The organism is Pseudomonas sp. 2hn (assembly GCF_019646095.1).
In the GTDB taxonomy this organism is placed as follows: domain Bacteria; phylum Pseudomonadota; class Gammaproteobacteria; order Pseudomonadales; family Pseudomonadaceae; genus Aquipseudomonas; species Aquipseudomonas peradeniyensis.
In genome coordinates this window covers 1,357,895-1,468,431 of record NZ_CP081016.1, presented here as the reverse complement: position 1 = coordinate 1,468,431, position 110,537 = coordinate 1,357,895, and the positions used below count along the sequence as shown (strand labels likewise).

The 110,537-nt window shown below is 64.2% G+C and carries 110 protein-coding genes, 2 tRNA genes and 1 pseudogene (2 of these 113 running past the window's edge); 45 read left to right on the top strand and 68 right to left on the bottom strand.

Annotated elements, in window-relative coordinates; all coding sequences use genetic code 11:
- A protein-coding gene (locus K2O50_RS06915) for a glutamine synthetase family protein (protein WP_050706809.1) crosses the window boundary here: on the top strand, positions 1-526 show its 3' end. It extends 839 nt beyond the left edge of the window; 526 of the gene's 1,365 nt are visible here — the last part of the coding sequence; the start codon falls outside the window, past its left edge; it ends in the stop codon at positions 524-526.
- Between the two features lie 29 nt (positions 527-555).
- Complete coding sequence (locus K2O50_RS06910; protein WP_050706810.1) at positions 556-1,863, top strand: FAD-binding oxidoreductase; 1,308 nt, start codon at positions 556-558, stop codon at positions 1,861-1,863.
- Positions 1,864-2,025: 162 nt separating this feature from the next.
- Here K2O50_RS06910 and fadD1 read toward each other — a convergent pair whose 3' ends face one another.
- Both fadD1 and fadD2 read right to left on the bottom strand, forming a co-directional pair.
- Complete coding sequence (fadD1, locus tag K2O50_RS06905; RefSeq protein ID WP_028693064.1) at positions 2,026-3,723, bottom strand: long-chain-fatty-acid--CoA ligase FadD1; 1,698 nt, start codon at positions 3,721-3,723, stop codon at positions 2,026-2,028.
- 298 nt (positions 3,724-4,021) lie between these two features.
- Positions 4,022-5,710 (bottom strand): long-chain-fatty-acid--CoA ligase FadD2, encoded by a 1,689-nt coding sequence (gene fadD2, locus K2O50_RS06900; RefSeq protein WP_220689981.1) that lies wholly within the window; start codon positions 5,708-5,710, stop codon positions 4,022-4,024.
- A 201-nt stretch (positions 5,711-5,911) separates the two neighbouring features.
- Here fadD2 and K2O50_RS06895 point away from each other — a divergent pair, with 201 nt between their 5' ends.
- Both K2O50_RS06895 and K2O50_RS06890 read left to right on the top strand, forming a co-directional pair.
- The gene (locus K2O50_RS06895; protein ID WP_050706812.1) at positions 5,912-6,856 is read left to right on the top strand and encodes an alpha/beta hydrolase; all 945 of its coding nucleotides are present in this window, start codon (positions 5,912-5,914) and stop codon (positions 6,854-6,856) included.
- A 35-nt stretch (positions 6,857-6,891) separates the two neighbouring features.
- Positions 6,892-7,362: a MaoC family dehydratase gene (locus K2O50_RS06890; RefSeq protein WP_028693061.1), complete on the top strand. Its 471-nt coding sequence runs from the start codon at positions 6,892-6,894 to the stop codon at positions 7,360-7,362.
- Positions 7,363-7,494: 132 nt separating this feature from the next.
- On the opposite strand, the gene K2O50_RS06885 is transcribed toward K2O50_RS06890, so the two are convergent.
- The 8 genes from K2O50_RS06885 to K2O50_RS06850 all read right to left on the bottom strand — a co-directional run bounded on the left by K2O50_RS06885 (position 7,495) and on the right by K2O50_RS06850 (position 12,478).
- A complete protein-coding gene (locus K2O50_RS06885; RefSeq protein ID WP_050706828.1) occupies positions 7,495-8,733 on the bottom strand; it encodes an RNA polymerase sigma factor in 1,239 nt (412 codons plus the stop codon).
- A gap of 41 nt (positions 8,734-8,774) precedes the next feature.
- The gene (locus K2O50_RS06880) at positions 8,775-9,119 is read right to left on the bottom strand and encodes a YciI family protein (RefSeq protein ID WP_028693059.1); all 345 of its coding nucleotides are present in this window, start codon (positions 9,117-9,119) and stop codon (positions 8,775-8,777) included.
- Between the two features lie 42 nt (positions 9,120-9,161).
- A complete protein-coding gene (locus K2O50_RS06875; RefSeq protein WP_050706813.1) occupies positions 9,162-9,587 on the bottom strand; it encodes a nuclear transport factor 2 family protein in 426 nt (141 codons plus the stop codon).
- A gap of 94 nt (positions 9,588-9,681) precedes the next feature.
- Positions 9,682-10,134 (bottom strand): aminoglycoside 6'-N-acetyltransferase, encoded by a 453-nt coding sequence (gene aac(6'), locus K2O50_RS06870; protein ID WP_050706829.1) that lies wholly within the window; start codon positions 10,132-10,134, stop codon positions 9,682-9,684.
- 25 nt (positions 10,135-10,159) lie between these two features.
- On the bottom strand, positions 10,160-10,801 hold the full coding sequence (locus K2O50_RS06865; protein WP_050706814.1) for a LysE family translocator: 642 nt from the start codon (positions 10,799-10,801) through the stop codon (positions 10,160-10,162).
- Positions 10,802-10,880: 79 nt separating this feature from the next.
- Entirely contained in the window at positions 10,881-11,213 is a 333-nt protein-coding gene (locus tag K2O50_RS06860) for a type II toxin-antitoxin system HicB family antitoxin (protein WP_050706815.1), read from the bottom strand.
- Positions 11,210-11,464: a type II toxin-antitoxin system HicA family toxin gene (locus tag K2O50_RS06855; protein WP_082337818.1), complete on the bottom strand. Its 255-nt coding sequence runs from the start codon at positions 11,462-11,464 to the stop codon at positions 11,210-11,212. Before K2O50_RS06855 ends, K2O50_RS06860 begins: the two co-directional genes overlap by 4 nt.
- A gap of 48 nt (positions 11,465-11,512) precedes the next feature.
- On the bottom strand, positions 11,513-12,478 hold the full coding sequence (locus tag K2O50_RS06850) for a threonine dehydratase (RefSeq protein WP_050706816.1): 966 nt from the start codon (positions 12,476-12,478) through the stop codon (positions 11,513-11,515).
- Between the two features lie 75 nt (positions 12,479-12,553).
- Here K2O50_RS06850 and K2O50_RS06845 point away from each other — a divergent pair, with 75 nt between their 5' ends.
- The gene (locus K2O50_RS06845; RefSeq protein ID WP_156329666.1) at positions 12,554-13,915 is read left to right on the top strand and encodes a PLP-dependent aminotransferase family protein; all 1,362 of its coding nucleotides are present in this window, start codon (positions 12,554-12,556) and stop codon (positions 13,913-13,915) included.
- 122 nt (positions 13,916-14,037) lie between these two features.
- Here the strand turns inward: K2O50_RS06845 and K2O50_RS06840 are convergent, their stop codons facing one another.
- Complete coding sequence (locus K2O50_RS06840; protein WP_028693053.1) at positions 14,038-14,295, bottom strand: DUF2790 domain-containing protein; 258 nt, start codon at positions 14,293-14,295, stop codon at positions 14,038-14,040.
- A 332-nt stretch (positions 14,296-14,627) separates the two neighbouring features.
- On the opposite strand from K2O50_RS06840, the gene K2O50_RS06835 reads away from it, so the two are divergent.
- The gene (locus K2O50_RS06835) at positions 14,628-15,077 is read left to right on the top strand and encodes a GNAT family N-acetyltransferase (protein WP_082337819.1); all 450 of its coding nucleotides are present in this window, start codon (positions 14,628-14,630) and stop codon (positions 15,075-15,077) included.
- Here K2O50_RS06835 and def read toward each other — a convergent pair.
- The 3 genes from def to K2O50_RS06820 all read right to left on the bottom strand — a co-directional run bounded on the left by def (position 15,032) and on the right by K2O50_RS06820 (position 16,869).
- The gene (gene def / locus K2O50_RS06830) at positions 15,032-15,568 is read right to left on the bottom strand and encodes a peptide deformylase (protein ID WP_050706817.1); all 537 of its coding nucleotides are present in this window, start codon (positions 15,566-15,568) and stop codon (positions 15,032-15,034) included. The genes K2O50_RS06835 and def overlap by 46 nt on opposite strands.
- Positions 15,568-16,524 (bottom strand): YihY/virulence factor BrkB family protein, encoded by a 957-nt coding sequence (locus tag K2O50_RS06825; protein ID WP_050706818.1) that lies wholly within the window; start codon positions 16,522-16,524, stop codon positions 15,568-15,570. Before K2O50_RS06825 ends, def begins: the two co-directional genes overlap by 1 nt.
- A 165-nt stretch (positions 16,525-16,689) precedes the next feature.
- Positions 16,690-16,869: a CsbD family protein gene (locus tag K2O50_RS06820; protein WP_050706819.1), complete on the bottom strand. Its 180-nt coding sequence runs from the start codon at positions 16,867-16,869 to the stop codon at positions 16,690-16,692.
- A gap of 212 nt (positions 16,870-17,081) precedes the next feature.
- On the opposite strand from K2O50_RS06820, the gene K2O50_RS06815 reads away from it, so the two are divergent.
- Positions 17,082-17,462, top strand: a complete 381-nt coding sequence (locus K2O50_RS06815; RefSeq protein ID WP_050706820.1) for a hypothetical protein — start codon at positions 17,082-17,084, stop codon at positions 17,460-17,462.
- Here K2O50_RS06815 and K2O50_RS06810 read toward each other — a convergent pair whose 3' ends face one another.
- Entirely contained in the window at positions 17,463-18,299 is an 837-nt protein-coding gene (locus K2O50_RS06810; RefSeq protein WP_028693048.1) for a S1 RNA-binding domain-containing protein, read from the bottom strand.
- A 130-nt stretch (positions 18,300-18,429) separates the two neighbouring features.
- Between K2O50_RS06810 and K2O50_RS06805 the strand changes: the two genes are divergently transcribed.
- On the top strand, positions 18,430-19,290 hold the full coding sequence (locus K2O50_RS06805; RefSeq protein ID WP_050706821.1) for a DUF6279 family lipoprotein: 861 nt from the start codon (positions 18,430-18,432) through the stop codon (positions 19,288-19,290).
- Between the two features lie 201 nt (positions 19,291-19,491).
- Here the strand turns inward: K2O50_RS06805 and aceK are convergent, their stop codons facing one another.
- Positions 19,492-21,207 carry a bifunctional isocitrate dehydrogenase kinase/phosphatase gene (aceK, locus tag K2O50_RS06800; protein WP_050706822.1) on the bottom strand — a complete coding sequence of 572 codons (1,716 nt, stop codon included), beginning with the start codon at positions 21,205-21,207 and terminating at the stop codon, positions 19,492-19,494.
- A 223-nt stretch (positions 21,208-21,430) separates the two neighbouring features.
- Here aceK and K2O50_RS06795 point away from each other — a divergent pair, with 223 nt between their 5' ends.
- Positions 21,431-22,306 carry a DMT family transporter gene (locus K2O50_RS06795; RefSeq protein ID WP_050706823.1) on the top strand — a complete coding sequence of 292 codons (876 nt, stop codon included), beginning with the start codon at positions 21,431-21,433 and terminating at the stop codon, positions 22,304-22,306.
- Positions 22,307-22,401: 95 nt separating this feature from the next.
- Here the strand turns inward: K2O50_RS06795 and K2O50_RS06790 are convergent, their stop codons facing one another.
- From K2O50_RS06790 to cysK, 3 genes are all read right to left on the bottom strand, one after another.
- On the bottom strand, positions 22,402-23,283 hold the full coding sequence (locus tag K2O50_RS06790) for a DMT family transporter (RefSeq protein ID WP_050706824.1): 882 nt from the start codon (positions 23,281-23,283) through the stop codon (positions 22,402-22,404).
- Positions 23,284-23,665: 382 nt separating this feature from the next.
- Positions 23,666-24,601 carry an aspartyl/asparaginyl beta-hydroxylase domain-containing protein gene (locus K2O50_RS06785; protein WP_028693043.1) on the bottom strand — a complete coding sequence of 312 codons (936 nt, stop codon included), beginning with the start codon at positions 24,599-24,601 and terminating at the stop codon, positions 23,666-23,668.
- 261 nt (positions 24,602-24,862) lie between these two features.
- The gene (gene cysK, locus K2O50_RS06780) at positions 24,863-25,837 is read right to left on the bottom strand and encodes a cysteine synthase A (RefSeq protein ID WP_050706825.1); all 975 of its coding nucleotides are present in this window, start codon (positions 25,835-25,837) and stop codon (positions 24,863-24,865) included.
- A gap of 131 nt (positions 25,838-25,968) precedes the next feature.
- On the opposite strand from cysK, the gene K2O50_RS06775 reads away from it, so the two are divergent.
- The 3 genes from K2O50_RS06775 to K2O50_RS06765 all read left to right on the top strand — a co-directional run bounded on the left by K2O50_RS06775 (position 25,969) and on the right by K2O50_RS06765 (position 29,292).
- The gene (locus K2O50_RS06775; RefSeq protein WP_050706826.1) at positions 25,969-27,042 is read left to right on the top strand and encodes a DUF748 domain-containing protein; all 1,074 of its coding nucleotides are present in this window, start codon (positions 25,969-25,971) and stop codon (positions 27,040-27,042) included.
- Between the two features lie 212 nt (positions 27,043-27,254).
- Positions 27,255-28,100, top strand: a complete 846-nt coding sequence (locus K2O50_RS06770) for a MoxR family ATPase (protein ID WP_011535085.1) — start codon at positions 27,255-27,257, stop codon at positions 28,098-28,100.
- 13 nt (positions 28,101-28,113) lie between these two features.
- Positions 28,114-29,292 (top strand): VWA domain-containing protein, encoded by a 1,179-nt coding sequence (locus K2O50_RS06765; RefSeq protein WP_050706827.1) that lies wholly within the window; start codon positions 28,114-28,116, stop codon positions 29,290-29,292.
- A 100-nt stretch (positions 29,293-29,392) separates the two neighbouring features.
- On the opposite strand, the gene K2O50_RS06760 is transcribed toward K2O50_RS06765, so the two are convergent.
- From K2O50_RS06760 to K2O50_RS06745, 4 genes are read right to left on the bottom strand one after another with little or no spacing between them, the layout of a single operon-like run.
- Entirely contained in the window at positions 29,393-30,316 is a 924-nt protein-coding gene (locus K2O50_RS06760; RefSeq protein ID WP_050706832.1) for a biotin-dependent carboxyltransferase family protein, read from the bottom strand.
- A complete protein-coding gene (pxpB, locus tag K2O50_RS06755) occupies positions 30,313-31,008 on the bottom strand; it encodes a 5-oxoprolinase subunit PxpB (RefSeq protein ID WP_050706833.1) in 696 nt (231 codons plus the stop codon). Before pxpB ends, K2O50_RS06760 begins: the two co-directional genes overlap by 4 nt.
- Positions 31,005-31,784, bottom strand: a complete 780-nt coding sequence (locus K2O50_RS06750; RefSeq protein ID WP_050706834.1) for a 5-oxoprolinase subunit PxpA — start codon at positions 31,782-31,784, stop codon at positions 31,005-31,007. Before K2O50_RS06750 ends, pxpB begins: the two co-directional genes overlap by 4 nt.
- A 10-nt stretch (positions 31,785-31,794) precedes the next feature.
- Positions 31,795-33,081: an MFS transporter gene (locus K2O50_RS06745; protein ID WP_050706835.1), complete on the bottom strand. Its 1,287-nt coding sequence runs from the start codon at positions 33,079-33,081 to the stop codon at positions 31,795-31,797.
- 129 nt (positions 33,082-33,210) lie between these two features.
- Between K2O50_RS06745 and K2O50_RS06740 the strand changes: the two genes are divergently transcribed.
- Entirely contained in the window at positions 33,211-34,122 is a 912-nt protein-coding gene (locus tag K2O50_RS06740) for a LysR family transcriptional regulator (RefSeq protein ID WP_050706836.1), read from the top strand.
- Positions 34,123-34,148: 26 nt separating this feature from the next.
- Here K2O50_RS06740 and K2O50_RS06735 read toward each other — a convergent pair whose 3' ends face one another.
- Genes K2O50_RS06735 through K2O50_RS06725 form a run of 3 tightly spaced genes read right to left on the bottom strand, consistent with a single transcriptional unit; the run spans position 34,149 to position 35,978 of the window.
- Positions 34,149-34,670: a DUF2937 family protein gene (locus K2O50_RS06735; RefSeq protein WP_050706837.1), complete on the bottom strand. Its 522-nt coding sequence runs from the start codon at positions 34,668-34,670 to the stop codon at positions 34,149-34,151.
- Positions 34,671-34,679: 9 nt separating this feature from the next.
- Positions 34,680-35,453: a class II glutamine amidotransferase gene (locus K2O50_RS06730; protein WP_050706838.1), complete on the bottom strand. Its 774-nt coding sequence runs from the start codon at positions 35,451-35,453 to the stop codon at positions 34,680-34,682.
- A 15-nt stretch (positions 35,454-35,468) separates the two neighbouring features.
- Complete coding sequence (locus K2O50_RS06725; RefSeq protein ID WP_050706839.1) at positions 35,469-35,978, bottom strand: hypothetical protein; 510 nt, start codon at positions 35,976-35,978, stop codon at positions 35,469-35,471.
- 186 nt (positions 35,979-36,164) lie between these two features.
- Between K2O50_RS06725 and K2O50_RS06720 the strand changes: the two genes are divergently transcribed.
- Together K2O50_RS06720 and K2O50_RS06715 are read left to right on the top strand one after the other, a co-directional pair.
- Entirely contained in the window at positions 36,165-38,207 is a 2,043-nt protein-coding gene (locus tag K2O50_RS06720) for a S9 family peptidase (RefSeq protein ID WP_050704323.1), read from the top strand.
- Positions 38,208-38,390: 183 nt separating this feature from the next.
- Positions 38,391-38,864, top strand: coding sequence for a cyclic nucleotide-binding domain-containing protein (locus K2O50_RS06715; RefSeq protein WP_050704322.1), 474 nt, complete (start codon positions 38,391-38,393; stop codon positions 38,862-38,864).
- Here the strand turns inward: K2O50_RS06715 and K2O50_RS06710 are convergent.
- A complete protein-coding gene (locus K2O50_RS06710) occupies positions 38,861-39,136 on the bottom strand; it encodes a hypothetical protein (protein ID WP_050704321.1) in 276 nt (91 codons plus the stop codon). The genes K2O50_RS06715 and K2O50_RS06710 overlap by 4 nt on opposite strands.
- 132 nt (positions 39,137-39,268) lie before the next feature.
- Here K2O50_RS06710 and K2O50_RS06705 point away from each other — a divergent pair, with 132 nt between their 5' ends.
- The 4 genes from K2O50_RS06705 to K2O50_RS06690 all read left to right on the top strand — a co-directional run bounded on the left by K2O50_RS06705 (position 39,269) and on the right by K2O50_RS06690 (position 41,658).
- On the top strand, positions 39,269-39,634 hold the full coding sequence (locus K2O50_RS06705) for a YajD family HNH nuclease (protein ID WP_050704320.1): 366 nt from the start codon (positions 39,269-39,271) through the stop codon (positions 39,632-39,634).
- A 73-nt stretch (positions 39,635-39,707) separates the two neighbouring features.
- A complete protein-coding gene (locus tag K2O50_RS06700; RefSeq protein ID WP_016711941.1) occupies positions 39,708-40,178 on the top strand; it encodes an RNA methyltransferase in 471 nt (156 codons plus the stop codon).
- Positions 40,179-40,859: 681 nt separating this feature from the next.
- On the top strand, positions 40,860-41,144 hold the full coding sequence (locus K2O50_RS06695; protein ID WP_220689980.1) for a hypothetical protein: 285 nt from the start codon (positions 40,860-40,862) through the stop codon (positions 41,142-41,144).
- A gap of 190 nt (positions 41,145-41,334) precedes the next feature.
- Positions 41,335-41,658 carry a YgaP-like transmembrane domain gene (locus tag K2O50_RS06690; protein WP_050704319.1) on the top strand — a complete coding sequence of 108 codons (324 nt, stop codon included), beginning with the start codon at positions 41,335-41,337 and terminating at the stop codon, positions 41,656-41,658.
- A 94-nt stretch (positions 41,659-41,752) separates the two neighbouring features.
- Here K2O50_RS06690 and K2O50_RS06685 read toward each other — a convergent pair whose 3' ends face one another.
- Complete coding sequence (locus K2O50_RS06685; protein ID WP_050704318.1) at positions 41,753-42,961, bottom strand: hypothetical protein; 1,209 nt, start codon at positions 42,959-42,961, stop codon at positions 41,753-41,755.
- Between the two features lie 25 nt (positions 42,962-42,986).
- Positions 42,987-43,436 carry a YcgN family cysteine cluster protein gene (locus K2O50_RS06680; protein ID WP_050704317.1) on the bottom strand — a complete coding sequence of 150 codons (450 nt, stop codon included), beginning with the start codon at positions 43,434-43,436 and terminating at the stop codon, positions 42,987-42,989.
- A gap of 145 nt (positions 43,437-43,581) precedes the next feature.
- Here K2O50_RS06680 and K2O50_RS06675 point away from each other — a divergent pair, with 145 nt between their 5' ends.
- Positions 43,582-44,175, top strand: coding sequence for a nitroreductase family protein (locus tag K2O50_RS06675; protein ID WP_050704316.1), 594 nt, complete (start codon positions 43,582-43,584; stop codon positions 44,173-44,175).
- 125 nt (positions 44,176-44,300) lie between these two features.
- On the opposite strand, the gene K2O50_RS06670 is transcribed toward K2O50_RS06675, so the two are convergent.
- The 5 genes from K2O50_RS06670 to K2O50_RS06650 all read right to left on the bottom strand — a co-directional run bounded on the left by K2O50_RS06670 (position 44,301) and on the right by K2O50_RS06650 (position 48,993).
- Complete coding sequence (locus tag K2O50_RS06670; protein WP_050704315.1) at positions 44,301-45,233, bottom strand: D-2-hydroxyacid dehydrogenase; 933 nt, start codon at positions 45,231-45,233, stop codon at positions 44,301-44,303.
- Positions 45,234-45,308: 75 nt separating this feature from the next.
- Positions 45,309-45,602, bottom strand: coding sequence for a YcgL domain-containing protein (locus K2O50_RS06665; RefSeq protein ID WP_028693022.1), 294 nt, complete (start codon positions 45,600-45,602; stop codon positions 45,309-45,311).
- Positions 45,599-46,732 (bottom strand): ribonuclease D, encoded by a 1,134-nt coding sequence (rnd, locus tag K2O50_RS06660; RefSeq protein ID WP_050704314.1) that lies wholly within the window; start codon positions 46,730-46,732, stop codon positions 45,599-45,601. Before rnd ends, K2O50_RS06665 begins: the two co-directional genes overlap by 4 nt.
- 93 nt (positions 46,733-46,825) lie before the next feature.
- Positions 46,826-48,463, bottom strand: coding sequence for a phosphoethanolamine transferase (locus K2O50_RS06655; protein ID WP_050704313.1), 1,638 nt, complete (start codon positions 48,461-48,463; stop codon positions 46,826-46,828).
- Positions 48,464-48,627: 164 nt separating this feature from the next.
- Positions 48,628-48,993: a 5-carboxymethyl-2-hydroxymuconate Delta-isomerase gene (locus tag K2O50_RS06650; protein ID WP_050704312.1), complete on the bottom strand. Its 366-nt coding sequence runs from the start codon at positions 48,991-48,993 to the stop codon at positions 48,628-48,630.
- A gap of 116 nt (positions 48,994-49,109) precedes the next feature.
- On the opposite strand from K2O50_RS06650, the gene K2O50_RS06645 reads away from it, so the two are divergent.
- Entirely contained in the window at positions 49,110-49,346 is a 237-nt protein-coding gene (locus K2O50_RS06645) for a DUF465 domain-containing protein (RefSeq protein WP_050704311.1), read from the top strand.
- 52 nt (positions 49,347-49,398) lie between these two features.
- On the opposite strand, the gene K2O50_RS06640 is transcribed toward K2O50_RS06645, so the two are convergent.
- Positions 49,399-50,574, bottom strand: a complete 1,176-nt coding sequence (locus K2O50_RS06640; RefSeq protein ID WP_050704310.1) for a PLP-dependent aspartate aminotransferase family protein — start codon at positions 50,572-50,574, stop codon at positions 49,399-49,401.
- A gap of 151 nt (positions 50,575-50,725) precedes the next feature.
- Here K2O50_RS06640 and K2O50_RS06635 point away from each other — a divergent pair, with 151 nt between their 5' ends.
- Positions 50,726-51,184, top strand: a complete 459-nt coding sequence (locus K2O50_RS06635; protein WP_050704309.1) for an Lrp/AsnC family transcriptional regulator — start codon at positions 50,726-50,728, stop codon at positions 51,182-51,184.
- Positions 51,185-51,304: 120 nt separating this feature from the next.
- Here the strand turns inward: K2O50_RS06635 and K2O50_RS06630 are convergent, their stop codons facing one another.
- Complete coding sequence (locus K2O50_RS06630; protein WP_050704308.1) at positions 51,305-53,635, bottom strand: FdhF/YdeP family oxidoreductase; 2,331 nt, start codon at positions 53,633-53,635, stop codon at positions 51,305-51,307.
- A gap of 255 nt (positions 53,636-53,890) precedes the next feature.
- Here K2O50_RS06630 and moaA point away from each other — a divergent pair, with 255 nt between their 5' ends.
- Both moaA and K2O50_RS06620 read left to right on the top strand, forming a co-directional pair.
- Positions 53,891-54,895, top strand: coding sequence for a GTP 3',8-cyclase MoaA (gene moaA, locus K2O50_RS06625; RefSeq protein WP_050704307.1), 1,005 nt, complete (start codon positions 53,891-53,893; stop codon positions 54,893-54,895).
- 45 nt (positions 54,896-54,940) lie between these two features.
- A complete protein-coding gene (locus K2O50_RS06620) occupies positions 54,941-55,816 on the top strand; it encodes a bestrophin family protein (RefSeq protein ID WP_177330827.1) in 876 nt (291 codons plus the stop codon).
- Between the two features lie 97 nt (positions 55,817-55,913).
- Here the strand turns inward: K2O50_RS06620 and moaB are convergent, their stop codons facing one another.
- Positions 55,914-56,453, bottom strand: coding sequence for a molybdenum cofactor biosynthesis protein B (moaB, locus tag K2O50_RS06615; RefSeq protein ID WP_050704305.1), 540 nt, complete (start codon positions 56,451-56,453; stop codon positions 55,914-55,916).
- 201 nt (positions 56,454-56,654) lie between these two features.
- On the opposite strand from moaB, the gene K2O50_RS06610 reads away from it, so the two are divergent.
- Positions 56,655-57,542 (top strand): LysR family transcriptional regulator, encoded by an 888-nt coding sequence (locus K2O50_RS06610; protein WP_050704304.1) that lies wholly within the window; start codon positions 56,655-56,657, stop codon positions 57,540-57,542.
- On the opposite strand, the gene K2O50_RS26865 is transcribed toward K2O50_RS06610, so the two are convergent.
- Both K2O50_RS26865 and K2O50_RS06600 read right to left on the bottom strand, forming a co-directional pair.
- Positions 57,543-58,391 carry a tail fiber protein gene (locus K2O50_RS26865; RefSeq protein ID WP_050704303.1) on the bottom strand — a complete coding sequence of 283 codons (849 nt, stop codon included), beginning with the start codon at positions 58,389-58,391 and terminating at the stop codon, positions 57,543-57,545.
- A 104-nt stretch (positions 58,392-58,495) separates the two neighbouring features.
- Positions 58,496-59,266, bottom strand: coding sequence for an AraC family transcriptional regulator (locus K2O50_RS06600; protein ID WP_050704302.1), 771 nt, complete (start codon positions 59,264-59,266; stop codon positions 58,496-58,498).
- Between the two features lie 323 nt (positions 59,267-59,589).
- On the opposite strand from K2O50_RS06600, the gene K2O50_RS06595 reads away from it, so the two are divergent.
- The 5 genes from K2O50_RS06595 to K2O50_RS06575 all read left to right on the top strand — a co-directional run bounded on the left by K2O50_RS06595 (position 59,590) and on the right by K2O50_RS06575 (position 66,210).
- On the top strand, positions 59,590-61,206 hold the full coding sequence (locus K2O50_RS06595; RefSeq protein ID WP_050704301.1) for an APC family permease: 1,617 nt from the start codon (positions 59,590-59,592) through the stop codon (positions 61,204-61,206).
- Between the two features lie 112 nt (positions 61,207-61,318).
- Complete coding sequence (locus K2O50_RS06590; RefSeq protein WP_050704300.1) at positions 61,319-62,245, top strand: 4-hydroxyproline epimerase; 927 nt, start codon at positions 61,319-61,321, stop codon at positions 62,243-62,245.
- Positions 62,246-62,286: 41 nt separating this feature from the next.
- A complete protein-coding gene (locus tag K2O50_RS06585) occupies positions 62,287-63,234 on the top strand; it encodes a dihydrodipicolinate synthase family protein (RefSeq protein WP_050704299.1) in 948 nt (315 codons plus the stop codon).
- Positions 63,235-63,390: 156 nt separating this feature from the next.
- Positions 63,391-64,968, top strand: coding sequence for an aldehyde dehydrogenase (NADP(+)) (locus tag K2O50_RS06580; RefSeq protein ID WP_050704298.1), 1,578 nt, complete (start codon positions 63,391-63,393; stop codon positions 64,966-64,968).
- Positions 64,969-64,971: 3 nt separating this feature from the next.
- Positions 64,972-66,210 (top strand): FAD-binding oxidoreductase, encoded by a 1,239-nt coding sequence (locus tag K2O50_RS06575; protein WP_050704297.1) that lies wholly within the window; start codon positions 64,972-64,974, stop codon positions 66,208-66,210.
- A gap of 185 nt (positions 66,211-66,395) precedes the next feature.
- Here the strand turns inward: K2O50_RS06575 and K2O50_RS06570 are convergent, their stop codons facing one another.
- The gene (locus K2O50_RS06570) at positions 66,396-67,487 is read right to left on the bottom strand and encodes an NADH:flavin oxidoreductase/NADH oxidase (protein WP_050704296.1); all 1,092 of its coding nucleotides are present in this window, start codon (positions 67,485-67,487) and stop codon (positions 66,396-66,398) included.
- 51 nt (positions 67,488-67,538) lie between these two features.
- Here K2O50_RS06570 and K2O50_RS06565 point away from each other — a divergent pair, with 51 nt between their 5' ends.
- A complete protein-coding gene (locus tag K2O50_RS06565) occupies positions 67,539-67,874 on the top strand; it encodes a helix-turn-helix transcriptional regulator (RefSeq protein WP_052896291.1) in 336 nt (111 codons plus the stop codon).
- Positions 67,875-68,139: 265 nt separating this feature from the next.
- Here the strand turns inward: K2O50_RS06565 and mqo are convergent, their stop codons facing one another.
- Together mqo and K2O50_RS06555 are read right to left on the bottom strand one after the other, a co-directional pair.
- The gene (mqo, locus tag K2O50_RS06560) at positions 68,140-69,777 is read right to left on the bottom strand and encodes a malate dehydrogenase (quinone) (RefSeq protein ID WP_050704294.1); all 1,638 of its coding nucleotides are present in this window, start codon (positions 69,775-69,777) and stop codon (positions 68,140-68,142) included.
- 328 nt (positions 69,778-70,105) lie between these two features.
- Positions 70,106-70,297 (bottom strand): DUF4223 family protein, encoded by a 192-nt coding sequence (locus K2O50_RS06555; RefSeq protein ID WP_023630554.1) that lies wholly within the window; start codon positions 70,295-70,297, stop codon positions 70,106-70,108.
- Positions 70,298-70,734: 437 nt separating this feature from the next.
- Between K2O50_RS06555 and K2O50_RS06550 the strand changes: the two genes are divergently transcribed.
- The 4 genes from K2O50_RS06550 (at position 70,735) to K2O50_RS06535 (ending at position 72,361) form a co-directional block, all read left to right on the top strand.
- On the top strand, positions 70,735-71,043 hold the full coding sequence (locus tag K2O50_RS06550; protein ID WP_050704293.1) for a type II toxin-antitoxin system RelE/ParE family toxin: 309 nt from the start codon (positions 70,735-70,737) through the stop codon (positions 71,041-71,043).
- Complete coding sequence (locus K2O50_RS06545) at positions 71,040-71,402, top strand: addiction module antidote protein (protein ID WP_050704292.1); 363 nt, start codon at positions 71,040-71,042, stop codon at positions 71,400-71,402. Before K2O50_RS06550 ends, K2O50_RS06545 begins: the two co-directional genes overlap by 4 nt.
- Positions 71,403-71,805: 403 nt before the next feature.
- Positions 71,806-72,042 carry a hypothetical protein gene (locus K2O50_RS06540; protein ID WP_050704291.1) on the top strand — a complete coding sequence of 79 codons (237 nt, stop codon included), beginning with the start codon at positions 71,806-71,808 and terminating at the stop codon, positions 72,040-72,042.
- A gap of 28 nt (positions 72,043-72,070) precedes the next feature.
- Complete coding sequence (locus tag K2O50_RS06535) at positions 72,071-72,361, top strand: DUF3077 domain-containing protein (RefSeq protein WP_050704290.1); 291 nt, start codon at positions 72,071-72,073, stop codon at positions 72,359-72,361.
- Between the two features lie 56 nt (positions 72,362-72,417).
- Here K2O50_RS06535 and K2O50_RS06530 read toward each other — a convergent pair whose 3' ends face one another.
- Positions 72,418-72,660, bottom strand: coding sequence for a hypothetical protein (locus tag K2O50_RS06530; RefSeq protein WP_050704289.1), 243 nt, complete (start codon positions 72,658-72,660; stop codon positions 72,418-72,420).
- 11 nt (positions 72,661-72,671) lie between these two features.
- Complete coding sequence (locus tag K2O50_RS06525) at positions 72,672-73,151, bottom strand: hypothetical protein (protein ID WP_050704288.1); 480 nt, start codon at positions 73,149-73,151, stop codon at positions 72,672-72,674.
- 192 nt (positions 73,152-73,343) lie between these two features.
- Here K2O50_RS06525 and K2O50_RS06520 point away from each other — a divergent pair, with 192 nt between their 5' ends.
- Complete coding sequence (locus tag K2O50_RS06520) at positions 73,344-74,207, top strand: RHS repeat-associated core domain-containing protein (protein ID WP_156329585.1); 864 nt, start codon at positions 73,344-73,346, stop codon at positions 74,205-74,207.
- Positions 74,208-74,303: 96 nt separating this feature from the next.
- Here K2O50_RS06520 and K2O50_RS06515 read toward each other — a convergent pair.
- The 5 genes from K2O50_RS06515 to dapA all read right to left on the bottom strand — a co-directional run bounded on the left by K2O50_RS06515 (position 74,304) and on the right by dapA (position 78,004).
- Positions 74,304-74,393, bottom strand: a tRNA-Ser gene (locus tag K2O50_RS06515).
- Positions 74,394-74,484: 91 nt separating this feature from the next.
- Complete coding sequence (purC, locus tag K2O50_RS06510; protein ID WP_011535129.1) at positions 74,485-75,195, bottom strand: phosphoribosylaminoimidazolesuccinocarboxamide synthase; 711 nt, start codon at positions 75,193-75,195, stop codon at positions 74,485-74,487.
- A gap of 29 nt (positions 75,196-75,224) precedes the next feature.
- The gene (locus K2O50_RS06505) at positions 75,225-75,983 is read right to left on the bottom strand and encodes an MBL fold metallo-hydrolase (RefSeq protein ID WP_050704287.1); all 759 of its coding nucleotides are present in this window, start codon (positions 75,981-75,983) and stop codon (positions 75,225-75,227) included.
- Complete coding sequence (gene bamC / locus K2O50_RS06500; RefSeq protein ID WP_046856746.1) at positions 75,984-77,099, bottom strand: outer membrane protein assembly factor BamC; 1,116 nt, start codon at positions 77,097-77,099, stop codon at positions 75,984-75,986. It lies immediately after the preceding gene.
- A gap of 17 nt (positions 77,100-77,116) precedes the next feature.
- Positions 77,117-78,004 carry a 4-hydroxy-tetrahydrodipicolinate synthase gene (gene dapA / locus K2O50_RS06495; RefSeq protein WP_028692995.1) on the bottom strand — a complete coding sequence of 296 codons (888 nt, stop codon included), beginning with the start codon at positions 78,002-78,004 and terminating at the stop codon, positions 77,117-77,119.
- 260 nt (positions 78,005-78,264) lie between these two features.
- On the opposite strand from dapA, the gene K2O50_RS06490 reads away from it, so the two are divergent.
- Positions 78,265-78,825, top strand: coding sequence for a glycine cleavage system protein R (locus tag K2O50_RS06490; protein ID WP_028692994.1), 561 nt, complete (start codon positions 78,265-78,267; stop codon positions 78,823-78,825).
- Positions 78,826-78,835: 10 nt separating this feature from the next.
- Complete coding sequence (locus K2O50_RS06485) at positions 78,836-79,309, top strand: peroxiredoxin (RefSeq protein ID WP_050704286.1); 474 nt, start codon at positions 78,836-78,838, stop codon at positions 79,307-79,309.
- 112 nt (positions 79,310-79,421) lie between these two features.
- Here the strand turns inward: K2O50_RS06485 and K2O50_RS06480 are convergent, their stop codons facing one another.
- Both K2O50_RS06480 and K2O50_RS06475 read right to left on the bottom strand, forming a co-directional pair.
- Positions 79,422-80,492, bottom strand: coding sequence for an AI-2E family transporter (locus K2O50_RS06480; RefSeq protein WP_050704285.1), 1,071 nt, complete (start codon positions 80,490-80,492; stop codon positions 79,422-79,424).
- 20 nt (positions 80,493-80,512) lie between these two features.
- A complete protein-coding gene (locus tag K2O50_RS06475) occupies positions 80,513-80,752 on the bottom strand; it encodes a sulfurtransferase TusA family protein (RefSeq protein WP_028692991.1) in 240 nt (79 codons plus the stop codon).
- A 107-nt stretch (positions 80,753-80,859) separates the two neighbouring features.
- On the opposite strand from K2O50_RS06475, the gene K2O50_RS06470 reads away from it, so the two are divergent.
- Entirely contained in the window at positions 80,860-82,296 is a 1,437-nt protein-coding gene (locus tag K2O50_RS06470; RefSeq protein WP_050704284.1) for a M48 family metalloprotease, read from the top strand.
- A 142-nt stretch (positions 82,297-82,438) separates the two neighbouring features.
- Here K2O50_RS06470 and nadA read toward each other — a convergent pair whose 3' ends face one another.
- The 8 genes from nadA to K2O50_RS06430 form a co-directional block, all read right to left on the bottom strand.
- Positions 82,439-83,497: a quinolinate synthase NadA gene (gene nadA / locus K2O50_RS06465; protein ID WP_050704283.1), complete on the bottom strand. Its 1,059-nt coding sequence runs from the start codon at positions 83,495-83,497 to the stop codon at positions 82,439-82,441.
- A 276-nt stretch (positions 83,498-83,773) separates the two neighbouring features.
- The gene (locus K2O50_RS06460) at positions 83,774-85,285 is read right to left on the bottom strand and encodes a YdgA family protein (RefSeq protein WP_220689979.1); all 1,512 of its coding nucleotides are present in this window, start codon (positions 85,283-85,285) and stop codon (positions 83,774-83,776) included.
- A 105-nt stretch (positions 85,286-85,390) separates the two neighbouring features.
- Positions 85,391-86,023, bottom strand: a complete 633-nt coding sequence (locus tag K2O50_RS06455) for an N-acetyltransferase (protein WP_156329584.1) — start codon at positions 86,021-86,023, stop codon at positions 85,391-85,393.
- Complete coding sequence (locus tag K2O50_RS06450; RefSeq protein WP_050704280.1) at positions 86,016-87,761, bottom strand: MutS-related protein; 1,746 nt, start codon at positions 87,759-87,761, stop codon at positions 86,016-86,018. Before K2O50_RS06450 ends, K2O50_RS06455 begins: the two co-directional genes overlap by 8 nt.
- Positions 87,762-87,807: 46 nt before the next feature.
- Positions 87,808-89,001: a GNAT family N-acetyltransferase gene (locus K2O50_RS06445; RefSeq protein WP_050704279.1), complete on the bottom strand. Its 1,194-nt coding sequence runs from the start codon at positions 88,999-89,001 to the stop codon at positions 87,808-87,810.
- Complete coding sequence (locus K2O50_RS06440) at positions 88,991-90,178, bottom strand: GNAT family N-acetyltransferase (RefSeq protein ID WP_050704278.1); 1,188 nt, start codon at positions 90,176-90,178, stop codon at positions 88,991-88,993. Before K2O50_RS06440 ends, K2O50_RS06445 begins: the two co-directional genes overlap by 11 nt.
- Positions 90,162-91,469 (bottom strand): aminotransferase class I/II-fold pyridoxal phosphate-dependent enzyme, encoded by a 1,308-nt coding sequence (locus K2O50_RS06435; RefSeq protein ID WP_050704277.1) that lies wholly within the window; start codon positions 91,467-91,469, stop codon positions 90,162-90,164. The genes K2O50_RS06440 and K2O50_RS06435 overlap by 17 nt, the downstream gene beginning before the upstream one ends.
- 3 nt (positions 91,470-91,472) lie before the next feature.
- A complete protein-coding gene (locus K2O50_RS06430; protein ID WP_050704276.1) occupies positions 91,473-92,642 on the bottom strand; it encodes a sterol desaturase family protein in 1,170 nt (389 codons plus the stop codon).
- 609 nt (positions 92,643-93,251) lie between these two features.
- Between K2O50_RS06430 and K2O50_RS06425 the strand changes: the two genes are divergently transcribed.
- The 3 genes and pseudogenes from K2O50_RS06425 to K2O50_RS26855 all read left to right on the top strand — a co-directional run bounded on the left by K2O50_RS06425 (position 93,252) and on the right by K2O50_RS26855 (position 96,769).
- The gene (locus tag K2O50_RS06425) at positions 93,252-94,586 is read left to right on the top strand and encodes an APC family permease (protein ID WP_050704275.1); all 1,335 of its coding nucleotides are present in this window, start codon (positions 93,252-93,254) and stop codon (positions 94,584-94,586) included.
- Between the two features lie 56 nt (positions 94,587-94,642).
- A pseudogene (locus K2O50_RS26860) lies at positions 94,643-95,863 on the top strand (chemotaxis protein); the annotation flags it as partial.
- 150 nt (positions 95,864-96,013) lie between these two features.
- The gene (locus K2O50_RS26855; protein WP_371263126.1) at positions 96,014-96,769 is read left to right on the top strand and encodes a methyl-accepting chemotaxis protein; all 756 of its coding nucleotides are present in this window, start codon (positions 96,014-96,016) and stop codon (positions 96,767-96,769) included.
- A gap of 357 nt (positions 96,770-97,126) precedes the next feature.
- Here K2O50_RS26855 and K2O50_RS06415 read toward each other — a convergent pair whose 3' ends face one another.
- Together K2O50_RS06415 and K2O50_RS06410 are read right to left on the bottom strand one after the other, a co-directional pair.
- Entirely contained in the window at positions 97,127-98,428 is a 1,302-nt protein-coding gene (locus K2O50_RS06415) for an IS4 family transposase (RefSeq protein WP_050707627.1), read from the bottom strand.
- Between the two features lie 578 nt (positions 98,429-99,006).
- Positions 99,007-100,032 (bottom strand): IS110 family transposase, encoded by a 1,026-nt coding sequence (locus tag K2O50_RS06410; RefSeq protein ID WP_050707629.1) that lies wholly within the window; start codon positions 100,030-100,032, stop codon positions 99,007-99,009.
- A 468-nt stretch (positions 100,033-100,500) separates the two neighbouring features.
- Between K2O50_RS06410 and K2O50_RS06405 the strand changes: the two genes are divergently transcribed.
- From K2O50_RS06405 to K2O50_RS06395, 3 genes are all read left to right on the top strand, one after another.
- Positions 100,501-102,270 (top strand): phosphoethanolamine transferase CptA, encoded by a 1,770-nt coding sequence (locus K2O50_RS06405; RefSeq protein WP_050705286.1) that lies wholly within the window; start codon positions 100,501-100,503, stop codon positions 102,268-102,270.
- 484 nt (positions 102,271-102,754) lie between these two features.
- Positions 102,755-104,308: an amino acid permease gene (locus K2O50_RS06400; RefSeq protein ID WP_050705285.1), complete on the top strand. Its 1,554-nt coding sequence runs from the start codon at positions 102,755-102,757 to the stop codon at positions 104,306-104,308.
- Positions 104,309-104,361: 53 nt separating this feature from the next.
- Positions 104,362-105,648, top strand: a complete 1,287-nt coding sequence (locus K2O50_RS06395; RefSeq protein ID WP_050705284.1) for an FAD-binding oxidoreductase — start codon at positions 104,362-104,364, stop codon at positions 105,646-105,648.
- Positions 105,649-105,719: 71 nt separating this feature from the next.
- Here the strand turns inward: K2O50_RS06395 and K2O50_RS06390 are convergent.
- The 7 genes from K2O50_RS06390 to tolA form a co-directional block, all read right to left on the bottom strand.
- Positions 105,720-105,795 (bottom strand) — tRNA-Lys (locus K2O50_RS06390).
- 61 nt (positions 105,796-105,856) lie between these two features.
- A complete protein-coding gene (gene queC / locus K2O50_RS06385; protein ID WP_050704481.1) occupies positions 105,857-106,531 on the bottom strand; it encodes a 7-cyano-7-deazaguanine synthase QueC in 675 nt (224 codons plus the stop codon).
- 10 nt (positions 106,532-106,541) lie between these two features.
- Entirely contained in the window at positions 106,542-107,189 is a 648-nt protein-coding gene (gene queE / locus K2O50_RS06380) for a 7-carboxy-7-deazaguanine synthase QueE (protein ID WP_050704519.1), read from the bottom strand.
- A 160-nt stretch (positions 107,190-107,349) separates the two neighbouring features.
- Entirely contained in the window at positions 107,350-108,159 is an 810-nt protein-coding gene (ybgF, locus tag K2O50_RS06375) for a tol-pal system protein YbgF (protein ID WP_050704480.1), read from the bottom strand.
- A 6-nt stretch (positions 108,160-108,165) separates the two neighbouring features.
- Entirely contained in the window at positions 108,166-108,663 is a 498-nt protein-coding gene (gene pal / locus K2O50_RS06370) for a peptidoglycan-associated lipoprotein Pal (protein WP_028690581.1), read from the bottom strand.
- A 54-nt stretch (positions 108,664-108,717) separates the two neighbouring features.
- Positions 108,718-109,968 (bottom strand): Tol-Pal system beta propeller repeat protein TolB, encoded by a 1,251-nt coding sequence (gene tolB / locus K2O50_RS06365; protein WP_050704479.1) that lies wholly within the window; start codon positions 109,966-109,968, stop codon positions 108,718-108,720.
- A gap of 47 nt (positions 109,969-110,015) precedes the next feature.
- On the bottom strand, positions 110,016-110,537 hold the 3' portion of the coding sequence (gene tolA / locus K2O50_RS06360) for a cell envelope integrity protein TolA (protein WP_050704478.1). It continues 555 nt past the right edge of the window; the window shows 522 of its 1,077 coding nt (coding positions 556-1,077); the start codon falls outside the window, past its right edge — the gene reads right to left on this strand; the stop codon is at positions 110,016-110,018.

Here is a 110,537-nt window from a genome sequence, read left to right as displayed (position 1 = left end):
CGAAGACAAGGCCGGCACCCCGCTGCTGCGCCAGGCGGTGGCCGGCATGCTGCGTCACCTGCGTGAATCGCTGCTGTTGTTCTGCCCCAACGCCAACTCGTTCCGCCGCTTCCAGGCCAACAGCTATGCGCCGCTGGCACCGACCTGGGGCGTGGACAACCGCACCGTCAGCCTGCGCGTACCCGGTGGCCCGGCCAACAGCCGGCATATCGAGCACCGCATCTGCGGCGCCGACGCCAACCCCTACCTGGCCGCCGCCGCGATCCTCGCCGCCACCCACCAGGGCATCCGTGAACAACTCGATCCCGGCGCCCCGGTCGAGGGCAACGGCTATGCCCAGGCCGGCGAACACCTGCCCACCGACTGGCTAACCGTCCTCGAGGCCTTGGAAAATTCGAGCTGGGCCCGGGAGGCGCTGGGCGAGGCCTTCCTCGGCGTCTACCTCAAGGTCAAGCGCGCCGAGTACCGCCAGTTCATGGCCGAGGTCGGCGAGCAGGACTGGCGCTGGTACCTGCACCAGGCCTGATGCCCACAAGATTACAAGAAGGAACAAGCATGAACGCAGCAGTGAACAACGGCCCGGCCCAGCGCGCGCCGTCCTATTACAGCGCCACCCTCAACGACACGACCGAGTACCCCACGCTCAAGGGCACGGTGCAGGTCGACGTGGCGATCATCGGCGGCGGCTTCACCGGCGTGGCCACCGCCGTGGAACTGGCCGAGCGCGGCCTGAAAGTGGCCATCGTCGAGACCAACCGCATCGGCTGGGGCGCCAGCGGGCGCAACGGCGGCCAGGTCACCGGCAGCCTGTCGGGCGACGAGGCCATGCGCACGCAGATGCGCGACCGGCTGGGCGCCGAGGTGGACGACTTCATCTGGCAGCTGCGCTGGCGCGGCCACCAGATCATCGAGCAGCGCGTCGAACGCTACGGCATCCAGTGCGACCTCAAGCACGGCCACCTGCACGCGGCGATGAAACCGTCGCACATGAACGAACTGCGCGCCTTCGAGGCCGAGGCCCAGCGCCGCGGCATGGGCGACCAGGTGCAACTGCTCGATCGCAGCGCCATGCAACGCCACCTGCAGAGCCCGCTGTACCTCGGCGCGCTGAAGAACCGCCGCAACCTGCACCTGCACCCGCTCAACCTGTGCCTGGGCGAGGCCCGCGCCGCCCACGGGCTGGGTGCGCTGGTGTTCGAAAACTCCGAGGTGCTGGAGATCGTCCACGGCCCGCGCCCGGCGGTGGTCACCGCCCGGGGACGGATCGAGGCACGCCAGGTGATGCTGGCGGGCGATGTGTATCACAAGCTGGAAAAACGCCAGCTCAAGGGCAAGATCTTCCCGGCCATGGGTGGCATCGTCACCACCGCGCCGCTGGGCGAGCTGGCCGAGCAGATCAACCCGCAGGACCTGGCGGTGTACGACTGCCGTTTCGTCCTCGACTACTACCGCCTGACCGCCGACAAGCGCCTGCTGTTCGGCGGCGGCGCCAACTACTCCGGGCGCGACTCGCGGGACATCGAAGGCGAGCTGCGCCCGTGCATCGAGCGCACCTTCCCGGCGCTCAAGGGCGTGCCGATCGAGTTCCAGTGGAGCTGCGCCATGGGCATCGTGGTCAACCGCATCCCGCAGCTGGGCAAGCTGTCGGACAACGTCTGGTACTGCCAGGGGTATTCCGGGCATGGCATCGCCACCAGCCACATCATGGGCGAGATCATGGCCGAGGCGCTGACCGGGACGCTGGAGAAGTTCGATACCTTTGCCGGGTGCCGGCACATCAAGGTACCGATGGGCGACCTGCTGGGCAATCCGCTGCTGGCGGCGGGGATGTGGTATTACCAGATGCTGGAAAAGCTGCGCTGAGCCTTAAGTCTGCGCAACCTCCCTGTGTAGGAGCGGCCTTGTGCCGCGAAAGGGCGGCAAAGCAGCCCCGGGATTTCAGCGACAATGCATCAATCGATGGGGGTGCTTCGCACCCCTTTCGCGGCACAAGGCCGCTCGTACATCGATCGCGCACGCTGGGGATCAGGCGATCTTCTTCAGACCTTGCTTCTTCAGCTCTTCGTCGCGCAGCTCGCGGCGCAGGATCTTGCCGACGTTGGTGGTCGGCAGCGCGTCGCGGAACTCGATGGCCTTGGGCACCTTGTAGCCGGTGACGTTGGCGCGCATGTGCTCCATCACCTGCTCCTTGGTCAGGGTCATGCCCGGCTTGACCACGATGAACACCTTGATCACCTCGCCGGACTTCTCGTCCGGGATGCCGATGGCCGCGCATTGCAGCACGCCCGGCAGCGCGGCGAGCACATCTTCGAGCTCGTTGGGGTACACGTTGAAGCCGGACACCAGGATCATGTCCTTCTTGCGGTCGACGATGCGCATGTAGCCGTCCGGCTGGATCAGGGCGATGTCGCCGGTCTTCAGCCAGCCGTTGCTGTCGATGATTTCGGCGGTGGCGTCTTCACGCTGCCAGTAGCCCTTCATCACCTGCGGCCCCTTGATGCACAGCTCGCCCACCTCGCCCAGGGGCAGCTCCTGGCCGTTGTCGTCGATGATCTTGCACAGGGTGGACGGCACCGGGATGCCAATGGTCCCCAGCTGGTTGGCCGAAGTCGGGTTGACCGCCGCCACCGGGCTGGTCTCGGTCATGCCGTAGCCTTCGCAGATGGCGCAGCCGGTCACCGTCTTCCAGCGCTCGGCCACGCTCTGTTGCAAGGCCATGCCGCCGGACAGGGTGATCTTCAGCGCCGAGAAGTCGAGGTTGCGGAACGTCTCGTTGTTGCACAGGGCAACGAACAGCGTGTTGAGGCCGACGAAACCGCTGAACTTCCACTTGCCCAGTTCCTTGACCATGGCCGGCAGGTCGCGCGGGTTGCTGATCAGCACGTTGTGGTTGCCGATGAGCATCATGGCCATGCAATGGAAGGTGAAGGCGTAGATGTGGTACAGCGGCAGCGGGGTGATGAGGATCTCGCAACCTTCGTGCAGGTTCGAGCCCATCAGCGCGCGGCACTGCAGCATGTTGGCGACCAGGTTGCGGTGGGTGAGCATCGCGCCCTTGGCAACGCCGGTGGTACCGCCGGTGTACTGCAGCACGGCGACATCGCCGGACTGCGGGTTGGCCTCGGTCACCGCGCCGCCCTTGCCCAGCGCCAGGGCGTCGTTGAAGCGCACGGCGCCCGGCAGGTGGTAGGCCGGCACCATTTTCTTCACGTACTTGATGACGCTGTTGATCAACAGGCGCTTGAGAGGTGGCAACAGGTCGGCCACTTCGGTCACAATGACGTGTTTGACCTGGGTCTTGGGCACCACCTTTTCCGCCAGGTGCGCCATGTTGGCCAGGCATACCAGGGCCTTGGCCCCGGAGTCGTTGAACTGGTGCTCCAGCTCCCGCGCGGTGTACAGCGGGTTGGTGTTGACCACGATCAGGCCGGCACGCATGGCGCCGAACACGGCAACGGGATACTGCAGGACGTTGGGCAGCTGGACCGCGATGCGATCACCCGGCTTCAGGTCGGTGTGCTGTTGCAGCCAGGCGGCGAAGGCGCCGGACAGGGTGTACAGCTCGCCGTAGGTGATGGTCTTGCCCAGGTTGCTAAAGGCAGGTTTGTCGGCAAAGCGTTGGCAGGATTGCTTGAGTACCGCCTGGATATTGGGGAATTCGTCAGGATTGATGTCCGCCGTGACCCCGGCTGGGTACTTATCCTTCCAAAAATGTTCGATCATGGAAGCCCGCTCCTTCAGCAACAGCGAATTCGGTACGCGTCGATGCGCTTATTATTGATATGAGAGGCCGGCTCATTGCAAACCGGATCCTCTGAAAGCGCGCCGAGAGTAACAGCTTTGCAAGGGGTCGCCTAGAGGCCGAAATGGGCCGACAGGTCACGAAAATGACTCAATGAACAATGCAGGTCATTTTTAGAGTAATTATACAAAATGTCGCGAATCCGCCTGAAAGCCCTGCCCTAGAGAGGGCCTGCGGGAACGGCGTTGCGTCGATCCCACAGGATTGGATTAGCCACCGTCAGGCGATGTCGCGCAACTCCCGGCGCAGGATCTTGCCCACCGGGGTCATCGGCAGCGATTCGCGCAACACGATGTGCTTGGGCACCTTGTAGCCAGTGAAGTTGGTCTTGCAGAACGCCTTGAGCTCATCGACGCTCACCCCACCCGCGCGCGGCACCACGAACAGCTTCACCGCCTCGCCGGTGCGCTCGTCCGGCACGCCGATCACCGCGCAGCTGGCCACCTGCGGATGGCCCATCACCACGTCCTCGATCTCGTTGGGATACACGTTGAAGCCCGAGACGATGATCATGTCCTTCTTGCGGTCGACGATGCGGGTGAAACCGTCCGGATCGATGACAGCGATGTCGCCAGTCTTCAGCCAGCCTTCGGCATCCAGCACCTGGGTGGTGGCCTCTACCTGCTGCCAGTAGCCCTTCATCACCTGCGGCCCCTTGATGCACAGCTCGCCACGCTCGCCCAGCGGCTGCTCGTGGCCCTCATCGTCGATCACCTTGAACGCGGTGCCGGGCACCGGGAGCCCCACGGTCCCCAGGCGCGCCAGCTGGCCATAGGGGTTGGTGCTGGCCGCCGGCGAGGTTTCGGTCAGGCCGTAGCCTTCGACAATGCGGCAACCGGTGAGGGCCTCCCAGCGTTCGGCGGTGGCCTTGACCAACGCGGTGCCGCCGGAATTGGTGATCTTCAGCGCGGAGAAATCCAGCGACTTGAAGCCCGGGTTGTCCATCAGCGCGACGAACAGCGTGTTCAAGCCCACCAGCGCCGAGAACCGCCACTTGCCCAGCTCCTTGATGAAGCCGGGGATATCGCGGGGGTTGGTGATCAGCACGTTGTGGTTGCCGGTCACCATCATGCACATGCAGTTCGCGGTGAAGGCATAGATGTGGTACAGCGGCAGCGGCGCGATCATCACCTCCTGCCCTTCCTTGATCAGTGGCTGGCCATCGGGGCCGTGCTGGCCGAAGCAGGCCAGCACCTGGAGCATGTTGGCCACCAGGTTGCCGTGGGTGAGCATGGCGCCCTTGGCCAGCCCGGTGGTGCCACCGGTGTACTGCAGCACCGCAATGTTTTCCAGGGTCTGCGCCACCGGTTTGTGGGTAAGCCCGCGCCCCTGGCGCAGCACCTGCTTGAACGACACGGCCTGGGGCAACTGGTAGGCCGGCACCATCTTCTTCAGCTTGTCGACCACGGTATTGACCAGCCAGCCCTTGGCCGTCGGCAGCAGGTCGCTCATCTTCGCCTCGATCAGGTATTCGATGCCGGTGTCCGGCAGCACCTCCTGCACGCGCTTGCCGAACATGTTCAGGTACACCAGGGCACGGGCGCCGGAGTCCTTGAACTGATGACGCATCTCGCGCTCGGTGTACAGCGGGTTGGTGTTGACCACGATCAGGCCGGCACGCATGGCGCCAAACACCGCGATGGGGTATTGCAGGACATTGGGCATCTGCACCGCGATGCGGTCGCCCGGCACCAGTTCGGTGTGCTGCTGCAGCCAGGCGGCAAAGGCCGCGGAATGGCGTTCGAGATCGGCATAGCTCAGGGTGACGCCGAGGTTGCTGTACGCCGGACGGTCGGCGAAACGCTTGCAGCAGCGCTCGAAGACGTCGACGACGGATGTGTAGGCATTCATGTCAATGGTGGAAGGTACGCCCGCCGGGCGCTTGTCGTTCCAGAAATCGGCTTGCATTTATTGTTGTTCCTCTGCCGGGACATCCCTGACCTGATCGCCGGCTGGCAAAAAGGTGTTCAGCCGACGTTAGCAGCTCTGTCGAGGGTGGCAAATACGCCAAGTGCCGCCATTAACATTGTGAATCTCTTTTCTGTCCTTCCTGCAATCGATGGCTTTGCGCATACACTGTTGGGCAACCTTCGCGCGCAAGGACCCGCCATGCCCCACGACGCCTTCTGGCTCCCCGCCAGCGAGCATTGCAGCCTTTATGTCCACCAATGGCTGCCGGCCACACCGGTCAAGGCCGTGGTGCTGCTGGCCCATGGCATGGCCGAGCATGCCGGGCGCTACCAGCGCCTGGGCCATGCGCTCAACGCGGCCGGCTACGGGCTGCTCGCCCCCGACCTGCGCGGCCACGGCCGCACCGCCGAGCTGGGCAGCCTGGGCCTGTTCGCCCGGCAAAATGGCTGGAATGCCGTGCTCAACGACCTGGGCCTGCTGGCCCAGCACATCGGCCAGCAGTTTCCGGGGACCCCGCTGTTTCTGTTCGGCCACAGCATGGGCAGCTACATCGCCCAGGCCTACCTGCTGCACCACAGCGCCAGCCTGCAGGGCGCGATCCTCAGCGGCTCGAACTTCCAGCCGGTGGCGCTGTACCGCGCGGCGCGCCAGATCGCCCGTCTCGAGGCCTGGCGCCAGGGCCCGCTGGGCAAGAGCGCGCTGATCGACTGGCTGTCGTTCGGCTCGTTCAACAAGGCGTTCAAGCCCAACCGCACCGCCTTCGACTGGCTCAGCCGCGATGCCGCGGAGGTGGACAAGTACATCGCCGATCCGCTGTGCGGCTTTCGCTGCAGCAACCAGCTGTGGCTCGACCTGCTGCAAGGGCTGGCGCAGATCAGTCAGAAGAAGAACCTGGCGCAGATCGATCCGAACCTGCCGATCTTGGTGCTGGGCGGCGAATGTGATCCGGTGAGTGCCGGCAAGCGTCTCACCCATCTGGCCGACGCCCTGCGCGCGACCGGCAACCGTCATGTACAGTTGCGCATCTACCCCGGCGCACGCCACGAAGTGCTCAACGAAACCCATCGCGACGAGGTCACCGCCGAGATCATCGGCTGGCTGGAGCAGGCGCTGGCCCTTGGCCGACCCGCCCGCAGTGAATGATCGGCAGCCTCGCCCGCCCAACAAGGAAGCCCCTGATGACCCAGGTCACCAACACGCCTTACGAAGCCCTCGAAGTCGGCCAGAAAGCTGAATACAAGAAGTCCGTGGCAGAACGCGACATCCAGCTGTTCGCCGCCATGTCCGGTGACCACAACCCGGTGCACCTGGATGCCGAGTTCGCCGCCAAGAGCATGTTCAAGGAGCGCATCGCCCACGGCATGTTCAGCGGCGCGCTGATCAGCGCTGCGGTGGCCTGCACCCTGCCCGGCCCGGGCACCATCTACCTGGGCCAGCAGATGAGCTTCCAGAAACCGGTGAAGATCGGCGACGAGCTGACCGTGCGCCTGGAAATCCTCGAGAAGCTGCCCAAGTTCAAGGTGCGCATCGCTACCAACGTGTACAACCAGAACGACGAACTGGTGGTCGCCGGCGAAGCCGAGATCCTCGCGCCGCGCAAGCAGCAGACCGTCGAGCTGGTGAGCCCGCCGGAGTTCGTTGCCAGCTGAGATGCGCACGGTCACTGTAGGAGCGGCCTTGTGCCGCGAAAGGACTGCCCAGCAGTCCCTGGATTACGCATAGATCGCCGGGGCTGCTACGCAGCCCTTTCGCGGCACGAGGCCGCTCCTACAGTGAGGCGCTTAGCCCAGCTCGCGCAAACGCCGCTCGATATGCCGGCGTTCCGGCCCCTGCCGGGTCAACGTCAGCGCCTGCTGCCAGGCCTCGCGGGCCTGCGCGGTATTGCCCAGTTGCCGATGCAGTTCGGCACGCGCGGCATGGGCCAGGTGATAATCGCCCAGCTCGCCCCGTTCGAGTATCGCCTCGACCGCCCGCAACCCGACCTGCGCGCCATCGCGCCGGGCCAGTGCCGCCGCCCGGTTCAGCTCCACCACCGGTGACGGCCAGTGACGCTGCAGCACATCGTACAGGCCGACGATCTCGTCCCAATCGGTGGCCTCGGCGCTGGGTGCTTCGGCATGCAGCGCGGCAATCGCCGCCTGCACGCTGTAGGGGCCGAACTCCCGGCCGCTCAGTGCCTGGCGCACCAACTGGCTGCCCTCCTCTATCTGTGCCCGGTCCCACAGGCTCCGGTCCTGTTCGTCGAGCAGCACCAGCTCACCGTCGGTATCGCTGCGCGCGTTCTGCCGCGAGGCCTGCAACAGCATCAGCGCCAACAGCCCCAGCACTTCGGCATCCGGCAACAACTGCGCCAGCAACCGGCCCAGGCGGATTGCTTCATCGGTCAGCGCACGCGTAGTCACATCCTCGCCCGACGACGCCGAATAGCCCTCGTTGAACACCAGGTAGATCACCCGCAGCACGCTCTCCAGCCGCTCCGGCAACTCGCCCAGCTCCGGTACCTGGTAGGGAATCTGCGCGTCGCGGATCTTGGCCTTGGCGCGCACGATGCGCTGGGCGATGGTCGCCGGGCTCTGCAGGAAGGCGCGGGCGATCTGCTCGGTGGTCAGGTCGCAGACCTCGCGCAGCGTCAGCGGCACCTGGGCATCGAAGGCCAGGGCCGGGTGGCAGCAGGTGAAAATCAGGCGCAGCCGATCGTCGACCAGCAGCTCCTGCTCGCCCGGGTCCTGGGCCTCGCCCTCCAGCAGCATGATCAGGTCCGCCTGGGAGCGGTCGAAACGGGCACGCCGACGCAAGGCGTCGATGGCCTTGAAACGGCCAGCGGAGACCAGCCAGGCCCGCGGATTGTCCGGGATGCCATCGCGCTGCCAGCGCTCGACGGCAATGAAGAAGGCGTCATGCAGGGCCTCCTCGGCCAGGTCGAAGTCTCCCAGCAGGCGGATCAGGGTGGCCAGGATGCGCCGGGAGTCGCGGCGGTAGACCGCCGCAACTTCATCACGGATTTGCCCTTCGCTGTTCATCAGCCAGGCGATACCTGGGTCATCATGGCTCTCCATTCACGTCAGGGTTGCAACTCTCGCACTGGGCGCACCTCGACGCTGCCAACCCGCGCCGCAGGAATCCCCTTGGCGATGTTCAACGCTTCATTGAGGTCGCGTGCATCGACCAGGTAGAAACCGGCCAACTGCTCCTTGGTTTCGGCGAATGGGCCATCGGTCAGGCTCATGCGCCCGGCGCGTACGCGCACCGTGGTGGCCGTCTGCACGGGCTTGAGCGCCTCGGCGGCGATCATCCGCCCGGAGCCCTGGATGGACTCGGCGTAGGCCATGCATTCGGCGTCCTCGGGGCTGTCGGGCAGGCTGTGCAACAGCGCTTCATCACAATAGACCAGGCACAGGTATTTCATGATCGTCTCCGGGGCAAGGTGGCGATAGGCGGTCGAGAGCGTTCAGGGTTTGAGATCGAACAGCGCTTTTTGCGTTTCCATGTCGAACGGTGCCGACCAGTGTTCATGGATGACCTGCCAATGGCCGCCGCTGCGCCGGTAGCCGACAGTGGCGCGCATGAAACCGCACTGGCTCTCATCGTCGGACGGGCCACAGCGGTTGAGCCAGTGGGCCAGGCCAAGGTCGCCGTCGGCGTGCACGGTCAGTTGCGCCAACTCGAACACCATCGGCCCGGTGCACATGCCCATGCACATTTCCCAATGGGCGCGGTAAGCGGCCTTGCCCTTGAATTGCAGGGCCTGGATTGCGTCGAAGGCAAGAATGTCGTCGGCGTAAGGGGCGACGATACGGTCCACGTCACGCTCGCGCACGGCTTGCATCCACTGCTCGATCAGTTGCTTCAGTTCACGCTCGGCTGCAGCGTTCATCGGTGTTTCCTCCGAAGATTCATCAGGGTTGGTGGTGACGCTTTCAACACTGGTCGAACGGGAAAACGGCAAATCGACAACTGCCCGGAAATTTTCAGTTGAGGGGCGCGACCTGTTTGAGGAAGTACACGACACGCTCGGTCTCGGCAAAGCCCAGGGCCGCATGCATCCGTTGGCTGCCTAGGTTGTCCAGGGCCGCGTCCGAGGCCAGTTCTCGGCAACCTTTGCCGGCGGCCCACCGCTCGACAGCCGCGATCAGCTGGCGGGCCACGCCCTGGCCGCGCGAGGCCTGTTCGACGAAGATGCCTTCGAGATACGCCACCGCCGATGTGTTGCTGCCATTTACATAGTCATGGCGCACCGACGCCTCGGCCAGCCCATGCACCCTGCCCTGCTCGTCATACGCCAGCAGGGCCACGAAGGTTGCGGGGCTGCCGGCGATATCGGCCATTTCCGCCAGGTGGTCAGTTGCCGTACTGTCGGGCCACAAGGCACTGCGCAAGTGCAGCCAAACCGGGCTGCTCGGGTCGGTGCAGGGATGGATAATTGCCACTTCAGGGAACTCCCCAGACTCAAACGGGTGTAGACAAGATGAACTCACGATAACCGGAGAGAATCACATACACCGCGAAGTAACAGAAAATGGCCGCCGACAGCAGGTAGGACCACGTCAGCAGCCGGTCCCCAAGCAAGCGCCCACCATGGCTGGCGATGCCGCAGAGCGACACGCACCAGGCCAACCCGGCGGCGAAGAAACCGCCGAGGAACAGACCCGCGTCCAGCAGGCTACCGCCACCGGACCTGGAGATCAGCACCCCACCCACCGCCGCGAACCAGAGGATTGCGCTGGGCGATGACATGGCCAGGAAGATCCCGCGCAGGAACTCGCGCCAGCCCGACTCCACCACCACCTCGCCCCGCGACTCCAGATGCCCACCGCGCCAAGCCGCCAGCAGCATCTTCACGGCAAACCACACCAGCAGTGCCGAACCGCCCAGCCACAGGGTCCAGCGCACGGCCTCGAACTGCAGTAACACAGCCATCCCGGCCAGTGCAGCGATAGCGTAGATTAGGTCGCCAACACAGGTCCCCAGGCCCAGCCAGAAGCCCTGGAGAAAGCCGCGCTGCATGGCCAGGGTGATCATCGCGATATTGGCCATGCCAATGTCCAGGCACAGGGAAAGGCTGAGGAGAAAACCGTTGGAAAAAGGCATGCAGCACTCGGAGCAGGGAAAAGGAAACGCCATTCAACCGTGGCCAGGCCACAGGCGTATAGGAAAAATTTGCGCCCGCTCAGGCCATTGCCGCCTGCTCGAAGACCTCGTCGGCCCATTGGTTGAGACTCTTGCCGGCAGCCCTAGCGGCGATGCTCGCGGCGGCGTGGACCTCGGGCCGGATGCGCAACATGACCTTGCCGGAGGCCGGCTTCTCCGGGGCGATACCTTGTTCGGCACAGTCGGCCAGGTAGTCGTCGAGTGCCTCGCGGAACGCCTCGTGCAACGCGGGCACAGAGCGGGCGTGGAAGCTGATGATATCGCGCAGGCCGAGTACGCGGCCGACGAAAATGTCATCACGCGCGTCGTACTCGATACGGGCGGCGTACCCTTTGTATCGCATGCAGCTCATGGTCGGACTCCCGCCCGCAGCAGGAATTCGCGGGCTTCTTCTATCTGATATCGCCTGGCCTCCTTGCCAGGATGTGGGCGATGACACCGCCAGCACTGCCCAGCCAGCAGGATCTTGACCCTGGATCCCTGGCGTTCGTGCACCTGGCCGCCAAGGTGCAGCACCAGGGCCTCGATCTCGGCAAACGGCAATGTAGGCGTGGTCGGTGTTCTGAAGATGCACTCCAGAATCTTGCGATATCGAGTGTTCATTGGAAAATGCTATCAAATAAAGATAGCACCTCCACTGTCAACATTCATTCAGGATTTTTCATTCCCCATCAGCACTTGCGCATAACGCCCACGATCCACATTGGCGCCACTGAGCACCACCGCGACACGCTTGCCGGCCTGACGCCCACGCTCCTGCATCAGCGCGGCCAGGGCAGCGGCACCGGCACCCTCGGCGGTGTTGTGGGTGGTTTCGTGATAGAGGCGCATGGCCTCGGCGATCTCGTCGTCGCTCACCCGCACGATGCGTGCGGCATGTTCGCGCACCAGGGCGAAGGCATCGGGGTGCGGCACGCGGCAAGCCATGCCGTCGGCGAAAGTGTCGGCGCTGGCGGTGGTGACGATGCGCCCCCGCTCGAAGCTCTGGGCATAGGCGTCCGCCGCACTGGAGACCACGCCGACGATCTCGGTGTCCAGCCCCAGCAGGTTGCGCGCCTGGATCAGCCCGCAGATGCCCGAGCCCATGCCGATCGGCACATACACGCAATCCAGGTCGGCCACCGCCTCGAACAGCTCCAGCGCATAGGTGGCCACGCCGCGCACCAGTTCCGGGTGGAACGATGGGACCATCTGGTAGCCGCGTTCCTCGGCCAGGCGCGCGGCCTCTTCACGGGCAACGTCGAAGTCCACGCCATGCTCCACCAGTTCCGCGCCCAGGGCGCGCATAGCGGCGTTCTTCTCTCGCGAGTTGCCTTCAGGCACCACGATCACCAGCGGCAAGCCCGCCTGGCGCGCCGCCAGGGCCATGCTCTGGCCATGATTGCCGCGGGTGGCGGTGACCAGCCCGCGGGGGACCTCGCCACTGGCCAGCAGGGAACGCACATAGACCAGCCCACCACGCACCTTGAAGGCACCGGTGGGGGCATGGTTCTCGTGCTTGACCCAGAGCTGGCAACCCAGCCGCTCGGCCAGCAGCGGCCAGGCATGCTGCGGGGTCGGCGGGACGTGCTGGTGAACAAAGGCGGCGGCTTCACGCAGGGCGGGCAAGTCGAACATGGCGATCTTCCTTCATCGGTAGGGCTTGATCCGATCCTAAGCGCCGGCCATTGTATGGGTCCAAAGATATATTGCATGGGTAGCAATTTCGTGTGGATTCCCTCCCTGCCAGACAACAACCAGCCGCGCTACCTGGCGCTGGTCGAGGCCATCGCCGGCGCCATCGAACAGGGTGAGCTGAAAGCCGGTGAGCGCCTGCCACCCCAGCGTCGCCTGGCCTGGGCGCTGGGCCTGAACCCGAGCACCACGCAACAGGCTTACCGCGAAGCTGCCGCGCGACACTTGGTGTCCGGAGAGGTGGGACGCGGCACCTATGTGCTGGCCAGCAGCAAGGAGGCAACGCTGTTTCGCCTCAAGCTGCCAGACCGTCAGCATCAGGTGATTGACCTGTCGACCAACGTGCCGGTGGCCGACCCGCACAATCTTGACCTCGAGCACAGCCTGCGTCGGTTGCTCGAACAGGGTGAAACCGCCCTGCTCGACCATTACCTGGGGCCGGAGCAACTGCTGCTGGGGCGAATCCAGGGCACTCGCTGGTTGGCCAATCGTGGCCTGGCCCTGAGGCCCGAGGAGGTGCTGCTCTGCGGTGGCGCCCAACAGGCCTTGCTCCTGGTACTGCAGTCGCTGTGCCAGGCAGGCGAGCCGGTGATGGTCGAAGCGCTGACCGCCCCGGGCATCAAGGCGGCCTGTCGACAGCTGCGCCTGCCGGTGCAGGGGGTGGCCCTGGATGAACAGGGTTTGCGCCCGGACGACCTGGACCGCGTCGTGCGGGCCAGTGGCGCGCGAGTACTGGTGACCACCCCAACCCTGCACAATCCGACCGGGGCCTGCATGGGCGAGGCCCGGCGCCAGGCACTGGCGGAAGTCGCCAAACGCCACGACTTGCTGGTGATCGAGGATGACGTGTACGGCGCCTTGACTGATCGACCACCTCTCTACCCTTTGCTCGAAGGCCGCGGCGTGCTGATCAGCAGCTTGTCCAAGACCGTGGCCGCCGGCCTGCGCCTGGGCTGGATCGTGGCGCGGCCAGCGTTGCTGGAGCAGATCGATCCTTATGCCCAGGCCACCCATTGGTCGGTGTCGCCGTTGAACCTGTACATCGCTTGCCAATGGATTGCGGACGGGACCGCCGCACGGCGACTGGCCTGGCAGCGGGAGGAACTGGCCGAGCGTTGGCGCCTGGCGCGGGCGTTGCTGGGCAATGCACTGCCGGTGGACGGCGTGCCTTCGCCCCATGCCTGGCTGGCCACGCCTGGGGAGGCCGAGGCGCTGGTTGCCCGGTGTCGGGCGCAAGGGGTGGAGATCGTGCCGGCCAGCGTGTTCGCGGTGGGCACGGAGCGTGTGCGGGCGGTGCGGGTCAGCCTGTCGGCGGCGCACAGCCGGGCGCAGTTGAAGCGGGGGCTGGAACTCGTCCGGGATCTACACCTGCCCCTGTAGGAGCGGCCTTGTGCCGCGAAAGGGCCGCAAAGCGGCCCCGCGATCTTTTGCGCCAACACTGCTGGGGCTGCTACGCAGCCCTTTCGCGGCACAAGGCCGCTCCTACAGGGATTGTGCACGGCTCAATTCAGCCGGCAACCCTCACCCAAGGCGCGGTACTGAAGAGTGTGCACCTGTCCCTGATGGTCCTCGTAGGTCATGGTGGCGGGCACCACTTCACAGACGTTGGGGATCGTCGACAGGCTGATCACGCGCTTGATGTCGAGGTTGGTGGAATAGTCGTACTGCTCGACCACGGGTTGGGTATCTGCGGTCTTGACCTGGTCCGCGAAGGCGAGCGAGGACATACCGACCAATGCAAGAATCAGTAAGGCTTTCATGGATAACGACCTTGATGGCTATCAAGCTGATCGCGTGACTTCTGATGCCGTCAATGGCGCGGAGAAGTTGTCATCGACTGCGAAGATGACACGAAGTACCGATCCCGCTTTATCGTACTGCCGGGGGGATGAGTGAAAGTCTACTCCGCAGCCGGAATAGTTGAACCCCGGAGTCGGATATTCACCCTTGCCGGATTTGCAACAATCTGCGACAAAGCACCGCCATTTTTCCTGCACAGGCCCTGTCGCGGGACAAGCCCGCTCCTACAGGGTTTATGCGACCTTGTGGGAGCGGGCTTGCCCCGCGATCAGCCACACAGCGTGAGCCACACATGCCGCCCCTGACCTGCACCCGCCTGCCCCCAATCCAGCGCCGCCTGCTGGAGCAGTTCTATCGCCAGCATGGCTCGCGCATGCGCGCCGCCGGTGACGGCGAGCAGTGGGTGGCGCGCAGCGTTGAAATCGTCGGAGGGATGAGCTTGTCACAAGTCGAGGGCGGCCACTGGCTGACCGGCCTGTTCGTCGCTCCGCAATGGCGTGGCCAGCAGATCGCTTCACAGTTGCTGGAAGCCGCGTTGGGCGCTGCCACCTCCCCGACCTGGCTGTTCTGCCATCCGGACCTGACGCCCTTCTACCAGCGCCTGGCCTTCACCCCGGCCACCACGCTGCCCGAAGCCCTTGCCTCGCGCCTTGCCCGTTACCAGCGCAGCAAGGTCCTGGTGGCGCTGGTGCGGGATCAGTCGTCGGCCACATCGAGCCCGGGGAACAGCACGTCGGTATAGCCGAACTTGCTGAAGTCCTGGATACGCGAGGGGTACAACCGGCCGATCAGGTGGTCGCACTCATGCTGCACCACCCGCGCATGAAAACCATCGGCAAAGCGGTTGATCGGGTTGCCCTGCGGGTCGATGCCCGAATAGCTGATGTGCTTGTAGCGCGGCACCACGCCGCGCAGGCCCGGCACCGACAGGCAGCCTTCCCAGCCGTCCTCGACCTCCGTGGCCAGCGGCGTGATCACTGGGTTGAGCAGGATGGTCCGCGGCACCGGCTCGGCGTCCGGGTAGCGCTCGCTGCGCTCGAAGCCGAAGATCACCAGCTGCAGGTCGATGCCGATCTGCGGGGCGGCCAGGCCGACGCCACCGACATGGGCCATGGTTTCGAACATGTCGTCGATCAGTTGCTTGAGCTCGAGGCTGCCGAGCATGTGCTCGGGCACGGGCGGGGCGATGCGCAGCAGCCGTTCGTCGCCCATCTTGAGAATTTCGCGGATCATCAGGTATTCGGCTCGCGGGTCTGGGGTTCGGGAGTAACCGGGTGCTCATGGCCGAGCACGGTGATGCTCTGTTGTGGATTGTCCTCGGCGAACTCCTTCTCGCCGGGGTTCTTGCCCTCGGCGGACATGTGCTCGATCACCGCGTTCATCTCGGCCCCCAGCAGCAGCACGGCGGCAGAGATATAGAAGTACAGCAGCAGCACGATGATCGCCCCGATACTGCCATACATGGCGTTGTAGTCGGCAAAGGTCTTCACGTAGTAGGCAAAGCCCAGTGACGCGATGATCCACACCACCACCGCCAGCACCGAGCCTGGGGTGATGAAGCGGAATTTCTGCTTCACATCGGGCATGACGTAGTAGATCAGCGCCACCGCCACCATCATCAGGATGATGATCGCCGGCCAGCGCAGGATGGTCCAGACGACCACCACCGCCTCTTCCAGGCCCACCTGGGAGGCGATCCACCCCATGACCTGCGGCCCCAGCACCATCAGCGCGGCAGCCGCCAGGAGCATGCCGGCGACGCCGACGGTGTAGATGATCGACAGCGGGATACGCTTCCACACCGGCCGCCCTTCTGGCACGTCGTAGGCGGCATTCATCGCGCTCATCATCAGGCGCACACCCGCCGAGGCGGTCCACAGGGCGATCACGATACCCACCGACAGCAATCCGCCCTTGGACTGCTGCAACTGGTCGATCACCGGGTTGACCTGCTCCAGAGCCTGGGGCGGCAGCACCAGCTCGGACTGCAGGCGCAGCCAGGAGAAGAAGTCCGGCAGGTGCAGGAAACCGATCAGGGCAATCAGGAACAGCAGGAACGGGAACAGCGAGAACAGCATCTGGTAGGCCAGCGCGGAGGCATAGGTGGACATCTCGTCGTCGAGGAACTCCTTGACGGTGCGCACCAGCACGCGGTGCAGGGGCAGGCCGCGCAGGTCGGGGAAAATCATAGCGTCTCCTTTCGCCGCTTGATCGGGGTGGCAATGCAACAAGTCTAATAGACCAGGCGGCGAGCGTGCTGTTCGCGGGCGTGTTGCCGAACGCACAACGCAATCGCGGGGCAAGCCCGCTCCCACCGAGTGAGAACGCACTGCCCCGCGACAATGCCACTGCGATCAAGGCTTCTTCACGGCATCCTTGACCTTGCCCACGGCCTGCTGCGCCTCGCCCTTCAATTCCTGGGCCTTGCCCTCGGCGCGCAGCCTGTCGTTGTCGGTCACCTTGCCGACGCCTTGCTTGATGTTGCCCACGGCCTCGTTGGCCAGGCCTTTCGCTTTATCCTTGGTGCCGCTCATGGGATGTCTCCTTGCCGGAAAGACACGGGAAATCGTGTCGACACCTGATCGACCCACGGCCATCGGCAGGAGTTTCAATTAGTTTGCCTGGACCCAGCCCAACGGCTTCGCGCTTTCCGTGTGGGAGCGGCGGCGCGCCGATGCGACTTGCCCCGCGATGAGCCCACCCGCACAATATCAGGCCAATCTAGCGTCAACCCGCAGGAACCTGCATGAAACTCGACAAACCCACCGCCATCGCTCGCCGTAACGAAGCGCTGACCCGGCCGGTGCTCAACCGCGACAACACCCTGTTCGCCATCCTCGACAAGAAGCGCAACCTGTGGTGGTTCGAGGTGCCGGTGGCGCTGCTGCGCAAAGGCCAGCCCGACTGGGTCAACCTGCTGCTGCACACCCCGGAAACCGACGAACTGCAACACCTGAAGGTACCGACCAATTTCCTGCGCGCTCACCAGGAGCAGATGGAAGTGCGCAACGCCGGCAAACGCCGCTCGACCATCAGCCTGGCCCTGAGCGCCGACCGCGACTCGCTGCTGCGCGACAGCCGCCCGGGTGGCGAGCAGCTGGACTTCAGCACTTTCGTGCAGGCCTGATCAGGCCCGCTCGATGCGATCGTCATGGATGACGATCCGGCCCTGCTTGAACAGAGCGCCGATGGCTTTCTTGAAGTTGCCCTTGCTGACATTGAACATCTGGCTGATCAGCGCCGGATCGCTCTTGTCGCACACCGCCAGCACGCCGCCATTGGCCTCCAGGCGCTGCATGATCTGCTCGGGCAAACCGTCGGCCAGGGCCTGGCCCACCGGCTGCAGGCTCAGGGCGATCTTGCCGTCGGCGCGCACCTCCTTGATGAAGCCCTTCTCGTGCATGCCCGAACGCAGGAACTTGAACACTTCGTTCTTGTGGATCAGGCCCCAGTGGCGGTTGTTGATGATCGCCTTGAAGCCCATCGGCGTCTCGCCGGCCACCAGCAGCTCGACCGGCTGGCCGACCTGGTAGTCCACCGGGGTGCGGTCGAGGTAGCGGTCCAGCTTGGCGGTGGCGGTGATGCGCCGGGTGCGTTTGTCCAGGTAGGCGTGGACCACGCAGTAGTCACCGATCTTCAGTGGCCGGGACTCTTCCGAGTAAGGCATCAGCAGGTCCTTGGACAGGCCCCAGTCGAGGAAGATGCCCGCGCCGTTGATGTCCTTGACCTTGAGGCTGGCGAACTCGCCCACCTGCATCTTCGGCTTTTCGGTGGTGGCGATCAGCTGGTCCTCGCTGTCGAGGTAGATGAACACGTTGAGCCAGTCGTCCAGCTCGAGTTCGGCATCCTTGGGGAAGTAGCGCCGTGGCAGGAGGATCTCGCCGTCGGCGCCGCCGTCCAGGTACAGGCCGAATTCCACGTGTTTCACGATTTGCAAACTGTTGTAACGCCCAAGCAGAGCCATTTCCGAAGATCCTCAAGACAAGGCGGCTATTCTAACACTTGACCCGCCCGTCCGCCCGAGCGCGCATGCGCCGGAACCCTCGGGCCCACCTTGCGTCCACTGCCTGGCCAGCCTGTGCAAGGATTCGCTCATGCCCCGACGCCTGACCCACGCCCTGCTGCTCCTCATCGGCTTCGCCCTGGCGCTTGCGGCCTGCAGCCGCATCGACCTGGCCTACCGCAACCTCGACCGCCTCGTGCCCTGGTCGCTGGACGATTACCTGGACATGAACCGCGAGCAGAAACAGCTGCTCGACGAACGGCTCAGGCAACAACTGGCCTGGCACTGCAAGACGCAACTGCCCGGCTACCTCGACTGGCTCGACCGGGTGCGGCTGATGGTGGCCGATGACGCGGTCACCGACCAGGCCCTGGAGCAACGCACCCTCGAAGCCCGCCAGGCCATCGGCCGGGTGGCCACGGCGATCACCCCCTCGGCCACCGAACTGCTGCGCGGGATGAGCGACTCCCAGGTCGCCGAGATGCGCCAGGCGTTTCGCGCCGACATCGACAAGCGCCGCAAAACCTATGACGAAACCCCGCTGCCCAAACAGATCGAACAGCGCGCCGTGCGCATGCAGAAACGCCTGGAACCCTGGCTGGGTGAACTCAGCGCGCAGCAACGCTTGCGGGTGATGAGCTGGTCCCAGGCCCTGGGCGACCAGAGCCGCCAGTCGATCGCCAATCGCGCACACTGGCAGCAGCAACTGGTGCTGGCAATGGACCAGCGCGCCACGCCCGGCTTCGAACCGCGCCTTGCGCAACTGCTGCAGCGCAAGGAAAGCCTGTGGACGGCGGAGTACCGCCAGGCCTATGAGAACAGTGAACAGCAGGCGCGCAGCCTGCTGGTCGATCTGATGAAGCAGAGCAGCCCTGCGCAGAAGCAGTTCCTGCAACAGCGCCTGAGCAAGGTGCGGGCGGATTTCAGTGAGCTCAAGTGCCTGAAAGGTTGAAGCCATCCTGCTCTCATGGAACAAAACGTATTTCCTTGATTTAGCCGGGACAGCGTGGGAGCGGGCTTGCCCCGCGATCACCGGCATAGCCGGTGCCATACGCCGCATCGCGGGGCAAGCCCGCTCCCACGCTGACGATGCTTGCAGCTTTGTTCCCTGCGCGACGGGTTGGGCGATCTCCTACAGGCTTTGCGTGATGATCTAGCGCCCCTTGCGCCGATACGGAAACACATCGATCACCTTCCCTGCCCGGATCGCCTCCTGCAAGCTTTTCCAGTAATCAGCGTCATACAGCTCGCCATGCAGGCGGCTGAACAAGCGGCGCTGGCCGATATCAGCGAACAGGAACGGTGGAAACTCCTCGGGGAACACATCGTGCGGCCCGATCGAGTACCACGGCTCGCCCGACATCTCGTCCTCCGGGTAGCGCGGTGGCGGGATATGGCGGAAGTTGACCTCGGTGAGGAAGCTGATCTCGTCGTAGTCATAGAACACCACCCGGCCATGGCGGGTTACGCCGAAATTCTTCAGCAGCATGTCGCCGGGGAAGATGTTGGCCGCCGCCAGCTGCTTGATCGCCAGCCCGTAGTCCTCCAGCGCCTCCAGCACCTGGGCTTCGCTGGCCTGTTCGAGGTAGAGGTTGAGCGGGGTCATGCGCCGCTCGGTCCAGCAGTGACGGATGAGTACCGTGTCACCCTCCAGCGCCACGGTGGAGGGCGCCACCTCCAGCAGCTCGGCGAGGCAGTCGGGATCGAACTTGGCGCGGGGGAAGCGAAAATCGGCGAACTCCTGGGTGTCGGCCATGCGCCCGACACGATCCACGCTCTTCACCAGGCGATATTTCTCGATCACCGTGGCACGATCAACGGTCTTGGATGGCGAGAAACGGTCCTTGATGATCTTGAACACGGTGTTGAAGCCCGGCAGGGTGAACACGCTCATCACCATCCCGCGCACCCCCGGCGCCATGAAGAAGCGGTCGTCGCTGTTGGCCAGGTGGTTGATCAGCGCGCGGTAGAACTCCGACTTGCCGTGCTTGTAGAAGCCGATCGAGGTGTACAGCTCGGCGATGTGCTTGCCCGGCAGGATGCGCTTGAGGAAGTTGACGAACTCCGCCGGCACCGGCACATCGACCATGAAGTACGAACGGGTGAAGGAGAAGATGATCGACACCTCCGCCTCGTCGGTGATCAGCGCATCGGCCTCGATGCCATGGCCTTCGCGGTGCAACAGCGGGATCACCAACGGCCACTGCTCGTCCTGGGTGTACAGGCGCCCGACCAGGTAGGCGCCCTTGTTGCGGTAGAGCACCGGAGTGAACAGCTCCACCGCCAGCGCCGGGTCCTTGCACACCCAGTCGGGCAGGCATTCACGCAGTTGGTCCTGCAACCGCGACAGATCGCCCTCCAGGTCCCCGTAGGGCACATCGAAGCGGTAATCGGCGAAGATCGCCCGCAGCAATCCCTTCAGTCCGCCATCCAGTGCATAGGTACGCGTCTGCGCCGCGCGTTCGTGGCCACGCATTGACGGGCGGGTGGTGTGGATGAACATGCAGCCGTCGCTGATCTGGTCATGGCTGAACAGGCTGCAGAACAGCGAGTTGTACCAGGTCTCGGACAGCTCATCATCCAGCCGCGGGTCGATCAGGCGGATGTAGGCGTTCTTCACCAACGGCCACTGCTCGACGTCCAGCAGCTGGGAGGGTTCGAAGCCCTGGCGCAGCCAACCGTTGACCTCGGCGACCTTCTCTTCGTAGAGGTTGATCCGCGCCGCCGCGGCGTGCTGGATGTCCTGCCAGCGGGCCTGCTCGAAGCGCTCGCGGGCACCGAGGGTGATGCGGCGAAAATGCTCGCGGTAGTCGTCGAAGCCATCGAGGATCATCCGGGCGATGTCGGCGGCGGGCCAGGGTTGGGTCATGCGCGGGATCTCATGGCAAGTTGAGTTAGATAGCTTAGTCGTCCGTAAGCGGCTCGCAGGCTGTGTAAGCCTTATCGCGGGGCAAGCCCGCTCCCACGCCGCCAGTGTTCCACACGTGGGAGTGGGCTCGCAGGCGATAAGGCTTACACAGCAAGAAAGCACAAGAATCCCGCTTGCCCACTGACGTACACTCGCGCCCCTGCCCCACCGCCGGAGACCACCCGTGAGCCCCATCGCCCTTGCCCGCCTGCTGACCCTTGCCGCCGTCTGGGGCGCCAGCTTCCTGTTCATGCGCATCATCGCCCCGGAACTTGGCACCGTGCCGACCGCCTTTTTCCGCGTATCGATCGCCTGTCTGGGGCTGATCGCCATCCTCGCCGCCGCCCGCGTGCGCTGGAGTTTCGAGGGCAAGCTGGGCGCCTGCCTGGTGCTGGGCATGATCAACTCGGGCATTCCGGCCACGTTCTATTCCGTGGCGGCGCAGGTGCTGCCGGCGGGCTATTCGGCCATTTTCAACGCCACCACGCCACTGATGGGCGTGCTGATCGGCACCTTGTTCTTCCGCGAGGCGATGACCCTGCCCAAGCTCTGCGGGATCTTCCTCGGCCTGTTCGGCGTCGGCATCCTCAGCGGCGCCGGCCCGGTGGCGCTGGATATGGCCCTGGTGCAAGGCGCCCTGGCGTGCCTGGCGGCGACCACCTGCTACGGTTTCGCGGGTTTCCTGGCGCGGCGCTGGGTGGGAACGCTGGACAGCCGCCTGTCGGCCCTGGGCAGCATGCTCGGCGCCACCCTGCTATTGAGCCCGCTGTTCGCCTGGAGCGCGCTGACCCAGCCACCAGCGAGCTGGGGCGGCTGGCAGGTGTGGCTGTCGCTGCTGGGCCTGGGGCTGCTGTGCACCGCCTTCGCCTACATCCTGTACTTCCGCCTGCTGAACGAGATCGGGCCGGTCAAGGCCAGTACCGTGACCTTCCTGATCCCGGTGTTCGGCGTGCTGTGGGGCGCATGGCTGCTGGATGAACCGCTGTCGATGGCGCACTTGTATGGCGGCCTGCTGATCGCCGCGGCGCTCTGGCTGGTGCTGCGCCCGGCACGGTCATGACGTGGGAGCGGGCTTGCCCCGCGATTGCGTCAGGCCAGGCAACAAAACAACCTGGCGAACGCATCGCGGGGCAAGCCCGCTCCCACCGGATCATCTCAAGCTTCGGCGGTGCGCAACGCCGGCTTGCGGAACACGAACAGCAACCCGACCACGATCAACCCCATTCCCAGCAAGCTGAGCGGCGCCAGGCGATTACCGAAGATGGCGAAGTCCATCACCGCCGTCACCGCCGGCACCAGATAGAACAGGCTGGTGACATTGACCAGGTTGCCACGGGCGATCAGCCGGTACAGCAGCAGCGTGGCCAGCAGCGAAACCACCAGCCCCATCCACAGCAGCGCGCCGATGAAGCTGGCGTTCCACTCGACATGCAACGGCTGGAACGGCGCGAACAGCGCGCACAGGGCAAACCCGGCCAGGTACTGCAGCGGCAAGGTGCCCATCGGGTTGTCGCTGATGCGCTTCTGCAGAATCGAGCCGAAGGTCATGCTGGCCAGCGCCAGCAGGGCGAACAGCATGCCCGCCAGGGACACCCCGCCAAGGTTGATGCCCTGGTAGACCACCATCACCAGGCCGCCAAGCCCCAGGCCCAGGCCGAACAGCCGGCTCCAGGAACGCTGGCGCTCCATCAGCACCACGGTAAGGATCGGCTGCACGCCCATGACCGTGGCCATGACGCCGGGGGTCACATGGGTATTGAGCGCCAGCAGGTAGAAGATCTGGTAGGCGCCCAGCAGCACGCAGCCGGTCCCCAGGGCGCGAACAATGCCGCCCCGGGTACGGGGCCAGCGCAGGCCAAGTAACGGACCGATCAGCAACAGACCGAAAAGCGCCAGGGCCGAACGCAGCAGCAGGAAGGCGAAAGGACTGGCCTGGGTCAGGCCGAGCTTGGAAACGATCGCCCCGCTGCTCCACAGCAGGACGAACAGACTGGTAGTGGCCGCCGAGGCCACGGATGCTTTGTTGAAAAAAGACATGTATTGCCACCTGTATACGGGCAAATGAGCCGTACGGAGGGCCTATCGCGACTTGCGGGGATAGCCGACCGTGTTCAGTAGGTTGCGAGTGCGGTGGGGAGCGGCCAGCGGCCGATCAGCCCAACACCACGACTGCGCAAGGAGGCGGAGCTACGCCGCCTACGACGCCACTGACAGGTGGTGGGTAGTGACTGATCATGGCCGGCTGCTGGCTGCCACGCACGACCACGCCCGCGACAGGCGCGAGAACGTAAGCAGTGGTGGAAGGGATGGCAGGCATGAACAGGTCTTCTGGGAAGAGGGTGTTTCGGAATATAGCGGGGGAATCATCGCGGGGCAAGCCCGCTCCCACCAGGAGCGGGAACGCGCTTGCACAACCGGATCAGAACAGCCAGCGGTACAGCGCGTAGGCGACGACAACCGCCAGCACCGGCCGCAGCACGCGGTAGGCCTTGGGGTTGGCGCGTTTGAACTGCTTGACCCGGGTGCTGATGACGTTGCTGAAGCGCTTGCTCCAGGCGTAGGCCTGGTTGATCCCGCCGACGCGCTCGTCATCGGTGTTCTGCGGCGCGGTGGCGCGACCGAGGAAGGCGCTGACCTTGCGGTTGATGCGGGTCATCAGCGGGCTGTTGAGCGGGCGCTCGACGTCGCAGAACAGGATCACGCGAGTGACATCGGTCTCGTTCTTGACCCAGTGCACGAAGGTCTCGTCGAACATCACGTCCTCGCCGTCACGCCAGGCGTAGGGCTGGCCGTCGACGTAGATGCGGCAGTTGTCCGAGTTCGGCGTGGACAGGCCCAGGTGGTAGCGCAGGGAGCCGGCGAACGGGTCACGGTGCGGGTTCAGGTGGCTGCCGCCGGGCAACAGGGCGAACATCGCACCCTTGACGTTGGGGATGCCGCTGACCAGCTCGACGGTCTTCGGGCACAGCGCCTCGGCCGAGGGCAGCGGCTTGTCGTACCACTTCAGGTAGAAACGCTTCCAGCCCTTCTTGAAGAACGACCCGAAGCCGGCGTCGTTGTCTTTCTCCGCCGCGCGGATGTAGCCCTCGTCGAACAGGCGCATGGCCTCTTCGCGGATCACCTCCCAGTTGTCCTTGAGCACGTCCAGCTCGGGAAAACGCTGGCGGTCCAGGTAGGGCTTGGAAGGCACGCCGGAGAACAGGTACATCAGGCTGTTGTAGGGGGCGAACAGCGCCGAATGGTTGACGAACTGGCGCAGCACCGGCAGGCGCGCCTTGCCGCGCAGGTGCACGAACAGCACGCTGCCGAAGAACACCAGCAGGACACCTGCCTTGGCGACGAAGGAAAAGGTCATACAACACTCCTTGGAGGGGAAATCTGGCCATCCCCAGATAGCCGGACATCATAAACCCATCCGGGCCGGGTAAAAACAACCGGTGCCGGATCGCAGTGTCAAGGATTGTGCAATAAAGGAATGAGGCCGACATTGCGCCGGATCAGCGGTGGCCCGGATATCCCGGGCCCCGTTCGCGGCACAAGGCCGCTCCTACAGGCGAGCGCAACCTCCTTGTAGGAGCGGCCTTGCGCCGCGATGGGCTGCGCAGCAGCCCCAGGCTTACTGCTGGGTTTCCTGCTCGGTGAACATGTCGCTGAACAACATGCTCGACAGGTAGCGCTCGCCCGAGTCCGGCAGGATCACCACGATGGTCTTGCCCTGCATCTCGGGTTTCTCGGCAAGGCGCACCGCCGCCGCCATCGCCGCGCCGCAGGAGATGCCGCAGAGGATGCCCTCTTCCTGCATCAGGCGGATGGCCATGGCCTTGGACTCGTCCTCGGTGACGGTCTCGACCTGGTCGACGATCGACAGGTCGAGGTTCTTCGGCACGAAACCGGCGCCGATGCCCTGGATCTTGTGCGGGCTGGGCTTGAGTTCCTCGCCGGCCAGGGTCTGGCTGATCAACGGCGAGTTCACCGGTTCCACCGCCACCGACAGGATCGACTTGCCCTGGGTGTGCTTGATGTAGCGTGACACGCCGGTGATGGTGCCACCGGTGCCGACGCCCGCCACCAGTACATCGACCGCGCCGTCGGTGTCGTTCCAGATCTCGGGGCCGGTGGTCTTCTCGTGGATGGCCGGGTTGGCCGGGTTGTCGAACTGGCCCGGCAGGAAGTGCTGGGCAGGATCCGAGGCGACGATCTCGTTGGCCTTCTCGATGGCGCCCTTCATGCCCTTGGCCTTGTCCGTCAGCACCAGTTCGGCGCCCAGTGCCTTCAATACCTTGCGTCGCTCCAGGCTCATCGAGTCCGGCATGGTCAGCACCAATCGGTAGCCACGGGCGGCGGCGACGAAGGCCAGGCCGATGCCGGTGTTGCCCGAGGTGGGTTCGACGATGGTCATGCCCGGCTTCAGCTTGCCGCTGCTCTCGGCGTCCCAGATCATGCTCGCGCCGATCCGGCACTTCACCGAATAACCCGGGTTGCGCCCCTCGATCTTGGCCAGGATGGTCACTCCGCGCGGGGCGATGCGGTTGATCTGCACCAGCGGCGTGTTGCCGATGGAATGTGCGTTGTCGGCGTAGATACGGCTCATGGCAGGGGTCCTTGAACATGAAAGAGCAGGGAAAACCATGAGGGTAAGCCTGCAACGGGGGAGCGTAAAGCCCGTTCGAACTCGATGAAGAGGCCCGTGGTCAACCACACATCCCGGTGCGGAGAATCATCATGAAAGCACGTTATCGCTGGCCATTGATCGGCCTTGCCAGCCTGGTCGCGCTGCTTGTGACGTTGCACCTGGCCCTCCCCTACCTGGTTCGCGACTACCTGAACGACAGGCTGGCCGACATGGGCGACTACCGTGGTCAAATAACCGACGTAGACCTGGCCTGGTGGCGCGGCGCCTACCAGATCAACGGCCTGAACATCGTCAAGGTCAGCGGCAAGGTCCCGGTTCCCCTGCTCGATGCACCGCTGATCGACCTGTCGGTGAGCTGGCATGCGCTATGGTACGACCGCGCCGTGGTCGCCGAAGTGACCTTCGTGCGCCCCGAACTGAACTTCGTCGATGGCGGCAACAAGCAGAACTCGCAGACTGGCCAGGGTACCGACTGGCGCCAGCAGCTGGAGAAATTGCTGCCCATCACCCTCAACGACGTGCGCATCGAACAAGGCACCGTGACCTTTCGCAACTTCAACTCCAAACCGCCGGTCGATCTAAAGGCCACACGGCTGGAGGCCAACATCCGCAATCTGACCAACGTGCGCGATGAAAAAGGTCGGCGCGACGCCAGCTTCGAAGGGACGGCCTTGCTCCTGGGCGATGCCGAGGTCGAGAGCAAGGCGACCTTCGATCCGTTCAGCGACTTCGACGACTTCCAGTTTCGCCTGCGCGCCAAGGGCATCGAACTGCGCCGACTCAATGACTTTGCCAGCGCCTATGGCAAGTTCGACTTCAATGCTGGACACGGCGATGTGGTGATCGAGGCCGAAGCAGAAAACGGCTGGCTAAAAGGCTATATCAAACCGCTGCTACGCAATGTCGATGTGTTCAACTGGCAACAGGATGTGCAAGAACAGGACAAAGGATTCCTGCGTTCGATCTGGGAGGCGCTGGTGGGCGCCACCGAGACCGTGCTGAAGAATCAGCCGAAAAACCAGTTTGCCACCCGCGTAGAACTCAGCGGCAGTGTGCACAAGCAAGAGATCAGCGCGTTCGAGGCGTTCCTGCAGATCCTGCGCAACGGGTTCATCCAGGCGTTCAATGCACGTTACGAACAACCCGAACCCAAATCCGACTGAGTCGACAGTGACGGACCATTCAGGGACTGAATACCCGGTCTGCGTTTGCAGGCGGCGGGTGCGGGGTTATAGTCGCTGACACATCAATAAACATGCGTTGGCTGCACTGCCCTCATCGCGGGACAAGCCCGCTCCCACAGGTTGCGCTCAAATCCTGTGGGAGCGGGCTTGCCCCACGATGAGTCAGGCCCAGCCACCCAGAGGATCGGTTCATGAAGTTCGAAGGCACCCGCGACTACGTCGCCACAGACGACCTGAAGCTGGCGGTCAACGCGGCCATCACCCTGGAGCGCCCGCTGCTGGTCAAGGGCGAGCCGGGCACCGGCAAGACCATGCTCGCCGAGCAGCTCGCCGCCTCCTTCGGCGCCCGCCTGATCACCTGGCACATCAAGTCCACCACCAAGGCCCACCAGGGCCTGTACGAGTACGACGCGGTCAGCCGCCTGCGCGACTCGCAGCTGGGCGTGGACAAGGTCCACGACGTGCGCAACTACCTGAAGAAGGGCAAGCTGTGGGAAGCCTTCGAGGCCGACGAGCGGGTGATCCTGCTGATCGACGAGATCGACAAGGCTGACATCGAGTTCCCCAACGACCTGTTGCAGGAACTCGACAAGATGGAGTTCTACGTCTACGAGATCGACGAGACCATCAAGGCCAAGCAGCGCCCGATCATCATCATCACCTCCAACAACGAGAAGGAATTGCCCGACGCCTTCCTGCGCCGCTGCTTCTTCCACTACATCGCCTTCCCCGACCGCGCCACCCTGCAGCAGATCGTCGACGTGCACTACCCGAATATCAGCCAGTCGCTGGTCAGCGAGGCGCTGGATGTGTTCTTCGACGTGCGCAAGGTCCCGGGCCTGAAGAAAAAACCCTCCACCTCCGAACTGGTCGACTGGCTCAAGCTGCTGATGGCCGACAACATCGGCGAAGCCGTGCTGCGCGAACGCGACCCGACCAAGGCCATCCCGCCGCTGGCCGGGGCCCTGGTCAAGAATGAGCAGGACGTGCAACTGCTCGAGCGCCTGGCCTTCATGAGCCGGCGCGGCAACCGCTGACAGGAGCCGGGCCATGCTGCTCAACCTGTTCAATGAAATGCGCGCGGCCAAGGTACCGGTGTCGGTGCGCGAGCTGCTCGACCTGCATCACGCCCTGCAAAAGGGCGTAGTATTCGCCGACATGGACGCCTTCTACTACCTGGCCCGGGCCATCCTGGTGAAGGACGAGCGCCATTTCGACAAGTTCGACCGGGCATTCGCCGCCTACTTCAAGGGGCTGGAGAACCTCGACCGGCATATCGAAGCCCTGATCCCCGACGACTGGCTGCGCAAGGAGTTCGAGCGTTCGCTGACCGACGAGGAACGGGCGCAGATCCAATCCCTGGGTGGCCTGGACAAGCTGATCGAGGAATTCAAGAAGCGCCTCGAAGAGCAGAAGGAGCGCCACGCCGGCGGCAACAAGTGGATCGGCACCGGCGGCACCAGCCCGTTCGGCTCCGGCGGCTTCAACCCCGAGGGCATCCGCGTCGGCGAGGCCGGCAAGCGCCAGGGCAAGGCGGTGAAGGTGTGGGACCAGCGCGAGTACAAAAACCTCGACGATCAGGTCGAGCTGGGTACGCGCAACATCAAGCTGGCCCTGCGCCGCCTGCGCAAGTTCGCCCGCGAAGGCGCCGCCGAGGAGCTGGACATCGACGGCACCATCGACCACACCGCCCGTGACGCCGGCCTCTTGAACATCCAGATGCGCCCCGAGCGGCGCAACACGGTCAAGCTGCTGTTGCTGTTCGACATCGGCGGTTCGATGGACGCCCATGTGAAGGTCTGCGAGGAACTGTTCTCGGCCTGCAAGACCGAGTTCAAGCACCTGGAGTACTACTACTTCCACAACTTCATCTACGAGTCGGTGTGGAAGAACAACCTGCGCCGTACCTCGGAGCGCTTCTCCACCTTCGACCTGCTGCACAAGTACGGCGACGACTACAAGGTGGTGTTCGTCGGCGACGCGGCCATGGCGCCCTACGAGATCACCCAGCCGGGTGGCAGCGTCGAGCACTGGAACGAAGAGGCCGGGTATGTGTGGATGCAGCGCTTCATGGAAAAATTCAGGAAGATCATCTGGATCAACCCGTATCCGAAGCAGGCCTGGGAGTACACCGCTTCGACCCATCTGGTGCGGGACCTGATCGAGGACAGGATGTTTCCGCTGACCTTGCAGGGGTTGGAGGATGGGATGCGTTACCTGTCCAAGTAGTGTTTTTCAGGGCCGGCCCTATCGCGGGGCAAGCCCGCTCCCACGTCCAGACCTCGATCAGGCGTGGGAGCGGGCTTGCCCCGCGATAGGGCCGATAGCTTCATCCCCAACGGCTCAGATAAACCTGCTGCTCCCGCCATGCTTCATCCTGCACCACCGCCCGAAACCGCACCACTGCCCCCGGCATGCACTGTGCCAGCTGCGCCAACGCCAACGGCGTCAACGCCCCCAGCCGTGGATACCCACCGATGGTCTGCCGGTCATTGAGCAACACGATCGGCTGCCCGTCCGGCGGCACCTGCACGGCGCCGAGCGGGATCCCCTCGGAGATCATCGGCGCGCCCTGGTAGACCAGTTGTGGCCCGAGCAGGCGAATGCCCATGCGGTCGGCACGGCTGTCCAGCGTCCAGTCACGGTTGAACGCCTCGAACAGGCTGGTGCCACCGAAGTCGCCGATCTGCGCGCCCATCACCAGGTCCAATACCGGATTCTCGGCATACACCGGCCGCAGCGCTTCGGGCACGTGGGAGTGGGCTACTTCCGCGATGGCTCCAGCAGCATGCAGTACCTGCCCTTTCACCAACGCCCTACCCTGACCGTCTACTCCACCCAGCTCTTCCCGCACCACTGTGGAGCAACTCCCCAGCACCGACTCGCCCACAAACCCGCCCGGCACCGCCAGATAAGCACGTACCCCTTGGCGAGGCTGACGCAGCGTCAGGCGCTGGCCCTTGCCCAGGTTGAAACTGGTCCAGGGCGCCACGGCCTGCCCGTCGATCTGCGCATCCAGGTCAGCCCCGGCCAGCGCCAGCACGCAGTCCTGCTCGGCAACCACGCTGAAGCCGCCAAGCGCAATCTCCACCACGGCGCTGTCCAGCGCATTGCCCAGCAGCCAGTTGGCCCAGCGCATTGCCACCCAGTCCAGCGCGCCACCCTGGGTCACGCCCAGGTGCCGCACACCGAAACGCCCGGCATCCTGCAACAGGCACAGCGCGGTGCTGGCCTCGACTCTCAACTGGCTCATGCCTGGGCCTCCAGCGGGCTGTCGTCACCGCCCAGGTTGATGAATTCGGCCCGTTCAACGGCCACGAAACGTACCCGATCGCCAGGCTGCAGCAGGCTGTAGCCCTCGCGCTCGCGGTCGAACAGGCGCAGCGGCGTGCGACCGATCAGGTTCCAGCCACCCGGCGACACGGCCGGATAGGCGGCGGTCTGGCGCTCGGCGATGCCGACGCTGCCCGCCGCCACGCGCTTGCGCGGGGTGCTCAGGCGCGGCGTGGCCAGGCGTTCGTCGACCAGGCCCATGAAGCCGAAACCCGGCGCGAACCCCAGGGCGAACACCGGGTAGTCGCGAGCACAATGCAGGCGGATCACCTCGGCCTCGCTCATCCCCCCGCGCGCGGCCAGCACCGGCAGCTCTGGGCCGACACTGGCGTGGTACCACACCGGGATCTCGTGCCGGCGCCCGGCCTGGCCGGCATCCGGCCGCAGGCCCTGCAGCGCCTGCAGGATGCGCTGGCGCGCCTCGCCCGGTGCCAGGTCGAACTGCACCATCAGCGTGGTGTAGGACGGCACCAGGTCGATCAGCTGCTGGCCGAAAGCATCCCGCAAACGCTGGCTGGCGGCGAGGATCCACGGCATGTTGCCTTCATCGATGGCATCGAACAGCCGCACCATCAGGCTGTCGATGGCCACCACCTCGATACGTGGCGTCATGCTTGCTCCAGTGCATCCAGGGCCTGGCGGATCTGGCGCACGGCGGCCACCGAGCCGTCGTTGTCGCCGTGCACGCACAGGGTGCTGGCGTTCAAGCGCACATCGCTGCCGTCGTCAGCCAGCAGGGCCTCGCCCTTGGCCAGGCGCAAGGCCTGCTCGACCACCAGCGCCGGATCGTGGTGCACAGCGTTCGGCAGGCGCCGCGACATCAGGTGCCCGCTGGCGGTGTAGCCACGGTCGGAGAAGGCCTCGAACCACAGTGGCACGCCGACTTCGTCACCCAGGGCCTGGGCGGCGCTGTCGTCGGCGGTGGCCATGAGCATCAGCGGCAGGCCGCTGTCGAACGCCGCCACGGCCTCGAGCACGGTGCGCAGGATGTCCGGGTTGGCCATCATGTCGTTGTACAGCGCGCCGTGAGGCTTGACGTAGGCCACCCGGCCGCCGAGCACCCGGCAGATGCCGTCCAGGGCGCCGATCTGGTAGTGCAGCAGGTCGCGGATCTCGTCGCTGCTGCAGGCCATGGAGCGACGGCCGAAGCCCATCAGGTCCGGGTAGGCCGGGTGCGCGCCGATAGCCACCCGGTGCTCCAGGGCCAGGGCCACGGTGCGGCGCATGGTGCCCGGGTCGCCGGCGTGGTAGCCGCAGGCGATGTTGGCGCAGTCGATGAATGGCATGACCTTGGCGTCCTGGCCCATGCGCCAGTTGCCGAAGCTCTCGCCCATGTCGCAATTGAGTAGCAGGCGTTTCACCTGGCGGACCTCCGTATCAATGTTCATGATGCCTACCTTAGCGCGCCTGGAGCGCTTTGCCGCGGGTTTCCGGCAGGCTCAGGGCCGCCAGGATCACCACACCGTAGGACACCGCGGCGAAGGCGCCAATCCCCAGGCCCAACGGCACTTTCTCGCCGAGCAGGCCGATCAGCAACGGGAACATGGCCGCGACCACCTTGCCGATGTTGTAGCAGAAGCCCTGCCCCGATCCGCGGATCCGGGTCGGGAACAGTTCGGTGAGAAACGAGCCCATGCCGCTGAAGATGCCCGAAGCAAAGAAGCCCAGGGGGAAGCCCAGCCACAGCATCACCCCGTCGCTGACCGGCATCTGCGTGTAGAGCAGGACGATGACGAACGAGCCCACGGCGAACAGGATGAAGTTCTTCCTGCGCCCCAGCAGGTCGCACAGGTAGGCGCTGACCACGTAGCCGATGTAGGAGCCGACGATGACCATCGCCAGGTAGCCGCCGGTGCCCAGCACGCTCAGGCCGCGCTCGTTCTTGAGGAAGGTCGGCAGCCACGAGGTGATGGCGTAGTAGCCGCCCAGGGCGCCGGTGGTCAGCAGCGAGGCGCGGATCGTGGTCCAGAGCATGCCGGGGGCGAAGATCTCGTAGAACTGCGCGGGCGCCTCGGCCTGCTCGACGGCCTTGGCCTGACGGTAGATCTCCGGGTCCTTGACCAGGCGCCGGACGAAGATCACGAAGATCGCCGGCAGCAGGCCCAGCAGGAAAAGCGCGCGCCAGGCCTGCTCGGCCGGCAGCCAGGAGAACAGCAGGGCATAGAGAATTGCCGTCAGGCCCCAGCCGATGGCCCAGCCCGATTGCACCATGCCCACCGCCTTGCCACGGTCCTGGGCACGGATCACCTCGCCGATCAGCACCGCGCCGGCGGTCCACTCGCCGCCGAAGCCGAAGCCCATCAGGGTGCGGGCAATCAGCAGTTGCTCGTAGCTCTGGGCGAAGCCGCAGAGGAAGGTGAAGAAGGCGAACCACAGCACCGTCAGCTGCAGGGTGCGCACCCGCCCGATGCGGTCGGACAGAATGCCGGCGATCCAGCCGCCCAGGGCCGAGGCGATCAAGGTGCTGGTGTGGATCAACCCGGCCTCGGCTGTGCTGATGCCCCACACCATGATGAGGGTGGGGATGACGAAACTCAGCATCTGGGTATCCATGCCGTCCAGGCCGTAGCCGATCTTGCAGCTCCAGAAGGTACGTCGTTGCTGGGAGTCGATGTCGCGGTACCAGGCGAAGGGGCCGCTCGAGGTTCGGGCGGGGGCCTGCTGCTGCACGCCGGTCGGGTTCATGGTTGCCTCGGCTTGTTGGTATTGTTCTATGGGCGACGTCGGGCGTCGCGGCCTGGGCTTCATGTTCAGAGGCCGCGCCGCCTGCGTCCAACGAGAAAAACCGCCGGTCTGGAACAAGAAAAACTGATCATGAACCTTCGTTTCCTCGAAACCTTCGTCTGGGTCGCCCGGCTCAGGAGCTTCCGCCTCACCGCCGAGAAGCTGTTCACCACCCAGGCCTCGGTGTCCAGCCGCATCGCCGCGCTGGAAGCCGACCTGGGCGTGAAACTGCTGCTGCGCGACTCCCGCGGGGTCAGCCTGACGCCCGAGGGCGCCAAGGTGCTGGAATACGCCGAGCGCATGCTCGACACCGCCAAGGCCATGAAGCAGTCGCTGGACAGCGACCGGGCCAAGACCGGACGCATCCGCCTGGGGGTGATGGACACGGTCATCCACACCTGGATGAGCGCGCTGGTGGCGGAGCTGGGCGAGCGCTACCCGCAGGTGGAGATCGAGCTGGTGGCCGATACCGCGCTGAACCTGCGCGAGCAGTTGCAGAAGGGCTTTCTCGACGTGATCCTGCAGACCGACCTGCTGCGCGAGCAGTCGATCCGCAGCCATGACCTGGCGCGCTACCCGATGGGCTGGATCGTCGCCGCCGGCTCCCCGCACCACCGCACCTACGCCTCGCTGGCGGAGCTGGCCCGCGAGCGCATCGTCACCTTCTCGAAGAACTCGCGCCCGCACCAGGAGGTGCTCGGCCTGCTGCAGGCCGCCGGGGCCGAGGCGCCGCGCCTGAACTGCGTGAACTCGGTGGCGGCCATCACCCGCCTGCTGCGCGACGGCTTCGGCATTGGCGCACTGCCGCCGGCATTGGTGGATGGCGAACTGAGCCGCGGCGAGCTGGTGTTGCTGGAAGGCTTGCAGCCACCGCCGAGCCTGGAGCTGGTGGTGGCCTGGCAGACCGGCGTGGCGCTGGTGGACGAGGTGGTGGGCGTGTGCCGGCAGGTGCTGGAGCGCTATGCGCGGGATGTGGGCGGACAGCGGATCGTGCTGGTCTGAGCAACGCTGCCGCAGGGCCGGAAAAACTAGCGCCAGCTTTCCTTCACCACCTTGCGCCGCCCGCCAAGAATCACCCAACCCATCACCAGCAACAGGCTCTCGACCACAAACGCCAGCACGAACCCGCTGCCGATCCCCCAGCCGATCGCCTCGGGCACCAGCAGGATCTGATAGCTGTAGCCCTTGAGCGTCTCCTCACGCAGCGCCGGCTCCGGCTGCACCAGCACATGCCAGGTGCGGCTCACCCACGAGCCTTGCAGGGCCTGCCATTCATGCTCGAGCAACTGGTTGCGGATCAGCAGGCTCTCGATGCTGTTGGCATCGCTGGTGAACACCGGATCGTCGCTGCCCCGGTAATGTCGCACCAGCGCCTGCAGGTCACCGTTGAAGAAGCGCTGCGCGGTCTGGCGGAAGCCGTCGAGCGCCTGGCGCGATTCGAGCAGGTGCGCCTCGACGCGCTGGCTGTAGTCCTTCACCAGCCCCGGCACCTGGAGACCGGCCAACAGGCCGAAGGTGAACAACAGCAAACGCAGGTAACTTCTGAACATGCAGTGTCCTTAACTCTGGCCGTGGGCAATGCACTCGCCATGCCGCCACAAGCCCCACTGACCCGGCTCGTAGCGGTTCCAGGTCTCATTCTCGGTCAGAGGCTCGGTGGCGATCACCGTGACCACGTCGTTGGGGGTGGTTTGCGTGTGGAAGTCGACGATCAGGTCGACATCCTTCAAACGCGCAGCGCCGAACGGTGCGCGGCGGGTGATGTGCACCAGTTTGGTCGAGCAGAAGCAGAACAGCCAGTCGCCGTCGCTGAGCAGGCAGTTGAACACGCCTTGGCCACGGTATCCGGCGCAGGCTTCGACCAACACCGGCAACAGTTGCTCGACCTCGACCGGTTCGGGGAAGGCTTCGCGCACGCGGTTGAGCAGGTCGCAGAAGGCCGCTTCGCTGTCGGTATCGCCGATCGGCCGGTAGAACGTGCACTGGCCGGTGAAATCGCCCAGCTGGCCGTTGTGCGCGAAGCACCAGTTGCGGCCCCACAGCTCACGCACGAACGGGTGGGTGTTGGACAGGCAGACCTTGCCGACGTTGGCCTGGCGGATATGGCCGATGACCACTTCGCTCTTGATCGGGTAACGCTGCACCAGGTTGGCCACTTCCGACTCGCTGCTCGCCGCCGGGTCCTGGAACAGGCGCAGGCCGCGCCCTTCGTAGAAACCGATGCCCCAGCCATCGCGGTGCGGGCCGGTGCGCCCGCCGCGTTGCATCAGGCCAGTGAAGCTGAAGACGATGTCGGTGGGGACGTTGGCGCTCATGCCCAGCAGTTCGCACATGTTGCGGCTCCTGGCTTAAAGACGGGGTTCGACGCGGCCCTGCCCGGGGCCGGAGCGGCGTACAGGGGCAGGCGGAGGATCGTCACGGTAGCGGTCTTGACGATTGGCGGCCAGGGACGCTTCGGCCACGACCTCCTGCTCTTCCTTGGCCTCACGCTGGGCGGCGGCCTCACGCTGGGCGCGGCGCTCGCGGGCACGCTTTTCCAGCGGCCAGCGAATCAGCACGAAGACGATGTACAGGGCAAAGGCGAGCATGCCGTACATGGCCAGGTCGGAAGCGGCGCGCCAGGCGTTGTTGCCGACCTTGAAGGCGACGTCCAGCGCGGTGATGGCGATGGCCGGGGCGAAGCTTTCCTTGACCGGGTCGACGATGGTCGGCGAGAACAGCAATACGGCGATGATCACCCGCAGCGGCTCGCGCAACCAGCGCCACATCCAGCCGGTCAGCTTGAAGCCCACCAGCAGGCAGCCCAGGGCGGCAACGGCGTAGAGGCCCCAGGCGAGGGTATAGTCGTGTTCGGTCATGGTGTGGGTGCAAGCCAGGCAAAGAGATGCCTATGATAAACACTTTTCCCGGCGCAGGCTGCCCCCCCGCCCCGCAAGGGACCTGCAGCGGCCCTTCGCGGGGCAAGCCCACCCCCACCTCCAGACCTCGATCAGGCGTGGGAGCGGGCTTGCCCGCGATGGGGTCCACAATCGATGAGATCACCCATGCCCCTACCCCTTCCCGCCCCGATCGCCCATCAAGCCGAAGGCCAAGACCCCTACGCCTGGCTGCAGCAGCGCGACACCCCCGAGGTCCTGGCCTACCTGGAAGCGGAAAACGCCTACCAGCAAGCCGTCCTCGCCGACCAGGCGCCGCTGCGTGAACAGCTGTTCGAAGAGATCAAGGGCCGCATCCTCGAGACCGACCTGTCGCTCCCCTCGCCCTGGGGCCCGTACCTGTACTACACCCGCACCACCGCGGGCGACGAATACCCGCGCCATTACCGCTGCCCGCGCCCGGCCGACGACAGCAACACCGTCGATGAAAGCCGCGAGGAGCTGCTGCTCGATCCCAACGCCCTGGCCAATGGCGGCTTTCTTTCCCTCGGCGCCTTCAGCGTCAGCCCCGACCACGGCCTGCTGGCCTACAGCCTGGACACCAGCGGCGACGAGATCTACACCCTGTACGTCAAGGACCTGACAAGCGGCGCGCTGACCACCCTGCCCTTCGACGACTGCGACGGCAGCATGACCTGGGCCAACGACAGCCGGACACTGTTCTTCGCCGAACTGGACGACACCCACCGCCCCTGGCGCCTGCGCCGCCACACCTTGGGTGAGACCGATGCCGCCACGGTGTTCGAGGAGCCCGACGGGCGCTTCTTCCTGCACTGCTACCGCGCCAGCTCCGAGCGCCAGCTGGTGCTGCTGCTCAACAGCAAGACCACCAGCGAGGCCTGGGTGCTCGATGCCGCCACGCCACAGGCTGATTTCACCTGCCTGGCGCCGCGGGTCGAAGGCCATGAATACTTCCCCGACCACGGCCAGCTCGACGGTCAGTGGCGCTGGTTCGTGCGCAGCAACCAGGACGGTATCAACTTCGCCCTGTATCACGCGCCGGCCGACAGCGTGCCGACCCGCGATCAGTGGCAGGTGCTGGTAGCGCACCGCGACGACGTCATGCTCGAAGGGCTCAGCCTCAATGCCACGGCGCTGTCCCTGAGCCTGCGCGAAGGCGGCCTGCCGATCATCGAAGTGCACCCGCAAGGCCTGCCGGCCTACCGCGTCGAGCTGCCGGACGCCGCCTACAGCCTCTACGTGCAGGACAGCCTGGAGTTCGCCAGCACGCGCATCCGCCTGCGCTACGAAGCCCTCAACCGCCCGGCCCAGGTGCGCCAGCTGGAGCTGGCCACGGGTGACCAGCAGGTGCTCAAGCAGACCCCGGTGCTCGGCGTGTTCGACGCCGACGACTACGTCAGCCAGCGCCTGTGGGCGGTGGCCAAGGATGGCACGCGGGTGCCGATCAGCCTGGTGCGCCGCCGCGTCGACGAGGGCAAGTGCGTGCCGCTCTACCTCTACGGCTACGGCGCCTACGGCGAGAGCCTCGACCCCTGGTTCTCCCACGCCCGCCTGAGCCTGCTGGAGCGCGGCGTGGCCTTCGCCATCGCCCATGTGCGCGGCGGCGGCGAGCTGGGCGAAGCCTGGTACCGGGCCGGCAAGCAGGAGCACAAGCACAACAGCTTCGACGACTTCATCGCCTGCGCCGAACACCTGATCGCCGAAGGCGTGACTACCCGCGAACGCCTGGCGATCAGCGGTGGAAGTGCCGGTGGCCTGCTGATGGGCGCGGTGCTCAACCTGCGCCCCGAGCTGTTCCGCTGTGCCATCGCCGAAGTGCCGTTCGTCGACGTGCTCAACACCATGCTCGACCCCGAGCTGCCGCTGACCGTCACCGAGTACGACGAATGGGGCAACCCCGAGGAGCCCGAGGTGTACGAACGGATCAAGGCCTACGCCCCCTACGAGAACGTCAAGGCGCAGGCCTACCCGGCGCTGCTGGTGGTCGCCGGCTACAACGACAGCCGCGTGCAGTACTGGGAGGCGGCCAAGTGGGTGGCGCGCCTGCGCACGCGCAAGACCGACGACAACCTGCTGCTGCTCAAGACCGAGATGGGCGCGGGCCACGGCGGCATGAGCGGGCGCTACCAGGGTCTGCGCGACGTGGCGCTGGAGTACGCGTTCGTCTTCAATGAGCTGGGCGTGGCGTAAAACGCGATTTTCGTTGTCATAGCGTCAAGCTGACGTGGGAGCGGGCTAGCCCCGCGATGCGGACAGGCCAGGCAGCGCCATCGCCTGGTCGAACCTGATCGCGGGGCAAGCCCGCTCCCACGATGCCTCACTACTTACCCAGCAGTTTGTGGCGCTTTCCAGACATTCGAAGAAGAACAACACATGCCCGACACCCAGCACCTGAACGCCGAGATCCGCGACATGCTCATGGACTGCGGCCTGTTCGACACCCTGCAGCCCGGGGACTTCCTCGCCGCCGCTGGCTACTTCAGCCTCACCGCCGTCGCCCAGGGCCAGACCCTGTTCAGCGAAGGCGACGCCGGCACCTTCATGTGCATCCTCCATCGTGGCGTGGTCTCGGTGCGCAAGACCGACGGCAACGGCGCCCAAGTGGAGATCGCCACCCTGCGCAAGGGCCGGGCCTTCGGCGAGATGGCCGTGCTCGACGGCGAACGCCGCTCGGCCACCTGCGTGGCCGCCAGCGACTGCCAGCTGCTGACCCTGGGCAAGGACGCGCTGGAAAAGATGCTCAACGAAGCGCCGCGCATCGCCGCACGGATCATCCGCGCCCTCGCCGTGGCCTTGTCAAAACGCTTGCGCATGCAGGATGGCCAGCGCCTGGCGCAGCAGGTCTAGCGACCCTTGTCAGGCGGTTTTGGTGGATCCTGAGTCAGCCCGGGCAACGGCTGGTCCTTGGGCGGCCCCGGCAGCGGCATCGGCGGCAACAGCGGCGCGCCCGGCCGGTTGGCGCCGGCCTTGGGCGGCGTGCTCGGGGTGATCTGCGGGTAAGGTGTCGGCGTCGCGGTGCCGGGCGCACCGGGGACCGTCGTGAGCGGCCGCTGCTGGCCCGCGGCGTCGGCCGTGGATACAGCGCCAAGCAACAGCGCGGCGAGGATCGCATGCAACATCGGCAGCCTCCTGTCAGAAACCTCCCTACAGGCTACGCCCAATGGCGCGATTTTGCCTGTCCGCCCGCCCCACAGGCGCGCTAGACTCAAAGGCATAACCGTCATTGCCCTGATCAGAAAAAAGGTAACACCATGAGCTCCACCTCCGACGCCACCGCCCGTCTCGACCGCATCCTCGCCGACGCCAAGCGCGACAAGGAAATGGGCTACCGCGACAAGGCGCTGAAGATGTACCCCCACGTCTGTGGCCGTTGCACCCGCGAGTTCTCCGGCAAGCGCCTGTCGGAACTGACCGTGCACCACCGCGACCACAACCACGACAACAACCCCCAGGACGGCTCCAACTGGGAGCTGCTGTGCCTGTACTGCCACGACAACGAGCACGCCCGCTACACCGACCAGCAGTATTTCAGCGAAGGTTCGCTGAGCACGCCGAAAGTCGCCGTGGCCACCCACAACCCGTTCGCCAACCTGGCCGCGCTGATGAAGAAGGACTGAACGTCGATTCGCGCCCCCGGCGTGCCGGCAAGCCCGTATAATCGCGCTCTTTTTTTGCGAAGGGCCCCGACACGTGGCGAACAAACGGTACAGCTGCATCGGCCTGTTCAACCCCAAATCCCCGGAAAACGTAGGCTCGGTGATGCGTGCCGCAGGCTGCTATGGCGTCAACTCGGTGTTCTACACCGGCAAGCGCTATGAGCGCGCCCGCGACTTCGTCACCGACACCAAGCGCGTGCACTACGACATCCCGCTGATCGGCATCGACGACCTGCAGCGCATCATTCCGCTGGGCTGCACCCCGGTGGCCGTGGAGCTGGTGGAAGGCGCACGGCCATTGCCTGAGTACACCCACCCGGACCGGGCGATCTACATCTTCGGACCTGAGGATGGCTCGTTGAGCGAAGACGTGCGGGGCTGGTGCGAAGAGACGATCTACATCCCGACAGAGGGCTGCATGAACCTGGCGGCGACGGTGAATGTGGTGCTGTACGACCGCATGGCCAAAGGCTTGAACACCCGCTCGGGGCCGAAGTTCAAGTAGCCCTCACGCTTTGCGCCTTCCACGTGCAAGCCTGGCGTCTACGCGGCGATATAAACGCTACCGTAGGCCGTTGCCGTTGCCGTTGCCGTTGCCGTTGTGCTTTTGCTTCTAAGCGCGCGATATGCCAGGCGACACAAATTGCGACTTCAGGAGGCCGAACGCAGGCCTTGCGGAGGGAGGTGACGGGCATGGATGCCCGTCAAGCGCTGGGGCCCAGGATGGGCCCTGCAGCGCGGTCCTCCCGGGAGCAAGGCCGGAGTGAGGGGACCCGGAGCGAAGCGCAGGGCCGGATGAATGGAGCGAGGATTTTTTGGTTCCTTTTTGATCCTTCAAAAAGGAACTCGCCGTAAGGGCGAAAAGGTGACTATGTGTCGACATCGCAAATGAATGCACTTACAACTATTAAAACCGACGCCGACTGCATTTAGCTTTGACTTTGACTTTGACTTTTAGAGCATGTGTTTTGAAAGTTATATGCGCATTCATTTGCGATGGTGACGCATAGTCACCTTTCCGCCCTTCCGGCGGGTCCCTTTTTGAAGGATCAAAAAGGAACCAAAAAATCCTCGCTCCATTCATCCGGCCCCTACGCTTCGCTCCGGGGTCCCCTCACTCCGGGCTTGCTCCCGGGAGGACCGCGCTGAACGCCCCATCCTGGGGCGCAGCGCTTGACGGGCATCCATGCCCGTCACCTCCCTCCGCAAGCCCTGCGTTCGGCCTCCTGAAGTCGCAATTTGTGTCGCCTGGAATATCGCGCGCTTAAAAGCAAAAGCAAAAGCAAAAGAACAACAGCAACAGCAACAGCAACAGCAACAGCAACAGCAACAGCAACAGCAACAGCAACAGCAACAGCAACAGCAACAGCAACAGCAACAGCAACAGCAACAGCAACAGCAACAGCAACATCGAGACTTAGAAATTCTCCACAGTCGTTCAGCCACGGCAGCCAAACCATGTCACGACTGATTAAATACGCTGATCAAAATTTTCATTACAACCAACATGCTCGCCAACGGCACCCACAGCCAAGTGTTATAAACCAACCTTGCTCAGGATAGCCTCGAAGTTGACCGGGACAACCACGCGGCAAATTACACTGAACGCTTGCACGCTGGTCAAAGTCTGCTGGATATCACCAACCTGAGGAGATCTGGCAATGCACGATACCCATTGGACAACGGACGCACCGAAACACAATGTCCACGGCCTGGAGCGCGTCAGCTCCCTGGCTGGGGGCGCGTTGATGATCAGCAAGGGACTGCGCCACGGTGGCCTGCTGGGGATGTTGCAGGTTGCCGTCGGCGGCTTGGCGCTGGCCCGTGGCGTGAGCGGGCATTGCTCGACCAAGGCGTGGTGGTTGCGCCATCGCGCCGAATACCTGCGCCTGCATCGCGACATAGAACGAGGCGCTGCCGAGCTCAAGGCGCTGAAGGCCAGCGCCGAGGCGGCGACCCGTACCGCGACGGTGACCGGCGGTTGAAAAGCATCGCGGGGCAAGCCCGCTCCCACGAGCCCACGTTCAAAATGATGTCCGGGGTCGTGGGAACGGGCTTGCCCCGCGATAGATCCTGCGCCTAGCGCAATACCTTGCTCTGCAGCACCTCGGACTGGCGCCCGAGCACGTTCTCGCTGATCTGCACGAACTCCTCGGTGCTTACGCTCGACAGGCGCATCAGCGCACGGGCGACGTCGTCCAGCGAGCGCTTGTCGTGGTGGTGCAGGCGGATCTCGCGATCCAGCGCCTGGAGCAGCAGCACGCCACGGGCCACCTGCGCGGCATCGGCCTTGGCGCCCTTGAGGTGGGTCACCTTGGCCGCCAGCTTGTGCTGACGGGCCTGCAGCGCCTCGTAGCGATCATCACTCATGCCGCCGGCGCGGCGCAGCAGCTCGGTGGCGTAATAGTCGGCCAGGCTCTCGCCCAGCCAATCGCTGCCGTCGCGATCATTGATCTGGGCGAACAGCTGCACCAGCTCGCGCAGCACCGGGCTGGCACCGTTCTCACTGACCAACGGGCGCGTGCTGTGCAGGTACAGCGAGTTGTTGCCAGCCAGCACGCCCCGCCACATCTCGTCACGGGCACCGACCAGCAACAGCTTCGGTGGGTTGCGCGGGAACACCGCCTGCAACTGCGGCCAGACGAAGGTCAACAGGGTCAACGTGTCCATGCGCCGCATGCCCTGGCCTTGCGGTGCGGCCACGGTCACCTCGGTGTCGCCCAGGCGCGCCCGACGGCTACCCAGGTTGCCGGCGAGCATCCAGCCGGTAGGCCGATCGAACAGCCGCGATACATCGTCGATGCGAAATTTCTGCCGGCCGATACGTGGCCAGGCGGTTTCGACACTTTTCCAGCCCGTCGGCAGGTCGAAGGTCAGCCGCGAGACCAGTTCGGTGCCATCCTGCTGGTCGAGGCGCGCCGGCGGCACCAGCTGGTCGCCACGAAACAGCGCCCAGTGCGGTGTGATACGCGCCTCATGGGCGCCGCCGCGGGGTTGCTGGTCGAGCAACACGCGGTAGCTGAGGCTGGTCTTGCCCGCCGCCGGGTGCCAGACGCCACGCCCGTTCAGCACCTGCCACTGGCCATCGGCGAGAAAGTCGCTGTAGGCACCAGACTTGCCCAGGTCGAAGTCCAGGCTGCGCACCGCGCTGCCGTCGGCCAGGGTCAGGCGCACCTCGGCCTGGCCGCTCTGCGGCAGCAGGCGCACCTGGTAATCGAGGTCGACTTTCTTCGCCAGGACCTGCGAACTGGCCAGCAGGCCGACAACCAACAACAACGGGCGACGCATAAAAAGCTCCTTGTTCCCCGGATACTCAACCTGCGCGGAAGATCAGATGGTCTTCCCAGTCGTCTTCATCCACGTCGTTTTCGCTGAGCATGCGCCCCGACCGGGAAATGCGCTGCTCGTGCACCTGCTGGCGATCACCGCTGACCAGGTGGTGCCAGGCCGGCAGGTCCTGCCCTTCGCTGACCAGGCGATAGCCGCAGGTGGGCGGCAGCCACTTGAACTGGTCGGCCTTGCCGGGGGTGAGCTGGATGCAGTCAGGGACGTGCTCGAAGCGATTGGGGTAGTCGCTGCACTGGCAGGTCTGCAGGTCCAGCAGCTTGCAGGCGATGCTCGTGTAATAGACGCTGTTGTCTTCCTCGTCCTCGAGTTTCTGCAGGCAACAAAGGCCGCAACCGTCGCAGAGCGACTCCCACTCCTTGTCATCGAGCTGGTCGAGGGTCTTGCGCCGCCAGAAGGGCGCGGTATCGGCGATCATCACACGGTTTCCTGCAGTCAACGTCAAGCCGCGGCGCGCGGCGGCGCCAGTCTAGAGGCAGTCCGGCGGCAACGCCAGACCGCTTGTCAGTGCTCACCGGACGCAGTAGCGTGCGGTATTTTCCCCCGCCCTTGCAGGAGCACCCATGAGCGCCACCCCACGTATCGCCGACTATGCCATCAACGAGCAGTTCATCAATCGCTGGTCGCCCCGCGCCTTCACCGCCGAGCCGATCAGCCAGGAAACCCTGCTGAGCTTCCTCGAGGCCGCGCGCTGGGCGCCGTCGGCCTACAACTCGCAGCCGTGGCGCTTCCTCTACGCCCGTCGCGACACGCCGAGCTGGGAGCGCTACCTGGGCATCCTCAACGAGTTCAACCGCAGCTGGGCGCAGCACGCTTCGGCGCTGGTGCTGGTCATCTCCAAGACCACCTTCGCAGCGCCTGGCTCCGATGAGGAGAAACCGGCACTGTGGCACACCTTCGATACCGGTTCAGCCTGGGGCCACCTGGCGCTGCAGGCGAGCATCAGCGGCTGGCACAGCCACGGCATGGCCGGTTTCGACCAGGACCTGGCGCGCAGCGAGCTGAAGATCCCCGAGGGTTACGCGCTGCATGCAATGGTGGCGATCGGCAAGCTGGGCGACAAGGCGACCCTGGCCGAAGGCCTGCAGGCCCGCGAAGTGCCGAGCCCGCGCCGACCGCTGAGCGAGCTGGCGGCCGAGGGTGAGTTCAGCCTGTAATTCTCTGTCGCCTGGGCCGGCCTCTTCGCGGGTAAACCCGCTCCCACAGGTGTGCCACTGATCTTGAGAACGGTGACATCCCTGTGGGAGCGGGTTTACCCGCGAAGAGGCCGGTACAGGCCGACTCAATAGCCGCGAGTGAAATCCACCTCGCCCCGCAGCTCCTGCTCCGCCGCATACGCCCGCGCATTCTCGACGAACAACCGCACCATCGCCGCCGGCGAGGTCGGCGCCGAGCTGTGCCCGGTCAGCAGCAGCCCCCAGGCGGTCCAGAACGGATGGCGCTGGGGCAACGGTTCCTGGCGGCAGACATCGATCACCGCGCCAGCCAGATGGCCCTGCTTGAGCGCCTCGACCAGATCGGCATCGACCACCGCCACGCCACGTCCGGCATTGATGAACAAGGCGCTGGGCCGGAAGCACTTGAACAGCGCCGCATCGTACAGGTCGTGGGTGGCCGGGGTATCGGGCAGCAGGTTGAGTACGTAGTCGGCCTCGCCGACCAGGCGCGGCAGCTGATCGAGACCCGCCACTTCGACAAAGGGCACCTGCTCGCGGGCGCTGCTGGCCACGCCTAGCAGGACGACGCCGAACGGCGCGAGGAACTCGGCCACCCGCTGGCCGATGTCGCCGGTACCGACGATCAACACCCGCCGTCCTTCCAGGGTCCGCCCCGGGCGGTCATCCCAGCGCCGCTCGACCTGGCTGACCAGACGCGACAGCACATCGCGCTCATGACCGAGCATGTAGGTCAGCATGTACTCGGCCATCACCTGGCCGAAGATGCCCACCGCCCGGGTCAGGCGGTAGTCGCGTGGCAGGCCGTCGGCCAGCAACGGGGTGATACCGGCCCAGGTCGACTGCATCCAGTGAGGCTTGTGGCCCTGGCGCAGCAGGCTGGCCAGCAGGTCCGGCTGGCCCAGCCACACCGGGCAGTCGGGGGCCAGGCGTGCCAGTTCGGCGGAGTCGCCGCTGGTCAGGACTTCCAGGTCCGGTGCCGCTTCGCCCAGCAGGCGAGCATAGTTGGCATGATCCTGTTCAGCGATCAGAACGCGCATGTGACACACAACCTTGGCAAACAACGGAAGCGGCCCGCCAGGCGGGCCGCAGGTAGAAAGGGAACCGCGCCTGGGTCAGGCCGGGTCGTTGCGACGCAGCAGCTCTTCGGGCAGGTGCTCGATGTAGTCGTCTTCCGGCGGTGGCATCTGCAGGTGGTAGCCCTGCTTGTCGAGGTTCTCCAGCACCTTGGCGATGTCCTCGCGGGCCAGTGTGCGCTCAGGCGTAAGCACCAGGTCGAAAGCATGCACCGGCTTGCCGAAGAATGGCAGCAGCGCCTCCGGCACACGCTCCAGGCCCTCGGCCTTGAGCACGTAGAGGTACATTTCGTTCTTGCGTGGGCTCTTGTAGATCGAGCAGATACGTTTCATCGGGAATCTCCGGCGCCCGCCAGGTCGTCCAGCAGGGCCTGGCCCATGCGTTCGCGACGCCAGCCGCGCAGCGAATCGGGCAGTTGATAGGGACCGTCGGGGTAGCCGCTCTTGAGCAGGGCTTCGAGGGCTTTCTTGCGCAGCATCAGTTCCGGGGCGATGCCCAGCCGCTCACCCTCGGCCTGGCCGATGGCGCGCAGGCGCTTGAGGATGCCGGCGGCTTCGATCGGCAGCGGCTCGGGCAGCGGCTCGGGCCATTGCTCCTGGGGCTGGCTGGCGGCACGCTTGATCAGCTGGATCAGCTGCTCACCGTCCTGGCGGATGGTGCGCGGGTGCATCTCGTCGATTTTCGCAAGTGCCGACGGGCTGTCGGGTTGGCTCCTGGCCATGGGCCACAGCGAGTGTTCCTTGAGGATGCGGTTGCGCGGCACGTCACGGCTGCGGGCCTCGCGCTCGCGCCAGGCGCACAGTTCGCGCAGCACGGCCAGTTGCTGGCGACCGAGTTTCCAGGCCAGCTTGACGTCGCGGTACAGGGTTTCGGGCTCGACTTCGCGGCGCAGCGCGGCGACCAGCTCGGCGCCGTCTTCCAGCACCCAGGCGTACTTGTCATCCGACAGGCGCGGGCGCAGGGCGTCGAACAGCTCGGCCAGGTGCACGGCATCCTCGGCGGCGTAGCTCACCTGCGTGTCGGACAGCGGGCGCTGCAGCCAGTCGGAGCGGGTCTCGCCCTTGGGCAGCTCGAGCCCCAGCACCTCTTGCACCAGGCGCGAATAGCCCATGGAGAAACCGATGTTCAGGTAGCCGGCGGCCAACTGGGTGTCGAACAGCGGCTGGGGCAGCTTGCCGGTCAGGCGCAGCAGCACTTCCAGGTCTTCGCTGCAGGCATGCAGCACCTTGACCACGCCGCTGTCCTCGAGCAGTCCGGCCAGCGGCTGCCAGTCGCGGATCAGCAGGGGGTCGATGAGGTAGGCGCACTGGCCGACGCCGATCTGGATCAGGCCGGCCTTGGGGTAGAAGGTATCGACCCGCATGAATTCGGTGTCGAGGGCCACGAAGGGCTGTTCGCGCCAGCTTCGGCAGTGTTCGGCCAGGGTCTGGTCGTCACGGATCCAGTGTATTTCGATGGCCACGAGGCTCTCCCACTAACATTGGCGCGCAGTATATACGGCGCGGCCCCTGGGGGTGAAACCTCGCGCCTTCCATGGTGCCGGGCGGTCGACCGCTCAGCGTTTGGCCGCCAGCCACGGCCGGCAGCTGGCGAACATGTCCAGCGATCGCTGGTAGACCTCGGTGCGTACCTGCAGCAGGCCGAGCATCGAGTGGAACAGGTTGTCCTGGGACAACGGCGCATCACGCAGCTTGCCCAGGCAATCGGTGTCCAGGCCGAAGTCCTGGCGGTAGCTGTCAGAGAACCAGGCCAGCAGCGGCACATGCTTCTGCTGGTCCGGCGCGATCATGTAGGGCGTGCCGTGCAGGAACAGGTTGTACTCGCCCAGCGACTCGCCGTGGTCTGAAAGATAGATCATCGCGGTGTCGACCTTGTCCTGCCGGCTGCGCAAGGTATCGATCAGGGTGGCCAGCACCTTGTCGGTGTAGGCCAGGGTGTTGTCGTAGCCGTTGACGATCTCCTGCTGGCTGCACTGGTTCAGGGCGTTGCTGCGGCACACCGGGGTGAAGGGTTCGGTGCCCGCAGGGTAGCGCTTGAAGTATTCGGGGCCATGGCTGCCCATCTGGTGCAGCACCAGCACGGTGTCCTGGTCGAGGTTGTCCAGCAACTCGGCCAGGCCCTGCAGCAGGATCTCGTCATGGCATTCGCCACTGGCGCACAGCGCCGGGTCCTTGAGGTTGCTCACATCGATGAACTGCACCCGGTCGCAGGTACCCTTGCAGCCGGACTGGTTGTCACGCCACTGCACCGTCAGGCCCGCGCGCTGGAGGATGTCGAGCAGGCCCTCGCGGTTCTTGGCCACGCGGGCGTCGTAGTCCTTGCGCGGCATGCCGGAGAACATGCAGGGCACCGACACGGCGGTCTCGGTGCCGCAGGAGTGGACATCGGTGAAACTCAGCAGGCCCTGCTCCTTGGCCAGCCGTGGCGTGGTGTCGCGGGCATAGCCGAGCAGGCCGAAGTTGTCCGCCCGGGCACTCTCGCCGACCACCAGCACGGTCAGCGACTTGCGCGCATGCTGCTGCCAGGCGCCATCGCGACGGGCATCTTCGCCATAGCGCTGGAACGGCCGGGTGGCGCTGCCCACTTGCTCGCTGACATAACCGATGGAAGCCCCGACGATATTGCTCGGCGTGAGCATCAGGCGCAGTTCATGGTGATTGCGAAACAGCGACGCCAACCCCTGGTAGTTGACCAGCGCCACCGAACCCAGGGCCGCGACGCAGGCCCCACTCACCACCAGCTTGCCCAGCAGTTCGCGGTGCCACGGGCGATAGGCGATCCTGGCCTTCCACACCAGCAGCGACGGCAGCACACCGAGCAGCAGGATATACAGGGCAAACTTCAGCGAGAGCAGATCACGCACTTCCGCGACATTGGTTTCAGCGACATTGCGGAACATGCCGGCATCAATAAGCACGCCATATTGATTCATGAAGTAAGCGACACTTGCGCCACTGAGGAACAACACGATCAATACCGGCTTCAGTACATAACGAAACGCTAGCAAGGTAAGTATGAGATTGAAGGCGAACAGCATCAGCACGGCGAACGCCAGGCTCAGCCACAGCCCCACCATGCCCGGCGGCACGATGGACTCCAGGTGTTGCCAAAGCAGGGTGTTGAAGCCGATCAACAAATACAGGCTGGCCAGCAGCGTGACCCATTCGGTCCGCAGGGATTTGAGTTTCAGCATGGCGTTCGCAACAAGAGTTCATCAGCGGCCAACGCGCCCGGGCGGGCAGGTTGGAAAGTTGGCCGAACTCTAGAAAGCCTAGCATCAATTTTTCGTGAAAAAGACGCCAACAATTAGTCTGTCGACGTCTTTCATCGGTTAAACAACTTTCATTCAGCTGCCATTCAGCCAGGCAGGCGAAGCTTGGCGTACGGCTCGCGATCGATGTCCAGGACCTCCACGCACAGCTGGATGTCCAGGCCAGGTTGGCCGGGGATCGCCTCGCGCAACACCTCGAGCAAGCTGTTGGACAGCTGCTGCTTCACTTGCGGCGTGCGCCCGCTGAGGATCGCCAGGCGCACATGGGCGAAGGCTCGCTCACCCGGCGCGGTACCGACCCGGTACTGGGCGAAGGCCTGGGCACGGCTCTTGATGTCCAGCTCTTCGGCGAACTGGCCGCTGCCGACCAGGGCGTGGTTCAGGCGCAGCAGCAGCACGTCGACGTTGAGCTCGCGCAGGTTGTCGCTGTATTCCAGGTTCAGGTGAGGCATGGCGCAGGTTCCGGTTACGCAGGGATGGGCGACAGCCTAACCCAGTCCCGCAATGCGGCAAAGGCGACTATCCTCTTGGTTCAGGCTCGCTTACCAACCCTGAGAGAGGTGAAGAAATGCCAGTTCCGCATGATTTGCTCGCAGACCTGCACGTGACCGCCGACCAGTTCCAGGCCCTCATCGACAAGAACCAGGACCTGCACAAGTTGCACAAGGAGTACAACGCCAAGGACAAGGAAGTGGTGACCGCCGAGGGCAACGCCACCAACGATGACACCGTCAACCTGCTGCGCAGGGAACGCCTGCTGCTCAAGGACAAGATCGAACGGATCGTCCATCCGCCCAAATCCTGATTCCCCTCACTGACGCCATCGCGGGGCAAGCCCGCGATAGCGTCGGCGGCCGTTACGCGGACGCCTTCAACGCCGCATCCAGGTCCTCGATCAGATCCCGGTAGTCCTCGATCCCGATCGACAACCGCACCAGGTTCTCGCTGATCCCCATCACGCCCTTCTGCTCCGGGCTCAGGGAGTTGTGCGACATGCTCCAGGAGTGGTTGATCATGCTCTCCACCCCGCCCAGCGAATCGGCCAGGACAAAGATCGACAGCGCCTCGACCAGGCGGTTGACCGCGGCCCGATCTCCCTTGATGCGCAACGCCACCACCGCACCGCCGGTGCGCATCTGGCGCTTGCTCAGTTCATGCTGCGGATGGCTTTCCAGCCCCGGGTAGTAGACCTGCTCGACCTGCGGATGCTGTTCGAGGAACTGCGCCACGCGCAGGGCGTTGGCGCTCTGGCGCTCCATGCGCACGTCGAGGGTCTTCAGCCCGCGCAGCGCCAGGTAGCAGTCGAACGGCCCCTGAATCGCGCCGACCGCCATGCTGATCTTGCGCAAGCGCCCCAGCAGGTCGTGATTGGCCGCCACCACCACGCCGCCGGTCAGGTCGGAGTGGCCGCCGATGTACTTGCTCGCCGAATGCATCACCAGGTCCACGCCGAGGGTGATCGGCTGCTGGTTCCAGGGCGAGCAGAAGGTGTTGTCGATGCAGGTCATCACCCCACGGGCGCGGGCCAGGTCGCAGACCGCCTTGATGTCCACCAGGTGCAGCAGCGGGTTGGTCGGCGACTCGATCCAGATCAGTTGCGTGTCCGGGCGGATCGCCGCAGCCACGGCCTCGACGTCGTTGAGGTCGACATAGGTGGTGGTCAGGCCCGAGGTGCGTCCACGGTAGTCTTCCAGCAGGCGGAAGGTGCCGCCGTAGACACCGTTCATCACCACCACATGGGCATCCTTGGACAGCAGCTCGAGCACCGTGGCGGTGGCACTGACGCCCGAGGCGCAGGCGACCGCGCCGACGCCCTCCTCCAGTGCGGCCACGCAGGTTTCATAGGCGTGCCGGGTCGGGTTGCTGACCCGGCTGTAGGCGTACTCAGGGTTGTCGTCCAGGCCGCGCTTGATGAACGAACTGGAAGTGACGATGGCCGGGAAGATGGCGTTGTCGGCGACGCTGGACTGCTCGCCGGCGTGGATGGTGCGGGTGGCGAAATTGCGCGGTTTGTCGGACATGGTCGGGTCCATTGACTGAGGATGGAAAACCGCCACTATCTCATATCCGCCGGGCCCAGGCGCCAACAGAACGTTGCTGTCGACGACGCGCCTGAAAGGGTTTCAACGTTCTCTGCATGCGGCTAATCTTGGAAAACTTTCCTCCACCCCGCCAGACGACACCATGGACAGTTTCGACCAGCACATCCTCACCCTGCTCCAGCGCGACGCGTCGCTATCCCTCAAGGACCTGGCCGAGGCGGTCAACCTGTCCACCACGCCGTGCTGGAAGCGGGTCAAGCGCCTGGAGGAGGAAGGCTACATCCGCGGCCGCGTGGCGCTGCTCGACCCCGAGCGCCTGGGCCTGGGCCTGACGGTGTTCGTCCAGCTCAAGACCCAGCGCCACGACAGCGCCTGGCTGGCGCAGTTCGCCGCCACGGTGACGGCATTCGAGGAGGTGATGGAGGTTTACCGCATGTCCGGCGACTGGGACTACATGCTGCGGGTGGTGGTGGGCGACATCGCCGCCTACGACCGCTTCTACAAGAAGCTGATTACCAGCACCGACGGGCTGTCGAACATCACCTCGAGCTTTGCGATGGAGCAGATGAAGTACACCACGGCGTATCCGGTGAGGCGCTAAGAACGGGCGTGGACGATGGCGTGGGAGCGGGCTTGCCCCGCGATGGCGTCGGCAGGTCCGCTTGAGTAGGCATGGACTGGGATATCGCGGGGCAAGCCCGCTCCCACGCTGGCACCAACATCAGTCGGTTGTGATTGTCGCCTCGATCCGGTTACCAGGTTTGGCCTTCTCCAGCTTGATCGCCACGAACTTCGAGGTCGGCGTGTAGGTCCCCTCGCCGTAGCTCTCCAGCGGCACCAGCGGGTTGGTCTCCGGATAGTAGGCCGCCGCCTGCCCTTGCGGCACGTCATAGGCCACCAGGCGGAACCCCGAGACCCGCCGCTCGCGGCCATCCTCCCAGAGCGACACCAGGTCCACCTGCTCGCCCGGCTCGAAGCCCAGTCGGCGGATGTCCGCCTCATTGACGAACACCACCTCGCGCAGGCCGAACACGCCACGGTAGCGGTCATCCAGCCCGTACAGCGTGGTGTTGTACTGGTCGTGGGAACGCAGGGTCTGCAGGATCAGGTCGGGCTTGTCGCCACGGGCCAGCACCTGGGCGTTGACCAGTTGCTCCGGCAGCGGGCTGGGGGTGAAACGCGCCTTGCCGGTGGCCGTGCGGAAGTTGCGCTCGGCGGCGTTGTTGCCCAGGTGGAAGCCACCGGGATGCTGCAAGCGCTCGTTGAACTCGCTGAAGCCCGGGATGACGTCGGCGATCATGCCGCGGATGCGGCCGTAGTCGGCAATCGCATAGTCCCAGTCGATCGGCTTGTTGCCCAGGGTGGCCTTGGCCATGCCGGCGACGATGGCCGGTTCCGAGCGCAGCAGCGGCGAGCGCGGCTTCAGCTGACCATGGGAGATGTGCACCATGCTGAAGGTGTCTTCCACGGTGACGCCCTGCGGCCCTTCGGCCTGGATGTCGATCTCGGTGCGGCCCAGGCACGGCAGGATCAACGCATCGCGCCCGGTGACCAAGTGCGAGCGGTTGAGCTTGGTGGAAATCTGCACGGTCAGTTCGCAGTTGCGCAGTGCCGCGTGGGTACGCGGGGTGTCCGGCGTCGCCTGGGCGAAGTTGCCGCCCAGGGCGACGAACACCTTGGCCCGCCCCTCTTCCATGGCCTGGATCGCCAGCACGGCGTTATGACCATGTTCGCGCGGCACCGTGAACTGGAAGCGTTTCTCGATGGCATCGAGCAGCGCGGCCTTGGGCTTCTCGTCGATGCCCATGGTGCGGTCGCCCTGCACGTTGCTGTGGCCGCGCACCGGCGACAGGCCGGCGCCGGGCTTGCCGACGTTGCCGCGCAGCAGCTGCAGGTTGACGATCTCCTGCACGGTCGGCACCGAATGGCGGTGCTGGGTCACGCCCATGGCCCAGCACATGATCACCCGCTCGGCCTTGCGGTACATGCGCGCTGCCAGCTCGATCTCGGCCTTGCTCAGGCCCGACTGCTCGACGATATGCTCCCAGGGCGTGGCGTCCACCACGGCCAGGTAGGCTTCGACGCCGCTGGTGTGCTCGGCGATGAAGGCATGGTCGAACACCGGCGGCTCATCATTGAGCTGCGCCTCGCGCTCCCACTGCAGGAGGAACTTGGCGATCCCGCGCATGGCCGCCATGTCGCCGCCCAGGGCCGGGCGGAAGTAGGCGGTGTTGGTCGGCTCGGAGCCGTTGCTGAGCATCTCGAACGGGTGCTGCGGGTGCTGGAAGCGCTCCAGGCCCCGCTCCTTGAGCGGGTTGAAGCAGACCACCTGGGCGCCGCGCTTGACCGCCTCGCGCAGCGGTTCGAGCATGCGCGGGTGGTTAGTGCCGGGGTTCTGGCCGATGACGAAGATCGCATCGGCCAGCTCCAGGTCATGGAACACCACGGTGCCCTTGCCCACGCCGAGGGTTTCGGCCATGCCGACGCCGCTGGCCTCGTGGCACATGTTCGAGCAGTCGGGGAAGTTGTTGGTGCCATAGGCACGCACGAACAACTGGTAGAGGAACGCCGCCTCGTTGCTGGCCCGGCCCGAGGTGTAGAACTCGGCCTGGTCCGGCGACACAAGGCCGTTTAGGTGCCGGGCGATCAGGGCGAACGCCTCGTCCCAGCTGGTTTCGACGTAATGATCGGTGGCCGCGTCGTAACGCATCGGGTGGGTGATGCGGCCCTGGTATTCGAGCCAGTAGTCGGTCTGCTCGAGCAGGGCGCTGACGCTGTAGCGGGCGAAGAACGCCGGATCCACCGAGCGGCCGGTGGCCTCCCAGTTGACCGCCTTGGCGCCGTTCTCGCAGAACTTGACCATGTCGCTTTCCGGCGACTCGCCCCAGGCACAGCCCGGGCAGTCGAAACCGCCGTTCTGGTTGGTCTTGAGCATGGCCCGCAGGTTCTTGAAGGCGTTCTCGCTGCCCAGCCAGCTCTTGGTCACGCTCTTGAGCGCGCCCCAGCCGGCGGCCGGCCCCTTGTAGTCCCTGATGTGTTCGTCCTGGCTCATGCTGCGCTTCTCCGCACGGTGTTTTTTCCAGCCTAAGAAGCGGCTCCCAGTGCGTCCAATCGAAATAAATGACAGCGTGATAAACCGTCTCGATCACCCGGTATAGCCCTTGTAATCCATGGCCTGCAGCCGTGATAGAGGAGACTGATCGAACAGTCGGGGAAAGCAATTTGACGTCACTGGGCGCAGGTTATAGCTTGAACCTTGTCTGCGGCCTTTCGCCGCCCCCAGCCACTGCACAGGTCGAGCGCGAACGTGGAAAAGAACCCCCAGGCCCTGATCGACGGTTTCAACCGCAAAGTCGATTACCTGCGGATGTCGGTCACCGACCGCTGCGATTTTCGCTGCGTCTATTGCATGGCCGAAGACATGCAGTTCCTGCCGCGCCAGCAGATTCTCAGCCTCGAGGAGCTGTACCTGGTCGCCGAGCGCTTCGTCGCCCTGGGCACCCGCAAGATCCGCCTGACCGGTGGCGAGCCCCTGGTGCGCCAGGGCATCGTCGGGCTGTGCGAGCGTATCGCCGCCCTGCCCGGCCTGCGCGAACTGTGCCTGACCAGCAATGGCTCGCAGCTCGGCCGCCTGGCCCAGCCGCTGTTCGATGCCGGCGTCTCGCGCCTGAACATCAGCCTCGACAGCCTCGACCCCGAGCGTTTTCGCGCCCTGACCCGTACCGGCGACCTCAAGCAGGTGATCGCGGGCATCGACGCCGCGCGCGCCGCAGGCTTTCGCCGTACCAAGCTCAACGCGGTGGTGCTCAAGGGCCGCAACGACCACGAAATCGTCGACCTGGTGCGCTTCGCCATCGACCGCGAGCTGGACATCTCCTTCATCGAAGAAATGCCCCTGGGCGTCATCAGCGAGCACGAGCGCGGCGAGTCCTTCTGCTCCAGCGATGACGTGCGCGCCCGCCTGGCCGAGCACTTCACCCTGGTCGAGTCGGCCGAATCCTCCCAGGGCCCGGCGCGCTACTGGCGCCTGGCCGAAGCGCCCGACACCCGGGTCGGCTTCATCTCGCCGCACAGCCACAACTTCTGCGCCACCTGCAACCGCGTGCGCCTGACCGTCGAAGGCCGCCTGCTGCTGTGCCTGGGCAACGAGCACTCGGTGGACCTCAAGCAGGTCCTGCGCCAGCACCCCGGCGACAGCGCCCGCCTGGAAAAGACCCTGCGCGACGCCATGCAGCTCAAGCCCTACCGCCACCACTTCGAAGTGGGCGGCGAGGTGCAGATCCTGCGCTTCATGAACATGACCGGCGGCTGATCGGCCGCCTCTGGAACCGTCTTGATCGTCCACTCACGCCCCGACATGCTGCGCGTGCTGTTCACCCTCAAGGGCTCGATCGTCCAGCGCATCGCCTTGCGCTGCCTGGCGGTGACCTTGCTGGCGGCGCTGATCGTGCTGATCGAGCGGCACTACCCGGCGCTGTTCTACCCGGTCAGCGCCACGCCCTTCACCCTGTTGGGGCTGTCGCTGTCGATCTTCATGAGCTTTCGCAACAACGCCTGCTACGACCGCTGGTGGGAGGGGCGCAAGGCCTGGGGGCGGATGATCATCGAGGTGCGCTCGTTCGTGCGCGAAAGCGTGGCGATCGAGGACCAGCAGTTGCGCGCGCAGATGCTGCGTGGCCTGTGCGGCTTCGCCCATGCCCTCAATGCCCGGCTGCGCAACGAAGACGAACTGCCCTTGGCACGCACCTGGCTGGCCGAGGGCGCGCCGATCACCGCGCACAACGTCTGCGATGGCATCCTGCGCGATATCGGTGCCCAATGCTCACGGTTGGCGAAGGACGGCGCGATCAGCGAATTCCGCTACACCCTCCTGGAGCAGCGCCTGGCCGGCCTGTCGGACGTGCAAGCCACCTGCGAGCGGATCAAGGGCACGCCGCTGCCGTTCCCCTACACCCTGCTGCTGCACCGCACCATCTACATCTTCTGCCTGCTGCTGCCGTTCGCCCTGGCAGAACCGCTGGGCTGGCTGGCACCGTTGTTCACCACCATCGTCAGCTACACGTTCTTTGGCCTGGATGCGATCGGCAACGAGCTGGAGGATCCGTTCGGCCGGGACGAGAACGATCTGCCGACCGATGCGCTGGTGCGCACCGTCGAGCGCGATGTCCTGGCGGCGTTGGGGCATGAGCCGCTGCCACCGGCGTTAGTGCCGGTGGATCATGTATTGAGCTGATGGCCTCATCGCGGGGCAAGCCCGCTCCCACGCCCAAAAGACACTGATCTCGCATTTGGCGTGGGAGCGGGCTTGCCCCGCGATGGGCCCCTTGAGGTCAACCGCGGCTTTCGCAGACCCCGATTGGTTTGAGGTGCGCGACAAAGTTGCAAGGCCGATGCCGCGCATCCAGCTGCTCGGCCAGGATGCCTTCCCAGGCCGTGCGGCAGGCGCCGGTCGAGCCCGGCAGGCAGCACACCAGGGTGCCGTTGGCCATGCCGGCCAGGGCCCGGCTCTGCACGGTCGAGGTGCCAATATCGAGGATCGACAGGGCGCGGAACAGCTCGCCAAACCCGTCGACGCGCTTGTCCAGCAGGCAGTCCACCGCCTCCGGCGTGCTGTCGCGCCCGGTGAAACCGGTGCCGCCGGTGATCAGCACCACCTGCACCTGCTCGTCGGCGATCCAGGTGGCGACCTGGGCGCGGATCTTGTACAGGTCGTCCTTGAGCAGCTCCCGCGCCACCAGGCGGTGGCCCACGCCGACGGCGCGGCTGGCCAGCAGCTCGCCAGAGGTGTCGGTGTCGTAGGTGCGGGTGTCGCTGACGGTCAGCACCGCAATGTTCAGCGGTACGAACACCGCGTCCGGTTTCACGCTCATGGCCTTTGCTCCAGGATTGGCTTCGCGGCCACGTTAGAGACAAGCCCCGGCAGCGTCCAATCGATAGGGCGTACCGGGTGATCGACGATTTCTATCGCCGCTATCGGCCCCGCGACCGGGTCGGTGAAATGTTCATCAAGGATTAGCCAGGTGCTTCACTCTTGGTTAAGGTCTACCCACCCCGCAACCCCAGGCCGCACCATGGACATCAAACAGCTCAAGTTCCTCATCGCCCTCGACCAGACCCGCCACTTCGGCCAGGCCGCGGCGCTGTGCCACATCACCCAGCCGACCCTGTCCATGCGCCTGCGCAACCTCGAGGACGAACTGGACCTGGTGCTGGTCAAGCGCGGCCAGCGCTTCGAAGGCTTCACCGAAGCCGGCGAGCGCATCCTGGCCTGGGCCCGCACGCTGCTCGCCGCCCATGACGGCCTGCAGGCCGAGGCCGCCAGCTGCCGGGGCCAAGTGGTTGGCAGCCTGCGCCTGGGCACCGTGCCGCTGGCCAGCTTCAACCCCATGCAACTGCTGATGCCCCTGCGCGAGAAGTACCCCGAGCTGCACTTCCAGCTGTCGTCGCTGAGCTCCGAGCAGGTGATCGACGGCCTGAGCCGCAACCAGCTCGATCTGGGCATCTGCTACCTCGACCAGGTCAACACCAGCTTCTTCGAAGTGATCGAGCTGAGCACCACCACCATGGGCCTGCTGCACGACACCCGGCACTTCCAGTTCGAGGCCGACAGCCTGCGCTGGGAAGACCTCGGCGAGCTGCCGCTGGGCCTGCTGAGCAAAGGCATGCACTACCGACAGTCCCTCGACCTGAGCTTGCGCAGCCGTGGCCTTGCGCCCAATGCCGTGCTCGAGAGCGACTCGACTTTCCAGCTGATCCAGGCGATCAACACCGGCGTATGCTGCGCGGTCATGCCGCTCGATTGCGGCCTGGAAGACCTCAACCAGCACATGCGCATCATCCCGGTACAGGAAGCCAGCATCCACAGCCCGGTCGGCCTGCTGCTGCGCCGCAGCGAGCCGCGCTCGGCCATCGCCGAGCAGTGCTTCGACGAGGCCCGCGCCCTGTTCAGCAGCGAGTGATCAGCATTTGATCAATGCGAGCATGGCCATATTGCGTGGGCGGGTGATCCCGGAGTAACCACGGTCACCGAACAGACCTGGCAATGCATAGTTGACCCGCGCATCGACCCCACCCAGCGAAATGGTCGAATACTCGTCGGTGGAGTAGGCATCCACGCCCATCGCGACTTGCGAAGCGGGACCTGTGTTCTGCGTGGTGGATGCACTCCAGACGCCGTTGGCTATGTTCTCGGTGGTGTCGTAAGGGTAGAGGCTGCCTTTCTGCCAGGAGCCGAACGCCCGGCCTTGGTCTACTCCACGGCCGTCATCGAAACCACGGATGAACTCACCGCGCAGGTCAGGCAGACCAAAGGTCGTGACACCATCGCCAGCGCCATAGGTGGTGCCGATGGCGGCGAACAATGCGCCATGCTCGGCGCGAGACACCAATGCCCCATCGGCCTTCAGCCAGCCCACCGGCGCCTCGTTGGCTGCGGAGAACTTGATGTCACCAGGCGCGGCTCCGGAGAAACCGATGATCTGGCCAAGCGTCACGGCATGCTGGCTATGCGTGGCATTGGCCACCTGCTGGGCACCACCCTCGCAGTTCAGCAGGATCCAGCACAGGGCCCCCTGGTTGAGCAGTGGACCGAGATAGGAAACCAGCGTCACGTTGCCGCCAGCGACAATCTCGTTGCCTTGCAACAGCTGGCCACCGAGGCCGTAGATCGGCGCAGCTGCCAGACCATCGGGAGCATAGGACGCATCCGCTACGTTGGTGCTGGTCGCACGAAAGTACTGAACGACACCATCGGTAGTAGGTAGCGCTGCAAAAGGCAGGGAATTCTTGGCGGTGTAAGCAGTTGTCATCGTGAACATCCTGTATCGATTGAGTTTATGCATGCTACTGAGTAGCGCTGAAACTCATTCTATGCATTAAAGCATAACAAATCAATGCATTTATGCATCATTCCTTAATTCGTTGCCATCCGGTACTGCCGCGGCGTGAAACCGGTCAGTTGCCTGAACTGCCGGCTGAAGGCGCTGTGATCGGTGTAGCCACAGCGCAGGGCCACCTCGATGATCGGCAGGTCGCTGTGCAGCAACTGGTGCGCATGCTCCAGGCGGGCCTTGTGGATCATCTGCCGGGGCGTGAGGTGGAATATCCGCTTGCAGTAGCGCTCCAACTGCGCCACCGAGATCCCGGCGATGCGGGTCAGCTCGCCCATGCTGATCGGCTGGTGGAAATGCGCGCGGATATGCGCATCCACCGCCGCCAGCCGCTGATAGGCGGGGTGGGTGTCGGCGGCTGACTGCAGGTCGACGGAAATGCCCACCAGGCCGATGATCCTCCCCGCCGGATCGTACAGCGGACGCTTGTGGGTCAGGCACCAGCCCGGTTCGCGGCTGCCGTACAGGTGCAGCTCCAGCTGGTCTTCCAGCACCAGGCCCTGCTCCAGCACCCGGCGGTCCTGCTCGGTGTAGCCGGGGCCCAGGCGCGCCGGGAACACTTCGGCGCTGGTCTTGCCCAGCAGCGGCTGCAGGCGCTTGAGGCCGCAGCGCTGGACCAGCGTGCGATTGGCCAGCACGTAGCGGGCCTGGTCATCCTTGATGAAGATCGCCGCATTGGCGATCACGTCGAGCATGGGCAGCAGCCAGACCACACCGGTGAGCAGGGCCTCGAGGGATTCGGGGCGGTGCTGGTCGAGGTGCTGGTACAGCGCTGTCAGTGGGGTCTTGAACATGCGGGATTTCTCTTTGGGATTTACCAGCCCTATCGCGGGGCAAGCCCGCTCCCACGCCAGCTGCACGGCACGCGTGGGAGCGGGCTTGCCCCGCGATAGGCCGGCAACGCCAACCTAAATCACCCCAAGCCCGCCGCACCAGCCTTTCTGCCTGACTGTGCCGATTTCGTCACTCACCTTGCAGAAAACCATCAAGAACCGACGCCTCGATCGGTCCACTCTATGCCCCACGCAAGCCGCCCCACGACCTACAAGAGCGCGGCCGACCAAGCCGCATCGTGACATCAGACCTGCCTATCCAAAACCTACAAAAAGGCGCACCCATGTCAGGCAAATTCAAGAAACAGCTGTCATTGCTCGACCTCACCTTCATCGGCCTCGGCGCGATCTTCGGCTCCGGCTGGCTGTTCGCCGCCAGCCACGTCTCGGCCATCGCCGGCCCGGCCGGCATCCTCTCCTGGTTCCTCGGAGGCTTCGCCGTGCTGCTGCTGGGCATCGTCTACTGCGAGCTCGGCGCCGCCCTGCCGCGGGCCGGGGGCGTGGTGCGCTACCCGGTGTACTCCCACGGCCCGCTGCTGGGCTACCTGATGGGCTTCATTACCCTGATCGCCTTCTCCAGCCTGATCGCCATCGAAGTGGTCGCCTCGCGCCAGTACGCCGCGGCCTGGTTCCCGGCCTTGACCAAGACCGGCTCCAGCGACCCGACGGTGCTTGGCTGGCTGGTGCAGTTCGCGCTGCTCGGGCTGTTCTTCCTGCTCAACTACCGCAGCGTGAAGACCTTCGCCAAGGCCAACAACCTGGTCAGCGTGTTCAAGTTCATCGTGCCGCTGCTGGTGATCGGCGTGCTGTTCACCTTCTTCAAGCCGGAGAACTTCGAGGTCCAGGGCTTCGCGCCGTTCGGCCTGTCCGGCGTGGAAATGGCAGTGTCGGCCGGCGGCATCATCTTCGCCTACCTGGGGCTCACGCCGATCATCTCGGTGGCCAGCGAGGTGAAGAACCCGCAGCGCACCATCCCCATCGCGCTGATTCTCTCGGTGCTGCTGTCCACCGCGATCTATGCCCTGCTGCAACTGGCGTTTCTCGGCAGTGTGCCGAACGAAATGATTGCCAACGGCTGGGCCGGGGTGACCAAGGAACTGGCCCTGCCCTACCGTGACATCGCCCTGGCCCTGGGCGTCGGCTGGCTGGCCTACCTGGTGGTGGCCGACGCGGTGATCTCGCCCAGCGGCTGCGGCAACATCTACATGAACGCCACCCCACGGGTGATCTATGGCTGGGCGCAGACCGGCACCTTCTTCAAGTACTTCACCCGCATCGACGAGCAGTCCGGCATCCCGCGCCCGGCGCTGTGGCTGACCTTCGGCCTGGCGGTGTTCTGGACCCTGCCGTTCCCGTCCTGGGAAGCACTGATCAACGTGGTGTCCGCCGCCCTGGTGCTGAGCTACGCCGTGGCCCCGGTATCGGTCGCCGCCCTGCGCCGCAACGCCCCCGACATGCCACGGCCGTTCCGGGTCAAGGGCATGGGCGTGCTCGGCCCGCTGTCGTTCATCATCGCCGCGCTGATCGTCTACTGGTCGGGCTGGAACACCGTGTCCTGGCTGCTGGCGCTGCAGATCGTGATGTTCGTGCTGTACCTGCTGTGCCGCCGCTTCGTGCCCACCGAACACCTGTCGCTGGGCCAGCAGGTGCGCTCGTCGGCCTGGCTGATCGGCTTCTACGCCGTGACCATTTTCCTCTCCTGGCTGGGCAGCTTCGGCGGCCTGGGCGTGATCGGCCATCCGCTGGACACCGTGATCGTCGCCGCCAGTGCCCTGGGCATCTACTACTGGGGCGCGGCCACCGGCGTGCCGGCCCGGCTGGTGCGGCTCGATGGCGACGATGAAAGCGAAGCGGGTGCCGAAGCGCATCACGGGCACGAGCCGGCTGCGCTGGCCTCCTGAACACTGACGGGAACTCGTGGGAGCGGGCTTGCCTCGCGATTCAGGGCAAGCGGCCTCATCGCGGGACAAGCCCGCTCCCACGATTCCCCCACACGTTGGAACGAACTGACCTATGAAACAGATCCACGTCATCGACTCCCACACCGGCGGTGAACCGACCCGCCTGGTGATGAAGGGTTTCCCGCCACTGCACGGCCGCAGCATGGCCGAACAGCGCGACGAGCTGCGCGAGCTGCACGACCACTGGCGCCGCGCCTGCCTGCTGGAGCCTCGCGGCAACGATGTGCTGGTGGGCGCGCTGTACTGCCCGCCGGTCTCTGCGGATGCCACCTGCGGGGTGATCTTCTTCAACAACGCCGGCTACCTGAACATGTGCGGCCACGGCACCATCGGCCTGGTCGCCTCGCTGCGCCACCTGGGCCTGATCGAGCCGGGCGAGCACAAGATCGACACGCCGGTCGGCCAGGTCAGCGCCACCCTGCATGACGACGGCGCCATCACTGTCGGCAACGTGCCGTCCTACCGCTACCGCCGGCAGGTGACGGTGGACGTGCCGGGGCATGGCCTGGTGCGCGGCGACATCGCCTGGGGCGGCAACTGGTTCTTCCTGGTTTCCGACCACGGCCAGCGCATCGCGCTGGACAACCGCGAAGCCCTCACCGACTACACCTGGGCCCTGCTCAAGGCCCTCGAGGCCCAAGGCATCACCGGCGAACACGGCGCCCCGATCGACCATGTCGAGTTGTTCGCCGACGACGCCAACGCCGACAGCCGCAACTTCGTCATGTGCCCCGGCAAGGCCTACGACCGCTCACCCTGCGGCACCGGCACCAGCGCCAAGCTGGCGTGCCTGGCCGCCGACGGCAAGCTCGCCGAAGGCCAGACCTGGGTCCAGGCCAGCATCACCGGCAGCCAGTTCCACGGCCGCTACGAACGCGACGGCGAACGCATTCGTCCGATCATCACCGGCCGCGCCCACATGACCGCCGACAGCACCCTGCTGATCGACGAGCAGGATCCGTTCGCCTGGGGCATCTGACCCCGTTCATTTCCCACTGAATACCGCCAGGAGTGACAACAATGACCGACAACATCTTCACCGGCACCATGCCCGCCCTGATGACCCCCTGCACCGCCGAGCGCAAGCCGGACTTTGACGCCCTGGTGCGCAAGGGCCGCGAACTGATCGACGCCGGCATGAGCGCGGTGGTGTACTGCGGCTCGATGGGCGACTGGCCGCTGCTGACCGAGGCCGAGCGCCAGGAGGGCGTGGCGCGCCTGGTCGCCGCCGGCATCCCGACCATCGTCGGCACCGGCGCGGTGAACACCCGCGAAGCGGTGTCCCACGCGGCCCACGCCGCCAAGGTCGGCGCCGCCGGCCTGATGGTCATCCCCCGGGTGCTGTCCCGCGGCGCCTCGCTGACCGCCCAGCAGCATCACTTCTCGGCGATCCTCGGCGCCGCGCCGAAGCTGCCGGCAGTGATCTACAACAGCCCCTACTATGGTTTCGCCACCCGCGCCGACCTGTTCTTCGCGCTGCGTCGCGAGTACCCCAACCTGATCGGCTTCAAGGAGTTCGGCGGCGCCGCCGACCTGCGCTACGCCGCCGAGCACATCACCTCGCAGGACGATGACGTGACCCTGATGGTCGGCGTCGACACGCAAGTGGTGCACGGTTTCGTCAACTGCAACGCCACCGGCGCCATCACCGGCATCGGCAACGCGCTGCCCCGTGAAGTGCTGCAACTGGTCAGCCTGAGCAAGCGCGCCGCCAAGGGCGATGCCAAGGCCCGACGCCAGGCCCGGGAGCTGGAGTCGGCGCTGGCGGTGCTGTCGTCGTTCGATGAAGGCTGCGACCTGGTGCTGTACTACAAGCACCTGATGGTGCTCAACGGCGACACCGAGTACCGCCTGCACTTCAACGAAACCGACGCCCTCACCGACGCCCAGCGCCACTACGCCGAACAGCAATACGCGCTGTTCCGCACCTGGTACGCCAGCTGGTCGGCCGAGCACAACCAGGCTTGATATCGAGGACAGCCCGCCCCCCTGTGGGAGCGGGTTCACCCGCGAACACCGGCAAAGCCGGTGCCATGCACCGAGTTGCTTGTTTCGCGGGTAAACCCGCTCCCACAGGGCTGCGACACGCCCTTGATTCTGAATTTAATTCCAAAGGATGTGCTCATGCCCCTTACCGGCAACTTGCTAATTGGCCAACGCTCCGTGGTCGGCACCGAAGCACCGATCCGTGCCGTCGACCCGACTCGCAACCAATCGCTGGAGCCCAGCTACGCCGGCGCCAGCGCCGAACAGGTAACCCAGGCCTGCGCCCTGGCCTGGGCGGCCTTTGATGCCTACCGCGAAACCACCCTCGAACAACGCGCCCACTTTCTCGAAACCATCGCCGAGCAGATCGAAGCCCTGGGCGATGCCCTGATCGACCGCGCCAACACCGAGACCGGCCTGCCCAAGGCGCGTCTGCTGGGCGAGCGCGGCCGCACCTGCGCGCAACTGCGCACCTTCGCTCGCGTGGTGCGGGCCGGTGAATGGCTGGATGTACGGGTGGACAACTCTCTGCCCGAGCGCCAGCCACTGCCACGCCCCGACCTGCGCCAAAGACAGATTGCCCTGGGCCCGGTAGCGGTGTTCGGCGCCAGCAATTTCCCGCTGGCCTTCTCGGTGGCCGGCGGCGACACCGCCTCGGCACTGGCCGCCGGTTGCCCGGTGGTGGTCAAGGCCCATGGCGCCCACCCCGGCACCAGCGAACTGGTCGGCCAGGCCGTGGCCCGGGCGGTCGCGCAGTGCGAGCTGCCCGAAGGCGTGTTCTCGCTGCTGTACGGCGCCGGCCGTGAGGTCGGTATCGGTCTGGTCAGCGACCCGCGCATCAAGGCCGTTGGCTTCACCGGTTCGCGCAGCGGCGGTCTCGCGCTGTGCCAGGCCGCCCAGGCACGTCCCGAGCCAATCCCCGTCTATGCCGAAATGAGCTCGATCAACCCGGTGTTCCTCTTCGAAGCCGCCCTGCAGGCCCGAGCGGAACCTCTGGCCCAAGCCTTCGTCACTTCGCTGACCCAGGGCGCCGGCCAGTTCTGTACCAACCCCGGACTGCTGATCGCCCGCCAGGGGCCGGCCCTCGAGCGCTTCATCAATGCCGCCGCCGAGCAAGTCCGGCAAGCCGCGGCGCAGACCATGCTCACCCCCGGCATTGCCAGTGCCTATGCCAACGGCGTCGCCGCACTGGGTGAGAACCGCAATGCCCGCCAGATCGCCAGCGGCCAGCCTCATCAAGGCCCGAACCAGTGCCAGGCGCACCTGTTCGCCAGCTCGGCCCAGGCGTTTCTCGCCGACCCTGCGCTGCAGGCCGAGGTGTTCGGCGCCACCTCGCTGGTGGTCGCCTGCGACAGCGACGAGCAAGTCCGCCAGGTTGCCGAGCACCTGGAAGGACAACTGACCGCCACCCTGCACCTGGACGCCGCCGACCTCGACCGCGCCCGCCAGCTGCTGCCCACCCTCGAACGCAAAGCCGGGCGGATCCTGGTCAACGGTTGGCCGACCGGGGTCGAGGTGTGCGACGCGATGGTCCACGGCGGCCCGTTCCCGGCCACCTCCGACACCCGCGGCACCTCGGTGGGTACTGCGGCGATCCTGCGTTTCCTGCGCCCGGTGTGCTACCAGGACTTCCCCGATGCACTGCTGCCCGATGCGCTGCAACAGGGCAACCCGCTGCAACTGCGCCGCTTGCTCGATGGCCGACGGGAAGGCTGAACCATGACCGCCACTGACACGGACATCGCCGTGGTCGGCGCCGGCATTGTCGGCGTTGCCTGCGCCCTGCAACTGGCCCGCCAGGGCCGCCGGGTGCTGCTGATCGATCGCCAGGCGCCGGGCCACGGTGCGTCGTTTGGCAATGCCGGGCACCTGGCCACCGAGCAGGTGTTTCCCATCGCCGACCTGACGATTCTCAAGCGCCTGCCGGCCATGCTGCTAGACCCGATGGGCCCGCTGCGCCTGGACTGGAAGTACCTGCCACGGGCCCTGCCCTGGTTCACCCGCCTGTTGCTCAACCTGCGACCGGCGCCGTTCCAGCGTAGCGTCGCGGGCCTTCGTGCGCTGAACGAAAGCAGCCTCGGCGCCTGGCAACGGCTGCTTGCATCCATCGACCGCAACCACCTGCTCAAGGAAGACGGTTCGCTGCTGGTGTTCGAACGCCACGAATCGCGCCAGGCGCTCGCGGCATTGCACGCCCGCCTGCAGGCACAGGCCGTGCCCGTGGACCTGTGGTCGGCCGAGGCGGTAAGCGAAGCGGCGCCGCAGTTGAGTCCGTCGATCCTGGGCGGCCTGTTCTTCCCGCGCACCGGTCACTTCCTCGACCCCTATCAGGTGGTCTGCGACCTGTTCAGCGCCGCCAGGGCCAGCGGCGTGCGCTTCCTGCATGCCGAGGTCGATGGCGGCCGGGTGCATGGCCAGGGCATCACCCTTGCCAGCGACCAGGGCACCCTCGAGGCCCGCCAGGTGTTGATCAGTGCCGGGGCACATTCGGCCAGGCTCACGGCCGCCCTGACCGGTCGGCAGGTACCGTTGGATACCGAGCGCGGCTACCACCTGATGCTGCCGGCGGAACACCAGCGCCTACCATTCGCCGTCACCTCGCTGGAGCGCAAGTTCATCATGACGCCCATGGCCGACGGCCTGCGCCTGGCCGGCACGGTGGAATTCGCCGGGCTCGAGGCGCCGCCGAGCATGCAGCGGGCATGGCAACTGCATCGGTTGAGCAAGGGCTTGTTCCGGCGTGAGCTGGATGCCAAGGGAGCGACACCGTGGATGGGGTTCCGGCCTTCGTTGCCGGATTCGCTGCCGGTGATCGACCGGGTGGCTGATGGCAAGGTGCTGCTGGCGTTCGGGCACCAGCACCTGGGGTTGACCCAGGCGGCGGTGACGGCAGAGTGGGTGGGGCGGTTGGCTGCGGGGGCCGAAGTGGAACAGGTGTACAGGTTGGATCGGTTCTGATTTTTCGAGCACCAGGCCGTTCAAAGAATAACGTTGCAAACACTACCAGCGTGGGAGCGGGCTTGCCCCGCGATCACCGGCAAAGCCGGTGCCATACACCATATCGCGGGGCAAGCCCGCTCCCACGCTGCCCCAGTGAGATCAAAGAATTAGGTCTTGCCTCATGAGAGCGGCCCCAGCCTCACTCAGCGATAACGCTCAAGCCAGTGCGCATAAGGCGCCGGCAGCGTCCACGCCGCCTTGTCCACACCCAGTGCCTTGGCAGCGGCATACGGCCAGTGCGGATCAGCCAGGTGCGCACGCCCCACCGACACCAGGTCGAGCTGGTTGGCCTGCAACGCGCCCTCGGCCAGCTCCGGCGTGCCAAAGCCCCAGGCCGAGGTCACCGGCAGCTTCGCCTCGCGGCGCACCCGCTCGGCGATCGGCCCCAGGAACGCCGGGCCCCACGGGATGTTGGTCTGGGGAATGGTGAAGCCGACGCTGACGCTCAGCAGATCGAGGCCGCCGGCCTTGAAGCGACGGGCCAGTTCGATGGACTCCTGCAGGGTCTGCTCGTCACGGCCATCGTATTCCACCACGCCAAAGCGAGCGGTCAGCGGCAGGTTCTCCGGCCACACCTCACGTACCGCGGCCAGGGTTTCCAGCAGGAAGCGCGTGCGGTTGTCGAAGCTGCCGCCATAGGCGTCGGTACGCTGGTTGGAGTGCTCGGAGAAGAAGCTCTGGCCCAGGTAACCGTGGGCGAAGTGCAGCTCGATCCACTCGAAGCCGGCATCGCGGGCACGGCGCGCGGCATCGACGAAGTCCTGCTTGACCCGGGCGATATCGTCCAGGGTCATGGCCTTGGGCACTTTCGGCAGGTGGCCGCCGAAGGCGATGGCGGACGGGGCGATAGTGTCCCAGCCACGGGCATCGTCGGCGGCGATATGGTCGTCACCTTCCCAGGGACGGTTGGCACTGGCCTTGCGCCCGGCGTGGGCGATCTGGATGCCCGGCACGGAACCGGCGGCCTTGATCGCCTTGACCACCGGCACGAAGGCCTGGGCCTGGGTGTCGTTCCAGATGCCGGCGCAGCCGGGGGTGATACGCCCTTCCGGCGACACCGCGGTGGCCTCGACCACCACCAGGCCGGCGCCACCACGGGCCAGGCCCGCGTAATGCACCTGGTGCCAGTCATTGATCAGGCCATCCACGGCCATGTACTGGCACATCGGCGGAATGGCGATGCGGTTGCGCAGGGTGACGTCTTTGAGGGTATAGGGTTCGAACAAGGCGGCCATGAGGTAACTCCAGGGACAGGGTGGATACGATTGTTCGATCATATTCGAACTATGGCAATTTGTGAAACCCCCGTTATCATGTCGTCCATGCGAGCCTATACCCACCCCAACCCCGAAGACCTGACGCTGGAGCGCCTGCTCTATGCCCTGAGCGACCCTGTGCGCATGGAAATCGTCCGTCGCCTGGCCGGTGTCGCCGAAGCCAGCTGCGGCGAGCTGGACGGCGGCCGGCCCAAGTCGAGCATGTCCCATCACTTTCGCGTATTGCGCGATTCCGGGCTGGTGCACACCCGCAACGTCGGCACCACGCATATGAATTCGCTGCGCAGCGAAGAACTCGAAAGCCGCTTCCCGGGGTTGCTGGGCAGTATTCTCGAGCAGCGTTGAGCCGCACCCGGCCACGCCAACCTCAAGTCTTGCGCGATCCCTGTAGGAGCGGCCTTGTGCCGCGAAAGGGCCGCATTGCGGCCCCGGCAATCTTTGCTCAACGCCGAAATGCTGGGGCCGCTACGCAGCCCTTTCGCGGCACGAGGCCGCTCCTACAGGGTAGGCGTAAATCCCTTGCCCGATTCTCAGGCACAAAAAAACCACGAGGCCGCCAGGGGCGATCCTCGTGGTTGGTGTTGCCGGGCAAGCCCGGCAAGCAGGGGCCTTACAGCGCCATGTCGTTCGCAGGCTTGCTCTCGACCGGTGCGGCTGGCGCCACGCTGGTCTTGACGCTCTGGTCGATCACCGGCGGCTTCTCCAGCTGCAGGACTTCGGCGGTGTAGTCCCACTCTTTCTGGGTGGCGGCGGCCGAATCATTCAGCTTGGTACCGTAGCTCGGGATGATCTCCTTGATCTTGGCCTGCCACTCAGGGGTAGCGACCTTCTCCTTGAACACGGTTTCCAGCACGTTGAGCATGATCGGCGCGGCGGTCGAGGCACCTGGCGAGGCGCCCAGCAGGCCGGCGATGGTGCGGTCTTCGGAAGCCACGACCTCGGTGCCCAGCTTCAGCACGCCGCCCTTGTCGGCGTCACGCTTGATGATCTGCACGCGCTGACCGGCCTGCCACAGTTTCCAGTCTTCCTTCTTGGCGTTCGGGAAGTAGGTCTGCAGGGCGGCGAATCGGTCGTCGTCGGACTGCATCAGCTGGCCGGCGAGGTACTCGACCAGCGGGTACTGATCGATGCCGACGCGGGCCATCGGCCAGACGTTGTGGGTGGTGGTGCTGCTCAGCAGGTCCAGGTACGAGCCGTTCTTCAGGAACTTGGTCGAGAAGGTGGCGAATGGCCCGAACAGGATCACGCGCTTGCCGTCCAGCACGCGGGTGTCCAGGTGCGGAACCGACATGGGTGGCGCGCCGGTCGAGGCGATGCCGTAGGCCTTGGCCATGTGCTGCATGGCAACGGTCGGGTTCTCGGTCACCAGGAACGAGCCGCCCACCGGGAAGCCTGCGTATTCCTTGGCTTCCGGAATGCCCGACTTCTGCAGCAGCTTCAGCGCGCCGCCGCCGGCACCGATGAACAGGAACTTGGCGTCGGTGGCGTGCTCGGTGCCATCCTTCAGGTTCTTGTACTCGACGTGCCAGGAGCCGTCTTCGTTGCGGGTGATGTCCTGCACTTCGCTGGACAGCTTCAGGTCGAAGTTTTCTTTGGTCTTCAGGTGACCAACGAACTGACGGGTGATCTCACCGAAGTTGACGTCGGTGCCGATCGGGCTCCAGGTCACGGCCAGCTTCTGGCTTGGGTCGCGGCCTTCCATCATCAGCGGGACCCACTTGGCGATCTGCGCGTGGTCTTCCGAGTACTGCATCGAACGGAACAGCGGACTGGCCTGCAGGGCGTCGTAGCGCTGCTTCAGGAACTTGATGTTGTCATCGCCCCAGACGAAGCTCATGTGCGGGGTGGTGTTGATGAACGAGTGCGGGTTCTTCAGCACGCCCTGGCGTACCTGCCAGGACCAGAACTGGCGGGAGATCTGGAACGACTCGTTGATCTCGATGGCCTTGGTGATGTTGACCTTGCCATCTTTGTCCATCGGGGTGTAGTTCAGCTCGGCCAGCGCGGAGTGGCCGGTACCGGCGTTGTTCCAGCCGTTGGAGCTTTCTTCGGCGACGCCGTCCATGCGCTCGACCATTTCCATCGACCAGCTCGGTTCCAGCTCGTTGAGCCAGACCGCCAGGGTGGAACTCATGATGCCGCCGCCAACCAGCAGCACGTCGACTTTCTTGGTGTCTTCGGCGTGCGCTTGCATGAAGCTCGCCGCGACTGCCAGACCCAGCAAGGTCTTGCCAGCTTTCTTGAACATTGATCGATTCCAGTCAGTAGAACGGAGGGTGGGCCTGTGGCTGGCCCAGGTATTCCATGTTCTTCAGCGCAGGCTTGTTGTGATCATTGTTCAGCAGCCAGAGAGACATTGGACGCGCCAGCCTTTGGTCGGATTGACCGACAAGGCTGAAACGATTTACGGATTGTAACCGAATTGCCAGCACAAACAAACGCGCGCCGGGACGTCAAGACGACAGGTTGCCACGCGACAAGCCACCACGCCCCCCAGAAACAAAAACCCCCGGCCACATCCATGGTCGGGGGTCTTGGATCAGGCCGTGAACGACCCGATCAGGGTATTTCCAAGATTACTGCTGCTGAGGCAGTTTATCGATCGGGCCGCAGCCGCCGATGATCTTGGAGATGGAAACCGATGGGTGGAACAGGTAGTCGTACGAGCAGTTCTTAGGCTGGTTGTAGACCTGGCCGGTGCAGCCGGACAGCAGGGCAACGCCCGAAACGACAGCAACAGCGACAGTAGCTTTGATCAGCTTTTTCATAAAAATCCTTTAGTCCATGATCCACCATCAAACTGATGGCGCGCGGATCATACGGGAAAAGGGGGTGTGAGCGAAAGGCGTTAGTACAGTTGCACTAGTTGACGGGGGTCAACTAACAAGTTGTCGGCACGGCAACTAAGTGTAATGAACTACTTGCTAAAACGTTACAGGTTGGCGTAGTTCGCACAGATTGCCCTTACCGGAAATAGCTTGATTCCCTGGGACTGATGCCTATCCCGACTGAAAAGCATGGACTTCCCTCTGCCCGTAGTCCTTTTCCGAGTCGGATGTCCCCTTCCTTCAAAGCATTGCAACCGACCGAATCGCTCTCTAGCCTCAGGCCGTCACTGCGCTGAATCGAGCGTCGTCCGGCTTGGCGTCTGATCCGAAAATACCACCCACATGGACAAGGAGTAGCCAGTAGGCTACTTTCATGCATGAGTAACCTGATCGACACAACGCCGGAATTTGAATCCTGGCTCGATGGCGTCAAGGACCCCATCGGCAAAGGTGCGATCGCCGGACGGATTCTCCGCGCAGAAGGTGGCAACTTCGGTGACACCGAACCCGTCGGCGACGGTGTCAGCGAAATGCGCGTGTTCATCGGGCCTGGTTACCGCATCTACTATGTGCGGACAGGCATGGCGCGCTATTTGATGCTCTACGGCAGTGACAAGACTGATCAAGACAGAGGCATCAAACGAGCGAAGGACATTCTCGATGCCCTGCGAGGTAAAAGAAGATGAGTAAAAATGCCGAGTCTGGCGATATGCCGATCCTTGACCTGGAACTGAGCAACACCAACCGCTTCGAGGCCTCCCGCTTCCTCGACAACCCCGAAACCATTGCTGCCTTCCTGGCAGAAGCCATGCACAGCAACGATGCCCAGACGCTGATGCAGGCCATCGGTGAAGTCGCCAAGGCCATCGGTGTGAATCAGTTTGCCCAGGATGCAGGCGTTAACCGCGAGTCACTCTATAAAACGCTCAAGGGAGGGGACAAGACGCGCTTCGCTACCGTCCAGAAGCTGATGCTTGCACTAGGTGTAGAGCTGACAGTCAGGCCGCTCGAGACCGCCAACGTCTACAGCAAGAGAAGCCGATAAACAGGCGATAGCATGAAGTGAAAACGGAGTTTCCCGCAAAGAGCCAATAAGTGATCTGAGGATTGAGAAGACCAACTTGCTGGCAATTCCTTTCAGCTTCCTACAGATTTTCATCAGACTTTCCTGATTTCCTGTAGTCCATTTCCCAAGCACACTTTTCCCCCATTCAAGCCATTGCAGCTGCTCGGTTCGCGGCCTAGTCTCGACCCGTCGTTGCCAACTCAACGACCGGCTTTGACAGGCCGAATACTACTCCGAGCACGTGCACCCCTTATGGCGGCAGTACGTGGGGCACCTTGTGTGCGCCGGGTCCCGGAGTCCTCGGTCTGTCAACCCACGTACCGCTGCCACCCCCTTGTTTGACAGCAAGCTTGTTGCAGCACCACCGACTCCGGAGATGCATATGCGCAAGATGGTTCCAGATCCGCCAAACAGCCTTGGCGACGCCCCACATCAGATTGAAGATTTGCTCGTTCAAGTTGCCGAGTATCTCGTCTGCGCCCTCACCGCCGCCCAGCACGCCGCAATGATCCACAGCAAGCCGCCGGGCCAGGTCATGGCCCTGACCGCCGTGCACGAAATCGACAGTGCACGCAGCTTGATCGAAATGGCCCTGAGCCGTGTACAGGCAAGGCATTGATCGCGCCCAGACAACAAGGAGAACAGGCATGACTCAAGACAAGCGCATCACCACCGTCGGCATCGGCAGCTTTGGCGAAAGCGGTGAAGTCGATAACGAAAACCCACTGTTCCAGGTCGTTGCGGGCCACCCCATGGACTATGCCCTGGAACAATCCACCAACTTGATAACCTGCGCCTACACCCTGAGCGATATCGCGCTGACTCAAGATCTGAAGAACGCACCTACATTGCTGGTAGCCGCGCACTACCTCACCGGCATGGCCAAAGCACTGTCGCAAGATGTCTCCCACGCAGTGACGAACAACTCCGCTGTTTGATACAAAAAGCCCCGTAGCAAGAACTACGGGGCTTTCGGGTAAAAACCTTTATCGCATCAACCAACTTGCTCGAATCGCCGCCGCCTCACAAACAGGCCCACACCCGCCCCCGTGGCAAGCACCGACAGCAATCCCAGGTCCAACCCGAACGAACGGGTCTGGCTCACAAGGATGCAACCGACGACACCAACCACCGCCAACGCCACCCCGAGCCACTTGCGCAGCGCGTAAGGCCTGAGGAACCGATCCAACAGGCCGTAAAGCACCAGGGCGATGACCGCATAGATAATTTCGGACACAGGCGTCTCCCTCAGGTCTTGATGATCAGGGTCGAGGTGGTGTGCTGCGGCCCGATGCCGCCATTGACCTGCGCCTCGATGCTGACCAATACATCGCCGGCATGGTAGGTGGGCAGGACGTCATTGGCATAGGCCCGCACCCCAGCGCCCACCGGCACGCCAACATAGGGCGATGCGACAGAACTCGCGGCGGCGGCGAACGCCGAGGCGGCAAGGTTGGCGACCTTGGTGCGCTGGGCATTGAGGGTATCGCCCTGCTGGCGGGTAAGCGGCTTGGAGATACCGATCTTCATCACGCAGGGCAGCCCCTTGGCCAGCATCCTGTCGTAGGTCTCGACGACCTTGCTGTTGACCTCGTAATGGGCGCTTCTCGCCTCACCGAAATGCAGCTCGCGCAGGCGTCCACGCTCACTGTCGGTCAGGGTGATCTGCGAGACGTTGAAGACGATCCCGTGGTTGCCCATGTATTGGAAAGTCCCTTCGAACTTCATTGCACGCATCCTTTCGAGGCAAAGGGTGCGATTGTGTACAACAAGCACCCAGAGTGCAAATCATGGCAAATAGCCGCCAGCCTGACGTACCGAAGGAATGCTACCTGTAATTTTTATCAGCTACACAGGAGGTTGATTCTGGACAAGAGTATTCAAGTTCCAAGGAGCCTTGTAATAAACGGAGAAACATCCATGCCACCCAGCAAAGCGATGAGCCAATCGCTGCCTGCATCGTCGGACACCACCATAACCCTGGCGCTGCTCAAGGTCGACTCACATGAATCTGTATTGCAGACAAGTCGATCAGCTAGCACACGGACCTACAACGCCTATGGCTACCATCACCCGGAAATACCGGCATCAGCGGTCTTGGCGTTCAACGGCAAACCCTTCGATCCGAAAATCGGGAACTACCTGCTGGGCAATGGTCACCGAGCGTTCAGCCCAGTTTTAATGCGTTTTCAAAGCCCAGACGCCTTCAGCCCCTTCAATGCCGGTGGCATCAATGCTTACGCCTATTGCTCAGGAGACCCGATAAACAGGATCGACCCAAGCGGAAACAACTGGTTGAGTAGAATGGTGAACAAATGGCAGCTTAAGAACATGCCTCCATTGACGGATGTAAAAGCAGGTAAGCTTGCCAGTGAACGAATGGAGCTAAATACCTACCTTGAAAGTAGACAAGCGCAAGTCAGCATTATCAAACACGCGGACTTTTTCAACGAGCCACACATCAACAACTCACTCCATAGCCATAAGTGGGTGCTCACCCAGGATAGGACGCTCATCGTCGGCAGCTACCACAATAGTCCGGAAGTCGAACCGTCACACTCAGCTTTTCTTGCCATTGCTGCTCAGGCGGGCTTGACACGGACCAACGTAGTCGCTGCAGGGATGCTGAAAAAAAAAGGCAACACGGTGCAACTAACAAATGTAAGCGGCCATTTTCTCCCAGCGGAAAGTACCCTAAAGCCTGCAGCAAACTTTATAAAAAATCTGAAGGGCTGGAAGGCTTCGAATCTAAAAGTCGAAGTTGTGAGACGTGATCTGAGTTAGCGACTGCAAAAACATTACCCAACTTTTTCCGGGCGAACCATAAACGACGAAGCCCCGAAAACTCAACGTTTTCGGGGGCTTCGACTACTTCGCGTATGGCGGAGAGATAGGGATTTGAACCCTAGGTACTGTTGCCAGTACAACGGATTTCGAATCCGTCCCGTTCGACCACTCCGGCATCTCTCCAATGGCGCGCATCATACCAGCGATTTCGTTTCTGGCAAACCTTTTTTGAAAAAAATTCGCGTGGTATCAGGCGCTTGCGTGAACGCGCCGCTTACAGCGGCACGCCCAGGCGTTTGGCAACTTCTTCGTAGGCTTCGATCACGTCGCCCAGGCCCTGACGGAAGCGGTCCTTGTCCATCTTCTTGCGGGTTTCTTTGTCCCACAGACGGCAGCCGTCCGGGCTGAATTCGTCGCCCAGGACGATCTGGCCGTGGAACACACCGAACTCCAGCTTGAAGTCGACCAGCAGCAGGCCTGCGTCGTCGAACAGCTTGCTCAGCACTTCGTTGACCTTCAGCGACAGCTTCTTCATCTCGACCAGTTGCTCGGCGGTGCCCCAGCCGAAGGCGACAACGTGGGATTCGTTGATGAAGGGGTCACCCTTCTCGTCGTTCTTCAGGAACAGCTCGAAGGTGGACGGCTCCAGCTTGATGCCCTCCTCCACGCCCAGGCGCTTGACCAGGCTGCCGGCGGCGTAGTTGCGCACCACGCACTCGACCGGGATCATGTCGAGCTTCTTCACCAGGCACTCGTTGTCGCCCAACAGCTTGTCGAACTGAGTCGGCACGCCGGCTTCTTCGAGCTTCTGCATGATGAAGGCATTGAACTTGTTGTTCACCATGCCCTTGCGGTCGAGTTGTTCGATGCGCTTGCCGTCGAACGCCGAGGTGTCGTTACGGAACAGCAGGATCAAGCGGTCGGCGTCGTCGGTCTTGTAAACCGATTTGGCCTTGCCGCGGTAGAGTTCGTCGCGTTTTTCCATGATGGGCTCCGCTTGCTTGAGTGGGTGGGCTAGGCGATTTGGCGCCAGTCGAGCCCATGATCCTGATTCGCCACCTGAAGCCAGTCCGGGTCGCACCCGAGGGCGTCGACGAAGCACTGGCGGGCCAGATGTGGCAGGTTGTTCTTGCTGCTGAGGTGGGCCAGCACCAGGTGCTGCAGGTTCTGCCAGCCCAACTCGGCCACCAGGCTCGCGGCCTGGTGGTTGTTCAAATGTCCCTGGCTGCCGCCGACCCGCAGCTTGAGAAAGTGCGGGTAATGCCCACGGGCCAGCAGGTCGCGGCAGTGGTTGGCCTCGATCAGCAAGGCATCGAGCCCCTGATAGCGCTCCAACAGCCGCGCGTCGTAACTGCCCAGGTCGGTGAGCATGCCGAAGCGCCGACGACCATCGCTGATCACGTACTGCAGCGGCTCATAGGCGTCATGCTCGACCCGTGCCGCGCTGACCTGCAGATCGCCGACCTGCAGCACATCGCCACAACCGAGAAAACCGGCCACCTCGACCGGCTTGCGCATGCCGCGCAACGTGCCCTGGCTGAGGTAGACCGGTACATTGTAGCGGCGCGAGAGCAACCCCACCCCATGCACGTGGTCGGCATGTTCGTGGGTCACCAGTACCGCGCTCAGCTGCGTGGCCGACACCCCGAGCAGCGCCAGGCGCCGCTCGGTCTCGCGCAGGGAAAACCCGCAATCGACCAGGATGAAAGTATCACCACTGGCGACGAGCGTGCCGTTTCCCTGGCTACCGCTTCCTAGAACCGCGAAGCGCACTTAGCCCAGGTGGTCCTGGATCGCGCTCAGCACGCGGCGGGCAACATCGGCCGGGGCCACGGTGTTGATGTTCTTCTCGACGGTCACCTGGACGTTGTCGCCGACCTTGCTCAGGCGAACCTGGTAGCGCTCGGCACGGGCTTCACGCTCTTCCTTGCTCGGCTCGCTGCCGAACAGGCGACTGAAGAAGCCAGGCTCCTTCTGCTTGTCGTCGGGCTTCTCGGACAGGTTGATGTAGTACAGGCCCAGGCTGCGGTTGATGTCCTCGACACGCCACTCGCCCTGCTCCAGGGCACGGCCGACGCCTGACCAGGCACGGTCCAGGTCCGAGCCCAGGAACAGCACCGGGTTGCCGCTGCCGTCCTCGCTCAGGCTGACCTGGCTCGGGGCATCGAAGTCGCGCGCGGCCAACAGCGAGACCGAACCGCCCTTCTCGGCGCTGCGGTTCATGCTGGCGAGCATTTCGTCGACCAGCAGGGCGTCGGTGCCGGTGTTGCTGGAGGCGGACGGGAAATCAGGTTCGGCGGTGCTGCCGGCCGGACGCTCGACGCTGACCACATACACCTCGGAGGTGTTGCGCTGCACGCCGGGCTCCATGCGCACCCGCACGCGGACTTCACTGTCCGGGCTGCTGGAGGTACTGGCCAAGCGCTGGCCGAGGGAAGCCGACAGCTCGTCGAAGCGCTGCCAGGTGGTGTTGAATTCACCGGTCTGCGGACGCTCTTCGGCAATGCGGAAACCGTTGTCTTCGAAGAACTGGCGGGTCACCGGCCAGACTTCGGCGGGCGAGCGCTGGGCCAGCACCCAACGGCTGTTGCCGCTGCGCTGCAGGCTGAAATCGCTGATGTCGGCGGTGGCCGACAGCGGCTGTGGACGGGGTACCTCGAACTCGCCGGTGGCGCGATCGTCGGCCACGTTGCGCGGGATCGGCAGCAGCGGATCCAGGCGCTTGACGTTGCTGGCGTCCGGCGGCAGCTGCATCGGCGCGGTCGGCTGCGCCTGCAGGTAGTCGCTGCCACGGTCGCGGAAATAGCCATCCTCGCCCCACAGCCAGCCGCACCCACTGGTGCTGGAAATGATCAGGGCGAGAGCGGAAAGACCAGCCAGTCGCTTCATGCGGTGTACTTCCTCGATTAAACCAGTACGCCGGACTGGCGCAAGGCAGTACGGACTTTTTCGTGACAACCTTCGCTCAGCCAGGTCAGCGGCAGGCGAATGCCCTGCTGCATCAGGCCCATTTCCACCAGCGCCCATTTCACCGGAATCGGGTTGGCTTCGCAGAACAGGTCTTTGTGCAGCGGCATGAGTTTTTCGTTGATCGCGCGGGCCTTCTCGGCATTGCCCTCAAGGGCGGCCTCGCACAGGTCGGCCATTTCGCGCGGGGCGACGTTGGCGGTGACGGAGATGTTGCCCTTGCCGCCCATCAGGATCAGCTCGACGGCGGTCGGATCGTCGCCGGACAGGACGATGAAGTCCTTGTCGACGCCATCCAGGATGGCCTTGGCACGGACCAGGTCGCCGGTGGCTTCCTTGATGCCGATGATGTTCTTGACCTTCGACAGGCGGATCACGGTGTCGGCCTGCATGTCGCAGGAGGTGCGGCCGGGCACGTTGTAGAGGATCTGCGGGATGTCGACGGCTTCGGCGATGTGCTTGAAGTGCTGGTACAGGCCTTCCTGGGTCGGCTTGTTGTAGTACGGGACCACCAGCAAGCAGGCGTCGGCGCCAGCATTCTTGGCGTTCTTGGTCAGGTGCACGGCTTCGGCAGTGGAGTTGGCACCGGTACCGGCGATCACCGGAATCCGCTTGTTGCTGTGCTTGACCCGCTCGACCACGTGCTTGATGACCAGGATGTGCTCTTCGACATCCAGCGTGGCGGACTCGCCGGTGGTGCCGACAGCTACGATCGCGTGGGTGCCGTTTTCCAGGTGGAAGTCTACAAGTTTGTCGAGGCTGTCCCAGTCCAGACGCCCTTGTGCATCCATGGGAGTGACCAATGCCACCATACTGCCCGCAATCATGTAACTGCTCCTGCCGGAAAAAGAGAGCGGTAATGGTACTGGCGCCATCGGCCTTGCACAAGCGAAGCAGGCGGGCGGAGCATTCCCCTTCGCGCCGCTTTTCGCTACCCTTGATCCTTTGATCGGTGCAGCACGGCCCGCCGGGCCGTCGACAGTGCTACCGGCCTGCGTCCACAGCCGCCAAAACCGGCCCGGGCCCTGCTGATGCAGGAGGCTTGCCCCCGTCCTGCACCGACCGCTCATCGCTTTAGGAATGCTGCATGTCCACCCCCACCGTTCGCGAACAATTCCTCGTCATCAGCGCCCTGGGCCCCAACCCCATGGAACTGGCCAACGTTCTCAGCCGCGCGGCCTTCGACAACCGCTGCGCGGTGGTCACCTCGCGCCTGTCGCGCCACGGCGAGACCAGCGCCCTGGTGCTGCAGGTCGGCGGCAGCTGGGATGCCCTGGCCCGCCTCGAAGCCACCCTGCCGGGCCTGGGCAAGAAGCACGGCCTGACCCTGGACGTGGTGCGCAGCGCCGACCAGGAAGTGCGTCCGCAGGCCCTGCCTTATGTAGCCTACGTCAGCGCCGCCTATCGCCCGGACATCATCAACGAGCTGTGCCAGTTCTTCCTCGACCACCGCGTCGAACTCGAAGCGATGACCTGCGACACCTACCTCGCGCCGCAAACTGGCAGCAGCATGCTCAACGCCCAGTTCACCGTGATCCTGCCGGCCGGCACCCAGATCAGCTGGCTGCGTGACCAGTTCCTCGACTTTGCCGACGCCCTGAACCTGGACGCGCTGATCGAACCGTGGCGCCCACAGAACCCCATGTAAGGAAGCTCCCATGGCCGTAGCACTCGACCAACCCGTCGCCGATTTCCAGGTCCAGGCCACCAGCGGCCAGACCGTCAGCCTTGCCGACCTGAAGGGCCAGCAGGTGGTGTTGTACTTCTATCCCAAGGACAGCACCCCGGGCTGCACCACCGAAGGCCAGGGCTTCCGCGACCAGCATGCAGCGTTCCAGGCCGCCAACACCGTGGTGTTCGGCGTGTCGCGCGATGGCATCAAGTCACACGAGAACTTCAAGGCCAAGCAGGCGCTTCCCTTCGAGCTGATCAGCGACAAGGACGAGGCGCTGTGCCAGCTGTTCGACGTGATCAAGCTGAAGAAGCTGTATGGCAAGGAATACATGGGTGTGGACCGCAGCACCTTCCTGATCGACAAGGACGGAGTGCTGCGCCAGGAATGGCGCGGGGTGAAGGTGCCGGGGCATGTGGATGCCGTGTTGGCGGCGGCGCAGAATCTCGATAAGGCTTGAGATCTTGAGGGCGCTTTGCGCCCTATCGCGGCACAAGGCCGCTCCTACAGGAATCGCGTTCCCCTGTAGGAGCGGCCTTGTGCCGCGATAGGGCTGCAAAGCAGCCCCAGATCTACAACATCGGCGCCACAGACTTGTCCTGCCGCGGCCAGGCATCCAGCACCGCCTTGAACAGCGTCGCCAGCGGGATCGCGAAGAAGATTCCCCAGAACCCCCACAGCCCGCCGAACAGCAGCACCGCGCAGATGATCGCCACCGGGTGCAGGCTCACTGCCTCGGAGAACAGCAGCGGCACCAGCACGTTGCCATCGAGCGCCTGGATGATCGCGTACACCGCCATCAGGTAGATGAACTGGTCGCCCCAGCCCCACTGGAACAGCGCGATCAGCGTCACCGGCACCGTCACCACCACCGCGCCGACATACGGCACCACCACCGACAGGCCCACCAGCAGCGCCAGCAAGGCGGCATAGTTGAGGCCCAGGCTGATGAACGCGATATAGGTGGCAATCCCGCAGATCAGGATCTCGATACCCTTGCCGCGAATGTAGTTGGCGATCTGCCGGTTCATCTCGTCGCCCACCCGGTTGAGCAGCGTACGCTCACGCGGCAGGTAGCCGCTGACCCAGCGCCCGATCAGCTCGCGGTCCTTGAGGAAGAAGAACACCAGGATCGGCACCAGCACCAGGTAGATCATCGCATTGACCAGCAACGGCAGGCTCGACAGCGAGAAGGTCAGCGCCCACTGGCCGAACTTGCCGATCTCGCCGCGCACCGATTCGATGGCGCGCAGCACCTGCTCGTCCGACACCAGGTGCGGATAGCGCTCGGGCAGCAGCAGCAACAGCGACTGCCACTTGCCGAGCATACCCGGCAGTTCGTTGAACAGGGTGATCAGCTGATGCCAGAGCAGCGGCACCAGCACCAGCATGAACACTGCCAGCGCGCCCATGAACAGGGCGAACACCAGCCAGACCGCCAGCCTGGACGGCACCTTCAAGCGCTCCAGGGCATTGACCAGGCCCTGCATGAGAAACGCCAGGACCATGCCCGCCAGCACTGGCGCGAGCATGCCGCCCAGGGTCAGCACCACGGTGAAGGCCAGGAACAGCAGGACCGCCAGCACCACTGCCTCCTCGTCGGAGAAGTAGCGCTGCATCCAGTCGCGAAGCACTTTGAACATTGACGATCCTTGGAAAAGACTCAGGCCTTGCGCAGCCAGTAGGTGTACACGCCGGCCTCGGCCGTTTCATGCAGCAGCGTATGACCGGCCAGCTGGGCGAAAGTGCGGAAGTCGCGCTGGGAACCGCCGTCGGTGGCGATCACCTTGAGCACCGCGCCACTGGCCAGGCGATTGAGTTCCATCTTGGCCTTGAGCAGCGGCAGCGGGCAGTTCAGCCCGCTGGCGTCGAGCTCGGCGTCGCTGGTCGGGGTGTCACTCATCGGGCGCGTCTCCGGGGTATGAACAGAAAGGTCTGGTAGGATACCGCCACTGGTCGGCATCGCGCGACCCGGCTACAGTAAGGCTTTTCATCGACGCGAGCTTCTGCATGAATCTACTGCGCCCCACCCTGTTGACGCTGGCCTGCCTGATGGCCCTTCCCGGCCACGCCGACGACCTGCCGTCACTGGGCGACGCCAGCTCCGCGATCGTCTCGCCGCAACAGGAACACCAGCTCGGTCGCGCCTGGCTGAGCCTGTTGCGCGGCCAGGTCAACCAGCTGAACGACCCGCAGCTCAAGGACTTCGTCGAAACCAGCGTGTACAAGCTGGCCGAGACCAGCCAACTGCAGGACCGGCGCCTGGAGTTCATCCTCATCGACAGTAAGGAACTCAACGCCTTCGCCGCGCCAGGCGGTATCGTCGGGGTCAACGGTGGCCTGTTCCTCAATGCGCAGACCGAAGGCGAGTACGCCTCGGTCCTGGCCCACGAACTGGCGCACTTGTCGCAGCGCCACTTCGCCCGTGGCGTCGAAGCCCAGCAGCGCATGCAACTGCCAATGATGGCCGCGCTGCTTGCAGGTATCGTCCTGGCCGCCGGCGGTGGTGGCGATGCCGGCATCGGTGTGATTGCCGGCACCCAGGCGGCGGCGATCCAGGAACAGCGACGCTTCTCCCGGCAGAACGAACAGGAAGCCGACCGTATCGGTATCCTGAATCTGGAAAAAGCCGGTTACGACCCACGCAACATGCCCAGCATGTTCGAACGCCTGGCGCGCCAATACCGCTATGACGCCAAGCCGCCGGAATTCCTCCTTACCCACCCGGTGACCGAGTCGCGGGTAGCCGATACCCGTAACCGTGCCGAGCAGGCGCCCAAGGGGGGCGTCGAGGACAGCCTGCGTTACCAGCTGATTCGTGCACGGGTACAGCTCACCTATGAAGGCACCCCGGGCCTGGCCGCCAAGCGCTTCCGCGCCCAACTAGACGAGAATCCACAAATGGACGCCGCGCGCTATGGCCTGGCGCTGGCGCAGATCAAGGGTGGCCAGCTCAACGAAGCACGGGAGAACCTCAAGCCACTACTGGCCAAGGCGCCCAACGACATTACCTACAACCTCGCGCAGATCGACCTGGACATCACCAACAACCGCCTGGCCGATGCCCAGCAACGCGCCCAGCGCATGCAGGCGCTGTACCCGGCCAACTATCCGTTGAAACAGGTGCGCGCCGACCTGCTGATCAAGCAGAACAAGCCGGCCGAGGCGGAGAAGGTGCTGGACGACCTGGTCAAGAACCGTCCGGACGACCCGGACGTGTGGTACGACGTCGCCGAAGTCCGCGGGCTGTCGGGCAACACCATCGGCCTGCACCGTGCCCGCGCCGAGTACTTTACCCTGGTCGGCGATTTCGACCAGGCGATCCAGCAGCTCGACTACGCCAAGCGCCGCTCGGGCAGCAACTTCCCGCTGGCCTCGCAGATCGACCAGCGCCAACGCGAGATCATGGAGCAGCAGCGGATGGTCAAGGAGATGATGGGGCGCTAGGCGTCAGAACCGATAACCCTGTAGGAGCGGCCTTGCGCCGCGAAAGGGCCGCAGAGCGGCCCCTGTTTTTTGCGTGACCCTGAACATCCTGGGGCCGCTCTGCGGCCCTTTCGCGGCGCAAGGCCGCTCCTACAAGGTGATGTCAGGCGTTGCCCGACAACTTCAACCGCGCCGCCTGGGTGAAATCGAGCATGCGGTTCAGCGGCTTGATCGCCTTGGGAATCAGCGCAGGCTCGACGAAGATCTCGTTGCTGCCCTTGCGCAGGCAGTCCAGCGTGCGCTCCAGGGTGTTCATCGCCATCCACGGGCAGTGCGCGCAGCTGCGGCAGGCCGCGCCGTTACCGGCGGTCGGCGCCTCGACGAACTCCTTGTCCGGGCACAGCTGCTGCATCTTGTAGAAGATGCCGCGGTCGGTGGCGACGATGAAGGTCTTGTTCGGCAGGGTCTGCGCTGCCTTGATCAGCTGGCTGGTGGAGCCCACCGCGTCGGCCAGTTCGATCACCGCTTCCGGCGACTCCGGATGGACCAGGATCGCCGCGTCCGGGTACAGCGCCTTCATGTCGGCCAGCTGGCGCGACTTGAACTCTTCGTGAACGATACAGGCACCGTCCCACAGCAGCATGTCGGCACCGGTCTGCTTCTGGATGTAGCGGCCCAGGTGCTGGTCAGGGCCCCAGATGATGGTTTCGCCGTTGTCCATCAGGCTTTCGACGATTTCCAGCGCGCAGCTGGAGGTCACCACCCAGTCGGCCCGGGCTTTCACCGCTGCGGAAGTGTTGGCGTAGACCACCACGGTGCGCTCGGGATGCTGGTCACAGAAATCCGAGAACTCCTTGACCGGGCAACCCAGGTCGAGGGAGCAGGTCGCCTCCAGGGTCGGCATCAGCACGCGCTTTTCCGGGGTGAGGATCTTCGCGGTTTCACCCATGAAGCGCACCCCCGCCACCACCACGGTCTCGGCGGGGTGATTCTTGCCGAAGCGCGCCATCTCCAGCGAGTCGGACACGCAGCCGCCGGTTTCCTCGGCCAGGGCCTGGATCACCGGATCGCAATAGTAGTGGGCCACCAGCACGGCGTTCTGCTTTTTCAGCTCGGCGGCGATGGCCGCACGGTATTCGGCCTCCTGCGCGGGCGTCAGCGGGTTGGGCTGCTTGGCATCGAGGTGGGCCTGGACCAACAGGCGTTCGGAAATCTGGGTCATGATCGCTGGACCTGCGGGGCGCTTGAGCGCGTCAGTCGAGTGTATCACCCGGCCCTGGCAGATCGGCTGATGGTGCCGGACGGCCAGCGTCTCGGCCCCTCTGCGGGCGCGGATTCTTATCGGACGCGAAGGCTACAGGCAATCGGAGGGATGCAAAAGAGGTTTTTACGTTGGCCGCCCCAATGCAGTCGCGAGGCCCGCTCCCACGAAGCCATCCAATTCATGGCGACTTCGTGGGAGCGGGCTTGCCCCGCGAAAGGGACCGCGAGCCAGCAATCAGCCCTGCGGCTGGAGTGCCGCCAGGTGGCCGCTGATCAGCATGGCGAACTCTTCGACGGTCATCTTCTTGCCGTTGAAGTCTACCATGCCGTCGGCGTATTGCAGGCTCGACACCACGTCGCTGCCCTGCACCGTGGCCATGCCGCTCTGCAGCGCCATCATGCCGACCATTTCACCGGCCTGGCTGGACTGCTGGGCGATGGCCTGGGCATCGGTCTCGCCCTCGAGCAGCGCCTGCAAGGTGGCCAGGTCGGCGACCATCGGCTTGGAAACGCTGAGCTTGGCCTTCAGTTGCGTCAGCAGCTGCTTGCCCAACTGGTCAGGCGGCAGGTCGAACGAGCTCGGGCTGGCAAAGTCCATCGCCAGGTTGAAGTGGCTTTCGCCATTGGCGGTCTTGAATGCCAGCTTCTCCACCGCCACCTGCGGCTTGGCCACCAGCAGCTTCTGCAGGTCGCCCTGGACCTTGGCCTGCTCCTCCGGGGTCATCTCCAGCGACGGCGCCTCGCCATCGGCGGCGGCCTGCTGCATCTGCGGCAACTGGGTCTGGTACCACTCCATCAATGCCTGCATGGCCGGAATGTCGATGGACTTCATGGTCAGGACCATTTCCGCGCTGCCCACCTTGCGGCCGGCATAGCTGATGTCGTCGACCTTGTATTCCAGGCGCCCGGCCAGCTTGTCCTTGTCCTCGCCCTCGGCGTTGTACAGGTTGTTCTGCTGCAGACCCTTGAGCACCAGCACTTCCTGCTTCGGCCCGAAGGTCACCTGGGTGTCGGCCAGGGCCAGATCGAGGTTGCCGACATAGACCATGTCGTGGGCGGTCTCAGTGAGCTTGCCACCGGCCTTGAAACCGTTGAGCAGGATCTTCACCGGCGCCTGCTGCTCGTCGACGAAGTTCAGCTCGAGGCGCTCGGCGCTGCTGTGGATCTCCACCACCTTGCCTTCGCGGTCGCCGCGCAGCTTGAGCTGCAGGCCGGAGAAGTCCAGGACATTGCCGCCGTCTTCCTTGAGCGTGACCGGTGCCAGGCGGATGTCGCTGTCGATGCTGCCGCCATAGCCGAGGCTGACCTGGGCGGTGACCGGCGCCTTGTCGCCGGCGGCGGTGAACCAGCCGCTGGTGAAGTCATCCTTGTCCAGCGCACTGTTGCTGGTGGCCATGACCGGCATCAGCTTAAGGGCCTTGACCCGCGACCACGGGAACGGGCCGTGCTCGATCTGGTCGGTCACGCCCACCTGGAAGTTCAGTGCCTCGGCTTCGCCGACCTGCACGTTCTCGGCCTTCAGGCGGTAGTGCGCGGTGCTGGTGAAGAAGTGCTGGTCCAGCGAGACCAGCTCGATGGTCATGCTGCCACCGTTGCCGGCCAGGGCTTTCTTCAGTTCTTCGTTGCCGCGGGCAACGGAGCGCTCCAGCTCCGCGGGCAACTGCTTGCCGGTGTACCAGGCGCCAGCGGTGGTTGCGACGGCGATGGCCACGGCCAGACCGGAAAGGATGCCTACTGATTTCTTCATGAATAGAACCGATTGCTGTCCATATAGGGCTGATAGGCCCCCTCGAATGGGGGTATGCAAGATTAGCACTGACCGGCCCGGCGTGAGACGCAAGTTTTCGCATCGTTATCCGCGGTTGCCCAGATCCAGGCTCATGCGCAACTGGTCGGCGAACAGAAAGCCGTCGCAACACACCCCCGGTATCTCGCTGTCAACCTGGAAACCATGGGCCCGGTACAAGCGCTGCGCCAGCTGGTTGTCGGTGTCCACATCCAGTTGCAGGCGCCCATGCCCCGCCGCCCGTGCCCGGGCGATGGCGCCTCGCAGCAGCCGCGTGCCAAGCCCCCGCCCGCGCGCCTGGGGCGCCACGGCCAGGTTGTACAGCCACAACGCATCGTGACCGGGCCGCGGATGGCGCGCCACCGACCGCTGCAGGCGGCGGATCACCCGCAACCCGGACAACCCCGGATAGAAACGCAGTATCGAGGTGAGCAGGGCCAGGTCGAAACGGGTCTTTTCGCGGGCACCAAGCGTAGCCACAACCCCTTGGCACTCCCCTGCCTGCAACAGCACCCGATGCCGGGCATGGCCAAACCAGCCCAGGTTGCGGGCAAAGGCGTGCGCCAGGTAAGGCTCCAGATGGCGTGTCCCGTAGATGAACGCCAGGGGTTGCGGCGCGATGCTGGCGACCAGCGGCACGACCTGGCCGACATGCCCGGCATCGGCGAGCTGCCCGCCCATGTCCAGTGTGTCAGTCACCCTTGAGCACTCCCATGCTGCGCAACAGGCGAATGGCGTTGGTGTTGCGCGAAATGCCGTGGCGCAGCTGATAGTTGAAGCGCAGCGCCTGTGCCTCGCCCTCTTCGAAACCTTCTTCGAAGTAGATGTTGCGGCCCAGCCCCTGGAGTTCAGGCGCCGTGGCCAGCGCCACGTTGTGGGTGGTGAGCATGCCCAGTGCCTGATGAGCGCAGAGGGTGCGCAGGATCTCGATGATCGCCAGGTTGCGCTCCTTCTCGTTGGTGCCCTTGAGCAGCTCGTCGAGCAGGTACAGCACCGGCTCCGCTGCCTGACGCACGGTGTCGATCACCGCCTTGACCTGCATGACCTCGCTCATGAAGTACGACAACCCCTGTTCCAGCGAGTCGCTGACCGAGATCGACGAGACCATGCGCATCCGCCCGAAAGCGAAATGCCGCGCCGCCACCACCGAGCCGGCCTGTGCCAGGCGCAGATTGAGGGCCACGGTACGCATGTAGGTGGTCTTGCCCGACATGTTGGAGCCCGTAATCACCGTGACCCGCCCCGGTACCAGCTCAATCGGGTTGGCGACCGCCCGCTCCGGGTGAATCAGCGGATGACAGGCCGCCTCGGCATGAATCTCGGCCTCGCCGATGGCTTCGGCCCAACACCAGCCCGGGTTCTCGTCCGCCAATCCGGCAAAGGCTGCCAGGGCCTCCAGCTCGGCGACCACCTCCAGCCACTCGGGCAAGCGACGACATTGCTCGCGCTTCCAGCGGGCCAGGGCACGGGCGCAATGGAAGTCCCAGAGCAGCAGGGCCTGGGCGAACACGCTGACGGTCGGGTTGTGCCGCAACCGGGCGTAGCCGAGGATGCCGTCAAGCTGGCGAATCGCCGCTGCCGGTGCCCGGCCATCGGCCTGCAGGCGCGTCACCTGGCGGCTCAGGCCCGGGCTGTCGAAGCGCTGCGCAACGGCCAGGGCCAACCAGTCCGACAAGCCACCAAGCGCATCGGCGGTATCGTCCGCACCGTCGAACACCTTGTGCCAGGCCTTGGCCCGCCAGCCGTAGAACATCAGATTGACCACGATACAGGCCAGCAACGCCAACGGCGGCACCACGCCGGCCAGCACCGCCACGACGCCACCCAGGCTGGCGAGCGTGGCAAGCAACCCCAGTACGACCTGCGCCGGCGGGAACACCCCGGCATCCACCCGAACCACCCATGCGGCCAGCCGCCCCAGCCCGTAGCCACGCGCATTGATCTGCAGCGCGTTAGCCGCCAGGGCCTGACGCAGGCTCCGGCGCTCGACCAACTCGGCAATGGCCGCCTGGCGCTCGGCCAGCTGGGCCGTGGTGGCCGGCAGGGTCAGCCAGGCGGCGATGCGTTCCTCACCCAGGCTGGTGGACTGGCTGAACAACAGCTGGCCCAGCGATGCCGGGCCAAACAGGTTGATGTCCAGGTCCTGCTTGTCGAACAGTGGACGCAGGCTGGTTGGACACGCGGGCAGGTCGTCGAAACGCCGGTCCAGCCGTGCCAGGGCCCACTGATTGAGCGTATCCCGGTGCTGTTGGTGGGCGATACGCTCGCGCAGGCCGGCATGACGCCGGACCAGCGCCACGAACAGCGCCAGGCAACCGCCGAAGGCCAACCACAGCCATGGCGCGAAGCCGTTCTCATAGCCATGCCAGGCCAGGGTGGGCATGGCCAGGAACACCAGCAGGCGCGCCCACTCGGTCTTGCGCAGGCGTGCCGACAACCGGACGGCCTGTTGCCGATGACGGCTCGACCTGGCCGTGAAGTCGTCACGCAGGGCCTGCCGGTTCCGCATCTGACTGGGCGGAGGCGCGGAAGATGCGGCGCTGGCCGGGCTGCTTGATATCGAACATTTCTGCGACATGAGGTCCTAGGATCCTGTTCAGGACGGGGTTCTTCAGCTTCAGGTACAGGCCGCTGCCGCTGAGCTGCGAGCCGAGGTTCTGCTTGACGAAATAGTTGGTGATGCCGAGGTCGACCCGCTCCGTGGCCGGCGAGGCAAACCGGCGCAACAGGTCGATGTGCAGCACATAGTAGGCGTTAACCGGCAGGTCCACGGCATAGTCACGGCCGAACAGGAACGGGTTGATGACCCGCTCGCCCACACCGCTGAGCACGAACGCCACGGCCCGGTCATTCGGATCAAGCAACACCGAGAACACGGCCTGGTCACTGCCTTGCAGGCGCTGAAGGAAAGCCAGTGGCAATTGCTCGCGCTGGTACTCAGTCGCATGCCGGTGTGTACACACATACAGCTCGTACAGCCGCTCCAGGCCGGGCACCTCGCCCTCATGGTGAAGCACCCGGTAACCGGAGGTTTCGAAACTGCTCAGTGCCTTCTTGAGGATCTTGCGGCTGTTGGCCTTGAGCCGGGCGTAATGCCCTGCCCAGTCCAGGCCGTGCAGGTGGATGAGTGCCAGGGGGTAGTTGTGGCAATGACGAAAGCCGCGCCTGTGCAGCAGGCCGTCGAATGCGGCATGACTGGCGTTCTCGCGGTCCAGGTCACGCACCACGTGCACCCGGGCCTGCGGCAGCGCCCGTTCGGCACTGGTCACCAGCAGCGCGAACAGTTCGTCCTGGTCATGCTCCGGCGCTACCCACCAGTGCTGCCCTGCCGTTTCGAAACAGCCCAGCATGGCCACCCGCAGCATGCCGATCCGCGGCACCAGCCGCCGCAGCGGGCCAACGCCACGGCGCAACCAGGCTGGCGCTTCGGCCATCAGGTCCAGGTCCTGCTGGGTGACGAACAGCATCCCGGCGACTTGCGCCGATCCAGGCCGGCGCGCCACCAGGTAGCGGTAGTCACGATCGTGGAAACAAGCCTCGACCACCTGCATGAACGCGTGGCTGCGAAACGGATGATGGAAGGCCAGGGTGCTGTCCCACAGGCTCTGGTCGAGGTCGTCGATGCTGTCGAAAACCTGCACCTGCCAGGTATCCAGGTCGTAGGTTTCAATCAGCATGGTCGAGCAATCCTTGGGCCTTGAGACTGTCCAGGTAGGCATCGTGGTGCTTGAACACATTGCGCAGCGCCGGAATCTGCGGCGCCGGGAACAGTCCGTCGCGCAGCAGGTACAACAGTCGGTTGACCCAGCCTCGACGATGGCGGATGTAGAAATACAGCGGTGAGGAAACGGCCCCGATGCTGAACTTGGCCTCGTAGCTGGTCTGGCCCAGCTCGATGTACGGCACGCCACGACGCTCGGCCTCCTCGACGATGCGGTACAGGCAGTTGAAATACAGGCTGCCGGCATCGCGATAGGCGTAATCGATGCCCAGGTACAGCGGATGCAACGCATCGCCCGCGAGGAACAACTCGAACGCCACCAGACGCTGCTCATCGAAGCAGAGCAAGGCGTAGGCCTGGGTACCAAGGCAGTGGCAGACCTCACGGAAGAACGCTTCGGAGAGACGCTCGAATCGGGTGCTGGAGCGTTCGAGCACGTTCAGGTAGAGCCGATGCATTTGTGTTGCATGATCGGCGAAGTTCACTTCGACCACCCAGCGCAAGCCCGCTTCGTCGAACGTCCTGCGGCGCTTCTTCAATACGTTGCGGTACTTGCTGAGCATGTTGTCGACATAACCCATGCCATTCACCGCCGCAGTGCTCACAAAGGTGGTGTCGGGGCTGCGGCACAGCAGGTAGTGCTCGCCGAACGCCGCTGAAAGCCGCCGCTGCAGGGCCTGGTCGAACTCCTTGAGGCAGACGAACCCGATACCCAACGCGTCGGCCTTGGCCTGCAATTCCTGATGCAGCATCGCAAGCACCGGATCCCAGGCCCCCTCCCGTACCCCGGGCAGGCCCAGCAGGTCGGAACAGATCGCCAACGGGCTGCCGATGACGAACAGGCGTGCCTTGAGCAAGCGCCCGTACACCCTGCGCGCCTGCCGCACCACGGCCTGAACCTCCACCGGCGCGAGGTCGGACAGCGAATAGTCCATCACGAAACACGGCACGATGCCGACCAACCGCCCGTCACGCAGCACCCTGAGGTAATGAAAGCTGTCGACGATGCCTGCTCGCTCCAATGCCTGCTGCAGTTCGTACGAGGCGGTCACCCTGCCGGCGCCGAAGCAGGCCTGCCATTCGCTCCTTCCGATATCACTCAGTTGCCGGGTCCACTCAAACACGACGGCCATCCCGGGCTCCGTGCGCATCGATCAGCCGCAGTGTCCGGCCAACGTCGGTGATGGCCTCGATGCTGTAGTCGAGTTCTTCTCGGGTGAGATTGGCACTGAGGTTGATGCGCACCCGGGCACGCGAACGGCTCACCGCCGGGTGAGCCACCGGATTGACGTAGACGCCGCGCAGGTGCAAGGCCTTGGCCAGCTCGTAGGCCTTGTGCTCTTCGTAGGTCATCAGCGGGATGATGCTGCTGCGTGTGTCGAGCAGGTCGAAGCCACGGGCGCGCAGGGTCGCGACAAAGTACTCGGTCTTGTCGCGCAATTGCTCGATGATCTGTGGCGAAGCCTCCAGCACATCCAGCGCGGCGATGATCGAGGCCAGCACAGGGGGCGGCAGCGACGCCGAGAAAATGTAAGGGTTGGCGCCTGCACGCAAGAGGCTGGCGGTTTCATGGCGAGTGGCGATGAAGCCGCCGACACCCGGCAACCCCTTGCTCAGGCTGCCGGTCAGCACATCGACCTGCCCCGCTACCCCGAACAACGCCGGCGTGCCCCGCCCATGGGGCCCCAGGTGCCCCGTGCCATGGGCATCGTCGACGATCAGGAAGGCGTTGTAGCGCCTGGCGAGTTCGGCGATCCGGTCCAGCGGAGCAAGGTCGCCGTCCATGCTGAACACGCCATCGGTGACAATGAACTTGCGCTGTTGCGCGGGAAGGCGCTGCAGGTGACTCTCCAGGCTGCGTAGCGAGGCATGGCGGTAAGGCACTACCCGCGCCGCGCTCAGACGCAGGCCATCGACGATCGACTGGTGATTGAGCATGTCGCTGAGCACCACGTCGCCCTCGCGGCACAGGGTTCCCAGGGCTGCCAGGTTGGCGGCGAACCCCGACGAGAAGGTGATCACCGCCTCGACCCCGAGGAACTGCGCCAGGCGCCGCTCCATCTCCAGGTGCAGCTCGCTGGTACCGTTGAGCAGGCGCACGCCGCTGGAGGTGGTGCCGTAATGGCGTATGGCGTCGATGGCCGCCTCGTTGATACGGGGATGGCCATTGAGCCCGGAGTAGTTGTACGACCCCAGGTGCAACACGTCACGGCGCTCGGGGACCCTGGCATGCTCGCTGAAGCTGACCGAGGCATGCTTGGTCGGCATCGAATGGAACACCCGCCCGATGACGTCCATGTAGCCCTGCCCCACCAGACTTTCGAGGCGTTCGAGCAGGCTCTCCAGGGCCTGGTTGTCGCGGGCCAGCCGCTGGGGCTGCGCCCCGTCATCGGCCGAGCCCCGCAAGGCGCTTGTCGGGTTCATCAATCACTCCTTGATCAACAATGGATTGCGCCGCACGGCCAGCAGGGGCAGGCAGCAGCTCAGGATTGCCAACAGCAGCAACCAGGCTCCGCCGGTCGCCTGCCACCACAGGAACAGGCTGGCCAGCGCCAGCCCCAGATACAACGGCCAGCGCAGGTGCGCCAGGCCGGACTCGCGGTGGCCGGCGCTATTGGCCGCCAACAGGAATGCGAGCGCCGCCAGGGCCGCCTGCCCCGGCGGCAGGACGGCGTACTGGGTCACCAGGAAAAAACCGAGGAACAAGGCCGGCAGGTAGTCCGGCCAGGCGAATGCGCCCAGCCCCAGGCTGGCGTGTTGCTCGACGACCCGGGTATGCGCCGGACTGCCGAACAGCACCCGCAACTTGCCACGCAACCCGCTGGCTTCCCGCGCCGAACGCAGGCAATGCCGATAGAGGAAGAAGTTCAGGTGGCCAGGCGAGCCCGGCTGGCTGATCGGCGTGGTCACCCCGTAACGCACCGGTTCCTGCGGCAGTTCACGCTGGTAAGTACCGAACAGGCGGTCCCAGATCACCAGGAAACAGCCGAAGTTCTTGTCCAGGTAGCGATCGTTGCTGGCGTGATGGACCCGATGCTGGGACGGCGTGACCAGGATTCGCTCCAGCACGCCCAGCTCAGGGATCAGTGGCGAATGGATGAAGAACTGGTAGATCAGCTGCGCGGCCACCACCAGCAGGTAGTGTTGCAGGGGGATGCCCAGCACCGCCATGGGCAGAAAGAACAGCCAGACGGTGAAATTGCCCAGCCAGCCTATGCGCACTGCGGTCGTGAGATTGAAGGCGGTACCGCAGTGGTGGATCAGGTGATTGCACCAGAGCAGCGCGCATTTGTGATGGGCCCAGTGATTGACCCAGTACAGGAAGTCATAGACGAGGAAGGCAAAGGCGATGTTCGCCCAGGGGCTGCCCAGGTCCAGCCCCAGTGACCAATGGCTGTGCAGGTAAGCATAAAGCCCGAGGCTGGTCGCGGCGAACAGCACGCCGACCGCCAGGTTGCCGATGCCGAGGACGAAATTGACCAGTCCCTCGGCCGGGTGCCAGTCCGCTGTCCGGCGCCAGGCCAGCCATGCCCCCTCGACCACGATCGAGCCGAGTACCAGCACCAGCAGGTAATCCAGAAACGCCGCGCTCTCCATGCCAGCTCCCTTGCCCAGGGCGTGCCAGGATTGGCGCGCCAGCAGACTCCTGATCCGTGGAGCCCGGCCCGGCCAACCCGTTGCAGGGCCGCCAGGCGAGTACTCTTACTAGAACGAATCACCCTAGAAGGGATAAAGGAAAAATCCATGACAGCCGTCGCAAGCGCGACGTATTTCGTCACAGCACATTTCAGGTAAGCGTTAATTTTTATCAACACACATAACGAGGAAAACACTCAAAAAACGACGAGAAAACCAAAATAGCGACTAGTCGTTCAATAAAAATTCACAAAACCCCGACATGCTGTCGTGTTTCACTTGACACCCCCACCCCCTTCGTCGTTTATTTTTCCCGCTTTGCGTCGCGCCCGATAAACCACAACTACAGGCAAGCGCCCCGATCATGCCGATCCCGTCCTCGAATCATCTTCGCCACCCCCTCGTGCACGTCCGCCATCCACGCCCCGGCCCCTCGATCGGCTGATCCGCGTACCTTCTGCCACGCCCTCGGGCGTTACCTGCCGCTCCAACTACCAATGGTGAATAACATGGAGCCCATCCGCACGTCCTTGCCGCACACCTCCGTCTGCCCCCCAGAGGAGGCACGCCATGCAGCCTGACGCCCAGTTCCGCAAGTCCCTGCGTCTCTGGCATGTGGTGATCATCGGCCTGGCCTACCTCACCCCGATGACCGTGTTCGACACCTTCGGCATCGTCTCCGGCATCACCGCCGGACACGTGCCCAGCGCCTACCTCCTGGCCCTGGCCGGCATCCTGTTCACAGCCGTGAGCTACGGCACCCTGGTGCGGCGCTTCCCGCAATCGGGCTCGGCCTATACCTACACCCAGCGTGCCATCAATCCGCACGTGGGCTTCCTGGTGGGCTGGTCATCCCTGCTGGACTACCTGCTGCTGCCCATGGTCAACGCGCTGCTGGCCAAGCTCTACCTGTCGGCGATGTTCCCCGAGGTGCCGGCCTGGGTGTGGGTGGCCGGTTTCGTCACCCTGATCAGCCTGATCAACATGCGCAGCGTCAACCTGGTGGCGCACTTCAACCTGCTGTTCGTCGCCGTGCAGGTGGCGATCATCGGCGTGTTCATCTACCTGTGCTGGCGTGGCCTGGACCACGGCGAGGGGCTGGGCACCGCCTGGAGCCTGGTGCCGTTCGCCGACGACCAGACCCAGTTCGCCGCCCTGGCCGCCGGCGCGACCATCCTGTGCTTCTCGTTCCTGGGCTTCGACGCGGTGACCTGCCTGTCGGAAGAGACCCGCGACCCGGGCAAGACCATCCCACGAGCGATCTTCCTCACCGCGCTGATCGGCGGCGTGGTGTTCATCGGCGTGTCCTACTTCATCCAGGCCTACTTCCCCACCATGGCGCGCTTCCATGACCAGGAAGCGGCCCTGCCGGAAATCGCCCTGTATGTCGGCGGCAAGCTGTTCCAGTCGATCTTCATCGCCTGCACGGTGATCAACACCATCGCCTCGGGCCTGGCCTCGCAGACCAGTGTGTCGCGCCTGCTGTACGTGATGGGCCGCGACAACGTGATCCCGGCCGGGGTATTTGCCCGCCTGCACCCGCGCTACAAGACCCCGGTGCTGAACATCGCCGTGGTCGGCCTGATCTCGCTATCGGCGATCTTCTTCGACCTGGTCACCGCCACCTCGGTGATCAACTTCGGCGCGCTGGTGGCGTTCAGCTTCGTCAACCTCTCGGTGATCAACCACTGCTATATCCGCGAAGGCCGCAACAAGGGCCTGACGAACAACCTCAAGTATCTGGTGGCGCCGACGATAGGCTTCTGCATCATCGTCTCGCTGTGGCTGGACCTGAACGAACACTCGTTGTTGTTCGGCGGTGTCTGGGCCCTGCTTGGCGTGCTCTACCTGGCCTGGCTGACCAAGGCCTTCAGGGTCGCGCCACCGAACTGCATCGCCGACTGACCCCGCCGACGCCCGCCTGACCGCGGGCGTCCTGTTTGCCCGAGAAGGAAAAGCCCATGTTGCTGCGCCGTCTCTCCATCCAGTGGAAGATCACCCTGCTTGCCGGCCTCTGCCTGCTGGCCATCGTCGCCCTGCTGGTGGCCACCTCGCTCACCCAGGCCCGGCGCAGCGCCGAGCAGGTGTTCCAGGCCAACACCGAGCTGCTCGACCACAGCGCCCGCCTGCGCCTGCAGGCCCACGGCGAGACCCAGGCCCTGCGCATCCAGCGCTACTTCATGGACGCCTACCAGTACGGCAACGGCTTCGCCCGCCTGGTACAGGCACTCAAGGCCCGTGGCGGCGCCGACCTGCGCGCCGACCTCAGCCGCGAGGCGCGCACCGCCCTGGCCGGCAACGCCGACCTGATCGGCCTGTACCTGGTGTTCCAGCCCAACGCCCTGGACCAACAGGACGCCCGCTTCGCCGGCCAGGTCGACAACGGCAGCAACGACAGCGGCCGCTTCTCCCTGTACTGGTCGCAGCCCAGCACCGGCAACCTCGAGGTGGAGGCGATGCCCGAGTCGATGCTCGCCGACACCAGCATCGGCGCCAACGGTTCGCCCTACAACCGCTGGCTGACCTGCCCGCTTGAGACCGCCAAGGCCTGTGTGCTCGACCCGTACTTCGACGAGGTCAACGGCCACCAGGTACTGATGACCAGCATCGCCCTGCCGCTGCTGGAAAACGGCAAGGTGGTGGGCGTGGTCGGCCTGGACATCGGCCTGGACAATCTGCAGCAACTGAGCCTGGCCGGCCGCCAGGAGCTGTTCGATGGCCAGGGCCAGGTCAGCATCGTCAGCCCTTCGGGCCTGCTCGCCGGCCACAGCCAGGACGCCAACCAGCTGAGCAAGACCGTGGAGCAGGCCTTCGGCGCCAGCGCCACCGCGCTGGCCGGCCCGCTGCGCGCCGGCCAGGCGGTCGAGCGTCTGGACGATGGCACCATGCGCATTTCCCGCCCTTTCGCCCCAATCCCCGGCGCGGCGCCGTGGCAGGTCCTGCTTGAGCTGCCCGAGCAGGTGCTGCAGGCTCCCGCCGTCGCCCTCAACCAGCGCCTGGACAGTCAGAACCAGAGCGCCAACCTGGTCAGCCTGCTGATTGGCCTGGGCGCCGCCGTGCTGGGGCTGCTGCTGGTGTGGCTGACCGCCCGTGGCGTGACCCGGCCGATCCTGGCCGTGGCCGCCCGCCTGAAGGACATCGCCAGCGGCGAAGGCGACCTGACCCGGCGCCTGGACTACGCCCGCGACGACGAACTGGGCCAGCTGACCGGCTGGTTCAACCGTTTCCTCGACAAGCTCCAGCCGGTGATCGCCCAGCTCAAGGGTTCCCTGCAGGAGGCCCGTGGTACGGCCGACCAGTCGGCGCTGATCGCCAGCCAGACCAGTGACGGCATGCAGCAACAGCACCGCGAGATCGAGCAGGTGGCCACCGCCGCCAACGAGATGAGCGCCACTGCCCACGACGTCGCCCACAATGCCGCCCAGGCAGCGCAAGCCGCACGCGGCGCCGACCAGGCGACCCGTGATGGCCTGGCGCGGGTGGCCGCCACCCGCGAGGCGATCGGCGAGCTGGCCGGTGGCATGGACGCGGCCATGGACGAGGCCCGGGCCCTGGAAAGCCGCGGCGAGCAGATCGGCTCGGTGCTCGAGGTGATCCGTGCCATCGCCGAGCAGACCAACCTGCTGGCACTCAACGCCGCCATCGAGGCCGCCCGCGCTGGTGAAGCCGGGCGTGGTTTCGCAGTGGTCGCCGACGAGGTGCGCAACCTGGCCCAGCGTACGCAGGTGTCGGTGGAGGAGATCCGCCAGGTGATCGAGGGGCTGCAGCAAGGCACCCAGGACGTGGTCGGCGCGATGCACGCCGGCCAGCGCCAGGCCCAGGACAGCGCCGCGCAGATGGAGCAGACGCTGCCGGCGCTGCAGCGGATCGGTGAGGCGGTGGCGGTGATCACCGACATGAACCTGCAGATCGCCTCGGCGGCCGAGGAACAGAGCGCCGTGGCCGAGGAGGTCAACCGTAACGTGGCGGGGATACGTGATGTGACCGAGTCGCTGGCCGGACAGGCCGATGAGTCGGCGAGGATCAGCCAGGCGCTGAACCGCCTGGCCAACCAACAGCAGGTGTTGATGGAGCAGTTCCGGGTGTAGCCGTTGCTTGATCTTGATCTTGATCTTGATCTTGATCTTGATCTTGATCTTGATCTTGATCTTGATCTTGATCGCAAGGCTAACCCCCTCCCCACGAGCGATAGCTACGCCAGCCCAGGCGCCGCCCGTACCTTCGCGACTTCAGGAGGCCGAACGCAGGACTTGCGGAGGGAGGTGACGGGCATGGATGCCCGTCAAGCGCTGGGGCCCAGGATGGGCCCTGCAGCGCGGTCCTCCCGGGAGCAAGGCCGGAGTGAGGGGACCCGGAGCGAAGCGTAGGGCCGGATGAATGGAGCGAGGATTTTTTGGTTCCTTTTTGATCCTTCAAAAAGGAACTCGCCGTAAGGGCCATCCCTTTCAAGGTCTTTTGGTTTTAGCGGCCTTGATGACCCGATCCGTCGAAACGTGGGCATGCACAGCCGTACCTTGCACCCAGGCCTTCGCTTTGGGCACCTTGGGGCCTCGTGGACTTTTCACGACCTGTTTGGGCTGGATGTTTCTGGCTAGCTCCAGCAGGCGCTGGGCCAGTTTGTCTATCGGTACAACTGGCATGTACTCGGATGGCAGGGCAATCTGCATGCCTTCGTAACCCCCTCTGATCTGCACCGCCAAGTGATAGATCGAGGCTTCCCAATTATCGGGCAAGGCATCCCGATGGGCCTGCTCAACACTACGTTTGAGCAAGGCCAGAACGTTGTATGCCAGAACGGCAGTGGTGAAGCCAAGCAAGGCAGCTCGCGGGCTGCCAAGGGTTTCAATTTCACTTTCCAGAATCGCTTCCAGTCGCTGAAACATCCCTTCGATGCTCCAGCGACGGCGATAGAAGTCTGCGATTTGTTGTGCACTGATGCTCTCGGGCAGATTGCTCCAGAACATCAAGCTGTTATCACCTGAGTCGTTTGGCGAATGAAGTGTCAACTCGACACGTCGCCAGCAGTGCCCGCCTTTTACTTCGATGGATTGCTCGCGCACTGTGCCTGTTGCTACCGGCATCGGTGCTTGCCACTCACCTTCTTGGATCAAGCGGGGATGTTTGGCTTGCTGGCGAATGACAAATGATGTGCTCACCTGTTCGCACGCCTCCATGACAGGCAGCGTGCAGTAGAGGCGATCAGCGACCCAGACCTGATTGGCCTTTGCTTGAGCCAGTAACGGCAAGACACAGACGCGCTCACTTGCGTAGGCGTCTTCACACGGTTGGAGGTCGATCACCTGATCCAGATCGGGATCGTAGACCACTACCGAGAACCCGGGGCGAGCCGCCCCACGCTCTTGGCGCAACGCACCAAGACGCTTTTCGGTGGAGGCCAGGTGGCTTCCATCGACTATCCGAACTTGCCAATCAGGAAGCATGGCTGAATAGCCCAACTCATGGATTGTCGGCGCCAAGCGCTGCGCACAGCCTGTCACCAGAGCACGCAACAGGGCAGGTTCGGTTCGACTGATCTTGTCGTAAAGGGCCGCCAGACTGACGGGAAGGTCGTCTAGTTGTCTCGCGGCAGCATGTAAGGATGGCTTCAAGCCCAGAGAAACAAGCGACATCAGCTTGACGATGGTCGAGAACAGCAATTCGCGAGAATACTGCCGTTGCCGGTGCTCCTCGAAAACCTGATCGACCCACTCCGGCGCAATGGCCTGCTCCAAGGCAAGTTTGGCCATTACGCTGGCGGGTGCTTTTTTCTCGAATCGCGCTAGTACATCAGCCCACATCGTTCGGGTCTTCCTGACTGGATTTCAGTGGATTCTACCGAAGACCTTGAAAGGGATGGCCGTAAGGGCGAAAAGGTGACTATGCGTCGACATCGCAAATGAATGCACTTACAACTATTAAAACCGACGCCGACCGCATTTGACTTTGACTTTGACTTTGACTTTGACTTTTAGAGCATGAGTTTTGAAATTTATATGCGCATTCATTTGCGATGGTGACGCATAGTCACCTTTCCGCCCTTACGGCGGGTCCCTTTTTGAAGGATCAAAATCTATGGTCACCCCGTTTTCTGCAATACTGTTCATCAGATGAAATGGATGGCTTGCGTAAATCTATCCGGCGTCTGATGGGCTCGTATCCGCCCGCGCCACGATGAGCGTTCGCACCTGACAATCCTTAAAAAGTAAGCGGCTTCCAAGAGCCATTTTTGATCCCAGGATCATCGTCAGGCCGATCGGCCGTTTGTTTCATCTGTTGTACAGCTATCGCAAAACCTGATGGTGAAACACGGTGCAGCACTACGGGGTCAGGCGTTCATGGCGCCTGGCTCCGTTTTATATTGCGTGTGCCGAGTGGTAATGGCCCAAGCGATGCGTGCCAGTTTGTTGGCCAACGCGCAGGCCACCACGTTGGAGTGACGTCGAGCGAGCAGTGAGCGCACCCAATCGGCTAATGGGCCTTTCTGGTACTTCAAACGCATCAGGTAAACCCGTGCGCATTGCACCAGCAAGCGTCGAAGGTTCTTGTCGCCGCGCTTGCTAATCCCCAGCAAATTCTGTCTGCCACCGGTACTGTACTGACGGGGCACCAGACCTACAGAGGCCGCAAAGTCCCGGCTACTGCCGTATTGCTGGCCATCGCCCATTTCCACAGCCAGCAGGCTGGCGGTGATCGGTCCGACACACGGAATACTCAGCAAACGACTACCCAGATCATCGTCAGTCAGCTGGCTCACCAGCTCTTCGTCCAACAACTTGATCTGCTCGCTCAGGTAGACGAAATGCTCATGTAGCCGCTGCAACAATGCGACAAGACGTACAGGCAAGTCGTGCTCTTCAAGCACAGAAGCGAGGCGTTTGACCACTGCCAGTCCGGTCGGCAGGCTGACGCCGAATTCGAGCAGGAACCCATGCATCTGGTTCACCGTCTTGGTTCGGTCGCGGATCAATGATTCACGCATCCGATGAGAAACAGAGAGCGTTTGCTGCTCAGGCGATTTTGGCGTCACAAAGCGCATGGAAGGCCGGGAAGCAGCTTCGCAGATGGCTTGCGCATCAACGAAGTCGTTTTTGTTGCTCTTGACGAAAGGCTTAACAAACTGAGGCGAGATCAGCTTGGCTTCATGCCCCATCGCCGTGAGTTCTCGAGCCAGATAGTGCGAACCGGCACAGGCCTCCATCACCACCGTGCAGGGAGGATGATTGGCCAGAAACCGCATCATCTGCAGCCTTGAGCACTTCTTGCGCGATACCTCTTTGCCGAACTTGTCCTGGGCATGCAGGTGGAAGGTATGTTTGCCGATGTCGATGCCGATCAGTGTCACGGTGCTCATGATGACGGTCTCCGAAGAAAAAACACCCTGCGAAAGCGTACGCCTCGCAGGGTGCCGGGGTGACCATCTCATTAAGGAACCAAAAAATCCTCGCTCCATTCATCCGGCCCCTACGCTTCGCTCCGGGGTCCCCTCGCTCCGTTCTTGCTCCCGGGAGGACCGCGCTGAACGCCCCATCCTGGGGCGCAGCGCTTGACGGGCATCCATGCCCGTCACCTCCCTTCGCAAGAACTCCGCTCGGCCTCCTGAAGTCGCAATTGGTGTTGCCTGATCTACCGCGCGTTTAGAAGCAAAAGCAAACAGCAACAACGAGAGCGAACAACAAGAACGAACAACAAGAGCAAGTTACTCGCATCTCACTCGTCGGTCTCTCCGGGACTTTCATGAATTGTTAACGATCTTTTCACGCGGCCCCCTTTAGCGTCGCCTGCCAACCAATCCGGCAGGCAACCGCTCTCTGAGGCATACGTGTCCCGTACAACTCCCCCCGCCCGCAAATCCATCGACTGGCCCGGCCTCGGCTGGCTCCTGCTGTTCTTCTGGTACTTCTCCGGCATCACCCAGGCCCTGCTGTTGTTCAGCGGCACCACCGGCTTCGCCGGCTTTCGCGACGCCCTGTTCCTCAGCAGCCTGTGGCTGGCCCCAGTACTGCTGCTGCCGCGCCTGACCCGCCCCCTCGCCGCCCTGATCGGGCTGGTGTTGTGGGCCAGCTCGCTGGTCGGCCTGAGCTATTTCGGCATCTACCGCCAGGAGTTCTCGCAAAGCGTCATCTTCGTGATGTTCGAGTCCAACACCGCCGAAGCCGGGGAATACTTCAGCCAGTACTTCAGCGTCTGGCTGTGCCTGGGGCTGCTACTCTACAGCGCGATCGCCGTGCTGCTGTGGCGGCGCATCCGCCCGGTCACCCTGCCACGGTACAGCCGCTTGCCGGTGGTCGCCGTGCTACTGACGGCAACCCTGGGCTACCCGTTCTACAAGCAGATGGTCTCCCAGCAACGCAGCTTCGCCGACGCCCGGGAAAAGGTCGAGCAGCGCATGGCGGCCGCAGTGCCCTGGCAACTGGTGGTCGGCTACCGGCAGTACCGCCAGCAGCTGGACAACATGCAGGCCCTACTGGAGCAGAACGCCGCCCTGCCGCCGTTGCAGGACCTCAAGGACAACAGCGGCGACGCGCCACGCACACTTGTGCTGGTACTGGGCGAGTCCACCACCCGCGAGCACATGCACCTGTACGGCTACGACCGTGACACCACGCCGAACCTCGATGCCCTGGCCGCCCGCGACAAGGGCCTCACCGTGTTCCGCAACGTCGTCTCACCACGCCCGTACACCATCGAAGTGATGCAGCAGATCCTCACCTTCGGCGATCAACAGCACCCTGACCGTTTCCTCACCGATCCGTCGCTGATCAACCTGATGAAACAGGCTGGCTACAAGACCTTCTGGATCACCAACCAGCAGACGATGACCAAGCGCAACACCATGCTCACCACCTTCTCGCAGCAGACGGACGTGCCGGTCTACCTGAACAACCAGCGCAACCAGAACGCCAGCCAGTACGACAGCGTGGTGCTGGAGCCTTTCGAAAAGGCCCTGCAGGACCCGGCCAGCAAGAAGCTGATCATCGTTCACCTGCTCGGCACGCACATGGATTACCGCTACCGCTATCCGGCCGGCTTCGACCACTTCAAGGACAACACCGGCGCGCCGGCGGCGCTGTCTCCCGACCAGGTACAGACCTACAACTTCTATGACAACGCCGTGCGCTACAACGATTTCGTCGTGTCCGACCTGATCAAGCGCTATTCGGCCAGCACACCGAACGGCTTCCTGCTGTACCTCTCCGACCATGGCGAGGACGTCTACAGTTCAGGCAATCATGATCGCCTCGGCCGCAACGAGGCCAACCCGACCCGGCCGATGTACACCATCCCCTTCCTGCTCTGGACCTCGCCCAGCTGGCAGGCGGCGCACCCGCGCGACCTGCAGTCGATGGTCAACCGCCCCTACAGCAGCGCACACCTGATCCACACCCTGTCCGACCTGGCGGGCCTGAGCTACGACCGCTACGAGCCGGCCAAAAGCCTGGTCAACGAAGCGTTCACCGCCAGCCCACGCTGGATCGGCGACCCGTACGCGAAAAACGGGCTGCACGAGTTCGACAACCTGCCCGGCACCCGAGTGAAGCAGGAACAGCGGACCGCCAGCAGCGGCACGGTTCGCCCTGACGAAGGCTGACAGCCCGCGACAAGGCTGCCCCTCATACCAATCCCTCCGCTTGAAGGGACACGCCCCCAAAACCGATATCTGGTCTCTCAGATATCGGTTTTTTGTTGCATCAATGATGAATAAATTTCCGCCATATTGTTTCGTACATTTCATGACAAATACAAAACGACAATATTCCACTTCAGAATGACGTCACTGCATCTCAGCAAATACTGGAAACTCAGATGAATGCGTGCGAATACCCGCTTGGGCACATGAACAAAACGACGAAATTAAACATTCCAAAATGGAATGATGTAGCAACTAATTGTCGTTTGTTGAGAACGCCTTTCAACGCCAATACTGATTTCAATCAATGCAATCGCGAGCGCCGCGGCACTGGAGAAGCCGCCGGCCGACCGGCGCCCAAACCGCGCCCGTCACCTGCAACTGGAAGTGGTCAGATCACAACAAAAACAACAACTCACCCGAATGCAGATCCAATAGGTTGCCCATGACCCATTCGAACAACAACGCAAGTTTGACTGCCGCAACCCCGCCTTCCGGACACCTCAAACGCACCCTTACCAGCCGCCACCTGAACATGATCGCCATCGGCGGCTCCATCGGCACCGGCCTGTTCGTCTCCTCCGGCGCCACCATCGCCCAGTCCGGCCCCGGCGGCGCGCTGCTGGCCTTCGCGGTGATCGGCCTGATGGTCTACTTCCTGATGACCAGCCTCGGTGAAATGGCCGCGTGCATGCCGGTCAGCGGCTCGTTCTCCACCTACGCCTCGCGCTACGTGGAAGAAAGCTTCGGCTTCGCCCTGGGCTGGAACTACTGGTACTCCTGGGCCGTGACCATCGCCGTGGACCTGGTGGCCGTGCAGATCATCATGCTCTACTGGTTCCCGGACACGCCCGGGGTGATCTGGAGCGCGGCCTTCCTGGTGCTGCTGTTCGCCCTCAACGTCGCCTCGGTGCGCTTCTTCGGCGAGGCGGAATTCTGGTTCGCCCTGATCAAGGTCATCACCATCATCATCTTCATCGCCGTGGGCGTACTGATGCTCATGGGCATCCTCGAAGGCGGCCAGGACGGCGGCGCCCACCTCTGGCAGATCGGCGACGCGCCCATCGCCGGCGGCCTGCCGGCGCTGATCGGCGTGGCGATGATCGTCGGCTTCTCGTTCCAGGGCACCGAGTTCGTCGGCATCGCCGCCGGCGAAACGGAAAACCCGGGGCGCAACATTCCCAAGGCCGTGCGCCAGATCTTCTGGCGCATCCTGCTGTTCTACGTGCTCACCATCGTCGTGATCGGCCTGCTGATCCCCTACACCGATCCACGACTGCTCAAGGATGGCCTGTCTGACGTCACCATCAGCCCGTTCACCCTGATCTTCGCCAAGGCCGACATGCTCGCCGCCGCCGCCGTGATGAACGCAGTGATCCTGACCTCGGTACTGTCTGCCGGCAACTCAGGCATGTACGCCTCCTCGCGCATGCTCTACAGCCTGGCGCTGGAGCGCAAGGCGCCGGCCATCTTCGCCCGGGTCACCCGCAGCGGCACGCCGGTCTGGGCGCTGCTGGCCACCGCCGCGGTCGCCGGCCTGTGCCTGCTGAGCTTCCTGTTCAGCCCCGGCAAGCTCTACCTGTGGCTGCTCAACACCTCCGGCATGCTCGGCTTCATCGCCTGGCTGGGCATCGCGATCAGCCATTACCGCTTCCGCCGCGGCTACCTGTTCCACGGCAACGACCTGGCGAAACTGCCGTACGTGTCGAAGTACTTCCCATTCGGCCCGCTGTTCGCCTTCGGCCTGTGCATGGTGGTGATGCTCGGGCAGAACTACCAGGCATTCATCGGCGGGCAGATCGACTGGATCGGCGCCTTCGCCACCTACGTCGGCCTGGTGCTGTTCGTGGTGGTCTGGTTCGGCCACAAGTTGGTCACAGGTTCCAGGGTGGTGCGCTACAGGGAAATGGACTTCTCCAGCATCGAGATGCGCAAGGCCGAACGCAGCAAGGCAGAGCCCGCCGGCGATGCGCTCGCGGCCAGCCAGCAGCCCGCCTGAACACTCCATTGGCGGACCCGCCCCGGTCCGCCCACCACTGCTCCGGGACCCTGATGAACAGCACCTTCGACTCCTACTACGAAGCCACCGCCAGCAGAACCTTCTATCCCGCTCAAAGCGGACGCACCGATACGCGTGTGTGCATCCTCGGTGGCGGCCTGGCCGGACTGTCGACCGCGATAGGGCTGGCCGAGCGCGGGGTGAGCGATGTGACGCTCCTCGAGTCGCAACGCGTCGGCCACGGCGCCTCAGGACGCAACGGCGGCTTCGTCTTCGGCGGCTACAGCCTCGGCAACGCCGACCTGCTGTCGGCCCTGGGCGCCCACGAGGCACGCAAGTTGTATCGGCTGACACTCGACGCCGTCGATCTGATCCGCGAGCGCACCCGCCGCTACACCATCGATTGCGACCTGGTCGACCAGGGCGTGATCCTCGCCAACTGGTTCAACGACCCGTCGCGCCTGGAGAAACCGCGCCAGCTGATGAAGCAGGCCTATGGCGTCGACTGGGAATACATCGCACCCGGCGACCTGAAGGAACAGCTCAGGACCGAGCGCTATTACGGCGGGTTGCTGGAGCGCAACGCATTCCACTTCCATCCGCTCAAGTACGTCTGCGGCATTGCCCAGGCCGCCACCCAGGCCGGGGTGACGATCTTTGAGCAGTCGCCGGTGACCAGCATCGAGAAGAAGGCCGGTGGCTACATCGTGCGCACCGGCCAGGGCGAAGTCCATGCCGAGGAAGTGGTGTTCTCCGCAGGGGGCTATGCCCGCGGCGTCTACGCCCCGATCGAACGCGCCGTGCTGCCGATCGCCACCTACGTGGTGACCACACCGCCATTGGGCGCACGCCTGCCGGATGCCATCAACTGCCAGTCGGCCATCTACGACACTCGCTTCGCCTTCGATTACTACCGCCCGCTGAAAGACACCCGGATCCTCTGGGGCGGACGCATCTCCATCCTTGATCGCGGCCCGCAGGCCATCGCCAAGCTGCTCAAGGCCGACCTGGTGAGCGTCTATCCGCAACTCGAGGACGTTGAGCTGGAATATTCCTGGGGCGGCCTGATGAGCTATGGGCGCCACCAGATGGCGCAGATCGGCCAGGACGCCAACGGCATCTGGCACGCCGTCGGTTTCGGTGGCCATGGCATGGCACCGACCACGGTCGCCGGCGAAGTCCTGGCGGACGCCATCGCCCGCCGCCTGCCGATACCGAGCGGTTTCAGCCAGTTCGGCCTCGACCGCACCTTCGGGATTGCCGGCCTGGTGGCAGCGCAGGCCACCTACACCGCCTACCAGGCGCGCGATGCCTTCGATGCGCGACGCCTGAACCGTTGACGGTGAGTCAGCCCACTTTTCGATAGGCATGAAAAAGCCCGCCATGAAGGCGGGCTTTTTCGTACAGCATATGGTGGGTCGTGTAGGATTCGAACCTACGACCAATTGGTTAAAAGCCAACTGCTCTACCAACTGAGCTAACGACCCGTTGGATGGCGCGTATATTACTGATTTCTCAGAGGAAATCAACACCCCATCGCAAAATTTTTCAGAAATACCGGGTGGGATCCTCTACGCCGGCCGCCTTGAAGCCGTCGGCACGCAGGCGGCAGCTGTCGCACTTGCCGCAGGCACGCCCGTCGTCGTCGGCCTGGTAGCAGGAAACGGTCAGGCTGTAGTCCACGCCACGGGCGATCCCCGCCTGGACGATCTGTGCCTTGCTCAGGTTCTGCAACGGTGCCTGGATGCGGAAGCCCTGCCCCTCCACACCCGCCTTGGTGGCCAGGTTGGCCATGCGCTCGAAGGCTTCGACGAATTCCGGGCGGCAGTCCGGATAACCGGAATAGTCCACGGCGTTGACACCGATGAAGATGTCACGGGCTTCGAGCACCTCCGCCCAGCCCAGGGCCAGGGACAGGAACACGGTGTTGCGAGCCGGCACGTAGGTGACCGGAATCCCCTCGCTCGGCGCCTCGGGCACATCGATGCTGCTGTCGGTCAAGGCCGAGCCACCGATGCCGTCGAGGTTCAGGCCGATCACCTTGTGTTCGACCACGCCCAGGTCACGGGCCACCCGTGCCGCGGCGTTGAGCTCGGCGCGATGGCGCTGGCCGTAGTCGAAACTCATGGTGTAGCACTGGTAGCCGTCGGCCTTGGCCATGGCCACCACGGTGGCCGAGTCCAGGCCACCGGACAACAGGATTACCGCGCGTTTGTCAGTCATGTCTTGCTCCTCAACGTCCGGGTTCGTCGTTCCACAGCAGCTTGTGCAGCTGCAGCTGGAAACGCACGGGCAGGTTGTCGGCGACGATCCAGTCGGCCAGGTCGGTGGCGCTCACCTGATGGTGGCTGGGCGAAAACAGCACCTCCCCGGCACGCTCGGCCAGGTTGTACTGAATCAGCTTGGAAACCGCCCAATCGTAGTCCTCGCGGGAACAGATGACGAACTTGACCTGGTCATTGCCGGTCAGCAGCTCGATGTTCTCGTAGCGGTTACGATGGGACTCTTCCGAGCCTGGGGTCTTGAGGTCGACCACGCGGCTGACGCGAGTGTCGACGCCACTGATGTCGAGGGCGCCGCTGGTTTCCAGCGACACGTCATAACCGGCGTCGCACAGGCGCTGCAGCAACGGCAGCGCGTTGGGCTGGGCCAGCGGCTCGCCGCCGGTCACGCAGACGTAGCGCGGCTTGAAGCCGGCGACCTGCTCGAGGATCGAATCAAGGGTGCGAATAGTGCCGCCACTGAAGGCGTAGGCACTGTCGCAGTACTGGCAGCGCAGGGGGCAACCGGTCAGGCGCACGAAAACCGTGGGCAGCCCGGCCGTTCGCGTTTCACCCTGCAACGAGTAAAACACTTCGGTGATGCGTAATGTGTCTTGCATGATCGCCACGGGCGTGACAGCTGAACAGGCTGTCCGCCTCCGTCAGGCACTGTCGCGGACTCGACATGGCGTTATCCGCGGCAGCGTGTTTACGAAAAAAGGGCCGTGATTCTAACGAAAAAACCCGCGACAGGCGCGGGTTTCTTCATCAACGGGTCGCTCAGAGCTTCTGCAGGTCGCGCTGGGCCAGTTGTGCGGCGGAAGTGCCGGGGTACTGGGTGATGACCTGCTGCAGGATGCCCTTGACCTTGTCGGTGTGGCCCATGCGGCGCTCGACATCGGCCAGCTTGTACAGCGAATCTGGCACCTTGCTGTGTTTCGGGTACTTCTGACCGACTTCGGCGAAGGCCTGGCTGGCGCCTTGCAGGTCGCCCTTGGCCAGGTTGACCTCGCCGAGCCAGTACTGGGCATTGCCGGCGTACTGGCTGTTGGGGTACTTGCGCAGGAAGGCGTTGAAGGCCTGGCTGGCCTTGTCGAAGTCCTTCTGCTTGATCAGGTCGAAAGCGGCGTCGTAATACAGCTTCTCTTTCGCCGGATCACCCGGCTCGCTGCTGGCGGCCGGTGGCTGCGCGGCGCTGGCGCCGGCAGCGGCACCCGTGGCTGCGTTGTTCGCGCCACCGGTGGAGGAATTGTCTGGAGTCGCGGCAGGCGCGGCACCGCTGCTGAGGCGGCGATCGAGATCCTGGTAGCGCTCGAGGTTTTCCTGCTTCATGCGCGACACATCGTTCTGCAACTCTTCGATGATGCCTTGCTGGCGGGAAATCTGGTCCTGCATCTGCTGCAGCTGCATGAACAGCTGGCCATTTGCAGAAGCAGGGGCCGAAGCCCCTGCTCCGGCATAGGCGCCGCTCGTGCCATAACCCGCAGGTGGATAGCCACCCGCGTTGTCATCTACTACGGGAACCGCAGCCCACGCCGAAAGGGGCAGGCTGAGTGCGAGGACGGTTACAGCACGACGGCACATACGCATAAGAACTTACTTACGCAGTTCTACGCGGCGGTTCTGAGCCCAGGACTGCTCGTCGTTGCCGGTGGCAACTGGACGCTCTTCGCCGTAGGAAACCAGTTCCAGCTGAGCAGGGGAAACGCCCTGCAGAACCAGGTAGCGCTGAACGGCCTTGGCACGACGCTCACCCAGAGCCATGTTGTACTCGCGGGTGCCGCGCTCGTCGGTGTTGCCTTCCAGAACAACGCGGTTGCCGTTGGCTTTCAGGTCCTTGGCGTGAACGTCCAGGGAGCGCATGGCTTCTGGCTTCAGATCCGAGCTGTCGTATTCGAAGTAGAAGGTGGTGATTGCGCGCAGGGCGGCTTCTTCGCTCAGGGAGCCGTCGACAGCGCCAGTGTTGGCACCGTAGCCAGCGTTCGGGTCAACAGCGCCTTCACCAGCGTTGTCACCGCCTTTCGAGGAGCAACCTACAGCTACGGCCATGGCCAGAGCCAGCGCAGCGAATTTACCAAACTTCAGCATTTCCATCGTGAAACTCCTAATGAAACCCCAGTGTGTTAAGCAAAACGTGTTACGCCGCAATCAGTTCAGGTAAGGGGACCAGGACGGTTCTCTGACTTCGCCTTGAGCGGTAGGAAGCGGGAGCCTCACGCGGCCGTTAAGCGACACGAGCATCAAGACTCCCCGGCCCTGCTGGCGGGTGGCGTAGATTAGCATGGTGCCGTTTGGCGCAACAGTGGGAGACTCATCAAGACTGGTCTCGGTGAGAATCTTTACACTTCCGCGTTGCAGGTCCTGGGCGGCCACCTTGAAGTTGGTGAAGCCCTGCTGGCGATGGATCATCACCAGGGTCTTCTCGTCCGCCGACAGTTTCGGGTTGGCGTTGTAGTTACCCACGAATGTCACGCGCTCGGCGCCACCGCCACCGACCGACTGCTTGTAGATCTGCGGCTTGCCGCCACGGTCGGAGGTGAAGTACAGGGTGTTGCCATCCTTGCCCCAGAACGGCTCGGTGTTGATGCCCGGGCCTGCGGTCACGCGAGTGATCTGGCGCGAAGCCACGTTCATCACGTAGATGTCCGGGTTGCCGTCCTTGGACAGCACGAACGCCAGGCGGGTGCCGTCAGGCGACCAGGCCGGGGCGCCGTTCAGGCCCTCGAAGTTGGTGATCTGCTCGCGGCGACCGGTGTCGATGTGCTGGATGAAGATGCGCGGGCGCTTCTGCTCGAACGAGACATAGGCGATACGCTTGCCATCCGGCGCGAAACGCGGCGACAGGATTGGTTCACGCGACTGCAACAGGGTCACTGCACGGGCACCGTCGTAGTCCGAACGCTGCAGGGTGTAGCGGGTGTTGTTGGTCGAGAAACGCTCGGCGGTCACGTACAGCATGCGGGTGGAGAACGCACCCTTGATGCCGGTGAGTTTCTCGAACGACTGGTCGGCGATGTAGTGGGCCATGTCGCGCAGCTGGTCGACGCCGCCGGCAACGCTGCCGGTCAGCACTTGCTGTTCGGTGGCGACGTTGAACAGCGCATAGCTCACCTGCAGGCGGCCACCGGCCGGAACGATGCTGCCGACCATGACGTACTGGGCGCCCAGGGCTTTCCAGTCACGGAAGATCACTTCGCTGGCCTGGGTCGGCAGGCTGATCATGTTCTGCCGCGGGATCGGCCCGTAGTAGCCGGAGTTGCGCAGGTCGTTGCTGATGATGTCAGCCATGTCTTCGGGCAGCACGCTGCCGCCCTGCACGCCGAACGGCACTACCGCAATGGGAGTTGCCCGGTCGCTACCGCTGGTGACCAGGATGTTCTTTTCTTCTGCCATGGCCATGCCTGCCACGCAGCAGAGCAAGACCAGGAGTCCTCTCAGACGTTTAATCACAACGCTAGATCCTCAGGTGTAAATGTCATCTTGAATGAACGATACGGATTGAAATCGCTCGGCTTCAAGCCCTGCATCTCGGTCAACCGACCAATGTTCTTCACCGCGGCCACGGCCGAGCTGTCGAACGGACCGTCGCCGCTGGACTTGGCCACACTCACGTTGGTGATGGTGCCGTCCGGCAGCATGTTGATCTGCAGAACTACCGTCATGCCCTTGCGCGCAGATGGCGGACGCGCCCAACCTTCGGCCGCGCGCATGCGGATCAGGTCGTCGAAGTCGCCGGCCACCTGATCACCCTGCTCGTCGGCCAGCGCCTGCTGCCGCTCGGTGGTGTCGGACAACAGCTCGGCGAGCGCCTGGGCCTTCTTGTCTTCCGCCGCCTTGCGGGCCGCTTCCTGTGCCTTTTTCTTCTGGGCGTCTGCTGCGGCCTTTTTCTTGGCCTCTTCAGCTGCCTTCTTCTTCGCGTCCTCGGCCGCCGCTTTCTTCTTGGCGTCCTCGGCTGCTTTTTTCTTCGC

Bases quoted from the DNA above. Each gene is read 5' to 3' on its own strand.
- K2O50_RS06910 (WP_050706810.1), top strand. From the start codon at position 556: ATGAACGCAGCAGTGAACAACGGCCCGGCCCAGCGCGCGCCGTCCTAT.
- fadD1 (WP_028693064.1), bottom strand. From the start codon at position 3,723: ATGATCGAACATTTTTGGAAGGATAAGTACCCAGCCGGGGTCACGGCG.
- fadD2 (WP_220689981.1), bottom strand. From the start codon at position 5,710: ATGCAAGCCGATTTCTGGAACGACAAGCGCCCGGCGGGCGTACCTTCC.
- K2O50_RS06895 (WP_050706812.1), top strand. From the start codon at position 5,912: ATGCCCCACGACGCCTTCTGGCTCCCCGCCAGCGAGCATTGCAGCCTT.
- K2O50_RS06890 (WP_028693061.1), top strand. From the start codon at position 6,892: ATGACCCAGGTCACCAACACGCCTTACGAAGCCCTCGAAGTCGGCCAG.
- K2O50_RS06885 (WP_050706828.1), bottom strand. From the start codon at position 8,733: ATGAACAGCGAAGGGCAAATCCGTGATGAAGTTGCGGCGGTCTACCGC.
- K2O50_RS06880 (WP_028693059.1), bottom strand. From the start codon at position 9,119: ATGAAATACCTGTGCCTGGTCTATTGTGATGAAGCGCTGTTGCACAGC.
- K2O50_RS06875 (WP_050706813.1), bottom strand. From the start codon at position 9,587: ATGAACGCTGCAGCCGAGCGTGAACTGAAGCAACTGATCGAGCAGTGG.
- K2O50_RS06865 (WP_050706814.1), bottom strand. From the start codon at position 10,801: ATGCCTTTTTCCAACGGTTTTCTCCTCAGCCTTTCCCTGTGCCTGGAC.
- K2O50_RS06860 (WP_050706815.1), bottom strand. From the start codon at position 11,213: ATGAGCTGCATGCGATACAAAGGGTACGCCGCCCGTATCGAGTACGAC.
- K2O50_RS06855 (WP_082337818.1), bottom strand. From the start codon at position 11,464: ATGAACACTCGATATCGCAAGATTCTGGAGTGCATCTTCAGAACACCG.
- K2O50_RS06850 (WP_050706816.1), bottom strand. From the start codon at position 12,478: ATGTTCGACTTGCCCGCCCTGCGTGAAGCCGCCGCCTTTGTTCACCAG.
- K2O50_RS06845 (WP_156329666.1), top strand. From the start codon at position 12,554: ATGGGTAGCAATTTCGTGTGGATTCCCTCCCTGCCAGACAACAACCAG.
- K2O50_RS06840 (WP_028693053.1), bottom strand. From the start codon at position 14,295: ATGAAAGCCTTACTGATTCTTGCATTGGTCGGTATGTCCTCGCTCGCC.
- K2O50_RS06835 (WP_082337819.1), top strand. From the start codon at position 14,628: ATGCCGCCCCTGACCTGCACCCGCCTGCCCCCAATCCAGCGCCGCCTG.
- def (WP_050706817.1), bottom strand. From the start codon at position 15,568: ATGATCCGCGAAATTCTCAAGATGGGCGACGAACGGCTGCTGCGCATC.
- K2O50_RS06825 (WP_050706818.1), bottom strand. From the start codon at position 16,524: ATGATTTTCCCCGACCTGCGCGGCCTGCCCCTGCACCGCGTGCTGGTG.
- K2O50_RS06820 (WP_050706819.1), bottom strand. From the start codon at position 16,869: ATGAGCGGCACCAAGGATAAAGCGAAAGGCCTGGCCAACGAGGCCGTG.
- K2O50_RS06815 (WP_050706820.1), top strand. From the start codon at position 17,082: ATGAAACTCGACAAACCCACCGCCATCGCTCGCCGTAACGAAGCGCTG.
- K2O50_RS06810 (WP_028693048.1), bottom strand. From the start codon at position 18,299: ATGGCTCTGCTTGGGCGTTACAACAGTTTGCAAATCGTGAAACACGTG.
- K2O50_RS06805 (WP_050706821.1), top strand. From the start codon at position 18,430: ATGCCCCGACGCCTGACCCACGCCCTGCTGCTCCTCATCGGCTTCGCC.
- aceK (WP_050706822.1), bottom strand. From the start codon at position 21,207: ATGACCCAACCCTGGCCCGCCGCCGACATCGCCCGGATGATCCTCGAT.
- K2O50_RS06790 (WP_050706824.1), bottom strand. From the start codon at position 23,283: ATGTCTTTTTTCAACAAAGCATCCGTGGCCTCGGCGGCCACTACCAGT.
- K2O50_RS06785 (WP_028693043.1), bottom strand. From the start codon at position 24,601: ATGACCTTTTCCTTCGTCGCCAAGGCAGGTGTCCTGCTGGTGTTCTTC.
- cysK (WP_050706825.1), bottom strand. From the start codon at position 25,837: ATGAGCCGTATCTACGCCGACAACGCACATTCCATCGGCAACACGCCG.
- K2O50_RS06775 (WP_050706826.1), top strand. From the start codon at position 25,969: ATGAAAGCACGTTATCGCTGGCCATTGATCGGCCTTGCCAGCCTGGTC.
- K2O50_RS06770 (WP_011535085.1), top strand. From the start codon at position 27,255: ATGAAGTTCGAAGGCACCCGCGACTACGTCGCCACAGACGACCTGAAG.
- K2O50_RS06765 (WP_050706827.1), top strand. From the start codon at position 28,114: ATGCTGCTCAACCTGTTCAATGAAATGCGCGCGGCCAAGGTACCGGTG.
- K2O50_RS06760 (WP_050706832.1), bottom strand. From the start codon at position 30,316: ATGAGCCAGTTGAGAGTCGAGGCCAGCACCGCGCTGTGCCTGTTGCAG.
- pxpB (WP_050706833.1), bottom strand. From the start codon at position 31,008: ATGACGCCACGTATCGAGGTGGTGGCCATCGACAGCCTGATGGTGCGG.
- K2O50_RS06750 (WP_050706834.1), bottom strand. From the start codon at position 31,784: ATGAACATTGATACGGAGGTCCGCCAGGTGAAACGCCTGCTACTCAAT.
- K2O50_RS06745 (WP_050706835.1), bottom strand. From the start codon at position 33,081: ATGAACCCGACCGGCGTGCAGCAGCAGGCCCCCGCCCGAACCTCGAGC.
- K2O50_RS06740 (WP_050706836.1), top strand. From the start codon at position 33,211: ATGAACCTTCGTTTCCTCGAAACCTTCGTCTGGGTCGCCCGGCTCAGG.
- K2O50_RS06735 (WP_050706837.1), bottom strand. From the start codon at position 34,670: ATGTTCAGAAGTTACCTGCGTTTGCTGTTGTTCACCTTCGGCCTGTTG.
- K2O50_RS06730 (WP_050706838.1), bottom strand. From the start codon at position 35,453: ATGTGCGAACTGCTGGGCATGAGCGCCAACGTCCCCACCGACATCGTC.
- K2O50_RS06725 (WP_050706839.1), bottom strand. From the start codon at position 35,978: ATGACCGAACACGACTATACCCTCGCCTGGGGCCTCTACGCCGTTGCC.
- K2O50_RS06720 (WP_050704323.1), top strand. From the start codon at position 36,165: ATGCCCCTACCCCTTCCCGCCCCGATCGCCCATCAAGCCGAAGGCCAA.
- K2O50_RS06715 (WP_050704322.1), top strand. From the start codon at position 38,391: ATGCCCGACACCCAGCACCTGAACGCCGAGATCCGCGACATGCTCATG.
- K2O50_RS06710 (WP_050704321.1), bottom strand. From the start codon at position 39,136: ATGTTGCATGCGATCCTCGCCGCGCTGTTGCTTGGCGCTGTATCCACG.
- K2O50_RS06705 (WP_050704320.1), top strand. From the start codon at position 39,269: ATGAGCTCCACCTCCGACGCCACCGCCCGTCTCGACCGCATCCTCGCC.
- K2O50_RS06695 (WP_220689980.1), top strand. From the start codon at position 40,860: ATGCCCGTCACCTCCCTCCGCAAGCCCTGCGTTCGGCCTCCTGAAGTC.
- K2O50_RS06690 (WP_050704319.1), top strand. From the start codon at position 41,335: ATGCACGATACCCATTGGACAACGGACGCACCGAAACACAATGTCCAC.
- K2O50_RS06685 (WP_050704318.1), bottom strand. From the start codon at position 42,961: ATGCGTCGCCCGTTGTTGTTGGTTGTCGGCCTGCTGGCCAGTTCGCAG.
- K2O50_RS06680 (WP_050704317.1), bottom strand. From the start codon at position 43,436: ATGATCGCCGATACCGCGCCCTTCTGGCGGCGCAAGACCCTCGACCAG.
- K2O50_RS06675 (WP_050704316.1), top strand. From the start codon at position 43,582: ATGAGCGCCACCCCACGTATCGCCGACTATGCCATCAACGAGCAGTTC.
- K2O50_RS06670 (WP_050704315.1), bottom strand. From the start codon at position 45,233: ATGCGCGTTCTGATCGCTGAACAGGATCATGCCAACTATGCTCGCCTG.
- K2O50_RS06665 (WP_028693022.1), bottom strand. From the start codon at position 45,602: ATGAAACGTATCTGCTCGATCTACAAGAGCCCACGCAAGAACGAAATG.
- K2O50_RS06655 (WP_050704313.1), bottom strand. From the start codon at position 48,463: ATGCTGAAACTCAAATCCCTGCGGACCGAATGGGTCACGCTGCTGGCC.
- K2O50_RS06650 (WP_050704312.1), bottom strand. From the start codon at position 48,993: ATGCCTCACCTGAACCTGGAATACAGCGACAACCTGCGCGAGCTCAAC.
- K2O50_RS06645 (WP_050704311.1), top strand. From the start codon at position 49,110: ATGCCAGTTCCGCATGATTTGCTCGCAGACCTGCACGTGACCGCCGAC.
- K2O50_RS06640 (WP_050704310.1), bottom strand. From the start codon at position 50,574: ATGGACCCGACCATGTCCGACAAACCGCGCAATTTCGCCACCCGCACC.
- K2O50_RS06635 (WP_050704309.1), top strand. From the start codon at position 50,726: ATGGACAGTTTCGACCAGCACATCCTCACCCTGCTCCAGCGCGACGCG.
- K2O50_RS06630 (WP_050704308.1), bottom strand. From the start codon at position 53,635: ATGAGCCAGGACGAACACATCAGGGACTACAAGGGGCCGGCCGCCGGC.
- K2O50_RS06620 (WP_177330827.1), top strand. From the start codon at position 54,941: ATGCTGCGCGTGCTGTTCACCCTCAAGGGCTCGATCGTCCAGCGCATC.
- moaB (WP_050704305.1), bottom strand. From the start codon at position 56,453: ATGAGCGTGAAACCGGACGCGGTGTTCGTACCGCTGAACATTGCGGTG.
- K2O50_RS06610 (WP_050704304.1), top strand. From the start codon at position 56,655: ATGGACATCAAACAGCTCAAGTTCCTCATCGCCCTCGACCAGACCCGC.
- K2O50_RS26865 (WP_050704303.1), bottom strand. From the start codon at position 58,391: ATGACAACTGCTTACACCGCCAAGAATTCCCTGCCTTTTGCAGCGCTA.
- K2O50_RS06600 (WP_050704302.1), bottom strand. From the start codon at position 59,266: ATGTTCAAGACCCCACTGACAGCGCTGTACCAGCACCTCGACCAGCAC.
- K2O50_RS06595 (WP_050704301.1), top strand. From the start codon at position 59,590: ATGTCAGGCAAATTCAAGAAACAGCTGTCATTGCTCGACCTCACCTTC.
- K2O50_RS06590 (WP_050704300.1), top strand. From the start codon at position 61,319: ATGAAACAGATCCACGTCATCGACTCCCACACCGGCGGTGAACCGACC.
- K2O50_RS06585 (WP_050704299.1), top strand. From the start codon at position 62,287: ATGACCGACAACATCTTCACCGGCACCATGCCCGCCCTGATGACCCCC.
- K2O50_RS06580 (WP_050704298.1), top strand. From the start codon at position 63,391: ATGCCCCTTACCGGCAACTTGCTAATTGGCCAACGCTCCGTGGTCGGC.
- K2O50_RS06575 (WP_050704297.1), top strand. From the start codon at position 64,972: ATGACCGCCACTGACACGGACATCGCCGTGGTCGGCGCCGGCATTGTC.
- K2O50_RS06570 (WP_050704296.1), bottom strand. From the start codon at position 67,487: ATGGCCGCCTTGTTCGAACCCTATACCCTCAAAGACGTCACCCTGCGC.
- K2O50_RS06565 (WP_052896291.1), top strand. From the start codon at position 67,539: ATGGCAATTTGTGAAACCCCCGTTATCATGTCGTCCATGCGAGCCTAT.
- mqo (WP_050704294.1), bottom strand. From the start codon at position 69,777: ATGTTCAAGAAAGCTGGCAAGACCTTGCTGGGTCTGGCAGTCGCGGCG.
- K2O50_RS06555 (WP_023630554.1), bottom strand. From the start codon at position 70,297: ATGAAAAAGCTGATCAAAGCTACTGTCGCTGTTGCTGTCGTTTCGGGC.
- K2O50_RS06550 (WP_050704293.1), top strand. From the start codon at position 70,735: ATGAGTAACCTGATCGACACAACGCCGGAATTTGAATCCTGGCTCGAT.
- K2O50_RS06545 (WP_050704292.1), top strand. From the start codon at position 71,040: ATGAGTAAAAATGCCGAGTCTGGCGATATGCCGATCCTTGACCTGGAA.
- K2O50_RS06540 (WP_050704291.1), top strand. From the start codon at position 71,806: ATGCGCAAGATGGTTCCAGATCCGCCAAACAGCCTTGGCGACGCCCCA.
- K2O50_RS06535 (WP_050704290.1), top strand. From the start codon at position 72,071: ATGACTCAAGACAAGCGCATCACCACCGTCGGCATCGGCAGCTTTGGC.
- K2O50_RS06525 (WP_050704288.1), bottom strand. From the start codon at position 73,151: ATGAAGTTCGAAGGGACTTTCCAATACATGGGCAACCACGGGATCGTC.
- K2O50_RS06520 (WP_156329585.1), top strand. From the start codon at position 73,344: ATGCCACCCAGCAAAGCGATGAGCCAATCGCTGCCTGCATCGTCGGAC.
- purC (WP_011535129.1), bottom strand. From the start codon at position 75,195: ATGGAAAAACGCGACGAACTCTACCGCGGCAAGGCCAAATCGGTTTAC.
- bamC (WP_046856746.1), bottom strand. From the start codon at position 77,099: ATGAAGCGACTGGCTGGTCTTTCCGCTCTCGCCCTGATCATTTCCAGC.
- dapA (WP_028692995.1), bottom strand. From the start codon at position 78,004: ATGATTGCGGGCAGTATGGTGGCATTGGTCACTCCCATGGATGCACAA.
- K2O50_RS06490 (WP_028692994.1), top strand. From the start codon at position 78,265: ATGTCCACCCCCACCGTTCGCGAACAATTCCTCGTCATCAGCGCCCTG.
- K2O50_RS06485 (WP_050704286.1), top strand. From the start codon at position 78,836: ATGGCCGTAGCACTCGACCAACCCGTCGCCGATTTCCAGGTCCAGGCC.
- K2O50_RS06480 (WP_050704285.1), bottom strand. From the start codon at position 80,492: ATGTTCAAAGTGCTTCGCGACTGGATGCAGCGCTACTTCTCCGACGAG.
- K2O50_RS06475 (WP_028692991.1), bottom strand. From the start codon at position 80,752: ATGAGTGACACCCCGACCAGCGACGCCGAGCTCGACGCCAGCGGGCTG.
- K2O50_RS06470 (WP_050704284.1), top strand. From the start codon at position 80,860: ATGAATCTACTGCGCCCCACCCTGTTGACGCTGGCCTGCCTGATGGCC.
- nadA (WP_050704283.1), bottom strand. From the start codon at position 83,497: ATGACCCAGATTTCCGAACGCCTGTTGGTCCAGGCCCACCTCGATGCC.
- K2O50_RS06460 (WP_220689979.1), bottom strand. From the start codon at position 85,285: ATGAAGAAATCAGTAGGCATCCTTTCCGGTCTGGCCGTGGCCATCGCC.
- K2O50_RS06445 (WP_050704279.1), bottom strand. From the start codon at position 89,001: ATGCTGATTGAAACCTACGACCTGGATACCTGGCAGGTGCAGGTTTTC.
- K2O50_RS06440 (WP_050704278.1), bottom strand. From the start codon at position 90,178: ATGGCCGTCGTGTTTGAGTGGACCCGGCAACTGAGTGATATCGGAAGG.
- K2O50_RS06435 (WP_050704277.1), bottom strand. From the start codon at position 91,469: ATGAACCCGACAAGCGCCTTGCGGGGCTCGGCCGATGACGGGGCGCAG.
- K2O50_RS06430 (WP_050704276.1), bottom strand. From the start codon at position 92,642: ATGGAGAGCGCGGCGTTTCTGGATTACCTGCTGGTGCTGGTACTCGGC.
- K2O50_RS06425 (WP_050704275.1), top strand. From the start codon at position 93,252: ATGCAGCCTGACGCCCAGTTCCGCAAGTCCCTGCGTCTCTGGCATGTG.
- K2O50_RS26855 (WP_371263126.1), top strand. From the start codon at position 96,014: ATGCAGCAACAGCACCGCGAGATCGAGCAGGTGGCCACCGCCGCCAAC.
- K2O50_RS06415 (WP_050707627.1), bottom strand. From the start codon at position 98,428: ATGGCCAAACTTGCCTTGGAGCAGGCCATTGCGCCGGAGTGGGTCGAT.
- K2O50_RS06410 (WP_050707629.1), bottom strand. From the start codon at position 100,032: ATGAGCACCGTGACACTGATCGGCATCGACATCGGCAAACATACCTTC.
- K2O50_RS06400 (WP_050705285.1), top strand. From the start codon at position 102,755: ATGACCCATTCGAACAACAACGCAAGTTTGACTGCCGCAACCCCGCCT.
- K2O50_RS06395 (WP_050705284.1), top strand. From the start codon at position 104,362: ATGAACAGCACCTTCGACTCCTACTACGAAGCCACCGCCAGCAGAACC.
- queC (WP_050704481.1), bottom strand. From the start codon at position 106,531: ATGACTGACAAACGCGCGGTAATCCTGTTGTCCGGTGGCCTGGACTCG.
- queE (WP_050704519.1), bottom strand. From the start codon at position 107,189: ATGCAAGACACATTACGCATCACCGAAGTGTTTTACTCGTTGCAGGGT.
- ybgF (WP_050704480.1), bottom strand. From the start codon at position 108,159: ATGCGTATGTGCCGTCGTGCTGTAACCGTCCTCGCACTCAGCCTGCCC.
- pal (WP_028690581.1), bottom strand. From the start codon at position 108,663: ATGGAAATGCTGAAGTTTGGTAAATTCGCTGCGCTGGCTCTGGCCATG.
- tolB (WP_050704479.1), bottom strand. From the start codon at position 109,968: ATGGCCATGGCAGAAGAAAAGAACATCCTGGTCACCAGCGGTAGCGAC.